Here is a 96,618-nt window from a genome sequence, read left to right as displayed (position 1 = left end):
CAACAGCAACAGCAACAGCAACAGCAACAGCAACAGCAACAGCAACAGCAACAGCAACAGCAACAGCAACAGCAACAGCAACAAAAGTCTCAAAACGAAGGGAAAGAAGCGCAAGGACAACAGTCACAAAATCAGCAAGATTCTGAAAATAAAGAAGAAAAACAAGAAACGGAACAACATCAACCGCAACGAGATGACAAGCAAGTGAAGGATCAAGGTGAACCAATACAGGCTAAAGCGCATCCCGAAAAAATGCATCAGGATGATCCTGAGTTCCGTCGACTAGAAGCAGTAGAAAGTGCTCGCGACCCAAGCTTTTTGATCCGTGCGCAAATGCAACTTCAAGCGCAACAAAAACAACCTCCACAACAATCTCAAAAGGAGTGGTAAGCCTGTGATGAACAAAGGCGTAAAACTGGTCTTTATTTTTGTGGCCAGCCTAATATCCAGTTTCTCGGTGATGGCACAGACACTTCAAGCTAGTGTGAATAAAACACAAGTAGCCAAGAATGAAGTGATTAACCTCAGAATCATTTCAGATACTGAGCTCAGCTCAGACTCAATCGACTTCAATGTTCTAGAGAAAGACTTCTTCTTGGGTCAACCTCGTTATGGCCGCTCTAGCAATAACATTAACGGAAGAAAATCAGTGCGTACCGAGTGGAGTATCTCAATTGCACCAATGAAAGAAGGTGTTCTGACTATTCCAAGTTTTTCCGCTGATGGCATGAAAACTGAGCCGATCAAACTACGTGTCAACGCGAGCCAAACAGACCCCAATCTTGATGATCTATTTAGCTTCAATATTACGGTCGACAACAGTACGCTCTACCCTCAGCAATCTGCAACATTACGTATACAACTTCTAATTAAAGCGGACACTCGACGCCTAGATAACCCGCAAATAGTACCTCCGCAGATTGAAGGCATGAAGCTTGAGGCACTGGGTGGCTTACAACAAAGACAGAAGATCTTAAATGGGTTAGAAGTAGCGGTCATAGAGCAGTCGTTTCGCTTAACGGCAAATCAACCAGGCACTTATACCTTGATAGGTCCTAAACTGACCGGTTCTTATATTTATGGCGACAGCTTGACGGGCTCAACCAAAATAATGCCTATCAACACCAAAGCGGAACGCATGCCAATCACGGTCAAACCGATTCCGAGCGAATTTAAAGGTGAATGGCTTCCTGCTTCAGCGTTAGAAATGACACAGAGCTGGCAAGACGATCAAGGTAATCTATTGTCGACTAACGCAATCAACACAGTAAAACAAGGCTCTTCACTCACTCGAACCATTCAAGTTAAGGCTCGCGGTACACAAGCCGAATATCTGCCACGAGTCAATATTAGTTACCCGAGTTCACTGCGCGTGTATCCCGAACAACCTAAGTTCGATAGCGCGAGAGATGGCACCGTTACCATGACAGTGAAGCAAGTCATTATTCCTACAGAGGCCGGGAAATATACCTTACCAGGATACGACTTGAACTGGTGGGACAGTCAAAATGATGAAGCGAAGAAAACAACGTTACCAGAGCTAACATTAGACGTAGAGAAAAATGACACTGGGCTAATCACGTTGCCGGAATCGCCTCTTTCAGCGCCTTTAGTGCCAGCCCCTAGTCCTGAATCAAGCGGCGGTGTAAACAGTCTCTGGCGAACGTTAACCTTTGTTTTCTTAGGGCTTTGGATAATGACATTGGGAATCGCAATTTGGGCATGGAAAAAGCGGTCAATAACAGCGAGTGGAACGGTTTCAAATACTGAACAACCACTTTGCATCGACGCGCTAAAAAAAGTCATCGAAGAGGGCGATGCTGCGAAAATTGAACGCTCTGTAAATGAGTATTTAACCACTCATCAAGACAGGTTAAACCCTGGTGACGTACAAGCAATTAAGCAAGAGCTTAATGCCATGAATCAAGCGCGTTTTAGTGCTAACCAACAACCTTGGAGCCCTGATTCGCTGCTAGCGAAAATTCAAAACCTTGGCAAAGCAAACGTAACGAAAACCGACCACCAACTCGAAAAGCTATAAATAACTAGATAACAATGGCAGCTCTCATGAGCTGCCAATTCTCTTATCCGGCCAAATTTTGCTTTAGCGGTTTTATCTAGAGCACCAACCGCCGCCTCTTCCCTATCAAGTTGCTCTTATGAACATCACTTACTCAACAAAACTTGGGGCACGTATTCGTATCGCCTTACACAATTTCGCCCATGATTCTTCGCTTGATAGAGTGCCTTATCCGACAACTGATATAAATGGTCGAAATTAAAGTCTTTGCCTTTCGCTTTATAACAAGAATAACCGACTGAAACGGTAAGTAACTCCCCGTCTGGGTTATGTCGATGCTTTATCCCCTCGCCCTCGATGCACTGACGAATGCACTCTGCTCTCAATCGAACCTCCTCTTGCTCAGAACCAATCATGAGCAACGCAAACTCCTCACCACCGATACGGCAAAAAACTTCATCTTCACCTTTGGTATGATGATCCAAGATATAGCCAATTCGCATCAATGCAATATCGCCTTCGAGATGACCATAGTGATTATTGAATAAGCCAAAATGGTCAATATCAATCAGGATCAGGCCAAACGACATGTCGTCTTCACACTCTAGGGCACAATATTTTTGCATCACATGCTCTAACATGCGGCGATTACCAAGACGCGTCAAAGGATCGAGCTTAGAAAGTACCTCAAGCTGTCGATTGGCTTCCTCCAACTCTTTTGTTCGGTTCTGAACCTCCAGCTCTAAGTTTTCGTTTAGTTCGCGAATCGCCTCTTGAGCTTGAGTACGTTGCAATACTTCAGCTAAGCTGGACGCGAACATACGAATCACTTCACGTAACTGAGAAGTTAAGGGCGCACGTGTCAGCAAATTATCAACAGCGATAAAGGCGATAGGACCACTGCTATTTGAAGTCAATACCGTCATCGCAGCCCAACCAAAGCCAACAATATTACAGTCATGATAAATAGGCACTGATTCTTCAAATGCGACTTCGTTTGGCATTGAGCGAGCCAAATTTATAAGAGAGAAATCTTGGGTTTCGCCAAAGAAGTAAGATTCATCCACCACGTTCCCTTGAATATCGGTGCCCCACGTTCCTTGCATGTAAGAGCAATTTTCATCAGTTAAAAACACCGCCATTCGATCAATACCAAGATTTTTAATGGCGAAAGTGACGGCCGATTTACATACTCCGCTGACAGTAGTGCAACGTGATAACTCAACCATGCTTGAATGCAACATGCGTACGTTTTGTTCTTGGCGCTTACGAATGTAAATTTGAGAGAAGAGTGAACCAAACGAGTCCAACATCTGTTTTTGATATGCCGTTATCGGCTTACGATGAATAAAGTTATCTAGCGCGAACCACCCAAACGGTTCATTGCCATCGCGTAAAATCAACATCGCATTCCAGCCCTGCCCGATGACCTTGCCTGCTGTGTATATTGGCGCGTCTTCTACAATCACTAAGTTGCTCTCGAGGCTAGATAACGCGGTGATATACTCCTCGCTAAGTTGGTGTAAATCGTATTGTGTGTGAAATTCATCAATCGTAATTCCTGACTCATCCGTGCCGTATGTACCACTGAAGCTGCGCTTTTTCATATCGAGAAGCATCAGTGTAGAGCGATCAAACCCAAGTCGTTCACGTAACGCTTCGACGGCTTTGTAGTACAAGTCCTTTAAAGAATCAGGATTAGAGATTTCGAGTGCAACTTGCTGAACTAACTTCATATTTTCGATAAAGCGCTCGCGTTGGCTAATCTCATCAACATATTGCGCTTCACGAATATCTCTGTGCCTGATCTCTTTCGAGGCATTTTTTTCAGCACGAATACATTGCCAACGCGCCGCTGCGAGTTGCATTGCGTCGTAACTTTCTTCATAGATATTATGTGCCGTGAGAGCATGTACAGATTGAATCAGTAGGTAGGTACGTTTGATAGGCGTGTTGTCGAGCATCATGATGTAACTGTCACCCCCTAAATCTCGGGTGTGATTCCAGTTACAAGTGTTGATCGCCAGAGGTATGATGCTTTCAGAGGTATCAAACTGACTTGCCCACTCCCAGAATGTCTCAGGATAGTTTTGGGTTGGGTAAAGCTCTCCGCGAGAGAAGCTCATCGAATGACGAGGGTTAATTGAAGGATCTTCAAAAATAGCGAGGGCTTGAGGGGAGAACAGACTCTCTAAATGATCAAAGATTGCCTCCGCTAGCAACCGATGGTCCCTCGTTGAAGACACTTTTCTTGTAAAACTTCTTAAACTCACCCTACCAACCTAATCTACTTTTTTATCCTCGATAAAAAACTACTTAGGCCATGATATGCAATCAATACGTTCAAATTTGAGCTGTTAAGTCATTCGCAAAATTATCAGACTTAGTGTTACATTCGAGAACTCTTCAGCACTTTTAAAGCCATGTTTCACATAAGTTACATGCTTTATAAACTGGGGAGGAAAGTTGTACTTATTTACAAGATTTTTGTGTTGGTAGATGTTTTAAGCCTACGACTTAAAAAGAAAAAGGCCCCTCATCAAGAGGGGCAAAGTTACCATCGCTTATAGTTATTTAGTTATGCTTGTAAATACGGTGGATTAACCGAAATCACCATTTACGTAGCCTTGAGTACGGTCGTCTTGAGGGTTGCTAAAGATCACTTGCGTATCGTTGTGCTCAACCAGTTCACCCATTAGGAAAAACGCAGTGCGGTCAGAGATACGACGCGCCTGTTGCATTGAGTGAGTCACGATAACGATGGTGTAGTTCTTCTTTAGCTCTTCCATCAGTTCTTCGATTTTGTGTGTCGCAATTGGGTCAAGTGCCGACGTTGGTTCATCCATCAGAATCACATCAGGCTCCATCGCGATTGTACGTGCAATACATAAACGTTGCTGCTGACCACCAGAAAGACCGAATGCGTGTGATTTAAGGCGATCTTTCACCTCATCCCAAAGTGCAGCACCGCGCAGCGAACGCTCTACCACTTCATCAATTGTCTTTTTGTCTTTGATACCTTGAGCACGTAAGCCGTAAGCCACGTTCTCGTAAATGCTCATCGGGAATGGGTTTGGCTTTTGGAATACCATGCCGACTTTGATGCGAAGGTCAGCAACATCAATGTTGCCGTAAATATCTTCGCCGTCCATCGCCAATTTACCTGTAATTTTCACGCCTTCGATTAGATCATTCATTCGGTTCAAACAGCGTAGAAGCGTTGATTTTCCGCAACCTGACGGGCCGATAAGTGCAGTTACTTGGCGAACTGGAATTGGTAAGTTGATCGATTTCAGTGCTTGGTTGTCACCGTAGAATAGGTCTAGGTTTTCAATATCAAATTTGTTCATTGTCTTAATCTCTTAATTCTTGAATTCGTGTCTTTTAACGTGCGTTCTTAATTAGTGTTGTTAGTAAGTTGCGGTGTTAAAACGTCTAGCAATCAGTTTCGTTACCATGTTGATCAAGAGAACAACTACGATAAGCACTGTTGCCGTACCGTAAGCCTGATTCCATTCTTCAACGGTAAACAGTTCGGTAGTCAGTTTGTATAGATGAACGGTTAGCGTACGACCTGAATCCAATAAAGAATCCGGAATACGTGCAACCATACCTGCTGTCAGGAATACTGGAGCAGACTCACCAATGACACGACCAATACTTAGAATGACCGAGGTTAAGATACCTGGCATTGCGCTCGGAAGAATCAAACGCCAGATAGTGTAAATCTTAGAAGCACCGAGGCCATAAGAGCCTTCACGGTAAGTTTGTGGCACTGCCATCAGCGCTTCTTCCGTTGTACGGATGATCACTGGCAGGATTAGGATACTTAGCGTCAATGCACCCGACAGAATCGAGAAGCCAAGGCCAAGAATCGCCACGAAGAAAGTCATACCAAACAGGCCGAAAATGATCGACGGGATACCCGCCAATGACTCGGTACAGAATCGGATGATTTTCACCAAACGACTGCCCACTTTCGCGTATTCGGTCAAGTAGATTGCCGTCATGATACCGAGTGGCGCTGCCACTGCGATAGAAGCGATAACCATGTAAATGGTCGCCACAATCATTGGGAAGATACCGTGCTCTTCACCTGTGCGCGTATAGTTATCAGTAATGAAGTTCCAATCTACGTGTTGTAGACCGTTTGATAGGATGTACCAGATAATCCAGAACAAAAAACCTACCGTTAGTGCTGCCGAGATCCAGACAAATGCGTTAAAGACATTATCTTTGAACTGGCGTGCTTTTTTCAGTTTTGCGCGATCCATAATAGTCACCTTTAACGAGCGATTACTTCGCTTTTTCTCGGTTTAGGTACAGTAGTACAGCGTTCAACGACATGATGAAGACCAGAAGTACTACACCTGTAGCGTAAAGTGCGTTCGCGTGAACACCACTTGCGTAAGACATTTCAATGGCGATGTTTGCAGTTAGTGTACGAGCCGAATCAAGGATGCCTTCTGGCATTGCCGGCGCGTTACCCATAACCATGATAATCGCCATGGTCTCACCCAACGCACGACCGATACCCAGTATCACACCTGTCATGATGCCTGAGCGAGCCGCTGGAACGAGCAACTTAAAGATGGTGTAGATTTTCGATGCGCCCAGTGCCAAAGAACCTTCTTTATAAGTACGAGGGACAGCGCGGATAGACGTTTCAGATACCGTAATTACCGTTGGTAGAATCATCACACCAAGAACAATGATACCGGCAAGGATAGTATTACCTGCAGGTACATCAAATACCTTCTGAATCAATGGAACGATAATAACCAGACCGAAGAAACCGTAGACCACTGAAGGAATACCGGCTAGCAGCTCAACCGCTGGACGGATGATGTCTGCTAATCGCTTTGGTGCGATTTCAGCGATAAAAATGGCGGTCAGAACACCAATTGGAACCCCAACAATGACAGCACCGGCCGTCGATACGATAGATGCCACAATCATGGTGGCGACACCGTAAAGCGCAGGTGGTAACCAGTTTTGTCCTAAGACAATGCCCGATACGCCTGCTTCTTGGAATGCCGGAATACTCTCTCGAACGATGAAGTATGCAATAACGGCCAATGAAACAATGCCGATTACGGCACTCGTTAGGAACAAGCCGTGGAAGATGCGCTCTTTCCAGTCTACACGACGCTTCTCGCGTAGGCCTGACTTGCTGATAGCTCTAGCGTCAGTATTCATAAGCTTTTCACTATTTGTTGCGATGGTCATTTAAAAATCTCACGGTTCTGGGCAATGCCGTTGAACACAATGGATAGAAAAGGCTCAGCCCGAAACGTTGGGCTGAGCAAACTTTAGAGTCCCGATGGGATTAGTTAACTGAGATGTAACCTTTTTGGTCAACTAGCGCTTGCGCTTCGTCAGTTAGCATCCAGTCTAGGAATTTTTGCGTTTCTGTTGATGGCTTGCCTTCTTTGTAAAGCACAAGGAATGGACGCGCTACTTTGTAAGAACCGTTTTTAACGTTAGCTACCGTTGCATCAACGCCGTCGATTGCTAGCGCATTAACAGTGTTGTCTACAGTACCAAGAGAAATGTAGCCGATTGCGTATGGGTTAGATGCAACCATTGTTTTCAGTGCGCCGTTACCGTTTGCAACTTGAGCACGTTGAGAGATAGCTGATACCTTCTTACCAGAAATCTTCATTTTTAGAGACATGATGTCTTCAAATGCGCCACGAGTACCAGAAGCCGTGTCACGAGTAATGGCTACGATTGGCTTGTCTGCACCACCGACTTCTTTCCAGTTTGATACTTCGCCTTTGTAGATTGCAGTCACTTGCTCGGCTGTTAGACCTGGCAGTTTGTTTTGTGGGTTAACAACCACTGCGATACCATCACGAGCAACCACTTCTTCGATTAGTGTTGATTCTTTTTCAGAGTCTTTTAGATTACGAGAAGACATACCAAGGTCTGCTGAACCATTTTTCGCTGCTTTTACACCAGCTGAAGAACCAGGACCTTGAACTTCGATAAATACGTTAGGGTTCTTCTTCATGTACGTTTCAGAGAAAACTTCCATCAGTGGAGTTACGCTGCTAGAACCCACTGCAGAGATAGTTTCTTTAGCAGAAACAGGAGTCACTGCCATTGCGCCTAGAAGTGCGATTGCACCGATTACTGTCTTTTTCATCACAATTTCCTTAAGTGGCTTTATTGCCGTTGTGTTTCACTTGAACGGTGCTCACTTTAGAATTTGAATATGACAGTTGTGTTTCACTTAGTTGAACCCTCTATGACACGTTGTCATTTCTAACTATTAATTCCGCGACTTATCCCTCTCTCAATTTGAACGTAACGTTTTTATAACGTTGCCTCATGTTCAAGATGATAACCCCATCGATTTTGGTACATTTCATAACAATTAGGTATGAGTAACTCATTGATTTGGCAAATGTAACAATTAAAATCGAAATGCTTATTTATAAAAAAGATAATAATCAAACCGATAGAGGGTCAATCTCATGCGTCAATTTCTTAGTACGCTTTCTATTAAACTTCAGGTTTTTCTGCCTGTTCTATTCACAGTTATATTACTCATCATTGGACTGAGTGTCGGAATCGGTAAACTAGATCAAGCATTCAATAAGGTTTCGGCTTCCACCCATAAGCTAATCATTCACAAAGAGGAACTTAGCGGCATCGTAGACAACACTTACGCCATGCGCATCAAAGCCATTTATAGTCTATTTAGAGCCGAAGATGTTCAGTCTCTCAACCAAGAGCTTTCTAAGCGACAAAACAAAAACCGCGATTTTCTTAACTCCATCGACAATCTCCCTGGCGTTCAAAATGAAGTCAATGCTATGCGTAAGGCCATGAATCACTATGTTGATTTCACTCGCGTTACCATGACACCTCTGCTCACCACTAAACACTCTTCTGATTACACCACCTCTGATTTCAATCAAAAGTACGAATCTGCAATGGCTGAGTATCGATTAGCTGGCGAAGCGATGATCAACGCCATCGACAAACTATCTAAACAATTGAATCAAATCGTCACCGATGAAGTCGAAACGAATGGCGAACAACATTCAACCACGCTCACTTACAGCGCCGTCTCGCTTGCGGTGATCTTGAGTGCCGCTTCACTTATTAGTTGGGTACTCGCCAGCTACATCGTTGCGCCGATTCGTAACCTTCAAGTAACGATGCAGGAAGTCGCGAAGGGAAACCTACTAGTTAAGGCCGAAGCCATCGGGAAAAACGAAGTGTCTCAGCTGGCTCGAGATGTAAACCAGACCATAGAAAAACTGCGTGAAACTGTAAGCGCATTGGTTCGCATTAGTGAAGATGTGGCATCAGCATCAACCGAGTTAGCAACTGTTATGACTCAAAGCAGCGTCAACTCGGATCAAGAAAAGCAAGAAGTTGAGCAAGTAGCCTCGGCGATCAATCAGCTAGAGTCGACCGCAGCTGAAGTATCGACCAATGCACAAGAAGCCGATAGTGCATCAAATCAAGCACGTACGTTAACCTCACAAAGTATAAGCATGTTTGGGGAAAGTACTCGCGCAAGTGAAAAGATGGCGGAACAACTTAACGAAGCCGCTGCCGTCGTGACTTCGCTAAAAGAACAATCAGAACACATTGGTCGCGTGATCGAAGTGATTGAAGGTATTTCTGAGCAAACGAATCTACTTGCACTGAATGCAGCGATTGAAGCTGCACGAGCGGGCGAAAGTGGCCGAGGCTTTGCGGTAGTGGCCGATGAAGTACGTATGCTGGCAGCGCGAACTCAGGAGTCCACCAAAGAGATCCAAACCATTATAGAAGAGCTACAGCAACAATCTGGTCACGCAAATGAAAGTATGCATTCCAGCTTAGCCATGTTGTCAGACAACCAAGCTCTGACACAAGAAGTTAGCCAATCACTTGCTAATATCAGTAATGCTATCGCCGATCTGAACTCAATCAACACTCAAGTTGCAACCGCATCAGAAGAGCAGAAACAGGTCACGGCTGATATCAACAACAACTTAACGAACATCTATGAACTAGTGAGCCAGAACGTAACTGGCATTACGCAATCAGCCGCAGCAGCGCAAGAACTGTCTGGCTTAGCGGAAAACCAAAAACATCAGCTTAAGCAGTTCCAAGTTTAAATACTCTACTCAACACGATAAGTTCCAAAGGTTAGAAAAGAAAAAGCTCCGCACTGGCGGAGCCTATCATAAAGGCAAAGCTATCAACCCTTATTAACGTAATAATTATTATTCATCTGTCACTAACAAGAGAGAGCTTTTGAAACTTGAGTTTAACGGATCTCTATTGAAAACCTCACCATTAGTCGTATCAAAAGTTGCAACATGCTTACCGTCGCCATTAGGTGTGTTGCTCCAGACATAACGCCCTAGAACATCATCTCCATCTTTCAGACTATAGCCGCTAGCAAACCCTGTACTATTTATGGCTGGGCTGTGGCAAGCTCGCTCAGTTAGAGATACTAGCTCTTTGATATTTGCTAGTCGCCAATTTTTTTTGTCAGCAAAATTGTGAAGAGGATGGTTGCCGTCCTTATTACGAATTTGTTTGGCTGTGGAGAGAGCGAGTTGCCATGACATTGTAGATCGCGTCCCCTGGCATTCTTGGTTTCCTACATTCCATGTCATACCAACTGGACAGCGCATCCATGTTAGACCTGTTTTCAGGTCAGTTACGGTACCGCTCTCAGAATATGTATAACGCGTGTTAGGTGCCGTTTTAGCAAAGTCAGTAGAACACTCTTGTGCAGCTATTGCAGTTTGAGAAGCCAAAGTAAGAGATAGTACAGTTATTAATTTCTTCATCTTATTGCCCCTTAACTGCGACTAGACGGATTGGGAATTGGTAAGAATCATCGGCACCCGCACTTGTGTTGCTTGATCGAATCTCGACGTATGAAATAGTGCCTCTATCTTTGCCCCGGGAGACAATCGCAGGGAAATAAATCTCGCCATCAATAAGTTGTGATGATGCATTCGTAAACTTAAAGTCGCTATGCCAAAACGCACCATATCCTAAATAAGGGCTACCTATGGTTTGCTGTGGAAAGTATTTAACATTAAAACCATAGACGTTGTATTTTGCATATTCATCGTTCGGAGCAAACAGTGTTTGTTCACCAAAGTCTAGTAAGTCATAAGTCTCACGGTAAGTAGGCAAGCGCCAACCAGTGATTCCACATAACGATTGTTTGTTTATGTACTGAACATATTGGCTAGTGGTACAAACTTCATCACCAGCGTCTTTACAACCTGCAAGCTCTACATCTTTGCTAAATGGCTTAAATGTTTCAGACTCAAACGCAAATAGGCGATCTTTAAATTGAACTGAGCTCGCATCCGCACTTTTGTTTTCCCAAACAAGACCAGTACGCTCGTCCATAGTACAAGCCCACTCAGTCGCATCTGCAGCTAAAGCAGCACCTTGTGAATCTAACTTAACGAACTTAAAGCCTGCGCCTGTCGACGTTTGCTTGTCCTCTTTGTCGAAGCCGTACTCCGCATCTTGACCAGGGTAAGACGCTTGAACCTCTGCTACGTCTGCTGCTCCTTCAGCAAAATAAAGAACGGCGCCCGTATCGTTACTACCAACCGTTTGTTCAGCAACCGCTACAATTTCTTCAGCAAATGCACTCACTTCCACTTCAGACAGAAGATCAGAGGCCAATGATTTACCCTGGAAGCTAAGGCTTTGAGCAAGCAGCGCTACGCCTTGGGTCATTTGTTGTGGCTGCATTGCAGCTAATAGTGCAACCGTGTTTTGCTCTAGCTTATCTAGCTCGCTGGCTTCTGCGTTAGACATTACCGTTCCAGACAGAGAAACACCGGCATCGGTGAGTTGTGCTTTCACAATCTCTTCAGCTTGAGCAACGGTTTTACCGTCAACCACAAGACCTGCGAGCAACGTTGTTACACCATTGACCGTGTTACCCGTCGCTAAGTTTTGGCCCGGAGCCGCAAGACGCAACGTTTGGTTCGAACCTTGATCAACTTGAGCAAGAATGGTGCTGGTTAGTACGTTTTTGTCGCTTGAAGTCAGGCTAAATTTACCGGCATTATCCGTTTTAGCACTCGGCTCGGTCGTATCACAAACGTAGTTTTGGTTTAAATCGATGCAGACTGGCGTATCAAGAAGTGTACCTGCAGAAACGATGGTGCCAGCTACATCATAGGTCGGTGCCGACGTGTCACCACCAGAACCTCCGCCACAGCCAGCAAGGGCTAGTGACATAGCAACGAAAGAATATTGAAACTTCATAGATTTTATCTTCTTTTGATTTTAATTAACGAGAGCGAATCACTCTCACCATTGAAAGCAGGAAAAGTCCTAACAAGGTCCAAGGCGAACCACTGCCACCTGAACCACCGCCACTGCTTTCTTTAGTGGTATCAGCACTACACTGATACTGAGCAAAGTGACTCACACCCCACTCTTTCAACACCCCAGAGTTCCCTGACACGCGGTCAGACACTTCGAGACGCCAAGTCCCCCAACTCGGTTGACCGACAAGTGCTTGTAACTCCTCGTCATACTGAGCGGTGAAGTAACCTTTAAATCCTTTGGTATTGCTTGATTGATGGCTAAGTAGCACGACCGATTTGCCTTGTGGAGACACTAGCGTCACTTGCAGATCTTGCAGTGAGTCATGTTCGATGTTCAGGTAAACCGCAAACGAATCATCAATCGTGCGTGACTTGTCCGATAGCGTCTGAGAGAACAGTCTGTCGCCCTGTTCCGGCAAAGCGGAGTTCACTGGTTGAGGCTGGATATCGAGCTCTGGCGTACCATTAACCAGCATCACCTTTTCACTCCACTGGTGAGTCTTTAGGCCTTCAGAAAATTGATAATCCAATGAAATAGAGGAATCGAATTGCGTGCCACATGTTAGACCGCTTGGTAACGCCACCTTCATTGAGGTCGAGTCAGAAAGCGTTTCATCAAAGTCGAAAACAGATGCGTTGTTTAGCTGCCATTGCCCTTTGATGCTCGCTTCACGGCCAGTTTGGCTCAGGCTCAAACCAACGTCTTGACCTTGTGCGATGTATCGAGCGTCATAGCGAACACGAAGAGGCGCTTTAAGTAAGTTGTGTCTGTTGAAGCTGTCCGTCAGGAATTGGGCGTAGTCTTTATTTGGGAACAAGGTGTTTGCGGCAAACACGGTCGACTCCGCCAGATCATGCATTTTCACGCCACGACCAATGCCGTACATGCCTTCAAGAACAATGGCGTCAAACTCGCGGAACACCCTATCGGTATCATCACCGTATCGTTCAACCGATGCTTTAAGCGCTTGAAACAGCGGCGTTGACCATAGCTCGTCACCTAGTTCACCGCCCACACTGACGTGCGCTGGGTACTCTGAGCTCTCGAAGTAACGTGCTCTTTGGTTCCATAAGCTACGAGTTGTTTTGCGTGTTCCGAACACACCGTCCCAGTTGAACACCGTATCTAACTCGAATTCTTGACCACGACGCGAAGCATCCAAATATTGAATGCGGTAGCTCGCGCTGCCCGCCCAGTAATCAGCAAAACCCTCTGCGATAGCACCAGTGTGACCGTACGCCCAATCCGGTACGATTTGGTAATGAATGCCATGCCCAAGCTCGTGTATCACGACATCAGCCTCGACTGCATCCGGAGAAACACCACCGACACCCAGCATGAGTGCTTTCGGACCGTAATAGTAAGTAGAGTTATCTTTTGATAAACCGCGAGCATCAAAACGAAGCGGTTCATCAAACAAGTCGTAAGTCAGGCTTGTCAGATATTGGATCGAGCTATCAAGATGATAAAAAGCCATCAACTGTGGGAACGCATTGTCACCAAACTCGGTGCTTTGCATCTCATCAACACTGTCAAATGCTTGAACCCCTTCTGCGCTGAGGAAGTCCAACGTATCGAGTACAGGCGCTTCACCAGGTGCTGGGGCTGAAAATAAACCCGTCGCATCCACTTGCTTTAATCTTGGGTTAGAGAGATAGAACTTACCTCCCGACTTTAAAACCTCAATCGACTTGGTGACGTACTCGATCGGCTGAGGGTAATCGGACAGTGCTGACCATGTCGATTCTGGTGCCGCTTGCTGTTGCATGGTGCGCAGATCTGGGTTGAATAAAGAAACCTCAACATCAACCAGACTTCCAGAGCTCAAAGCCGGTGGCTCTTGTGCTTGCAGTTGGCGAGGCGATTCCAATTCCATTGCAACCGTTGGTTTACCGTTGCGAATTATCGTATCTTCAAGGCTCTTAAACACTCGCACAACGTGATGATTTTTATCAGTTGTTACTACAAGGGCACGCTGAGATTGATATTCACCGTTAACCCAAACATCAAAATTGTAATGCTCACCAAGCTGAGACTGGGTTTTGTAACGGAACTTAAACTCGCCCGCTTCTGAGTAGTGGCTGTCTAAATAAGTTTTCGCTTGCGCTTCATTGGTCACCACAGAATCCGTTGTGGGATAATCCCACTCTGCAGACAGCGCCGCAGGGGTACATGCAATAAGCAGTGAAAACGCCAATGGTTTTAGCTTCATGATTTCGTCCTAGAATTCGTATTTTGCAGTCAGCGTGAAGTAGCGCCCTGGCTCAGTTGAGTAACGCTTACTTTCCTCAGCGATACCCGCTACGTCTTGGTATCGGATGTATTCTTTGTCGAACAGGTTGATGATGTTTGCGCTAACACGAAGGTCTTTGGAAACGTGGTAAGTTGCGCCAATATCAAACGTATTCCACGCACTTGTCTGCGCGCACTCTGTCGCTAGACCAAGCGTGGTCTGGCATTTAGGAACGCGATCCATGGCCGCGGCCCAGTTCCAAGCCACGTAAGCATTGAAGTCTTGGTCGGCGTATTTCAGTTGAGCGTTACCTTCGAATGGCGTAATGCTTCGAACGTATTCACCTTCCGCGTCTTTGCCATCTACGTAGCCAAACTTGGTGCTGATGTTCCATCGCTTAGTGATCGCGTAACCCGCAGAAAGCTCTGCACCATACGTCTCGACACCATCGAGGTTTTGGTATTGTTTAATGTAATTACCATTGCTTGAGTCAAAGCCCGTGGTCACAACGTCGATGAAGTTTTCAAACTTGTTGTAGAACAAAGACGCATAGACATACGCACGACCGTTATCGAACTTGTTACCGATTTCAAATGAGTCGGAAGTTTCAGCTTCTAGATCCATGTTTGGTGCAATGACAAACGGCGTGAGCGGCACAAAGTCGTGGCTTACAAAGCCATACGCTTTATCGTATTCCGGAGCACGGTAACCATGGTTATAAGATACATAAGCAATGTTGTTGGCAAATACTTCACGAGAAACCGAAAGACTTGGAGATACCTCTGAGCTATCCATGTCTTTTAATGGGAAGCCGCCCACTTCACCCGCACCGTCTGGCGTGAGACGGTGCGCATCAAAGCGTAGGCCACCTGTGATGGTCCATTTATCCAGTTCCACCATGTCTCGAACGTACAAACCAATGTTATAAGCACGAGCAGGAGCGAAAGGTTGTTTGGTCGAAGGTGTTACTCCGTTCCAATCAATCTTGGAGTCGCTATCTGTGCGTTCGTAATAGTCAGTAGAAAGCTCGACACCGTAAGCCAATTGGTGCTCAGCATTTGCTGCATAAATCGTATTAGTGAAATCGCCACGGAAGCCAATTGTTTCGTCAATGAAGGTTTTGTGTTCCAGCTCGCGACGCTTGGTGATCAAACCATTGTGATCCACTTGGCGCATTAAACGGTTGGTGTCTTCCACCACTTCGGTGTGACGCCAGTAAACTTTGGTATCCAACTCTTCGAACCAAGTTGGATTAATCGGAGTCACCTCTGCACCAATATAAGCGCTGTACTCTTCTGTGGTTTCATCCTCAGCAAAGTCTTCAATATGCCAAATTCCATCAGGTTGAATGGACGGTGAACCCTCCAAACGCTCTTGGTTCTGGGTGTAGAGTTCAGCTTTCGCTTTCAACATCACCTCTTCATTGAAAAAGTGGTTGATCGTATAAGCACCGCTGTAACCATCGAGGTCGCGGTTATACAAATCTTCATCAAAGTTACGTGTCTCTTGCCCCTGCCAGTATGAAACGTTAAACAAACTCTCAGTATCACCGGAGCGGAAAGCTAGATTACTCGTGCCTTTGTACTTGTTGCTGATATCGGTGTAAGTACCGGATACATCGGTGTAGAAGTCTTTGTCTTTTAAGAAATCACCCGGCTTGCTGGATTCTAAAATCACCACACCGCCGATCGCGCCAGAGCCATGCACCGAAGAGCTTGCACCTTTAATGATTTGCAGCGATTCAAAATTGGATAAATCAAAAGTATCTCTCCCAACTGCATCATTAATGTCATTCGCACCGAAGCCATCCGCAGAACGAATGCCATCACGAACGATCATAATGCGGTTACCCGTCATACCACGGATGGTAATGTTTTGCGGACGTCCTGCACCGCCCGTCACACTTACACCAGGTTCGTTACGCAGCACGTCATATAGCTCGGTCTCGCCTCTTTCTTCGATTTGCTCGTTTGTGATAACCGCGACACTACCTGCCACTTTTGACAATGGCTGATCGATTTTATTGGCGGTTACCACCACCTCTTCCATTGAGAAAACCTTAGATTCGGCGTGCACTTGACTGGCAGCAAGTACCGAAAGTACTGCCGCTGACACTGGGGTAAGCTTCATTTACTGCTCCGCTTTAGATGTTTTAATGAGTGATAGTAGAAATGCGTATTCTTTTGCTTGTTGTTCTTGCGCTTGTCGTGGGTCCATTTGGTGGCCCGAATTAAAATCAGTTTGCAACAAGTACGGCCCGTTGCGCTCACTTAACGCTGAAACTTTAGCCAGATACTTTGCGCCTTCCCAATATGGGACGCGCTGATCAATTAAACCGACTTGAACCAACATGGGTGGGTAAGCGTTTTTATGGATATTGAGAATCGGATCGTACGCCTTCATTAACGCCAATTGTTCAGGTTTGGTTGGGTTACCCCATTCGCCATACTGCTGTGTGGTAAGCGGAAGTGAGGTATCCGACATACTTGCAACCACATCAACAAAAGGCACTTTAAGTACGACACCTGAAAACAATTTAGGATCTTGATTAACCGCTCCGGCCACCAACGTGCCACCAGCACTAGAACCGATGGCGAAAACCTCTCTATTGCCACGTTCGAATGTTTGCAGCGCCTTCGCGGCCGCGACAAAATCACCAATAGAATTGGCTTTTCGCACACCACGGCCTTGCTCGTGCCATTCATCGCCAAAGTACCCACCGCCACGGACATGGGCGATAGCGTAAATCACACCTTGGTCGAGTAAACTGATAACCTGAGGCATAAAGTACGGTTTCATCGTAAAACCATACGCGCCGTAACCGTAAATCATCACAGGAGATTGTGGGTGCAATTTGTCTTTGCGATACGCCAAAGAGACAGGGACAGAAACGCCGTCGTGCTTAATAAAAATACGTTGGGATACATAACGCTGACTATCAAAGTCTTGGTAAGCATCTTGAGAGTACAAGGATTTATTCAGCGTTTTTACATCGAACTCTTCCCACTGAGGAGGCGTAGTCATCGACATGCTTCGGATACGAATTTTGTTTGATTCAAAATCGCCCAATGTGCTTAGCCAAGCGACATTACCATCGTGTTCCAATGGCAGTATCACTTTTTCCTGCCCTTGGTAAGAATACACCGTCAATGTCGACAAGTTGTTTGGCTTACTAAGTGCCACAACTCCTGCATCATAAAGGTAGAACTGTTCAAGCGGCTCACGAGGATTGGTAAAGCGTTGCCATGTTGCGCCAAGCGGTGCGAGTTCGGCTTGGTAAAGGGCGAACTTTCCTTCCAGGTTGCTTTTAAGATAAATGTAACCTTTCGCCACATCCGCGTAATATTCCACACCCACTTCAGGCTTTCGCAATGAATCTGAGACAGTGCCCGTTTCTAGGTCGACAAGCTTCTGCTCTGTTGTTGACTCGTTGTTGCTTTGCAGCACAGCATAACGGCTATCTGCCGCACGATAGAAAGAAAGTAACCAATCTGACTTGGGTTCATTCCATAGGACTGTTTTTGCCAAAGATTCAGTGGAGATACGTAAGATCTGATGAGGTCGCTGGGTGCGCTTTTCTTTTGCAACGAGGAATGCCACTTTCCCGTTAGGTGACAACAATACGCCACTATCGACGTGCGTCGCCAGTTCCGTAGATTGACCGGAGAGTAAATCAACAACCACAGCACGATATTGTTCGCTGCCGTCGATATCTTCCGTGAAAAGTAGCGTGTCACCATTCACTTGCCATTGACCAAGTTGGTAGTACTGATGCGCAGATTGTCGTTCATCGAAATCGAACACCACGTTTTCTGGTGCATGTTGACTCGCACGGGATAATAGTAAGTAACGACCATCGCGACGCATTAGCGTCCACTCTCTTCCACTCACGATCGACCATGGCTTATCACCTTTGTCTGCCACAATGGTATCCCACTGCGTTAGTAGGTTTTTTGTCAACGTCTGATAACTTTTTTGGTGCTGTTCAGTTTTGTGGTTTTGTTCTGTTAGGTAGGTAAGAACTCGCTCATCTTTACGAGCATCATCTCGAAGCCAGTTGAAATCATCAGCAGCAAAGCCAGAACTAGAGGTAATTATGAGCCCTAAAAAAACATGAGTAAATTTCATATAGAGAGCGAATTCATTTATAGGATTAATACAATGGCGCGTATTCTGCCCTTAAATAAAAATGAGATCAATTATCATTTTCATAATCATGTGAGATTTTTATCTAGTGTGTGAGGAAAAACGTTTGCTTTGACCGAGGTTATAAAACTTAATAACTTCCTAAATTAGCGTTCTATGCTGTTTATATACAACCAGACAAATATAAAAGCTGACTAACGAGTGAGTATGGAAAGACGCTATTTCACCTAGCGACAGACATAAAAAATCCGAGTGCGAACACTCGGATTTTTAAGAACTAAAATCAATGGGAAACTACAGCAGCTTTTACTCTTCAGAGCTCGGTGCCGCTGGTTTTTTCTTAGGGATGAAGACATCATCACCCACAGATACGTTTTTGTAGAAGCTCTTGTCACGCTTAGCTGGTTTTTTCGCCGATTTTTTCGCTTGAGGGCGAGCTTTCTTTGCGGTCGCTTTCTTATTGCGGAAATCTGGTTTAGGTGGCTTAAGGCCTTTAAACTTACCTTTCAAATCTTCGAACAATGAAAACTCAAGATCTTGTTGTAGGTATGCTTCTACACGTTTAAAGCTATCCCAGTCTTTTGGACCAACAAGAGAGATTGCATCCCCTTTATTTCCAGCACGACCAGTACGACCAACTCGGTGTACGTATTCTTCGGTATGCTTTGGCATATCGAAGTTGATGACGTGTGTCACAGTTGCAATATCCAAACCGCGGGAAGCAACATCAGTCGTTACAAGGATCTTAAATACTGCGCGCTCAAACTGACTCATAATGGTGTTACGTTGAGTCTGGTTCAAGTTACCACTTAGTGCTACAGCCTTCAGTTTCTTTTCGTTCAGCTTTTCTGTTAGTCGCTCAGTATCATCACGCGTTGCCGTAAAGATAATAACTTGACGGTATTCAGCCTCAGAAAGAACACGATCTAAAATTGCCTCTTTATGATCTAGGTGATCACACAAGTAAAATTTTTGCGTGATATCTTTATGTTCTTCGTTAGAAACGCCGATAGCAATTCGCTTTGGCGCATTGAGCATTTCAGCCGCGATTTCATTGACGTCTGCATGATCTAATGTCGCAGAGAACATCAACGTTTGACGACGACGATGCTTGGCTGCTTTATGAATGCGACGAAGCTCTGGTGCAAAGCCCAAATCCAACATACGGTCTGCTTCGTCCAGAATTAGCGTTTCCAAACCATCCAGATAAAGCGAACGGTGCTCTAAGTGATCAGCCAAACGTCCTGGTGTCGCCACGATAAATTTCGGGTAACGACGCAGAGCTTTTACCTGATCGTTAAAGTTCTCACCACCCAAAATCAGTGCTGCTTCATAAGATAGGCCAGCTAGCATAGAACGAAGCTCACCATATACTTGTTTCGCTAGCTCACGAGTAGGAGCAAGGATTACCGCGCGAGGGTCTTTCGCAGAAAACGATTTTGTCTTTAAAGACTTATGAAGCATTGGCAATACAAACGCCAAAGTCTTGCCCGAACCTGTTTTCGAAGATGCCAATAGATCCTTGCCTGCAATCGCAACAGGAATCGCCTGCTGCTGAATGTCAGTCGCTTTTTTAAAATCGTAGTGTTTTAGGTTCTTCAACAATCGGTTGTCTAGGCCTAGATCTTTAAATTGCAAAGTATTCTCCAATAAATCAGTCAGCGTCTGAGCGCTCTGTAGTGTCGTTTCCGCTCTAACGCAGCAAAAAAAATAAAGCTCGGTATAATACCGCAAATCATAGGAGTATAGATAGAGATCACACAAACTAATTCCCTGTGGTAACGGTAAAACATCATTTGTGGCTCAGTTCAGAGTAAAGACTAGCCTTTTTGATGAGCAGCTGGACAGGAAGTTTAGAGAAAAGCCGTTCAAATATGCCTTCTATCCATCAACAAAACGACTTAAATAGCAGTTATTTGGGCCAATAAACTTTCATTTGTGTCAATATCGTCTAAATTATTGATATCAGGAACGTGGCAAATACACCTGCTATGAAAACTGTTGTGAGAACGAAATAAAGGATAGGTAGTTAAACTTTGTTAAGTTCAGGTAAAAGTTGACGTCAGGTACTCCATGAAATTCTTGGGTTTTTTTGACTTTTGCTACATCATGTACTGATAAAATGTAACCACATTTAACCTCGCTACTGTATAAAATAATAGTTAGTGGCGAGACTTTCACTATAAGCAAGGAGTTCTTATATGAACAAAACGTTGATCGCAGCTGCAGCAACTTCAGTACTTCTACTAGCCGGTTGTGCTTCTTCTGATGACGCAGCTACAGCAAATGCAGCAAAATTAGACGAACTAAGCAACCAAGTTAGCCAACTAAGCCAAGACGTACAAGCTCTTCAATCTGACGTTCAAAAATCAGGCGCAGCAGCAATGGCTGCTCAAGAAGAAGCTGAGCGTGCTAACGAGCGTATCGATAACATCGCTCAGTCTTACACTAAGTAAGATTTGATACCGCGTCTTAACGCCCGTTAAGGCGCGGTTATTTCGACAGGAACCCCATTCTGTGCAGCGATTGCTGCTTTAGCCTTCACGTTTTTCATACCGAATTCATCCAGCCACCACTTTAACTCTTTCGGCACTTTGAGTTCATCTTTCTCGCCATTACTACGAGTCAAAGGCTCATGTGCTTCTAAGAACACACTTCTGTCAGGCTCAAGTGTCATTTTGATAGGCTGGTTAATGATGTTAACGTCTTCACCGTTACGAACCTTGTCAAATAACCACTCAATGTCACTTGGGTCCATACGAATACAACCCGCGCTGACCCGCATACCAATCCCAAAGTCCTTGTTGGTACCATGAATTAGGTATTCGCCATTCCCGTAAGCTAAACGCAATGCAAACATACCAAGTGGATTATCAGGCCCCGCAGGAACAACGGCTGGTAGGTCAATGCCCTTTGCTTTGTACTCGGCACGAATAGAGGCTGGAGGAGTCCATGTAGGGTTCGGTCGTTTTTGGCTGATACGCGTTGTCATTACTGGGGTATCGCGCCCTATTCGGCCAATTCCGACAGGAAATACATGGACAATATCCTCTCCTTTCGGAAAGTAATATAAGCGCAGCTCGGCTAGATTAATAACGATACCTTTATAAGGTACGTCTGGGAGGATTAGCTGTGTCGGAATAGTAAGAACATGCCCCTCTTCTGGTAAGAAGGGATCCACGCCTTTGTTTGCGGCCATTAAACCTAGCATACCCACATCGTAGAGCTTAGCGATATTTGCCATGGTTTCGCCTTCTTGCACGACGTGGTTTTCAAGGCGACCAATTAAACGGCTTCCATCCTCTGGTAATTCGTACATCTTAGCGAATGATAGACCACTCACTAAAGATAACGACACAGATAGCAGGGTACGTTTTGCGAAACTCATTGATCGCTTTTTGCTAAGCATTTCACTCTATTCCTTGGCACTTTTAAAGAGCTGTAAGGTTATCTCTCTTTCTGTCTTGTGATCAACCATCGGCTTGTGATATTCCAGTAAAGAAAAGCCCTCCCAAGTCCAAGGTTTATGGATGTATTTGTTCGGTACACTTTTGATTTCTGGTACCCAGTGGCGCACAAATTCACCATTAGCATCGAACTTTTCGCCTTGGCTTATCGGGTTGAAAATACGAAAGTATGGCTGCCCGTCACAGCCCGTAGAGGCAGACCATTGCCAGCCACCATTGTTCGCTGCAAAATCGCCGTCCACCAGCTTACTCATGAAGTACGCTTCTCCCCATCGCCAATCAACATGTAAGTCCTTGGTAAGAAAGCTCGCGACAATCATACGTAATCGGTTGTGCATCCAGCCTGTTTGATTGAGCTGACGCATTGCTGCATCAACGATTGGGTATCCTGTTGTTCCTGTCTTCCATCGCTCAAAGGCTTTCTCATCATAGGACCACTGGATTTTATCCTCCCAATCGATAAATCCTTTGCCTTTGACGAGTTTTGGTTCGAAAACCAATAGGTGCTGATAAAACTCACGCCAAATGATCTCACTTAGCCAAGTTGCTTTCCCTTCTGTAAGGTCATTTTGTTGATTTTCAGCATACAAACGAGCAATACACTGCCTTGGTGATAGCGCGCCAATCGCAAGGTATGGAGACAGTTGGCTAGTGCCATCAATAGCTGGAAAGTCTCGCTCGCTTTGATACGCGTCACTGCGCTCCCGTGCAAATTCCCTAAGCTGCTTCAAAATATCATTAGTCGAAGCCAGCCAGTCTTCACTGGATTCTCGAGGATAGCTAAATGTGAAGCTTGAATTAAATCGAGCCGACTCTAATTGTTCGAGTACCTTTTTATTGAGTGGCGCTTGCTCGTGAGGTTTTACTACCGTCGGCATATGGAACTGCGTTAACCAAGCACGCTTGAATGGCGTAAATACCTTAAAATATTCGCCTTGCTTATTAAGAACCGTCGTTGGCGCGTGCACACATTTGTCATGAAACAGTTCAAATTCGATATCGTGAGAAGCTAACGCTTCACTTACTTGTGTATCCAGCTCTCGTTCGTTCACCTCATAATGAATGTTTGCCATAACAGACGTGGCTTCAAGTGTTTCCGCCCACCCACTAATCACATCTGTACAATCGGAAAACGACGGCACCTCTTTGTACAAAAAAGGAATATTAAGGCTTTCAAGCTCCTCGTTAAGACAAGCTAAGCGACGAGCAATGAGGTCTGCCTGCATCGGCGCCATGTGATGCTCCCGCCACTGCTCTGGCGTCGCGATAAAGCAAGCGACAACAGGCTGACCTGAATCCAACGCCGCTTTGAGTGCCGTGTGGTCTAACGCACGTAAGTCACGTCGAAACCATACTAAAACCATGGTAGCTCCTATCTTTTGTCTACTAAGTTAGGTGTAATTTCTCTATCACTTCAGAGCACCCCATCCGATCACCTAACTGTGCGTGAAGCATTTTGATGGACGCTACTTGTTTAGCAGCTAGCGCTTTGTTGGAGAAAAGGTAGATAAACGAACCATTTTCAACGACCTCGTGATCTAGTAGACCAGAAACATCATCAACCTTATCGATCAAAGTCGTGTGATACCCTTGTTCGCAAAGCTTCGCTGCTTGAATCCAACTCTCAGACTCTCTGTTTTGTTCAAAGCTAATGAGCAGACACTTTCCTTTGGAAGCGGCTTTGTTTTCAGAATCGATAACAAGGGCAAGTCGAGTGATCAAACAAGTCTGAAATAACCCTACCTGTAAAGATCGCAGCGATCCTTTTACCATGTCTAGCGCATCAAATACTGGGCTAATAAACTGATCAATAACGAGTTTTAGTGGATACTCTTTAAGAACAGAGGCAAGTAAACTCTCTGCTTTTCCTCGATTCAGGGTAGACAGCGCAAGCAGCATGTTTTCAACTTCTTCGAGTGTGCGAACCTCGTTTTTGACTTCGACATCGGCGCTTTTTCCTAGCAGCCCCTTCACTTTACCAATCGAAATCCCCTTCGCGAGCCAGCTCTGGACTTCGCGAATCGTATCGAGATCTTGCTGGCGATAAAGTCTGTGTCCTTTTTCAGTTCGCTGAGGTTGGATCAAGTTGTATCTTCGTTGCCAAGCTCTCAGCGTAACTGGTTTTACACCCGTGATTTCTGCGACATCTCGGATCGCGTATAGTTTTTCTTCTGAACTACAAACCATAGCGTAATCTCATCTCCTGCGGATACGGTTCTAAAAACTTCTGTTTTGCTAAATACTCGTCTGGGTAAGTATTTAAGTAATGCTTAATCAATGTAAGTGGTGCTAGCAGAGGCAGCATTCCGATACGGTAGTCGTGAATCACTGTCGCTAACTCTTCTTTTTCTTCTTTAGTTAGTGAGCGTTTGAAGTACCCTTGTAAATGCATCAACACATTTGTGTTGTTTTTGCGGCTAGCCCGATTCGTTAACGCCTTCATCAGTCCTAAACGATACTCTTGGTAAAAGTCTTCAATTTCATAATTAGCGACATCAGCGACTAAGCGGCCAAGGGAGCGGTATGACTCTGGGTGGTGTGCCATTAACGTCAGTTTGTAGCGCGAATGAAAGTCGATGATTTTGCCACGAGTAGGCTCACCATCCATCGAGCCGTAAAAGTCATTTAGACAAAATACTCGAGTAATAAAATTTTCTTTCAATACAGGGTCGTTAAGTCTGCCATCCTCTTCAACAGGCAACCAAGGCATTTTTTGCATCAATGTTTGTGTATACAAGCCAACACCTTCTTTCGCAGCACTGTTCTTGCTGTAAACCTTGACTCGCTCCATGCCACAAGTTGGTGACTTGGCACAAACGATGTAACCACAAAGCTGCTCGCTTTGAAGTTCATCTACTTTATTGGCCGAGTAAGTGAGCATATTGTCGGTATGATCATTTTCTGGATTTTTGGTTTCAACCAATGCAACACGCTCTTCATTAGAAACAAGACGAATTGTTGGACGGGGTACTGGCATACCTACGCCGACTTCAGGGCATACCGAAACAAAGTCAAAATACGGGCTGAGCTCTTTAGTCACAAAGTTGCTCACCTTATGACCAGAGTCAAAACGCACTCGTTCACCCAAAACACACGAACTGATACCTACTTTGATTGAAGATTCCATGATGACGCATCCCTATACAAAAAGTTTTGTTGTATAACTTATAGCAAGCCTTTCCAGATTGTACAAGAAAATAAGTTGTACAATTTAATCGTTTTACTTCACTCGAAAGTATTTCGATCAACCAGCTGTCAGAAAAAAGTTTGGCCCAAAAACAAAGAATTTGTGCGCGCAATCGACAAACTGCTCAAAAGCAAATCGATTGCTCTTTTGATTTCAACAGATTTGGTTATCAATAGTAGTTGCAGTTTCTAAATGCGTGGTTTTTGTGACTAAGCTCTCAAGGGGCTACTGTACGTCCCGATATTATTGCCTCAACGAAAACGAACAAGTTCAACAGAATTGGTAATAGCGTTCTATAATAGAGGCGTTTTATCAAAACAAAACTTTGGAGAGCACTTATGGCAACCCCACACATTAACGCACAACCAGGTGATTTCGCTGAAACAGTTCTAATGCCAGGCGACCCGTTGCGCGCTAAATACATCGCTGAAACGTTCCTAGAAGATGTGAAACAAGTTTGTGACGTTCGCAACATGTTCGGCTTTACTGGCACTTACAAAGGCAAAAAAGTTTCTGTAATGGGCCACGGCATGGGTATCCCGTCTTGCTGTATCTACGTACACGAGCTAATCGCTGAATACGGCGTGAAAAACGTTATCCGTGTAGGTAGCTGTGGTGCAGTACGTGACGACGTGAAACTAATGGACGTTGTTATCGGTATGGGTGCTTCTACAGACTCTAAAGTTAACCGTATCCGTTTCAACAACCACGATTTCGCAGCAATCGCTGATTACGGTCTTCTAGAAGAAGCAGTTAACCAAGCGCGCGCTCAGGAAGTGCCTGTAAAAGTAGGTAACGTATTCTCTGCAGACCTGTTCTACACACCAGAAGCAGACATCTTCGAGAAGATGGAAAAACTAGGCATCCTAGGTGTAGACATGGAAGCGGCTGGTATCTACGGCGTAGCAGCTGACCTAGGCGCGAAAGCACTGACTATCCTGACAGTTTCTGACCACATCATCCGTGGTGAAAAACTAAGCTCAGAAGAGCGTCAGAAGTCGTTCAACGACATGATGAAAGTTGCACTAGAAACTGCAATCAACATCTAAGAACAAATAGTAAGTAATAATTTGCAGCCAGAGTTATGCTGGCTGCCCGAATTATCCCGAGGGGGCGATTGTGTCTAACGGCGAACTGCCAAAAGACGCAGATGGGTTACAACTCAACTTTTGTAAAACATTGGCGTGTGACAACTTTGGATTGAGTGATGCAAAGCGTTACGTTCTGCAACATGCGAACCCTAAGCGTCCGGCGATGGTATGCCGTGAATGTGGAGCTTTCCCCCCCTTACTTAATAATCGCGATGTCGTGAACGAACTTCATCGCCTGCGGCACGTCCACAGTGACGGGTTGCCTGCTTGCCGTAATGATGATTGCGACAACTTTGGACTTTCTGTCCACACTCACAAACACCTCTATCACGCTTTCGGTTACAGTGGCGATCGCCAACGTTACCGCTGTAAAGTGTGTCAAAGTACCTTTGTCGACAAGTGGTCTGGTGCCAACAAGAAGCTTCAATTTCAAGAGAACTTGATGGGCTTGTTGTTTACGGGATATTCCGTACGAGAAATCTGCCGTAAGCTTAGTATTAACCCAAAAACCTTTTACGACCATGTTGACCATATAGCTAGCCGCTGCCGCCGTAAGCTGGCAACCATTGATGCGCGCTGGGTAAACCACGCAACGCATTATGAATTGGCCTCAAACTATATTGCATTGCAACCGAACAGCAATAATGGTGTGTATTGGATTGTTTCTGGCGAAGCGCATTCTGGCTATATTCTTTGCCAGCACGTCAATTATTCCGCTGATGAAGAGCCAATCGCAACGCTCGATCATAATCCTTACGATGAGGTGTCTCGTTTTGTTTCCCAGGAGTACGTAGCGGAAGCAAGTGAGCCGCTTGCGGAACCTTCTCATCACCTCAGAGAGCGAATTGACCAAAAATACCAAACAATTTTGGCTCGCGGTAACGTAGAAGACCCTCTTGGTAATCTATCTGTATTTCATTACCCTTCAAAAGGGGCATTAGTCCGTCCACCATACACCTCATATGCACACTATTTGCACGTACTTGATATGTGCTGCCCAAACAAACGTGTATCTCTATACATGCCTCAAGATCCCCTACTACGTTCGGCTGCACTGAGCGTTTGTTTACCTCGCATTAAAGAGAAAAGTGTCGACTTGATGTACGTAGAAGAGGACGCTAGTTGGGACATGAGTACTCCCTTTGGCAAAGTCGATATCGCCTATATGAGTTGGTGGCGCGATCGTTGGGCAATCTCTAGTCAAAACGAAAACCACAAAGGCATTTGCTACCTCGCTGGCGATCAAAATGAGCCTGAAAAATGGTTTAACGTTGCGACAACTCGTCATGTGAAGTTTTATCAAAACCGCTTTCAGATCCTTTTCGAAAGCTTCATTAACGAGCCACGTCGCAAATTACGACCTGCTGGTATTTTACCTCTTTTAGATATATTCAGAGCTTGGCATAATTTGTGCTATCAGGATAAACAAGGTCTTACCGCTGCACAAAGGTTAGAAGTCTCTGATGCACCTTTGACAATCAAACAGCTCCTATCGTAGCTATTCTATTGGTAATTTAGATGTAGTAATTAGGGGTTGTAACGGTATACATTACGGCCCCTGATCGTTTACCAAAACGTTATCCGCATCGCTTTGGTAAAGAAACATGCATCTAACCACTTAATATTAGGTGTGATTTCCAGTTCGATAGTCATGGATGTGAACGTTGGATAAAAACCAAATTCAGCTAGAAGATGATCTCACTAAGCTTAAAGGCCAAATAAAATCGGCCCCTAAACATACCTTTAATATTGCGCAGCAATATCGTATCCGCGCGGAACAAATTTTATTTGTGGACGGAGAGATCAAAGCCTTACTCATCATGGCGCAATGCTGTTGGTGCCTAATGGATTACCGACAAGGCTTAAAACTCGTCAAAGACGCTTACAGCAAACAAACACAGCTTGAAACCGACGATAATCTCCCGGAAATTCTCCATCTTTTTGCACTCCAATATTGGGGCCAAGCAAAGTATTATTCCGCGCAACAATATTGGATTAATGCGCTCGAACAATCTGCTCTTGTTGATGATGTTGAAATTCAAATCGAATCTCTAATTGGGCTTGGTAATGTATGGCGCATCACTAATGAACACCAACTTGCCGCTTCAACTCATGAGTTAGCCGTTAAAGTGGCAAACAATGTTCGTATTGCTTGGTTAGAAGGCAAAGCGCGCATCCTATTAGCTTGGGACTATTACTTACTAAATAAGTTTGTCGAGATGCTTACGGTACTGGATGGAGCAACCGAAGTATTAAAAGATCATGATGACAGTACGTGGCAAGCCGAGATCTGGGACTTTAAAGGGTTAGCACTGCTTGGACTAGAACGCCTTGATGCGGCCGAAGAAGCCACCCAAAAAGCCCACCAGCTTGCCATTGAGCATGACCTCGTTTGGATGAAAGCACACTCTTTTATTAGCCGAGCAAGACTTGAGCTTTTGCGCCAAAATACAGACAGCGCTGCCAAGTTGCTACTTGCAGCAGAAGAGTCTGCACTCAGTTTCGACCACGGTGAGCTACTCAGCCAAATTTGCTTCCAACAATCACGAGTCGCTGAAGAACAAGGTGACTTTGAGTCTGCGTTTAACGCGTTCAAGAAATACCGTAAGCACGCACTCAAAATGCTCAAAGAACAAACTCATCGAATCAGCATGGATAAAGCAAGAGGCTCTAAACGCCAACTAGAGCAGCGAGCACGTAAGCTGATCAATCATATTCGCTCTCAACACGAATACGACCCTGAAAAACAGTTCTCTAATGTCGTTTCTGAGACCTACTGGTGGGAACAGTTAGTTTTGTTTAAAACGGAGCTCAAACGCTCTAAACACGCCATCATTATGATTCAGCATTCAAACCCCGAAGTTCTCGATGTTTGTACCGAGCTCGTTCATGCATTGACAACCTCCAGCGACCTCATCTCGAGAATTTCCAGTAACAGGCTAGCAATGTTAATTGCAGAAAAAGGTCAAGCAGCAGAAGAGGTCTACCGCACTGTCCAAGCGATGTTAGACATCTATCCATGGAAGCGACGCGGAATCAAAGGCCCGAAACCGATACTGTATTTGCAAGATATCCTGACCTTCCCATTCACGTTAGAACAGCTCGAAGAAAGTTATATTGAGGTAATGAAGAATGGAACAACTGCTTAGCAAGGTGACTGACGCAGGTATCGATCCTTCTTCCGTTTCAGGTGAAGAAGCGATTACGCTATGGGAACACATAGGGTTACATATTGCGTCAACAAACCGAGAGAAAGCGCATTGCTATATCATTAGCGCCGAGTATCGAAGAGAGATCAAACAGCTCAACGACAGCATTAGTGAATTGAAACAAGCGCTTGAGTTGCTTGTTTTACCAGAGGATGTAGAAGATATTCTTTCTGTGAAAGCAAGCTTGAGTGAGCGTTTAGTTGAAGTAGGTGACTACAATGCGGCATTAACCGAGTATGTTGCTTCAACCAATATCGCCGTCGAGTACGGCTATATTGATGAGTACGTATTGGCCATTATTGGAATGGGTAATTTGTGCGATGCCTATGGGGATCACCAACGTGCATTACGTTATTATCAAAAAATAGATGCTATCGATCACGCTATTGGCAGTCGATCCCTACGCCTTCGTTACAAGCTGTACATGCTAGCCTGTTACATCAGCTTGAACCGTACCGCAGACGCCAAAGAGCTATTGAGTGAATGTGAAGAACTGAGCATTCTCGTCAGTGATAAAAACCTCGCCGCACAAATTCACCTCTACCGAGCCAAATTATATCGTCTGCAAGAAGACTACCCCAGTGCGTTGCTGGCTATTTCGAATGTTCAGTATACAACGGGTAGTGCCACGACATACTGGTTATCCACGATGGTCAAAATTGAGACTGCGTATTGTCTAAACGGTGTAGGGCACACTTCTTTAGCTAACTTAACGCTGGACTCCATCAGTAAAAGGATTCAAAAGCAGCTATCTCCTATCGTTACTCAGCATTTTTATAACGCGATGAGTCAAGTTTACGCCTCTCAAGGGTTGTATCAAGAAGCATTAAATTGTGAAAAAAAAGCGCACAGAATCGAATGTGATCTTGTAAAACATATTCCGATCGGTGAGTTAGGGTCTGCTCAACTACGCCGACTTTCACGCTTTGAGTTACAACTCAAACTCATTTTGTCAGAGCTAGAAAACAAAGAACTAAAAGAAACCACCAAGCAGCATAAAAATACTGTTGCTCAGCTACAGCAGGACGTCTTTACCGATCCACTTACGTCTTTACACAACCGACGCTGGTTAGAAGTTAAACTAAAAGATCTACTTCTGCACGATACTGCATTTGCATTGATGGTCATCGATATCGATCACTTCAAATCCATCAATGACGAACTAAGCCACTTGGTGGGCGACAAAGCGATCAAAAGTGTGTCACAGGAACTGGCGTCCTACTTCAGATTTAAAGGCGCATCGTGCGTACGATTTGGTGGTGAAGAGTTCCTCGTGATCCTTGAGAATACCCAACTGGAACGCGCAGAAATGCATGCCGAGAATTATCGTGAACGGATTTATCAATATGGTTGGGACGATATTCTTGGTGAACGGGGGCTGACCGTATCCATAGGGATTACCTTGCATCGAGAAGGCGAGAATACTCAGCGAACTTTTTATCGTGCAGACAAAGCTCTTTATCGCGCCAAAGCCAACGGCAGAAACCAAGTCTGTACCGAACTTTAAACCATGCCCCGGTTGACATCTGGGGCTTTGTTATACTTTTTACTTATCCTTCCTCTATCACTTCACTGTTTGTTTAAATAAGTACTCAGCAACACCTTAACTGCCAATAAACATCAGTGGATACTTACATCGCATAAACATAATTCCTACATAAAAACCGCTTGATTCATCTGTAGTTAAGACAAATACTTAAATTGTTAATTTACGTAGATTTTCCATTTCGCAATAAGCACAGGTAGGTAAGATGTTTCTAGACTATTTTGCACTTGGGTTACTCATCTTCGTTGCTTTAGTGATCTTTTACGGAATCATTGTCATTCATGATATTCCATATGAAATCGCCAAAGAGAGAGAGCACCCGCACCAAGACGCAATTCACTACGCTGGCTGGGTCAGCCTTTTCACTTTGCATGCGCTGTGGCCATTTTTATGGATCTGGGCAACATTATGGCGCAAGGAACGCGGCTGGGGTTTTAAACAACTAGAACAAGAAACACACGACATTCATCACCGCCTTGAAGAACTCATCGATGAAGTCAACGAACTCAAAAACGAAGTATCGATGTTGAAACAACAAAAGATTCAGCAAAAGCCTTTGCCTGAACAAAGTAAAGAGGACGAATAATGGACTTATTGCTGATTCTGACTTACGCCGCTCTTTGTATTGCCATTTTTAAAATTTTCAATATTCCTCTAAACAAATGGACCGTTCCAACCGCCGTACTTGGCGGCGTAGTGTTAGTGGGCACACTCGTGCTGCTTATGAACTACAACCACCCATTTACTCAATTAGGTAACCAAGTGTTCCCGACTACTCCTATCGTCTCTGGCGTGCGTGGCCGCGTGGTGGAAGTGCCAGTCCAGGCCAACCAACCGCTCAAAACGGGCGATATTCTTTTCAAAATCGATCCTGTGCCTTTTGAAGCAGAAGTTGCTCGCCTTGAAGCGAAAGTCAAAGAAGCAAGCCAAGGTGCCCTGGGTTTAGAGTCTGATCTAAGAGAAGCAGAAGCTGCTGTATTGAAAGCGCAAGCGGACAGAGATAAAGCACAAAGGGAATTTAGCCGATATCAAAGGGGCTTTGATCGTGGCGCGTTTACTGAACAAGATTTGGATACTCGACGCCAAGCGTATAAAGCGGCAGAAGCCATGTTAGACGTTGCGATTTTGCAACAAGAACAAGCGCAAATCGCTCTGGACTCTGAAATCGGAGGCGAAAATACCCAAGTCGCGCAACTTCTTGCCGAGCTGCGTAAAGCAGAGTTTAACCTAGAGCAAACCGTCGTTCGTGCGCCAACCGATGGTTACGTTACGCAATTGGCTTTGCGTCCTGGTGTTATGGCTGTGCCGTTGCCACTTGCCCCGGCAATGACCTTCGTACATACCGAAGACATTACGTACACCGCGGCATTCAGACAGAACTCATTACAACGCTTGAAGCCAGGCTTTGAAGCAGAATTTATGTTCCGCGCAATTCCGGGCAAAGTGTTCCGTGGCGAAGTCATTGACGTGATTCCAGCCATTGGTGAAAGCCAAATTCAAGCGCGAGGCGCTCTGCTTGGGACTGATGCCTTGCGCACGAGCGGACGTGTTTTTGCGAAGCTGAAAATTACCGACGACTTGAGTGGATACCACCTACCAATGGGTACTGCGGTTGAAGTTGCAGTTTATTCAGACAGCTTTACTCACGTATCAGTGATGCGCAAAGTGCTTATTCGTATGAAGAGCTGGCAGAACTATTTATACCTCGACCATTAATGAACATATAGCGCATTCATTTATTGGTAAAAATAACATCAAACCGTGTAATCAGGGGCTGACGATCAGCCCCTGATTCATTCTAGCCATCCAGATAGATAGCATTCCCACTTTTATTAATATTCTGTATAATGCGCGCCTTATTTTTAATGCTTGCTAAAACCAAAGCCAGTCAAAGGGATGCGTGAATCAAATCACACATTTCCTGAAGAAAAATAGAGCAAACAATAAGCAGCTTGGTTGTTTTGAATATATGTTACACAATCAAATAACTAACGCTTTCCGACAAAACAATTAAACGTTCTTTAAAATCGACTATTGAACTGAGGTTATCTATGAATCTTTCCGCTAAAACTGTTGTGGTTATTGCAATCGGTGCTGCTCTTTACGGTATCGGCGGCTTACCTATGTTTGGCATCCCTGTGTTTGCAAACACAACGCTAAAACCAGCCATGGCAGTATTAGCATTGTTCTCAGTACTATTTGGACCACTTGTTGGCTTCTTGGTTGGTTTTATTGGTCACTGGGTTACTGACCTATTTGCAGGTTGGGGCGTATGGCTCACTTGGGTACTTGGTTCAGGTATTGTTGGTTTGATTATCGGTCTATTCCCTTCTCTAACGCGCTACCGTTTGGAGAAAGGTGATTTCAATATGAAAGACTTCGCGTTATTCGTAGTACTTGCGCTATTAGGCAACGTATTTGGTTACGGTTGCTCTGCATTCCTCGACACGATTTTATACGCAGAACCGTTCACTAAAGTGTTTACCCAGCTTTCTATTATCGCGATCGGTAACACCATTCTTATTGCTATTGTTGGCTTCTTCATTCTTAAGTCTGTCGCTAAACGTAACAAGCAAAGCCGTAACTTAACAGAGGCTTAATGTCGAATGACAATCGAATTTTCTAACTTCTCTTTTAGATATGAGTCGCTGGACAAACCGACGCTAAAAAATATCAATCTAAGGATAGAGAAAGGAGAGAAAATCGTCATTATCGGTCCAAGTGGTAGTGGTAAATCTACCCTTGGGCAATGTCTTAACGGACTGATCCCACACGCAATCAAAGGGGAAACCAGTGGAACATTGACCATCAATGGTCAAGACACCGCCCCTTTCGACATGCACCAATACACTGAGCAAGTTGGCACCGTACTGCAAGATACGGACAGCCAATTTGTCGGTTTGAGCATTGGCGAAGACATTGCATTTGCGCTGGAGAACCAGCTAACTTCAAATATCGACATGTACCCATTGGTCAAAGCCACGGCCAAAATGGTCGACTTGGAACAGATGCTAGAACGCTCACCCCACGATTTATCTGGCGGGCAGAAACAGCGTGTTTCTTTGGCGGGCATTCTCGTCGATGATGTCGATATCCTTTTGTTTGATGAACCACTAGCTGCGCTTGACCCTAAAACGGGTAAAAAAACCATCGAGATCATCGATGATCTACACCGCGAAACGGGCAAAACCATCGTAATCATTGAGCATCGTCTTGAAGACGTTCTGCATTGCTCAGTTGACCGTATTATCTTGATGGAAAGCGGCAAAATCATTGCCGATACAACGCCAGATGAAATTTTAGCGTCGCCTTTGCTAGAAGATTACGGCATCCGCGAACCGCTTTATATTTCAGCACTGAAAGAAGCAGGCTGCGCGATTGAGGGCGATGCAAAACCTTCTAGCTTAACTACCTTACCGTTGGAGCAATATAAACCGGCAGTACAAGCATGGTTTGATGGTTCAACAGCACAACCGCCCAAAACGCCAGCCGAGACTTTGCTTGAAGTCCGTGGCCTCACCTATTCTTACGACGGTGAGAAAAACGCGTTAGAAGACGTGAGTTTTGACATCAAGCGTGGCGAGTTTGTCTCTGTACTTGGCAAAAATGGCTCGGGTAAATCGACCATCACCAAACTGATTATGGGCGTTATTGAAGCGGATAGCGGCTCAATGAGTATGAATGGTCAAGATCTTAACGAACTGACCATCTTCGAGCGCAGCCAGAAAGTGGGCGTGGTGATGCAAAACCCGAATCACATGATTTCCCATCACATGATTTTCGACGAAGTGGCCTTCGGCCTCCGTAATCGTGGCGTTGAAGAGAAACAAATCGAAGCTAAAGTACTTGAAGTCCTTGAGCTGTGCGGTTTGAGCAAATACCGCCACTGGCCAATCGAAGCATTGAGCTACGGCCAGAAAAAGCGCGTAACCATTGCGTCAATTTTGGTATTGGAACCAGAGCTTCTGATCCTTGATGAACCGACGGCAGGTCAGGACTATCGAAACTACACGTCTATGCTGAGTTTCATCGAAAAGCTCAATCGCGAGTTGGGCGTAACCGTGATGATCATCTCTCATGACATGCATTTAGTGCTGGAATACACCACGCGCTCTATCGTGATTGCAGACAGTAAATTAGTCGCGGATGCACCAATGACGCAGGTATTCAGCAGTCCAGAGCTACTAGACCAAGCAAACCTCACCACAACAAGTCTGTTTGAGTTGGCTACGAAAGTTGGCATCGAAGACACCAATGGCTTTATGCAGCACTTTATCAATGTAGAAAAAGCGCACCGCCAACAAAAAAGCGACGACGTAAACCAACTAGAGAAAGCGGTGGCATGAAAGACAATAAGATGAAGTTTGGTATCAACTACATCGATACCCAATCACCACTTCATAAGTTGAATGGCATTACTAAGTTCTTGCTTTTCATTGCTTGGGTAACGGTGGTGTTGACCACATTTGACTTGCGAATCATCGCACTGTTGATCGTGCTTGGTTTAGGCTTACTGAAAATGACCAAAGTGCCCTTTCATGTCTACAAACCGCTGTTATTCGGTACAGGCACGGTATTACTGATCAATGCCCTGTTTATGTTCGCGTTAGCACCGCAACAAGGTACTGAATTCATGGGCTCATCAACGGTTTTACTCTCGTTACCCGGTAATTACTCGCTCACTCAAGAGACGTTGTTTTACCTAGTAACAGTGACGTTGAAATACTTCAGCATGTTTCCAATCGCGTTGGTGTTTGTATTTACCACTCACCCGACGGAGTTTTCAGCCAGCTTGAACCGCTTGGGTGTACCTTACAAAATCGCCTATGCCGTAAGCTTAACGCTGCGCTACTTGCCGGAAGTGAAAAAGGACTTTGTTAACATCATGCACGCGCAACAAGCACGCGGAGTAGAACTGAGCAAGAAGGCTCCGTTGTTCACTCGTATGAAGAACGTCGCGAAGATTCTTGGACCTCTGATTTTCTCTAGTTTAGACAGAGCCGATCAAATCTCAAACGCGATGACGCTACGTGGTTTTGGCCGCCACTCCTCTCGCACTTGGTACAGCTTAAAACCACTGACCAAAGCCGATATGATCTGCATGGCTGGGATTGCGGTGATAGTGATTGCTGCGATCAGCAAGCGTGTGATGGACACACAACTGTTCTGGTATCCGTTTTAAATTCTGAAGCTTCAAACTGAACATAACGTGGTTAGTGTTGTGACCACGTTATCTTCCGTCTTTCCCCTCGATAACTCGCCTGTTGGCTTCTTGCTTGCAAGTATTCAAAAGAAGCGGTAATTTCAGCGGCTCGCTGATGTGCCAGAAAGTTGCTTATTCAAACGACCAACATGAACTAAACTCATCAGTTTTATCAGGGGCTTAATGATCAACTGCGCACTGCCTACAATGAAAAGCCAAGTACCACTTTCAATCAACGAATCATTCAAAAAGAAAAAGCTACCAATTAAAAACCAAATAGCAATGAGTAGGTCGTTTGCAGCACCTAACGCCTCATAGCGGCGCTGAATAACGATGTGACGGCTTCCTAGATCTAAATCCAACTCTCTGCCATGTATCTGCACTGTATAGCTCCCCTCTTATTGTTTCGCGTCAGTTATGCCCAAGTTATTTCGAAATACTTAGTTCTAAACCCTAACGGACGTGGCATGCATTGACAACCATTGGAGGGATTATCTATTTGCAATAAAAAGAAAAGGGCGCATAAGCACCCTTTTTAGCGAGTCTAATTACAGGTATTCGCTTTAATGATTAGATAGTGAGTACCAACTTAACTCCACTTCAACAAGCGAGTTTCGTTGCCTTCTTCCGGCTTCGCTGGAATATTGAGTGACAACAGCAAGCTCACTGCTGCCATACCAGCGCCGATGTAAAATACGCTCGCAGGTGAAACAAGCCAGATGACACCAAACGTAACAGGTATTACAACTGCAGCAATATGGTTAATCGTAAACGCAACGCCTGCGGTCGACGCCATATCGGCAGGATCGGCAATTTTCTGGAAGTAGGTTTTAATCGCAAGCGCTAACGCGAAAAATAAATGATCGACAACATACAATGCTGCCGCCCACTCTGCCGTTTGCACCAAACCGTACCCGACGAACACGAAGATCAAACCGACGTATTCAAACATCAACGCTTTGCGCTCACCAACAACGCCGATAAAACGGCCTATTCGCTTCGCAAACAAGAAGTTAAAGACATAGTTAATCAGGAACAGCAACGTAATGTCTGCGGCGGAGTAACCAAACTTCTCTACCATCAAGAAACCAGCGAATACCGTAAAAATTTGACGGCGTGCTCCACTCATAAACGTAAGCGCATAGTATAACCAGTAACGTTTACGCAGGATGAGCTTCTTGTTCTGAGGAACTTTTGTCTTAAATTGTGGGAAGGCAAATGCCATCACCAAAATGAGCACAAAACCTAAACCACCAGCCATTAAATAGACCGTTTTAAAATCAAGTTTGAGCTGTTCGAGCGAAACCCAAATGGCGCCGTAGGTAAACAGAGAAGCCAAAGCTCCAACAGAAATAAACTTACCCAGCATTTCTGGCGCTTCTTCTTTAGATAGCCATTGTAAAGACAAAGACTGCTTGAGTGTTTCAAAGTAATGGAAGCCGGTGGACATTAACAAGGTTGTAAAAAGTAGACCGTACAAAGTGGGAAAATAACCTGTTAATGCCGTACCAAGCGTAAGCATCGCCAAAGAGACGAGCATAAAGCGTTGCTCTCGGATAAACAGCAATACAAACACGGCGGTAAAGGCCAAAAAACCCGGAATTTCGCGCACACTTTGCAATAGGCCTATGTCGGCACCATCAAAGTTTGCTTTCTCTATAACAAAGTTGTTCAACAACGCCATCCAGGTAGAAAAAGCAATGGGCACGATAATGGAAATTAACAGGAGGAAATTTTGCGGCGTTCTCCAGCCGTGCGATGAGGTAGTCATGATGTTTCCTTTAAATATGAAGGCATCATCATAGCTTTAAATGTAACAAATTCGCAATATCATTATTATTTTCAACCCAGAGCAAGCTGATATGGCTGAGGAATATTGTTATGAAGATAAACATCGCACTCAATTCCTTGGCTAAGCGCGATGTTCAAGTATCAAGAGAAATAAATCATGAGTAAATGTGCTCAGTGGCTTAATCAATGACTTTTACTGATAGGCGATTTTTAAATTCAAACACATGTTCTGGACATACATCCAAACAACGACCACAGCTAATGCAGTTTTGATCCATAACTCGACGATCTCCCTCTTTCAAAGGCTGCCGAAACACTTCTGGTTCTGGGCAAACGTAAAAGCAATCCATGCATTTGGTGCAATCTTCGCGGCGAACAGCAGTAACGCGCAACAGGCTTTTTCGGCCTATCACGCCATAGGTAGCCCCCAGTGGACATAAGTGCCCACACCACCCATGCTCAACCAAGAGTAAATCCAACACGAACACTAGGGCGATCAACACCCAACCTGCGCCCATACCAAACACCAACCCGCGATGCAGTGCCGCCACTGGATCTAACCATGTCCAAAGAATTGCGCCAGACAGCGCACTGCCCAACATCAAAACAGGGATCAGCCAATAACGAATCACGGGAGACCAACGATAGCTCGCTTTAATGTTGAGCTTTCGACGCAACCACGCCGCCAAGTCTGTCACGATGTTCAACGGGCACACCCAAGCACAAAATGCGCGCGGCGCCAAAATCGCGTAAAACACCACGACAATCACTACGCCTAACAACGCATTAAACTCCGGAACATGCCCTGTCGCCAAAGCTTGAAGCACAATTAACGGGTCACTTAACGGCACGGTATCGAGCAACATACTTGATGACAGATTACCAGTTAGAATTCCCAGCGTCGGCCCAGCCATAAATAGCGCAATGATGGTGAACTGACATAGCCGACGTAAAATCAAAAACCGATGCGCGCGCCACCAACCAAGCTTTTCAAGCGCTTCTTTGCCAGCATTTTGAGCTAAATTCTTTGCCATTACTTACCTCCTTTTAGCGATTCAAGCGCACCTTCCGGCACAGGCGTCTCACTAGGGAGGATATTTTCGAGTGGTTTGTCGAGCTCTTTCCAACCAAAATTGTAGTGGCTGCCCACTTTGCCTTTCGCCAAATCCGTCGGGACGACTTTAATAGCAGCGACATCCAACACGCACGCTTGTTCACACTTACCGCATCCGGTACACACTTCGGAATTCACTGTAGGGATAAGTTTAGCGTGATAGCCAGTTCGATCGTTGTGAACCATCTCTAACGTGATGGCTTCATCAATCAGCGGACAAACGCGATAACAAACGTCGCATCGTAACCCTTGCCAGTTAAGGCAAGTTTCATGGTCAATAAGAACCGCTGTACCCATTCGAGCATCATCAATATCGGTTAGTTTCGGATCCAGCGCCCCACTCGGACAAGCGACAACACAAGGAATGTCTTCGCACATTTCGCAGGGAATATCGCGTGCAGTAAAGTAAGGTGAGCCAGTCGCGACGGGTGAAAGTAATGTCGCAAGTTTCAGGGTATCGTAAGGACATGCCTGAACACACAAGCCACATCGAATACAAGTTGATTCGAAATCGCCTTCCGGCAATGCACCAGGCGGACGAATAGGCACACCTTTGGTTTCTCGAGCTTGGCTTTGTAGCGATTGTAAGCCCAATACACACGCAGCTGCGCCAACACCAGCCGCAGTCCGAGCTGTATCACGCAAAAATCGGCGCCGACTTTGCGATATTTTAGACTGAGAGGATTTCATGCTATTTCCTCAACAAAACTCCCTTATCAAGTTAAGCATAAATAGCCCTAAACGTGTCGTTTCCCTATACCTCATAGGAGGTAACTCCATCCTCTATTGATTCAAGTCAACTGACGCACAGTGCCGTCGTCACAGTTTGACTAAATGCGTTTATTTACTGCGACATGAAATTCACCACGATACTCTGCAGTACGCGCCATTCTCAGTACAATAATTCAACACCTTTGCAATCTATTCGCTCAATTCGATGATAAATCACTACTGAAAATTAAAAAAAAAGACATCATAACAAGCTAATTTAAAAGGCATTTATCCATTAAACATAAAAAAATACTATCCAAATAAGAAAACTGTGGTTAGATTAAAAATTAAAACTAAAAAGCGAAGGAGAGAGGCATGGAAATTATCGTACGTCCAACGACCGTCGAAGACGCAGCGGCACTCGTAGAAATCTATTCACAACCAAAAGCACAACGTGAAACCCTGCAACTCCCAAAGCCTTCGCTCGCGATGTGGGTGGAAAGGTTGTCAAACATACCTGATGGTGTTTATAGCTATGTCGCTGAAATTGATGGTAAAGTCGTCGGTAATATTGGCTTTAACCACTCTCTACGTCCAAGAACGATGCACACGGCATCGTTTGGCATCGGAGTACATGATAGTTTCCACGGACTCGGTATTGGTAGCAAATTGATAGAAACAGTCACTGAACTAGCAGATAACTGGTTAAATGTGAGAAGAATTCAGATAGAGGTCAATGCCGATAACGACGCCGCCATTGGGCTTTATAAAAAGCATGGATTTCAAATTGAGGGTGAAGCGATTGACGGTTCCTTCCGTGATGGTGAATTCATCAATACCTATTACATGGCGCGCATCAGACCAGGCCAAAGATAAAACAAAGCCTCCTACTAATTGGAGGCTTTTCTTTTTAAACTTCGACTCACTTTCGTAAGTAAGCCAACGCTCTGCGAGTCAATGCTTCTGTGTAGGGATTGATCTTCCAGTGGTCGGAACTCCAACCTTTCACAAATCGCTGAAAGTCTGCCCAAGCCACAGCAAACAAAGGACGCCATTCACGCTCGACTTCATTAGGGTCAAGATTCGGTTGATAGACCATTAGCGAGTATTGCAACTGAGCAAAATACGTATCCAAAACCCAAACTTCCATCTCTGCACAACGTTCTGGCTTAACGGCGCTACTCATAAACAGTGCCACATCTTTCATTGCACCCCCACATCCAACGTATTGAAAGTCAACCGCAGCAACGCTTGATTCTTCTTCATCAAAACAGAAGTTCGCCAATTTGGCATCACCATGTACTAGTGTTTTAAACTTAGCTTGCGAAAGCGTTTGATCAATCAATTGAGCCGCATTTTGTAGCTCAGTGTCTTGCAATGCTTCAAGCTCGTCGGGTCTGGTTGCTAAGTGCCAGTATGTTCCGGTATGCCACAACTTATCCGAACGAACATCGATGTATCGCGCATGAAAGTTCGCCAACCAAGTGAGGCAGGCTTGTAGATGCTCTAGCTGTGCATCTGTGATGACTTTTGGAAAGCCCACCTCGGCGAGATCTTCCATCACAATGAGCCATTCATTCTCCGATTGGAACGTTTTTAGACCTTGTGGTACTCGGCAGCGAGTATCCACCCCTCCGGAAAAATGCTCATACCAATTCACTTCCACCTGATAAGAATGCAACTTTCTTTGATGAGAACGGTCCGTATTCCAGCCTCTAGGATGCTCTGAAGGCTTAGGGAGTTTTACATGCTTAATGATCACCGAACGAGTTGAATAAGTAACTCGGACTAACTCCCCATAGCCTCCCCATAGCGATTGTATTACTTCTACAGAGCGGTAATTACCGAGATTGAGTTCCTGGCCAATATTTTGGTAGCATTGGTGGTTGTTACTCATCATGCGAGCAGATGTGACCACGTTTGGTTCTTCTCCATATAGTGAATAACATATGGGCAAACTGGTTTGATTTGATAACCGAGTGACTCAATTTCTGGCAACACCGCTTCCATCATCACTTTTCCGTACCCCTTACCTCGCAGTGCTTCAGGAACAACCGTTGATGTAATGTGCATGACATTACCCTTAAGCTGATAAATCACCTTGGCTTTATAACCCTGCTCTAAATCAACCCAGAATGTACTATTCGTGGTCTCATGAGTTACTTTATGCATATCTTGCTCTCTAATTTTTGTTACAGATTGATTGAATCAAACTATATCACTGAATAAAATCGATACCATGCGAGAGTGCTGCTTCGCCTCACGCGATTACCTTCTTACATCAGGTACGACAATTATAATGAGAAATATGAGCCCAATTGCCAGAGACGGCAAGCTACCTCTGCAAAGCAAGAAGGCACCAGAACGTCAGGCAAGTACATTAAATAGCACCGATGCAATGGCAATGGTCGAACATGGCAGTGAAGTGAGCTTAAACGTCACCACCCCCGTTGGTACAAAGTTTATTACAAGCAGCACATTTGTTGGCTGTCACTCAAATAATACTGCATTGATAGAGGTTCCGAACATCTCCGATGAAGACTTGAAGTTCTATTTTCAAGAAGGCTTTTGGATCAATGTAAAAGCCTACTCTCATCGAGGTGAAGGGGCCGTTATCCCATTTCGGGCCCAATTACAGCATCGACTAGGCGATCCGTACCCAATTTTGGTGCTAGACCTACCCAACACTATGCAGGTCTTTCAGCTTCGCAAAGAAGTGCGTTACGAAGTAAATTTGAGAGCGCGTGTTTGTTTAGAAGCCTATCGAACTGAATGCGAAATAAGAGATTTATCTCGTAGTGGCTGTCGTTTTGTAACATCACCAATGAGCCGACCACTTCAGGTTGGTGACCACGTTTCATTGGATCTAACGATGCCCGGAGAAAGTCGTATGCTAGCGCCGTTGCGAGGTCGTATTTGTAATTTACAAAAATCAACGCACTATGCTCGCTACGGAATGGAGTTTGATGAGGTTGGTAAAAACAACGCTAAAAACCTCCTCAGTCACCTCAAATTTGATGGTACTAAGCTCACACTAAAAAGATAGATTTGATCACCCCTATCGCTTATCAAGAAGCTTTGAAGTGCTAGAAAACAAGAAACCCCTTACTTTTCAGTAAGGGGTTTTTATTTACTAAGAATAAGGCAGTATCTTAGATAAGAGTCATGACTTAGAAGTCGTAACGTAGACCTAGCGCTAGCTCATCTTTTTCAGCCGCGCCTTCGTTATCCATTAGATCGAAGTTGTATGATGCGTAGCCACGGAAGTTAGGCTTGAAGTAGTAAGTTACATCAACAGCTAGGTTTTCTACAGTATCTGCGTCTTCTAGTTCACCTTTGTTGAACGTAGAAGTGAATACAGTTTGACCCATAGTGTAAGCAGCGGCTAGTTCGTAGCCTTTGTAATCAAAAGTCTTACCTGCAACATCCATATCCGCGCCAGTGTAGTTACCAGCGAAGTAGAAGTCACCTACAGAGTATGCAGCTACCAGCATGAACTCATCGCTGTCGTTTTGATCTGCGTAACCAGCACCTAGTTCAAAACCAGTGTTAGCAAACGCGTAAACACCAGATAGAGAGAAGCCATCTTCCTCGTTGTCTGTAAAGCCTTGTGCATCTGTTGTGCGATCAGCAAAACGGTAGCTAGCGCGTACAGCTAGTTGCTCGAATTGGCCTTTGTAAGACAGCATGTTATCTGTACGGTCAGAAACAGGCAGTTTAAGTGCTGCTGTGTTACCGTGGTAAGCCATAATGTCAGTAAAGTCAGTAAGAACCACTAGTGCGCCGTCGTTTTTACCGTAAGTTACTTCACCGTATTTGCCACCCAGACCTGCATAAGCGTAACGAGTTTCAAGATCACTATTGTTATCTACGGCACCTTCTTCTTTTGTTTTGAACTCACCTTCCCAAAAACCAACGCCGTATAGGTTTTCATTGATTTCCTGTTTGCCTAGGAAGTTAAGACGGATGCGAGTACGGTCTTCTGCCTTACCATCCATCATAGAAAGACGCGCTTCAGCGCGGCCGCCCATCTCAAGAGAAGTGCCATCTTGGTTGTATAGTTCTGAAGCGACAACTTGAGATCCTGATGCCATTAGCGCCACTGCTACAGCTAAAGTTTTTAATTTCATTGTTATTTTCCATATCATTGTTTTATATGTGTTTTCTCACCAGAAAAACAGGACTTTTCTGTACCAACGAGAAAACTGGCGGCATAGTAGCAGCTGTTATTTTTCACGCAACGTGTTGAATAAACAGCACTTATAGAAGAAAACACCACTTAAAATGACGATATGAATACCTCTCAACCATCAAGTTATCGGTTGAGTTAAAAAAAATGTTCGCGTCAAAAAAAAATTGACGAAAAAAATGTAAAAACAATATCACAAAACGTGATATTGCCCGCAAAAAAATCTTGTTAACTGACTGTTTTAGATAGACTTATTGATAATAAATCCGATTATTACAAACAAAAAAATCCCTGAGCATTCACTCAGGGATTTAGAGATTTGATAAGTAGATGATGAATTAAAGCTTAAAGAAACTTAATTGCTCTTTCTGCTTCTCTGCAAGTAATGAAAGCTCAGTACTCGCACTTGCACTTTGGCTGATGCCCGCTACGTTTTGGTTTACAAGCTCCGACATGTTAACCACGTTGCGATTGATATCTTGAGTAACTTGAGACTGCTCTTCGGCTGCGGTTGCTACTTGCGTGTTTGAATCGTTGATGTTGGCGACCGACTCGGTAATTCCAACCAACGCTTCATTCGCTTGTTGCGTCAGCTCGTTGTTGCGGCTAAGCATATCAAGGCTGACTTGCATACTGTCATTCGCCAGCCCAGACTGCGCTTGAAGCTCTTCAATGATCGTTTGGATCTCTTGTGTCGAGTCTTGAGTACGAGCTGCTAGCATGCGTACTTCATCAGCTACTACCGCAAAACCACGACCAGACTCACCAGCTCGCGCCGCTTCAATCGCAGCATTCAATGCTAGCAAGTTGGTCTGCTCAGATACGCCGCGAATCACTTCAATAACATCGTTGATCTGTACAGATTGCTCTTTTAGACGCAAAACAACTTGCGCTGCATCGTTCAATGCTTGAGACATTTGCGCACTTGCTTCCGCACTTTCTTGGAAGATGGCCAAACCTGATTGAGCAAGTCCATCAGCTTCACGCGCAGTTGCGTCAGCAGAGGTCGCGTTATCACTCACATTATTCGCAGTGCTTGCAAGCTCATTAACCGCAGATGCAACTTGCTCGATCTCCGCCAACTCTTGTTGAGCGTTCGCTTCCGCTTGCGTCATTACCGCAGCCAATTCGGTCGATGCAGATGCAACTTCCTCACTAATACGGGTTAACTGGTCCACAGTGTTGTATAACTGCTCTGCGGTTTGGTTTACATCTTTGCTCAGCTTAGAGATCTCATTGTCCCCATCGACATCTGCACGTACTGATAGATTACCCATTGCTAACTGACGCATCACTTCTTGCAGTTTTTGGATTGGTGTAACAATCATGCCAGATAGGAACCAAGCGCCTATCAATGAGAAAGCAAATACCGCTAAAACCGTCAACATAGCGTTATTTTGCACACGTTCATTTTGCTGATGGCTTCTGATAGTAGATTGTTCAGCTTGCTCGTTTACATGCTTTGATAGCGTGTTAATTTGTTGGACCATTTCTCGGCCAACATTGCGATACTCTTTGACAAATGCACGGTACTCGCTATCCGATTTCAAACCTTGATCGTATTGGTTGAAGAAAGCAACTGAGCGCTCTGAATATCGCACATAGGATTCAATTGCTTGGCGAACTTTAACGGCATCGTCACGGAATAGGTTTCGGGCTTCAATTGCGCTTAAATCGGCATCAACTTGCTTTAAGCCTTCTTTCAATTCGGTTAGAAAATTCTCACGACGAGAAGCATCGTAAATAGCGTAAACCGCGCTTATGCGCAGAGGGTAAATTTGGTCGTCAATACTCGCCAATGTGTCTTTGTGAAAAACCAAAGATTCTTGGTTGGAAGCAATAACATCTTGCTCTGCTTGAAGATTGTTTTTAGTAATCCAAAGAGCAATAAACAAAACAATCGCGGTAAATAATACCGGAACCAAAATTTGCGTTCGTACTGACAAATTTTTCAGTGATAACTGCATGACAGGGCCTCAGTTGTATGCGTGATGTCTATATCCAAACAAACTCGAGCAGTGCTTATAACAACGTTACTTTTCGGCAGTTTGAATATCTATGCTTCCTTGCGACGGGATAAATCCCAGACGAATAAACAAGTGGCGAATATTAGAGGTCGATCACACTTTTGTCTAGTACAAAAACTCTCCATTTTCAATCTGTTATTGACAATATCCCGACAGTAGCGTCGGGATATTGTCGTTATGATAACTTATGATCACTTATGATCACTTATGATGAGATACATTCACATTTAGGACGGTTTCAGCCTATTTTCTCAACGAATTGAGCTTAGCTTGAGCAAGGCCAAAAATGGTATCGATTGGATAAGAACCTTCATCGGTTGGCTCACCAGCAACTTTCCCCGTAAACAATTCGATAGCTTCAGTAACATGGTCAATCGCCCAAATATTAAACTCGCCTTTTTCGACTGCTTTCACGATGTCGGAACGAAGCATTAGATTGTGAACATTAGAGCGCGGAATAATGACTCCCTGCCCGTCATGACGACCTTTAATTACACACACATCATAAAAGCCTTCGATCTTTTCGTTTACGCCACCAATAGGCTGAGCTTGACCAAATTGATTCATCGACCCTGTTATCGCAATGTCTTGTCGGTTTGGTTGCTTTGAAAAAGCAGACACAACCGCACATAACTCAGCCATGCTGGCACTATCACCATCAACACCACCATAAGATTGCTCAAAGGTAATGGTTGTCGTTAATGGCACTCGTGCCGTTTTACCAAATACGGAAGATAAGTAGGCAGACAAAATCATTACGCCCTTAGAGTGAATACTGCCCCCCAAATCCACGCTGCGCTCGATATCGATAACATCCCCATCACCGTAACACGTCGTCGCTGTGATGCGATTCGGTGCACCAAACATGTAGTCACTAGTGCTCAATACCGAAAGTGCGTTCACTTGGCCTACGGCTTCTCCTTCGGTGCGAATCAGCGTTGTGCCGTTAATAAAGGTTTCCATTACGTTATCGCGTAATCGGCTTACTCGCATTTCTTGGTTATTGAGCGCCTCTTCAACATGCCCAATACGGATCATGTTAGAGTTAGCTTGACGAGCCACGTAGTTCGACTCTCGAAGCAAGTTGGCGATATTAGCCGAATGTAGAGATAGCTTGGATTGGTCGCCAGACAAACGTGAGCTGTATTCGATGATTCGAGCAATGGCTTTGCGATCGCAATGCAGCATATTATTGTCATGCACCACGCTAGAGATAAAGCGCGCGTAATGCAGCTCAGACTCCGGCGTACGTTTCATTTCGTCTTCGAAATCTGCCGTCACACGGAACAACTCGCTGAACTCTGGATCGTAATGTTGGAGTAATTGGTAAGTTCGGTAATCACCAAATAAGATAATTTTGATATCAAGCGGAATCGGTTCAGGATCGAGTGATACCGCCCCCGTCAATGTGACTTCTTTTTCTAGAGACGTAAAACTCAATTGACGAGCACGCAATGCGCGCTTCAAACCATCCCAAACGTAAGGCTGTTCAAGTACTTTCTGAGCATCCATTAATAGAACGCCGCCATTCGCCTTATGCAAGCTCCCTGCACGAATCAGCGAGAAGTCGGTAAACACCGTTCCCTTGAAAGTGGCAGTCTCAATCGACCCGAAGAGTGAATGATAGTTGGGATTTTCTTCAACAACGATAGGAAATTCGCTGCTTTTACGGCTTACCAAGACGTTCACTTTATAACGACGTGGCAATTTTTTATCCAAGGATGCCGTCGCAATTTCGCCTTGCTCGCCACTTTGGTCAAGGAAGATATCTGCGTTTTCAACAATATCTTTTTGCAGCTCAGTTAAGTAGGTTTTGATTTCGGAATATTGCGCGTAATCCACTTTGAGTTTTTTGATGAAGTGAGTAATCACATCAAGCGTCACTTCATCATTGAGCTTTTTGATTTTATCGCTGTATGTCTCTTCCCACTCCGTAAGCTCACGAACCATCGAGCGCAATCGCACTTCGAGTTCATCAATAGCATCGCTGAATTGCTCTTGTTCTTTTTTGCTTAGTACATCAAAAGACTCTTCCGTATGAAGCTCATCACCGTTCATGGCGACAAACTGATAATCCCCCTGCGTAGTCAGTGTTAGGCTGATGCCCTTTTCTTTTGCCTCTCGACTAATACGATCCAGCTCGTTTTGTTGCTTAGCTGCCAATTGATTTTTTAATCGCTCAGCGCGGCTAAAGTACATTTCATTGTCGAATGCTAGGGGTAAAGCATTCAATAATTTGCCCATTAAAGCTTCAATATCAACACGTAGCTTATTTCCGATACCACAAGGCAACTTTAATACCTTTGGTGTACGGGTATCCTCAAAGTTCGCAACGTAACACCAATCAAACAGGGCTGCTGCATCGTGCTGGTGACGATTCAGATAGCGCAAGATCATGGTGCGTTTACCTAGCCCATTCTGACCAATGGCGTAGATGTTATACCCTTTCTCTTTGATGGACATCGCAAACTCGACCGCTTTTTGCGCGCGCTCTTGGCCCACGATTTCATCAATTGGAGGTAACTCCTTGGTCGACTTACATGGCATATTCTCTAGATCTGCTACAGAATATAGCTGCTTAGCTTCCAATCTTAGTATTGCCATATCCACTTCCTTTTTTCTTATTTTCGTTATTTGAGTGTAGAGATTATTTGCTTAATTTTAAGTGATTTACCTTCCACCCTAGATTGATTGGACATTTTATGAACACATAAGTGATATTAACATGCACTTGCAATTGATAATTAATTTCATTTAATATCTAAACAAATCAAATGTTGTGGAGATGGATATGAATATTGAGCAATGCTGGATGCGCTACTTAAAAGCGGAGCAACTGATGGAACAAGGCCATTGGCCAGAAGCTCATCGTTTATATGACGACGTGCTCAACAATCTACCCAACCACATTCATTTAGCGCTAGAAAATGCACAAACTAAACCTTGCCAATTTGTATGTCTCATTACGGGACTTAGAGATGCTAGCGTGACGCAATCAGAGATTCTCAACAAACTCGGCTTACAGCATGATGCGTTCTCAATACTCAATCAAACTTACGCGCTATTTCAATTTTTGCAGCTAGAGAGCCATGAACTGATTGAGCGCGTAGGTCACCTACTTGGTCAACAGAGCGAAGACTTATTAGCTCACATGGCGGCATTTTGCTCTGCCCAACGTAATGCTCAATGGATGATAGAACTCGAGCACGTAACGCGCGCGCATGAGCAGTTCTTACATTTGCAAGCAATGAGTTCGGCAAAAGCTTCGCCTTCTCACCTGTATAATTAATCTAAAGCTCAAGCATTGAGGCCAGCTAGGTTTGTACTGTCCATTGCTTGAGTATCATTTGCTTTATCAACCACAAGGATCTGTGATGTCTTCTAAAACCATTCTTTCGGTGAACAACCTATCAGTCAGCTTTACGACAAACGATGGGATCGTCGATGCAGTAAAGAATGTTAGCTTCGATTTAAAAGCAGGCGAGACGCTGTCCATCGTTGGCGAATCTGGCTCTGGCAAGTCAGTATCAACCAATGCACTGATGAAACTACTGCCAGACAACGCTATTTTGCATGAAAACTCATCCATCATGTTCGAGGGTAGCTCCATCTTGGATAAAACAGAGCGTGAAATGCAAAGTATTCGCGGTGATCGCATTGGCATGATTTTTCAAGAGCCGATGACCTCACTAAACCCGTACATGCGGGTGGGTATCCAAGTCGCTGAGGCCATCATGTGTCACCGCCCGGTCGACAGACGAACAGCAAAAGCAAAGGTGTTAGAGCTGTTTGAATTGGTTCATATGCCAAACCCAGAAAAAGCGTACAACAAGTACCCACACGAATTTTCTGGTGGTCAATTGCAACGCATCATGATTGCGATGGCACTGATTAACGAGCCCGATATTTTGATCGCCGACGAACCTACAACAGCGTTGGATGTCACGGTTCAAGCAGAAGTGTTGCACCTGATTAAAGAAATTCAGGCTCAGATGGGCATGGCAATCCTATTTATTACTCATGACTTAGGCGTCGTAAAACACTTTGCAGACCGTGTCATTGTGATGTGTAAAGGAGAAGTCGTCGAAGAAGGCGAAACGCAAACACTCTTCGAGGACCCAAAGCACGAATACACACGTATGCTAATCAACTCGATTCCTAAAGGCAGTAAGGAGCCTATTAGCGAAAGTGCTACACAGCTTTTAAAGGCCGACGATATACGAGTCAAATTCTTGGTAAAGTCGCATTTTATTGCGAGCAAGAATGAGTACTTCGAAGCGGTAAAAGGCATTTCTCTTGAGCTTAAACAAGGAGAGACCCTCGGGATCGTTGGGGAGTCCGGTTCAGGTAAGTCTACACTCGGCCGAGCTTTGATAGGTCTACTGCCCTCAACTGGCAAAATAGAATATAAAGGCCAAGATATGGCCTTGCTGACAAACAAAGAACGTTTTGAGCTGAAAAAAGACGTTCAGATGGTATTCCAAGACCCTTATGGTTCGCTTTCTCCTCGTATGACTATCGGCGAGATCATCACAGAAGGATTAACTGTCCACCAACCAATGTTGAGTAAAAAAGAACGTATGCAGAAAGCACGCGACGTGCTCCGTGAGGTCCGCTTAGATCCCGCGTCCATCAACCGTTATCCGCACGAGTTTTCAGGAGGCCAGCGTCAGCGTATTGCTATCGCGCGAGCACTGATCCTTGAACCTTCGTTTATTCTGCTTGATGAGCCAACCTCTGCATTAGACCGCTCGGTGCAACTGACAGTGATTGACCTTCTGAAAGATTTGCAGAAAAAACACAATATTGGCTACTTGTTTATTAGCCACGATCTATCAGTAGTTAAAGCACTCTCTGATCGTGTTCTAGTCATGCAAAAGGGCGAGGTCATGGAACAAGGTACGGCCGAAAAGATTTTCCAAAACCCTAAAAATGACTACACGAAAAAACTGATAGATGCCTCATTTGATCTTGAAAACAGTGAAAATCAGCACAATGCGGCTTAGGTTCATCACAGTTTCATATTCATAAACTAGGATTAAGAAAAGGTGATAAATTCATCTTGTCTTAAGAATGGCGTAGCTGCCTTTCGGTTTGGCCGCCGAGACTGGTTGGTTCAAGGGTCAGACTTAGTCAACCTGGCTCAAATACTGGCAAACAGTATGAATTGAGTTCCCCCAACCATGAAAAATGCCGCGACACTGTCGCGGCATTTTTTTATTCTCAGAAGTTTCTAACAACTAGGGCATTAAATCGACTCAATACCCATATTATGTAACGTAAATGCATACACGTCTGTGGTGAGGTCAATTTGCTTACTCAGCGGCATTCCTGCACCATGACCGGCATTAACATCAATGCGTATCAATACTGGATTAGCGCCTTGCTGTTTGTCTTGCAGCTCCGCAATAAATTTGTACGAATGTGCTGGCACAACTCGGTCGTCGTGATCAGCAGTTGTCACCAAGGTAGCAGGATATTGCACGCCTTCTTTTACATTGTGAACAGGAGAGTAACCAAGCAAGTATTGGAACATCGCTTCACTTTGCTCCGACGTGCCATAGTCATACTTCCAGCCTTCTCCAGAAGTAAACGTGTGATAACGCAGCATATCAAGCACGCCAACCGCAGGCAGCGCGACTTTGAATAGTTCAGGGCGTTGCGTCATACACGCTCCAACTAACAAACCACCATTAGAACCACCGCGAATCGCTAGGCGATCCGAGCTAGTGTAGTCGTTTTCAATCAGGTATTCCGCCGCCGCAATAAAGTCATCAAACACGTTTTGCTTTTGCTGCTGAGTGCCTGCGTTGTGCCAGGCTTTACCGTATTCACCGCCGCCTCGCATGTTGGCGACAGCGTATATACCCCCCAACTCTAGCCAGTTGGCTACATTGCCAGAAAACATTGGAGTAAGGCTGATGTTAAAACCGCCGTAACCATACAACATGGTTGGTGCTCTACCATCAAGTGCAATGCCCTTCTTGTATGAGATGATCATCGGAACTTGCGTGCCGTCTTTTGAGGTGTAAAACACCTGTTTTGATTCATACTCATTACGATCGAACGGTGCCTTTGATTCCTGAAACAGTGTCGATTCACCAGATTCGACATCAAATGAGAAAATCGTCGGAGGCGTCACGTAGTTAGTGAATGTGTAATAAAGTGTGGTTTCTTCTTTTTTACCCGCCAGACCATAAGCCGTGCCTTCTCCCGGCAATTGTACATCTCGAATCCACTCACCTTGGTAGTTAAACTGCTGCACTTTAGAAAGCACATCTACCATATAAGTCGCAAACAGATAACCGCCACCTTTGCTGATTTCTAACGGCTGTTCTTGTTCAGCAATCACGTCAGCCCATTGTTCTGTCTGAGTGTTGTAGCTGACAACTTTGCCATTCGGCGCGTCTAGGTTGGTGTAAAGCAGCAAGGTTGCGTCTTGGCTATCAATTAAGTAGGTGTCGCCTTGCGTTGTCTCGCGCAGCGTCACAATTGCCTGTAACTCAGACTGTAAATCAATATAAAACAGACGATTACCCGATGTAGATTCTGCGCCAGAGATAATGAGGAAGCGATCATCTGTCGTCGTCGTACCAGACACATAACGATGAACTTGCGTATCCAACTCACCGAAAATCACTTTATCTTCAGATTGAGGTGTACCAAGTTCATGATAATAAAGCTTGTGATGCTCAGTTCGAGCAGACAACTCGCTGCCTTGCGGCTTATCGTAGCTTGAGTAATAGAAGCCTTTGCTGCCCAGCCAAGAAATCGACGTAAACTTCGCATCAACAATCTCAGGCTCTAGCTGTTCTTTGGTTTCCGTATCAATGACAAAGATCTTACGCCAATCACTGCCCCCTTCCGAGATGGAATACGCGACCAAACGGTAGTCTTTAGAGAAGCTGACTTCGCCAAGAGAGGTCGTGCCCTCTTCGGAGAAAGTATTTGGATCAAGGAAAACCTCGGCTTCTCCCTCGCCTTTACGTCGATACAATACGCTTTGGTTTTGCAAACCGTCGTTTTTGTAGAAGTAGGTGTAGTCACCACGAACAAATGGCTGGGAATATTTTTCGTAGTTTTGACTCTTCGCCACTAAGTCACGGATTTGTTGGCGGTACGGTATCTGACCAAGGAAATCGAAGGTGACCGAATTTTGACCCGAAACCCATTGAGCGGTTTCTTCACTGCGATCATCTTCTAACCAGCGATAAGGGTCGGTAATGTCGTGACCAAAATAAGTGTCCACGACAGAATCTTTACGTGTTTTTGGGTAATGCATAACGTCCGTGTTACTCCGTTGTTTTTATTAAGTTGTTTATCTTCAATCGTTTTATTGCGGTGATTACCTTAGAGCACCCTATTTTGATTTCAACGACATTGTTTTAAATCTATGAAGAACCTAGAAATAATGAGATATCGTTAAGTATCGGTCACGAATGTGCTCAATAAGCAGCTTCACTTTGTTCGGTGGTTGACGAGTAAACGGATACACCGCGTAGATACCCAACTTTTTACCTACTAATTCAGGAAAAATATCCACCAGTTGACCATTACGAATATCGTGATACACCAAACAGCGCGGGACGTAAGCAATACCATGGCCGCCCAGAGCGGCTTTACGTAATGCGGTCGCGTTATCAGTAGAAAAGCAGCCCGATACTTTGACGATGTAATTGCCATCTTCTCCTTTAAACTCCCAATCCGTTGCACCTGTGGTTTGGTAAGCGTATTGCAGACAATTGTGCGTGGTGAGATCAATCGGCTCGATCGGTTTCCCATTTTTCGCAATATAAGAAGGTGACGCGCATACCACCCATTGGGAATCGAGAATATGTCGTGCGATCAAACTAGAGTCGGCTAAGTAGCCAGTTCGAATGACTAAATCGTAACCATCAGCCACTAAATCGACAAAGCGATTATCCAATGACATGTCCACGGTCAGACCCGGATGAAGGTTACAAAATTCGGCAACAGCATCAGCAAGTATCAAATCTCCAGAGATACACGGCACGGACATTTTTATATGACCGCTCACATTCTCTCCAAAGCCTGCAACAGCATCCATAGCCTCCTGAGTGGCCTGCTTCACATTTTTAGCACTGTGGAGTAACACCTTACCTGCCTCGGTCAAGGTTAATTTGCGCGTTGTTCGATATAATAGCTGAGCCCCTATTTCTTCCTCCAACCTCGCCATTCTTTTGCTAACTACCGAATTTGTAAGGTTATTTGCCTCTGCAACCTTACTAAAGCTGCCAAGTTCGATTACTTGAGAAAATAGGATTAAGTCGTCTGCTCTCATACCATTATGTCACTTTTGGAATTAATTATTTTCATTATTTCCCTATATCAACAAAAAATAAAGGAGTAAATTCACGCCAAATTAACAAAACCATTACAACAAAAAGTCACCTCTACAGCGGATTGACACCGTTCGAGAAGTCAGCGTACGAAGGATGTACAAATGAGTGAAACCCTACTTGCCCTAGTGGCATTTTCGCCAATTGTTGTTGCCGCCATCTTATTGGTTGGTCTCAACTGGCCTGCTAAAAAAGCCATGCCTGTTGCGTTCGGTCTAACCGTCGCTATCGCACTAATGTTTTGGGATATGTCAGCCAATCGCGTACTGGCCTCCGTATTCCAAGGACTGGGCATTACTGTCTCTGTTCTATGGATCGTGTTTGGTGCCATCTTCTTGCTCAACACTTTAAAACACACTGGAGCGATCACCACAATCCGTAATGGATTTACCGATATTTCGGCTGACCGCCGTGTACAAGCCATCATCATTGCTTGGTGCTTTGGCTCGTTCATTGAAGGCGCATCTGGGTTCGGTACCCCGGCAGCAATCGCTGCACCACTACTGGTTGCAATCGGCTTTCCTGCGCTAGCCGCTGTCCTTATGGGCATGATGATTCAGTCAACGCCTGTTTCATTCGGCGCGGTAGGCACGCCTATCATCGTAGGTGTAAACAAAGGTTTAGACACCCATAACATCAGTGAGTCGTTGGCCGCACAAGGTGCAACGTGGGAAATGTACCTGCAAGATATCACAGCGCACGTTGCTGTCATTCACGCAGTCGTAGGTACGATGATCCCAGTATTAATGGCGATGATGTTAACACGTTTCTTCGGCAAGAACAGAAGCTGGAGTGAAGGTCTGGATATTCTACCATTTGCGTTATTCGCTGGTATCTCTTTCACCGTTCCATACGCGTTAACCGGTGTTTTCTTAGGTGCAGAGTTCCCTTCACTTATCGGTGGTTTGGTTGGTCTGTCTATCGTTGTTACCGCAGCGAAAAAAGGCTTCTTAGTACCAAAGACTAAGTGGGATTTCGAAAGCGAAGACAAATGGCCTGCAGAGTGGTTAGGTTCGCTAAAAGTCGATCTAAACGACAATCCGGGCAAGCCAATGAGCATCGTAAAAGCTTGGGTTCCATATGTAATGCTGGCAGTTATTCTCGTCGCAAGCCGCGTAAGCCCAGAACTGAAAGGCTTTGTACAAAGCGTAAGTTTGTCGTTCACCAACATTCTTGGTGAGACTGGCGTTAGCGCTGCGATTCAGCCGTTATACCTTCCTGGTGGCATTCTGGTGTTTGTCGCACTACTTGCTGCAATGTTACAAAGCGGCAGCGTAAAGCCATTGCGTGAAGCATTTGGCGAGTCAAGCAAAACACTGATTGGGGCCGGTTTTGTCTTGGTATTTACCATTCCGATGGTTCGTATCTTTATCAACTCAGGCATCAACGGTGCTGACCTAGCAAGTATGCCCGTCACAACCGCAAACTTCGCCTCTGACCTTGTTGGTTCTGCGTTCCCAGCGCTGAGTGCCACCGTTGGTGCACTGGGTGCGTTCATCGCTGGCTCAAACACGGTATCAAATATGATGTTCAGCCAGTTCCAATTCGAAGTGGCACAAACGTTGTCTATTTCGAGTGTGATTGTTGTATCACTCCAAGCCGTCGGTGCTGCCGCAGGTAACATGATTGCGATTCACAACGTTGTTGCCGCATCAGCCACGGTAGGTTTGCTTGGTCGAGAAGGCGCAACATTGCGTAAAACGATTATCCCTACGTTCTACTACATTGTAATGACAGGCATTATTGGATTGGTGCTGATTTATGGCTTCCAAATGACAGATGTCTTAATGAAGTAACGCGAAATGCAGGGTTTACAGCCCTGCCTAATTTGACACAGCTGTCTGCACTACTACCCCGACATGTTGATTTAGCTTGCTACATCAATTCCCCCGACAGCTGTGTCACCCTTTCCAGTTTGCATAACTGATTGAGTGATTTAATAAAATTTTTCAACCAATTATGTAAATGGGTTACCAACATCACCGATTCAAACGTAAGTGAACCATAGGTAACTATACTCATTTTGATGTCTTCACTGCTTTGCGATGAAGGCTCAACGAAAGAGCAAATTGCTCCACAACTTTGCTTAGAATAACCGCTAGGACACCATTATGATTATCTCAGCTTCTACTGACTACCGCGCTGCCGCGAAAGCCAAGCTTCCCCCGTTTCTATTCCATTATATTGATGGCGGCTCTTACGACGAACGCACGCTGAAGCGTAATACTGACGATTTAGGTGATGTCGCTCTTCGCCAACGCGTCCTACGCGATATGACAGATTTGAGCCTCGAAACCGAGATCTTCGGTGAGAAACTGGCAATGCCAATCGCGCTAGCTCCTGTTGGTCTAACTGGTATGTACGCGCGCCGAGGCGAGGTGCAAGCAGCAAAAGCAGCCGAGAAAAAAGGCATCCCATTTACTATGTCGACTGTTTCGGTTTGTCCGATTGAAGAAGTCGCACCTGCAATTGAACGTCCAATGTGGTTCCAGCTTTACGTGCTTAAAGACCGTGGCTTTATGAAAAACGTACTTGAGCGTGCAAAAGCAGCAGGCGTAACAACGCTGGTGTTTACCGTTGATATGCCAGTTCCTGGCGCACGTTACCGTGACATGCACTCAGGTATGAGTGGCCCTAACGCGGCCATGCGTCGTGTATTCCAGGCGATGCGCCACCCAAGCTGGGCGCTGGATGTGGGTCTACTTGGTAAACCGCACGACTTAGGTAACATCTCAACTTATCGTGGCGAACCAACAAAGCTAGAAGATTACATCGGCTGGTTAGGCGCAAACTTCGACCCTTCTATCTCCTGGAAAGATCTTGAGTGGATTCGTGATTTTTGGGATGGCCCAATGGTTATCAAAGGCATTCTAGATGAAGAAGACGCGAAAGATGCGGTACGTTTCGGCGCAGATGGCATTGTGGTATCTAACCATGGTGGCCGTCAGTTAGATGGCGTACTTTCAAGTGCTAAAGCACTGCCAAGCATTGCGGATACGGTAAAAGGTGATCTTAAGATCTTCGTAGACTCTGGTATTCGTACTGGTCTTGATGTCGTTCGTATGCTCGCACTTGGTGCAGACTGTACGCTTCTTGGTCGTTCATTTGTGTACGCATTGGCAGCACAAGGCGGAGCAGGCGTTGAAAATCTACTGGATCTGTACGATAAAGAAATGCGTGTAGCAATGACGCTGACTGGAGCTAAGTCTATCGCGGATCTTTCACGCGATTCGCTAGTGAAAATCCCATAATCTTTGCGAGCGAGCAAAACAGAAACGAAAAAACGAGCCAACAGTGGCTCGTTTTTTATTGCTCTTCAACCCGATAATTTGACGAGCAAGCTAGCTAACTTGGTGAACGTACTCGATCACGACTTGGTTTCCGTCGATAAACACGTTACTGATATCACCATCCACCGTCACACGATTTTGTAAATAAACGGTACCAGATGCAGATAGATCACGCTCCGTCAAAGACGGAATCACCTGACCAGGACGTACATGTAGCTGCTCGCATAGCTGTTTTACAAAACCTAGCGTCAGTGGAGAATTACCACGTAACAAGCCAGAAAACTCGTGTAGACTCAAACCAAGGCGCTTAGCCATTTCCATTTGAGTGATGTGCATTTTGGCTTTTTGTGACATCCAGATGTCGTAGAGCGCGTTTCGATCCAGCTCTGTAAATTCCATATCTGCCTCCGCTAATTCAAGAGCCAATACACTCTCACACTTACTTAAGATAAATGTTAGCGATAAGTCAGAGAAGTTATAATTGATCGTCCAAATATCAACCCTCAATCATTGGTAGCGTACCTCTGAACATGCATGAGGCGGTCGCTCAACAGAACATTGAGGTGACTCTCTTGTCATCGGAAGGAAAAGTCCATCTCGGACGGTTTAGACATAAGTAAATGATTTAAAGGAAATCACTGGGGTGAATGAGTAATATCTGCTACCTTTCCTTCCATGGTTCACTAGAAATAAGTTACATATGCCACAGTGGTTTACCGAATTACAAAGCTACATTGAAACGTCTCATCAAAATTGGAGTGGAAGCGTCCTTTTCATTACGCTCGCTAGCTTTATAGCTTGGATAGCTTGGCGGCTGATCCGCTCTCGCCTCGCTGCGCTCGTAGAGAAAACGCCCTTCCACTGGGATGACATGTTGCTTGATGCGCTAAAAGCGCCAGTCAGTACACTCATTTGGTGTTGGCCAGCAACCGTCTCTATCGGCATCATATTAGAGAGCGAGCTCAACGATAAAATAAACTGGTTAAGTACGCTGAAACTGATTTTAATCATCAGCATCTTCGTATGGACCGTTATGCGGCTCATTACCAATGTTGAAGAGCATGTTCTCGAACAAAAGAACCGAGATGAAACAACAGTACAAGCGATAGCTAAGGTCGCGCGCCTGTTCTTTATTACCGTCGGAATTCTAACCGTAATGCAGGCATTTGGTCTGTCACTATCGGGCCTACTTACCTTCGGTGGTGTTGGTGGCTTGATCGTCGGTTTAGCGGCGAAGGATTTGCTGTCTAACTTTTTTGGAGGTCTTATGATCTACTTCGATCGTCCATTTAAAGTTGGCGATTGGATCCGTTCTCCAGACCGACAAATAGAGGGGACAGTAGAACGCATTGGCTGGCGCATGACCATTATCCGAACTTTCGATAAGCGTCCACTGTATGTACCAAACTCTGTGTTTAGCAGCATTGTCGTAGAAAACCCATCTCGCATGCTGAACCGACGCATCTACGAAAAAATTGGACTTCGTTACGACGATGCTGAAAAAATGCCGCAAATTATCACCGCGGTAAAAGAAATGCTGAAAAATCACAAAGACATTGATGCACGCCAAACACTTATCGTTAATTTCGATACATTCGGTCCATCATCATTGCACTTCTTTATCTATACCTTTACTAAAACCGTGAATTGGGTGAGATACCATGAGGTTAAGCAGGACATACTGCTTAAGGTAATCAACATCATTAAAGAACACGATGCAGATATCGCGTTCCCTACTCAGACGCTTAAGCTTGATCCTATACAAATGGTAAAAGCGGAAGAGCAAGAAGATCACGGCTTCTAGTTTTCACCAATACCCAAATAACCAAGCCCGCTATGTTTAAGCGGGCTTTTTATTTTTCTTCGCATGAAGTGGTTATTGTTGCGTTAACACCATACGTGCATTCAGCGGTTGGATTGGGCGATTGTTTTTCCCCATTACTTCCGAAAAAGATTTTATCTGCTCAGGAGAAATAGTTTGTGCTTCTTTCATCACCAACCAACGTACACCTTCAGAGCATGGCGGTGTCGTTAGTGAGCCGTTAAAGCGGTAGTAGTCTTTATCACTTGGGATAAGGGCATCAGCATCAAATGGAACCTTGATGGTAACATCTTGATCTTTAGTTGGAATGTTAGCTAGCATCTTAGCTAGATCTGGGTTCGCGTCACCCAGTTTAAAGAACACCGCGACAACAGCTAGATGACCTACTTTGTCGGCATGCACAAAGTGTGCTTCTAGAGGGTATTCTTTACCGTCCACATGGTTTTCAGATGGCGTATGGAAGTGGAACTGTTTCAACGTAAACTCTTTACCATCAATGGTGAGTGTGTTTTTACCTTCTAAACCAGTCTGTAAAGTGTGACCGTTGTTCAGCAGTGAAATGGCCTTACCTTCGTAGTCGAAATTCAATTTTTCTAGCTTCGCTTCGGTCGCCGATTCAATGTTGATTGGGCTCTGGTTTTGACCTTTTGCGCACTCAGATGCAAACTCACCCCAATGAGCTGGCCCATGGTTTCCCTCGTAGCCCCAGCTTGCTGCATAAGCTGTTCCTGTAAATACCAGTGCCAAACCTAATGTTGTTAGTGACTTCTTCATCATTTTCCTTATTTCTGAAAGTTAAATTCCGTGAGAATAAAGCCATACTAATCTCACAAAATTAAGCAGTGACAGAGTGAAAACTATGATTACAAAAAATTTTTGGAATAGAAGCCTCTAATGATGTAATTGACATGATGCTCAAAATTGAACGTCAACGATTATTGAATCGGTGTAAGTACCTGCAGGAGGGGTCGTTTGGCTGGTTAGTATCTGCGCGCGATAATTATAATTCTGTGGAGTGATACCATCAGGAATGGAGCCGCCAGTATCGACGTCACTGTGTTCACGACGTTCAGAACTGGTTCCTCCCCAGCGCTCCATCGTTGATGACTTATAGATTTCATACTCCAAATAGTGACCACTAGAAATCATTCGCCGCTGACCGCCGGACGCATTTAGGCCGTCATTCAAGCCAATGGAGAAGGAACTATTCTTGGTACAAGTTAACGATATAACCTGACTGACCGGTTCAAAACCGGCCACTAATGGGGACGAACCAAAATCAATATCTGGCGCTGTGATCATACAATCAGGGGTCACTTGCAACTCAACCGTAATCACGCTTTGAGCGCTGCCATTGGCGCGGCCAATGCATACCCCTAGAACCCCGATCCCCTTACAGTAATCCCAATTCCAGGATACGGTGATTTGGTCTTTATAAGTCCCAGCGGAAAGATTACTACCCACTCCCGTCCGAGCATAAAGCGGAAACTCAGCTTGAGTGCCAAACAACCCGAGTAAATCGAGTAACCCGATTTCAAAAAAATTGTAAGTTTGGCCGAATACATACTCTTGTGAAAGACCTGGATCGCCAAAAATCTGATAGCTGAGCTCCGAACTCGGATCATCCTCATTTAATAGCAAACCATTATTTATACTGTTAAACGTTGCTGATACGTAGTCGCCACTTAACAAAGACACAAGTGTAGAAAAGTCACACGTAATCCCCGCATGAGGCTGAGCTTTGCTGCTGAGAGCTTGAAACAGTAAACGAAGAAACATTGCCAAACAAGATTAAAGGTGTTGCCGCCGTGAGCTGACAAGCCATTGTCGAGCACGAGAAAAAGAGAAGTAGGCTAGCAAACCAGCTGCGCAAAATCATAGTGCGGTCTCTTCTTCGGCTTTGATACAAACCTGCTCAGGCAATGTTTGTATTTTTTGACTGTCACGCTGATACAACCCCTCAATAAACACTTTACATGGCGGCTGTCCTTGAGGATAAAACTGAATATAGCGGCCTGGGTCAACGCCTTCAAAGTACGTAAAACCATCCCAACCAATTTGGCTTGTTAAGCCCGTTTCTGAGCGGCCATATGTACCAATCGGAAGGAACAAATGATTTTCGTCTACCACCGTCATGCTCAGTGCAATTTGTAGCTCTATTGGGAACTCTAACAGGTAGCCGTAGCCCGAATGTATCGAAGCAAACTGCTCTGTTGCAGAAAACGCAGCATTGGCAGGTAAATTAAGTGGATCGATTTCATATTTGGCGGTGTAATACGCCGCAGCCCAAGGAACAAGTAGGTAACCTTCATCGTCTGTCACTCCGACAATTTGATTTTCATATTTAACCGGAATACCTTCAAAACCACTGGTGCTCACCACAGCGAAGCTGTCATACACTTCATTCGCCGGGAATATTTCTCCATCCAACGTAGAGACCGAACCTGCCATTTCCGCAAAATAATCATAGTCGCCACTGGTGCCATTTAACCCCGCTCTGAACTGCGCCCATGACGCACGGTAGGTCAAATCAGCCTGTTTACGGTTTTCTGGGTGTTCGTTAATATCATGCGCTAAATTGACGCCCCACCCACCTCGTATTGGCGCAAGGCGGCTGTAACCCACTCGCCCTCGCACATCGCCATCGTCCTCTCTTTTCAGCGTTAGCCCCGAACTTCCCCCCAAAGAACTGAAAGGTAGAGAGAATTGCGCCAACGTAACACTCTGACCACCAATACTATGATTGTAAGAAAGGGACATATTGATATTAAAAGGCAGAGCGTAGCTATAAGTGAGATTTAGGGTACGTGAATCTGAGTCGGATTGTTGAATATCAAAGTACCCACCAGAAAGTGAGCCCCAATCTCCCAAACGGACTCCCATATTGATTTGTGATAGATGGCGCGACGCGAGTGAAGCGTCTTTGCCTTCATCGAGCATTTCGTAATTTGGTAAATGAGATAAGGTATAAAAGTCGGCTTGTTCTACTTGAGTTCGAGCAGCGAAGCTAAACAGCCGAGACTGATAACTATAACCTAGCGCATATGAGGTAGATTGATCCTGAAAATTACTCACACGAAACGAGGCATCCACCGTACCCAAGTTGAAAGCATTAGTGACAAAGCCCAGCCCCGCAACGATCAGGTCATCTTTTGCTTCGGCTTGAGCTTCTAATGTTAACCAATCAGTCATGCCATGACGCAGAGCGGTAACCACGCCACCGTCTCCATAGTCGTTAGATGCATTACCGAAATTTTCTCTGATCGCACCAATACTCGCACTGTAAGATGTAAATCCGGTCTTGAGTAGTTCGGAAGAGAGAAAAAATGGGCTGGTCATGACCGTTTGCTTACCTTGAGCATCCGTTGCAATTACCGTTGCTTCCCCAGCACCAGAGAGCATTGGAATATCGTTAATAATGAAAGGACCGGGCCCAACATTCATTGAGTCAGTTTTAAAGCCATTGATAAACAAATCTAACGTAGTGGGCGCTGTGACCTCACCGTAAAATGCAGGTAACGGCGTCGTCACGACATCCGGACGCATAGAGAAATCATGCGACAACTGAATACCCGCCAGTCTTACTGGTTGGCTCCAAGATAAAGGGCGAACAATATAGTCCCCTACCTCCATACGAATTCGCTTCTCTTGATTGACGTACTCGTAACTCGTATCAAAACGAGTGTACTGGCTGCTTTGCTGGGACTGAACATCGCGATGAAAGTTAGATTTAAATATCCCGGTAGTAGAAAAAACGCCAAACTCAGAAAAGGCTCTGACTTCATGATTTATAGAAACCTCCTTTTGTCGGCTTTCGTTCTCGTACACACCAAATACGTTGTAGTTAAGCAGGCCACCACGCCCAAACTGAGCCGGGGAAAATCGCCCCATATCCTGCGCTGATAAATTCTGCATCGGTAACCAATTAGGCGGTACGTCAATTGCGAGTTGCAATGACGATTGCAAGTAACGCACGTTAACACCTGGGATAGACGTAACCTCAAGTCTCTCTTCGGTTCCAGGCAACGACTTGGCGGTAACCCCAACTGAAATGAGGTCCTCCCGGAGCAAAAAGAACTGATCGCCAACTCGCTCAACTTTCGCAACAAGCCCTGTTGCTCTTTGATTGATCACCAACTCCAGATTGAGGCTGATATTCTCAAACTTTTCTAAAGAGAAATTTTCAGGACTCGGTAGCTCAGAGAAGTGGTTTGCTGAATTTGCACAAAGACCAATACTGCTCCACGTTACGCTAAGTAATACCAACCAAAAGAAAGCATTCATTGTATTAAATCTATTCATTATTGCTTCAATGGTATTTGGTAACGTTTACCTCCAATATTCGCGCTCAAACTCATAGGTCTGACATTACTATGGGGAATAGACCAAACCTTATACTGTTCAGGAAGAATATAGCCAGCTAGTCCATCGGAAATAACGACAGGATCTTTATTTGGTAGGTTCAATTGTAAATTCACTAAGCGAACATGGTGTTTTCCTGAATTTTTAATGTGAACAAAACGCTGATTATTTTTCTTAATAAACTGTGCCTGTAAATCACCCCATAATTCACTGTCACGGTTTGGTTTTTGAGTATCAGTCAGCCCTTTCCCGTAAATAAACAAAGGTATCGAGTAACGCATTCGGACTTTTACAGCGAGTTCATTTTCCGTCAATTCTGTTTGAGGGTTTTGAGTTGGCGGTAATTCATCTATGATCACTCGGTATGCATACTCCTTACCTGCAGAGGCCTCATCTTGGTTGATGATGCGGATTAACTGCTTTTCACCTGGTTCAATTTTGACAAACGGAGGGGTTGCAATTAACTGGCTTTGACTTGAATAACTATCTTCTCCTTCGTTTTGTTCCCACTTAAAAATTCTCACCTGTAAATAAGAATCAACACTGCCTTTATTTACCATCCAAAGTGATGTTGCATTACTCTCCTCTGATATTTTGGGGTAAATTGGCCAAATTAATAATGAGTTAGCGTTGGCATTTGAGAAAAAAACAAAAAGGAAGGCTATTAATAATAGTTTTTTGAGTATGAATTCCATTTCACCCCTCCAAAGTTCACTTACCACTCTAATGTCAGCGTAAGCGTATCCATATAAATTCCAGCCATTTCATTCCCATTTATTGTCGCCTTTGCCCAGATAGGAAACTGAATATTATCTGGGTCTTGGTCAGTATCGACGGAATATTGCGTGTCAATATCAAGCACCTGCGTGTAATTTAGATCCTGGAACAAAAAGTAATCTACCGTTGTCGCTTCTTCACTGTGCTTTAGCTTACGTACACCATCCGATGCATTCATCCCGCCATTTACGGAAACATTCATCGTAATACCCGGAGTACAGCTTAATGTGAGTGATGAACTGTAAGTGATGCTGCCTTGTACTTCCGTCGCGTAAACTGAAGAATGCTCACCAAAATCTAACGTGCCTATTTGCCCGGCTTGGGTTGCGCTTTCTTCTTGTACTGCGCCGTTAATCAAACAACCTGTATCTACGGTGGCAGACACCTGAAAAGTTTGTGTCGCATCAGCCAGCACAGTTAAAGAGCACAAACTCATCGCGACAAGTGAAAAGCCCCTAACAACCAGCGTCACGTTTTACCAGCTTAGCGTCACACTGATGGTATCGGAGTATGTGCCGGCAATGCTGCTCGTACCGTAAGCTTTCGCAAAAAGCTCAATAGTTTGCGATGTTGCACTAGTAAATTCAGACAGAGCTACCGTCCCGCCTTGTATAATTTGTGTGCTTCGGTCTGAATCGGTAAACAACGTATAATCAATAAATTGCGCGCCATTTGACATCGCGTAGGTACCAACGGTCGCACTTGCATCATACAATCCGGTGCCCAATGTAAACGTCGGTGTCACACCGTTACTACAAAGCACTTCAATACCCGTCGCACTACCACCATTTACCACACCATCTTGTTCACTGAAGATTGCAGGCACGTCTCCAAAGGCAAGTGAGCCAAAGCCAACGCCAGAAGCTGCATCTACCGCATTATTTCCATTAATCACACAACCTTGTACAAGGTTAATTGAAACATCAATCGTACCGCTCACTGACGCTCCATTCGCTTGCCAACTAAATGAGGTTAAGAGCAGAGGCATCATCAGATAAAATCTTTTCATATAAAGCTCCATTTTTACATTCCACTGTATATCGGTAACCTTTTTATTAGTTATAGCTCAATTATAACAAACCAAATGCATATAAAATGTAAAACAATAAAAAGAAGCAGGATAAGGATAAAGACGAACAGAAAATAAAAACATTAAACTTAAAAATGACGATTTTTAAGCATGTAATGCTAAAAAATAACCACTAAAAACAAATGGTTATTATCTTATTCCAAATACAGAATCGACAATGAGTTAGAAGGTAGGGTGAAGTTGAGTGGAAAAAATCTAAAAAAAGTAGCAGAACGATACGAGAAGTTTAGAAAAGATTGGCGACCATTTCTTCCCGAAACAAAAATCTTCATGAAACAAAAATGCGCCCCAAAAAGGAGCGCATTTCTTACTTGAATAAGTTATTCCCAATCAAGAATAACTTTGCCTGACATACCGCTGCGCATTACATCGAAGCCTTCTTGGAAGTCATCAATCTTGTAGTGGTGCGTGATGATTGGCGATAGATCCAGACCAGATTGGATCAGTGAAGCCATCTTGTACCAAGTTTCGAACATTTCGCGACCGTAGATACCTTTGATCACCAAGCCTTTGAAGATAACTTGATTCCAGTCGATACCCATGTCTGACGGTGGAATACCTAGTAGTGCAATGCGACCACCGTGGTTCATTGTGGTTAGCATTGAGTTGAATGCTGCTGGGTTACCAGACATTTCTAGACCAACGTCGAAGCCTTCTGTCATGCCTAGCTCAGCCATTACGTCTTCTAGCTTCTCTTCAGCCACGTTTACTGCGCGTGTTACACCCATCTTACGAGCAAGTTCTAGACGGTATTCGTTCACGTCTGTGATCACTACGTGGCGAGCACCAACGTGTTTAGCAACCGCTGCTGCCATGATACCGATTGGGCCAGCACCTGTGATAAGCACGTCTTCACCTACTAGGTCGAAAGAAAGTGCTGTGTGTACTGCGTTACCAAACGGGTCAAAGATAGACGCTAGATCGTCAGAGATGCCTTCAGGGATCTTGAACGCGTTGAACGCTGGGATCACTAGGTATTCTGCGAATGCACCTTCGCGGTTAACGCCCACACCAATCGTGTTACGGCATAGGTGAGTACGGCCGCCACGACAGTTACGACAATGACCACACGTGATGTGACCTTCGCCAGATACGCGGTCACCGATTTCAAAGCCACGGACTTCCTGACCAATCGCAACCACTTCACCCACGTATTCGTGACCGACAACCATAGGCACTGGAATGGTTTTTTGTGACCATTCGTCCCAGTTATAGATGTGTACGTCTGTACCACAGATAGCGGTTTTCTTAATTTTGATCAGAATATCGTTATGGCCGACTTCAGGTTTATCAACCTCAGTCATCCAGATGCCTTCTTCAGGCTTTAGCTTTGATAATGCTTTAATTTTCATAATGTAACCTTAATTAAAGGCCCTATTGTCTAAGGCCTAGAATCTTAAATAAGACCCATGTCCTTACCAACTTGGATGAACGCGTCGATTGCACGGTCTAGTTGCTCGCGAGAGTGCGCCGCAGACATTTGAGTACGGATACGTGCTTGACCTTTTGGTACTACAGGGAATGAGAAGCCGATTACGTAGATGCCTTTCTCCAGCGCACGCTCTGCAAATTCTGCTGCTACTTTTGCGTCGCCAAGCATGATTGGGATGATTGCGTGGTCAGCACCACCCATTGTGAAACCAGCGTCCTCCATACGAGTACGGAAGTGTGCTGCGTTTTCCCATAGACGATCACGTAGGTCACCGCTCTCTTCTAGTAGATCTAGAACGCGGATAGAAGCGCTTACGATTGCTGGTGCAACAGAGTTAGAGAATAGGTATGGACGAGAACGCTGACGTAGCCAGTCAATCACTTCCGCTTTACCAGATGTGTAACCGCCTGAAGCGCCGCCCATTGCTTTGCCTAGCGTACCAGTGATGATGTCGATACGGTCAACCACGTTGTGGTGCTCGTGCGTACCTGCACCTGTTTTGCCCATGAAGCCAACAGCGTGAGAGTCATCAACCATAGTCAATGCGCCGTACTTCTCTGCTAGGTCACAGATAACCGGAAGGTTTGCTACTACGCCGTCCATTGAGAACACACCGTCCGTTACGATAAGAATGTGGCGAGCACCTGCTTCTTTCGCAGCGATCAGTTGTTGCTCTAGCTCTTCCATGTTGTTGTTTGAGTAGCGGAAACGCATCGCTTTACATAGACGAACACCATCGATGATTGACGCGTGGTTTAAAGCGTCAGAGATGATTGCGTCTTCTTTGCCTAGAATAGTTTCAAATAGGCCCGCGTTTGCGTCGAAACATGATGTGTAAAGAATCGTATCTTCTTTACCTAGGAACTTAGAAAGCTTCTGCTCAAGCTCTTTGTGGATGTCTTGCGTACCACAGATAAAACGTACTGAAGCCATACCAAAGCCGTGCTCGTCCATGCCTGCTTTACCCGCTTCGATAAGTGCCGGGTGGTTAGCAAGACCAAGGTAGTTGTTCGCACAGAAGTTTAGTACTTCTTCACCAGTAGAGATTTTAACAGCCGCTTGCTGTTGAGACGTAATGACACGCTCTGATTTGTAAAGGCCTTCCGCCTTTACTTCTTCGATTTGCTGCTGAATCTGTTGGTAGAATGCAGAAGACATTTGAAATTCCTTCCTAGTTATTTTGGCGAGTATTTACTCGTTTAGAATTAGGCTTAGCCTTTATGTGACGGGCGTCACGGGCTATCACTCATCAATTAATTGTAGTGTAATTCAAGGAAGGAGGAAGGATTATACCTTAAGGTGGAAAAGCATTAATGAATCCTAGGCATAAATTCAATTAATGCTTTTCTATGAGGTTGTTATAAAAGGAATTATAGCCAGGTAGGCTTAGCCAAAAGTGCTTCAAAGTCCTTAGCAGGTAATGGTCGGCTATAGTGGAAACCTTGTCCGAACTCACAGTTTAGGTTTTTCAGGTAATCCACATGACGCTGTTCTTCGATGCCTTCTGCGACGATCTTAAGATCCAGCGCTTTCGCCATTGCTATGATTACGTTCACAAGCTCGCGGTCTGAGTCGTTCTCGAACATATTTTGCATAAAGCTACGATCAATCTTTAAGCGGTCGAACGGAAACTTCTGCAAGTAACTCAGCGCAGAATAACCAGTACCAAAATCATCAATAGTAAGTTTGGTGCCTAACGCTCGTAAGTTATTAAGCATGTCTAATAGCTCAGAATCGTGATTGAAGAGGAGACTTTCTGTCACTTCAATATCGAACTTATCTGACGGAAGACCAGACTCCTCAAGGCTGTGTTTAATAAACGTAAGTAAGCGCTCGCAATACCTAAATTGAACACTAGAAAAGTTTACAGAAACAAACAACGGAGTCAGACTTTGCCATTGTGCCGCTTGTCGACACGCTTGTTGAATAGCAAACTCACCAATTTGATGAATTAAACCATTTTTCTCTGCAATAGAGATAAACTCTTCAGGGTTTACGAATCTGTACTTGTCATCATTCCAACGCATTAGCGCTTCTGCCCCTACGATTTTACCACTACTCAGCTCAATAATTGGCTGATAATACAGTTCTAACAACTGATTGGAGATCGCACTTCTCAGACGATTTTCCAGATCCAAATAGCGTTGCAAATCTTGGTTCATATTATGGTTATAAAAACAAAAGCCATCACGCCCATCTTGTTTCGCCCGATACATTGCCATATCTGCACATGCAAGAAGCTGCTCAGCGTTGTCTCCGTCATCCGGGAACACAGACATTCCGACGCTACTACTCAAGAAGAATTCATGGTTGTTCCAAACAAACGGATCGTTAAACGCCGAAAGTACACTTGAAGCAACTCGCTTTGCAGTATCATTATCAGGCAAATCAGGGATGACGAGTAAAAACTCATCCCCACCAATTCTCGCCAATAAGTCTGTTTTTCTTGCGACTTGATACAGTCGCTGAGCACTGAGTTTAAGGATTTCATCCCCAACAAAGTGTCCCATTGAATCGTTAATCTGCTTAAAGTGGTCTAAGTCGATGAACATCACCAAAACTTTAGACCCACTACGCGATGCCCTAATTAACTCCAAAGCCAATCGCTCGGAACCATAACTACGATTAGGTAAATTGGTTAATGTGTCATATTTAGCTTGGAAGGCGAGTTCTTTTTCAGACGCTTTTCGACGTTCAATTTCGTTCGTTAATTTTTTATTCTGTTTAGAAAGAATATCTTTACGCTTTTTTTCTTCCTCAAGCTTAATTTTCAATTCAATCCTATTATTGTTCGTGATGAATGCATAACATAAAGCAATGACGATCATAACGGCGAGAATACTCAAACCAATAATAAAGAGCCGTGATGTAAATATATCTCGTTCACTCAAAGGCTCGAACCACGCCATCAATTTGAAGTGATGTTTATCCACAGGCACTTCAAAGTAAATTTTTCCGTCTATAGCCTCAGAAACGAAATAGTTCTCATCCTTATTGTGAGAAGGTGTTTTATTTATGGTATCCCATACAACCATTTCCACGTCTTTTATTTTTAGCACCATTCGGCTATAACTATCTTCATGTTCTTGGTTAGTAAGTTGGTCAATAACAATATTCTTATTAAGATCGGCAATTAAAAAGGCAACAGGCTTTCCGGAGAACTTAACTTGCTTAATGACTTGAATGCGAACGTCATCATTGTATCGCGTCGCACAAACCTCTTCGGGATGCCCGTGTTGAGTCATTAAGGTTTGTATGTCCATTTTGTGCTCGGCAAGGTTTTCAGATCCAGTGGTGACAATGGTGACTCCATCACTGCCTACCAGCGTGAGCTTCTTATAGATTTGGCTGCTATTAATTAGCTTACTGTCTATCTTCTCATCGAAGCGACGCTTTAAATTAATTAAACTTGCACCTAACCCATACTCCATTGACATGCCAGAAGCTAAATTACCAAAGAATGTTTGTATTGTTTTATCTGTAGCTAGATTATCAACATCTTCACTCGCTATGGTAAATAAATTATCGAGTGTGCTTGCATAACTTTTTACTTTTAAATCTAGTTCTCTGTATTGAGATTCTTTTAACTTATTTTGACCTACGCTAGTCACAGTAATAAGCATAGCTAAGTAAATTGAAACTAATATTGCGCTTATTGTAATAAATCTTTTACTGGAAAATTTTTTAACGGCCTTATTCATCGGACTTTCTTTTTATCTTCTATAAAGTAATCGTTATAAAAGTAGTAAATAGATGGATAGTATTTTTTTACTAGTTTTTCGTATGAACCGTCTTTTTTTATCGAGTCTAAATAACGATCAAATGCTTTGCGTAATTCAGGGGAATTTTTACGGAATGCAACAGCCATTTTTTGATTTTCAGATATAGGGCCAATGACTTTTATTTCACCCGGCCATTTTTCGAGGGCAATTAGCGTATCCGCAACATCTAATAATGTGCTTTCCGCATCATTTTTCATTATCGCTGGAACCATCTCATTAAGGAGACGCGCCCCATCAGGTAATATAACTTTTGCACCTGTGTCATATAAGTCATAAAGGTTAGGATCCAAGCAAGAATGTTCTAAAGCTAACACTTCGCGACCATCGATCAGCTGCTTGACGTTTTTAACATCTTCATCGACTGACCCACTTGGTTTAATCGGGCTCAGACTAGAGTCGGATCTGGAAACCAACCATACACCTGAAGGAAAATAATCTTGTGAAAAATCGACAACCTCAGAACGCCAATCAAGAATAGTAACGCCATTTGCGATCAAATCGCCTTCAATTGGAACACTTTCTCCGACAACAGCCTGCTTGTTGTGATATTGCACATTTTGCCCTGTCAACTTACCAACCACGTCGCTCCACTGTGCTGGAACATACTGGTACTGAACACCTAACGACTTGGCAAAACCTTTTATTATCTCTACATCCAAGCCAGTCAAAGTTTCCACTTCACCTTGTTCAATATAGGAGACAAAGTTAGCGTACGGGACACCAATGTGACGCAGTACACCGCGTTCACGGATTTGTTGTAAATCGTCTGACCAAGCGGCAGACGACGCAACAGAGGTAACCATGAGCGCCACCGTCGCTAAAGTTCTTTTGAATGTTATGACTGACATAATAATATCCTTACCTTTCACAAAGCGCCCAATAATGGGCGCTTGAGTGATAAACAACGATGTTAGAACGACGAGTAATACAAATTCGTCATCGCCACTACGAGCCCTTCCACATCTTGTTCGTCATGGAACAAATGCGTAGAGATACGCAGCGCGTAAGTATCAAAGTCATCATCCTTATGCAGCTTAAAGCTAGTCGTACGGATGATGTAACCATACTCTTCACGTAAACGATCTCGGAATTCCGTCAGTATCTCTTCATTAGTTACATCGGAGAACGGGTTAACCGTCGTTAAGCCACTGGTTAAGCCTTCCACGTTTGGTGAATACATTTTGGCTTGTGGCAAGTACTCTTGAAGCAAGGTTTTACATAAACTACCAAGGCTTACAACTCGCTCTTCGATACGGTCTCGACCAATCTCATCCCACATTTTGCAACTATCAACTAGTGCTTGTTTCGCAGGATAGTTATCGTTACCAATGTATTGCATTTGCAGCTGTTTACCTAGGTAATCAGCATGAGAAAGTGAGGAGTTGATCAACCATAACGGGTTCTCTCGGTCACTCCAATACTCATTCAAACGGTTACCGTTATCACGAACATACAGAATACCTGTCGCGCCCGGACCACACTGCCACTTATGACCAGATCCTGCATAGAAATCACAATCCATATCGTGGAAATCAAGGTCAAACATACCGACCGTATGCGCGCCATCAACAAGAGTAGGTACACCATACTCTTTTGCTAAAGCACAAATGGCTTTTGCTGGTAGCGCGGTTCCTGTTTTGTATGTGATATGAGAGAAAACAATTAGGCGAACGTTTTGATTCGCATCAAGCGCGTCTCGGAACGCTTGAATGTAATCTTGCTCAGAAACGTTTTCGGTACCAGTAAATACTGGTAGTTGAATTTCTACCACATCCACACCAAAACGATGTTTCGCTACGTTCATAGGTGATGTTGCAGCAATATGTTCATGGTGTGTCGTTAGAATCACATCACCTGGTTCAAAGTGTAAGCCATTAATGATCGAGCATAAGCCATCAGTAGTGTTGCGGCTGAGAATGATCTCTTCTGGGTTAGCACCAAAACCTGGCGCGACGTCTTTAACCATCTCTGAAACATAAGGCCAAGAGCCAAATTTGCCTTTCATATCCCAAGGGTATTTAGCCACCAGCTTGTTGTTATGCTCGTAATCTTCAAGAACATGTTTTGGCATTGAACCTGTTGTACCAATGTTCATGTAAGTGGTTCGTTTGTCCAAAACGAACTGTCTTCGCACTTTACGCCAGAAGCGCTTATCGTGTTTTCTACCTAGCCCGCGGCTGCTCCAATCAATTTTCTGTTCTCGTGCTTGAGCTACGCCTGAGAAAGCGGAAGCACTCACACCAGCAACAACAGCTCCTGTTGCGCCTTTCAGAAAATTACGGCGGCTGCTATTAGTCTGAATAGATTCCTTGTCTTTCATCTTTTTCAATCCTTGTCGGAAATTAGCCATATTATTAATTTTAAGTGCGTAACTATCTGTTACTAAAACATTATTACCCATTACAATCAGAGTTTAATTTTTTCCTCTGCCATTAAGTGACTTTAGTTCCAATTTTTTATCTTATTTGATGATATAAGCAACAGTTTGACCACAAATCTATAAACAACAATGTTCACATTAATATATTCGTTAATTTGATTATTCTTTATTGCGGACAATTCCACCAAATTCTTTATAAAACAATTATGAGCTTTGTTATAAAGTCATTAAAAATTTAACTTTGCGTTAATTTAAAAATATTCAGGCTATTTTAAGATTGGCGTCTATTCTTTTTATATCTTAACGATCTCAACATGTTAAGACTAAATAAAAGAAAGCTGATTTCGGATCGAGATATCAGTTTAAGACCATAAAGTGATACACATCACTCTATGACATAAACTCACCGCTCAACATACATAAGTAAAACAGGTTTTCACTAATATGTGCTTGAGCGTACACCCTAAAAGAAGGAGGTCCCATGTTAAAAGGATTGCTATGCATTTCAGTTGCATCCGCTCTTGTCGCCGCACCTAACGTGCTAGCAAAAACGGTAGAAATGACTGCTCTCAACACCAATGAGAGTGCGGGTACCATTGAGATTTCACAAAGTGATTTTGGCGTTGTTTTTACGCCTCAATTATCAGGTTTGTCAGCAGGTGTGCACGGTTTCCATGTTCACACTAATCCATCTTGCGATAGCATAGAAAAGGATGACAAAACCGTATTAGGCGGCGCAGCAGGTGGCCATTATGATCCTAACAACACAGGGAAGCATGGCTATCCTTGGACCGATGACAATCATTTAGGCGACTTGCCTCCACTCTATGTGGACATGGACGGCAATGCCAATCAGCCCGTTGTCGCGCCTCGCCTAAAATTATCGGATTTAAAAGGTCGAGCGTTAATGATCCATGCTGGTGGTGACAATCACTCCGATCACCCAAGTAAGCTAGGTGGTGGCGGCGCTCGCGTCGTATGTGGTGTTATTGAATAAACATTAACTTATGTCTCACACTTCTCTTTAGATTGCGAGAAGTGTGAACTTCTGTTGATACTGAGAGGATGTCGCATTGGTCTCAAGGTAGCTGTGGTGAAGCATTAAGATCGATTGGACAATCTTCGTCCCGATCCCCAAAGAACCGCCCTCCGCTTCTTCCTCAATGTGATTGACGAAGGTAAAGTGGATACGCGACTTATCCTCACTCAAATGCGCTTGGCAATGCACTTCTGAGCCGATTGGGCTGTGGCGCAATGCATTTTCAAGCAGGTTCAATACCAACCGCTCTAAGAGTCCTTTATCACCCACGGTTTGGATTTCACTATCGATATCCACTTTCAACACCACTTCTTTACGAGAAAACTGGCTCTGCATCGTTTCAGCACATTCTGCCATCAACGCTCCCAAATCCACGGGGCGGTACTCGTAGTTTGGCATTGGTGCTTCTTTGCGCGCGGCGTCTAATAAAGAATGCAGTTGAGTTGAGAGCTTCTCACAATTTCGGAAAGCGACGTCAATCAAAGGATCGGATTCCGGATGTTGCAAACGCCAGGTTTCCAAATAGCCCAGCACGCTCGATAACGGCGTTTTTAAATCATGACTAAGCTGCAACAAGCTTTGACGACGATGAGACGATTGATACTCCAACTGTAAAAATTGCTGCTGAATATGCTTCGCCATCATCTGATAAGAGTGCGCAATCGGTACGAGCTCCGGCACTTGGTGAGTAAAATCAGGTTGCAGGCGGAAATCATGTTCAGCTTGCTGTTGAAGTTGTTTGGTCACACGCTCAATCGGGTTCAACAGACTACGTTTGACCAGCACATAAGCCCCAAGAGCAAAACCTAAAATGGATACTAAGACCAATCCTGCCAGCGCGATATAAGGAGTATCGACTTGAGCATTGGCAATGGCGTCATGTCGGGTACTGCCAATCACCACGTAGAGATAACCGACCGTAGAGCCTAATTCCTCTATCGCCGCAACAGAAAAGACTTTGTGCTCACCACGATTACGTGGGTCTTCACCCAAAATAGGAAAGGGTTGGTCATTTAAGAATTGCTTAATGGGATTGAGATCCACCTTACCCATGATCTCCGCCCCTTCTGGTGCTGCATGGGTGGTGATATTGCCTTGGCTATCGAGGAAGTAGATTTCAAAATCAGGGCCGATCAGCATGAGCGTGTGAAAGATCGACTTGAGTGCTTTAGGGTTGTAATCCGTGCCGATCATTAGCGGATTATCGTCACGCATATGGCTAGCTAGCTCTTTATGCAGGCTTTGCTTAGTGCGTAACTCAATGGTTTCTTTTTGCCAATTGTAAGTCAGTGCAATCACCACCGCCGCGAGGCAGAACCACAAGCTAGTAAATACTACCAAGCGAGATTTGAAGCTCATCCTATCGCCTCCTTAAACAGCGGTGTTTTTGAAACACCCGTGATGATTAAAAAATGACGGTGAAAACAACTGCCGACTTACTGTTGGCTTGATGTTTTGACTTACTTTCTTGCATTAGTGTCTTGGCTGAAACTTATATCCAACACCCCACACGGTTTGAATGAAGTGATGATCAGAATCAGACAACGACAATTTGCTGCGTAAACGGTTAATGGTGCTACACACCGTATGGTGATAACCAGAATGACTGGTGTTCCAAACGTGATCGAGCAGTTCATCTTTACTGTAGACTCTGCCCGGACGAGTCGCGAGAAACTGCAGCAAAGTAAACTCTGTCGCGGTAAGAGTGACGTCTTTGTCGTTTAAGGATACTTGGTGCAACTCCGGGATGATTCTCAGCGGACCAAAATCCATCGCATCGTCTAGGACTTCATCTGCTACTTTGACTTCTGCGGTTTGGCTGACTCTGCGTAGCACGTTTCGCACTCGTGCTTGGAATTCTAATACGCTAAATGGCTTAGTGATGTAGTCATCAACGCCCGCTTCTAAACCGTCAACCTTGTCCATTTCACCGTCTCTGGCTGTCAGCATGAGCACTGGGCTCCAATCTTGTTGCTGACGCAAATAATGGCAGATGTCTAGACCATCACCATCTGGCAAACCTCGGTCAAGGATCAATAAATCAAAGGGTTGTTGCTGATATTGCGCTTTAGCATCGGCGACATTTGTGGCTCGCGACACTTGGTGTCCTTGAAACTTGAGATGCATCTGAACCAGTTCTGCCAAATCATCGTCATCTTCCACCAACAAGATGTTCGCGACTAAATTGATTGCCTGTTGTTCCATGGTCCTTTCCTTGCCTTCGAGTATCCTCACTTTGCACATGACCGGAACAAATTAGAAATTCTTTCAAAAAAGGTTCCGATGACGCCATGAGGGATAAAGCGCTCGGCTACAAGCGCTTTGGAAAGGAGACGTCATCGGAGCCTGTGTTACTCGACTCGAGTGATGGTGACTTTCGCACCTGGGTTCAAGAAACGATGGTTCGCAGAAAGTGCTGAGTTTGTTAATCCATCATCTTGGCTAACTACCCCCGCATGAAAAGCAACAACGTCATTGCTGTCATTACGAGCGGCATTGAAACCCTCACCGCCACCTGCTGGGCCCGGAATGGTTGCGGCAAGCTCATCGTTTAGCTCTGTACCGGAATCCCAAACGTTCATGCTCATTTCATAGCTTTCACCTACTGCGAGCGATTTGAGCGATAACCCCGTTTCGCCAACAAAGGCATCATTGGTATTCACAAACATAGACGCCACAGACAAGTAACCGTAACGACTAGGGTCAACCGTGATGGTGACTTCGTCCGATGCACCCGGCAACACCAATCCATTACCCGAAATACCTTGGTAAACACTGTCATTGCTGTTCATCAACTCAATCAGCTCAGCGTTACTACCGCCTTCGGCAAGATGCTCAAGTTCAACAGATGCAGCTTGGCCAATTTCAAACAGTTGGTAGTCACCATTGTGAGTGAGTACCGCAAGCGGAGACATAGGTTGATTCGCAGTCAAGTTCGCAACGTTGACGGTGTAGCGGTACGATTTCACTACATCGTTATCATCATCGCTTGGACAACCGGCGAGCAAGCCGACTGAAGCTGCTACTAGTAAGATTCTGTATTTCATACATCCCCCTTACTTCACAACGATTGTGATGGTTGCGACTGGGTTTAACCAACGATGGCTGCTGCTGTCTAAGTCACTGATGCCGCCAGTTGGATCGCTATCACCAAGGTTACCCGGATGCACGTGAACTTTATCGTTAGTTACTGTTGCTTCAACGCCTGTGCCGCCAGTACCAAAGGTAATGAAAGGTGGGTTTGGCATGCTAGACGCAAGTTCATCGTTCGCTTCTGTACCGGCATCGTAACTTCTTAGCGTTGCTCGGTATGTACCCGCTTCCGTTGGAATCTTCCAGCTATCTAGACCGACGAAACCGTCATTGGTTGGCAGCAGCATCGCGCTCAAAGAAAGATAACCGTGGTCGCCACTGTCCAAGGTGAAGGTGGTTGCAACACCCGGATTCAAAATGCCGCCAGCAGGATTCTCAACCACCGCACCACCAGCGTTACCAATCACACTAGCAAGCCCAGAGATATCACCACCTTCTGCCATTGCTTCTAGTTCTGGCGTTGCTGCTTGACCCGTTCTGAACATTTGAAGATCAGAACCATGTGCGGCAACAATAAGAGGCGTAAAGTAGATGCCTTTGGTTGCGTTTGTCACGGTGATTTCCAATTCCGCTGCATTCACTGATGCAGAGCCTAGTGCCATAGCGACTGAAGTCATGACGAGTCCGAGTTGGGTACGTTTTTTCATTGTGATTCCATCCTTTAATGAGGGTTGAACTACCCAAGCCCATGTGTACGGCTTTACTTCTTTGTTCGTGACTTGAGTAGGTTAAGCATTACGTTTCGAACGTTTTGCGTTCTTGCCTCTAAGAATGACGAGCAAATCTATCAGCAACTTCATCGAATTCTCATAAAATTCTCACAAGTTCTGTTCGAATTCTGTCAGCAGCACTTTTTTATTTATACTCAAGTAACCTCGAGATGCTTGGTTCAGCGAGGATGACTTGGTTTGAAGGCGAGGCAACAATTTGAAAATCTAGTGGTTCTAAATCGAAAATTGTTAACGAAGCATGCGAACCAAGGCAACTCGCCCTTCGGGAGCGTGCCACTGAAGCAATTTCTTCGTCAAACAACTTGGAAAGAGCTCGCTATTCCGCTTCGTTGTTTTCCTTGCTTGCTTTCGATAAATAGGGAATCAGTGACAACGCTCTGAACCATGTATCTTGAAGTCACTTGAGTATATTCAGATATTTACACTTCGCGCTTTCCCCTCCTACAATGCGGTATTCTCTGTTTAAATCACGATTCTCACCATGATTCATAACGTTCTGTCTGCCTACTATGGCGAAATCTACGGCATCGCTTTTTTCAACCACTACTTGAGCCATTACGCCCAAAGTGAACAACAAACGCTGTGGCAAACCTTGATTGAAGTGGAAGAACTCACCGCAGAAAAGCTCAAACCTGTACTGCTGACAAATGGCATGGATATCGAAAGTCGATACCAAGAGATGCTAGATAAAGGCTTGGCAGATGCAACCAAGTGGATTGGTTTACCATGGCAAGAGTTGGTAGCGACTCTTCTGAAGTGGGTAGAACCTTATGAGGTAAAATATCGAGAGTGGCATGAAGAAGTGAACGCTTCACAGCAGTACTCAATCGCTGAGCGAGAAGCTATCGAGTTAATTGCAGACCATGAAACGGCCATTTATCACTGTTGGCAGCAATACCATACTGGTGAATCTGGCTTGCCTGCACTCAATGCATTTTTGGCAAAATATCGTTAAAGCGAGACGGTGACACTTGAACCTTGTGAAACCGTACCAGACAATATCGTTATTCCGCTGCGCAGAACTGAACAATTATGGTTAATCCAAAACTCATAGCCCTACTTCCTGATCTTGCTTCGTTTATCTTAGTGGTAAACGAAGGAAGTTTTACCGCTGCAGCCAAACAACTCGGCGTGACGCCATCGGCTTTAAGTAAGTTGATCACACGATTAGAGCAAGCCCTCTCGGTCAAACTGTTTGAGCGCACGACTCGTAAGTTGATCATCACTCAAGCTGGGCAAAAGGTTTACGACCAAAGCATCGCAATGGTGAATGCCGCGCAGCAAGCCGTTGAGCTATCTGCGGAAGATCATGCTGAGCCAACAGGCGCACTCACAGTAGCAGCCCCTGAAGCATTTCTTAACTCGGTGCTTCAACCGTTTGTGTTGCCATTCCTAGAACGTTATCCAAATATTCAGCTTAAGCTGCGTGCAGCAGATGGTGAGATCGACCTGTTTCGCCAAGGAATTGATGTCGCGTTTAAGCTCACCGACAAACCCGATGAGAATCTGGTACTCAAAGAGATCAGCAAGACCAATCTCGTTTTATGTGCCTCTCCAGATTACCTCACCAAACGCGGTATGCCTGAGCATCCCACTGAGCTTGAGCAGCACGACTGCATTTACCTTGCCGAGAACGACAAAGACAACATCTGGTCGTTCTTTAAAGAGGAAGCCTTTCATTCGATTGCCGTGAGTGGGCGCTACGCCGTCAACCATTCTCAAATGCGCTTGAACGGGGTTAAGTCTGGCTTGGGAATTGGGATCTTCCATGACTTCGTGATCAAAGACGCGTTAGAGCAAGGGGAAGTGGTGGAAGTATTGCCGGATTGGATGATCAAGAGTAACTACCACGGCGCTATCGCGATGCAGTATGCGCAAACCAAATACATGCCTGCTCGTCTGCGCGTGTTTATCGACTTCGTTAAGGAGCATTTAGTCTCCGACGATACTAACCATGCTTGAGGTTACGAGCCATGTTTGAAGAGGCTAACCATGTTTAATGCCATCCATCACGTCGCGATCATTTGCAGCGATTACCCAAGGTCAAAACGCTTTTACACTGAAGTGTTGGGATTGAAAGTCATTGCTGAAAACTATCGTGAAGCCAGAGACTCCTACAAGCTTGACCTCGCTTTACCTGACGGCAGCCAAGTGGAACTGTTTAGCTTTCCGGGCGCACCAGAGAGACCTAGCTTTCCTGAAGCGCAAGGGCTACGACATCTCGCGTTTTTGGTAGATGATGTTGAACAGGTGAAAGCCTACCTAGAATCGAATGACGTTGAAGTTGAGCCAATTCGTATTGACGAATTCACAGGCAAAGCCTTTACCTTCTTCCAAGACCCAGATGGCTTGCCACTGGAGATTTACCAGAAATAAAAAGAGCCAGCACTTCGACTTCGCAGGCTCTTTTATTATTCCATTCTTTGTCTGTTACTAATTCAACGCCGTTTTCAGTTTCTCAACGCGGTTGAACAACAGCCAATCCAGTGCGAGAACCGTAACAATTGCCAAACCGCCCATCGGGAACGCGAGACACAATATCACTAACTTTACTAAGCCAAGCTTCCAAATACTGTCTTGTTGAAACTTAGGTGGCGCGCCCAATGCGGCACTGCGACTTGGTCTACGAATCCACCACATCACCACACCTGTGATTGAGATTAAGATGAACGCCAAACAGAACACTACGTTGAGTACTTTGTTCAATATACTCACATCACCTTGATGCAATGACACACCTGCCGCCATGAACTTGGCAAATAGGCTGTAATCTTGCCACGTTACATCCACCAACAAGCGACCGGAATACTGGTCAAAGTGGCTGGTGCGATCTTGTCTTGGGTCGGAAATATCGCCGCCCATAGAGTTAGCTGCAACAGTGTAAACGCCCGTCTCAGAACGTGGTAAAAACAGCTTATAGCCAGTGAAGCCCATCATTTCAGCCTTGAGGATGATATCATCAATGGAGAGCGCATCATGACTGCCTGCGTATGCCGTCTCTTCCTTCATATTGGCATGATCATGAGCGGGTTTGTCTTTCGATTCAGGCACAGCAGCAAGCTCTAAGTTCCATGGCATCTCTTCTGAAGCACCGTGGTTAAGATCTTTATGTGTCAGTGTGGATTCCGGTTTCTCACCCCATGTGTAATAGGTTGGGAAGGTATTCCAAGCTTGCACCATTTTCGCCCCCCAGATCCCTGCCCACGACAAACCTGAAATCAAAAAGAACAACAGAACAATCGACAGCACGCCACCTAAATTCGCATGCAGGTCACGCATCAAAATTCGAGGGCCATTGTTAAGGCGAATTTTCAAAAAGCCGGCGCGGCTGGCGTTGTCTCTAGGTAACCAAAGGTACAAACCAGACACCAACAGTAAAATCCCCAGACTTGCGGCGATTTCAATTAAACGGTCGCCTAGGTCGCCGATGAGCAAGGTGCCGTGAATGCTGTTCATCAGTTCATAGATGCTGTCACCACGATTAATAGTGCCCTGTACGTCTCCTGTATAAGGATTTACTGCAACAATCAGCGAGCTGCCTTCTTGGTTTTGAATCGAGAATCGGTTGGCAATATCGGCCGTTTTAGCAGGTACAAATTGAGTGACATTAAAATCGGGATACGCCTGCTTTACGGTTTCTAATTGTGCAGAGACAGGAATCATGTGCTCTTGTGGTGAAACTTGTAATGTCGCTTCGTATCGAGCCAGTTCGATTTCGTCATCAAACAACATCACCAATCCCGTGAGGGAAAGCATCAGCATAAATGGAATGACGAACAAACCTGCGTAGAAGTGCCATCGCCACGTCATAAAGTAGATGGATTTTGCGCGTGAGGCTTCCTTGAGTTGAGGCTTTGCCGAGTTTCTCAACATGTGTATTTTCCTTTTTTCATTGTTGAACACCCAAATTCAACCAAACGCATTCTGCACATACGCATTCGTATGCGGCGTTATTTGACTTAGATTTGGGAGTACCACTGCTCGAAGTGGCAGTGTTGTTGGCTTTATTTACTTGTAATTGTTTTCGTTATGAGAAAAGGGAAACTGGCGGCGCTCTAGGAACTGGTGTTTCAAATCGCACACTTAGAGCCAAATAAGCGTAGCTGTCAGAAGTCACCAAGCTCTGTCTTGAAAGTATCGGTGTCGTTGGAAGTGTATCGTGATGAAAAGTCGAGAAGTGGCTAAACGGACAAGACTTGCCTTTGTGGCTGACCGAATTGTCGCCCTCTTCTATTTGGACCAACTCAAATCCGTTAAGCGTACATAGCGTCGCCCACACACCCATGCTGTTACCATGAGCATTGATAACAGGCATCAGCGTCACTAGCACCCAACTGAGAGCACTAGCAAATAACATCGAGCGGTAAAAAGGAATTAATCTACGCATAACGGTGACTTAACAAATTTCACACAGCGTAACCAATTCTGAGTGGTAGCTCAAAAACAGGATCAATAAGTGGTTGCTACCTCACAAGTTTTCTTGAATGCATCGATTGACAGGCGCAAAAAAGCCCGCCGAAATGGCAGGCTGATAATGTGTTCATTCATTACTTAGAGATAACGCGTAATCCACTGCCACGAGCAAATGCTCCGCTCAGTAGATAATTAGCCGAACAACTTGCTCCAAATGCTTGGATTGCGCTTGTCGTGGTACTCTTCACGAAGACTATCGATTTCACGCAGTTGAGCTTTTGCTTCTTGTAGCTTGCCCGCATCAAGATCCGCTTCAATCTTATCTAGCGTTACCGTCAGCTTGTTAAAGCCTTCTAAGTAAGTATCAAACTTCTCTGGTGGGTAATTACCACGCTTAGATTGTTCAACAATCGCTTGCAAGCTATCAATCGCAGATTTCATGGTTTCGACATCAGATGCTTCTGCCGCCTGTTTGAATTCCATCTTCATCTGTTTCATGTTTTGTTTTAAATCAACCGCTTCTGCCATTGCGTATGTTGAGCCAAACGCAATCGCACACCCTAGGACTAAAGGACGTAACATTTTTCACTTCTCCATTTATAGTGCCGAATTCTGTGTCGGCTTTATTCACCCAAATAACCTACGCCATAAAAGGCGAAAAACTAGCTTAGTTGAGTATTTCCGGGTCGCAGTGTAAAGCAATCTGGCGTCGGGTGCATACCTTAAATGTAATCAAGTTTATGCGTTGAGAATGCTGTCATATTCTGCAATTGGTTTACGGCCTCTCAAAGCTAAGAAAGACAAAAACTGCTGAGCGGTGTGAGTAATCACTTTCTTGCTATCAATACCCACTTTGTCCATTAACTCTCCAACCAAATCCAGATTACCAACATCGTGACAGAAGTGCGCGTCACTGCCCGTGGTGAAGAAAACACCGAGATCTTTCCCGATTTGTGCAATCTCGTGGCAACGGTCTACGCTGCCTACTCGGCTGTTGCCTTTCAGCGTGGTGTTATTAATTTCAATCGCGACATTGTGCTCTTTCGCGCACGCTAAAACGGTCTGAAAATCAAAGTCGAAATTTGGATTACCAAGATGACCGAGCGCATCAATACGACCACTCTGAATGACATTAACAAGTGCTTCCGTGTGAGTTTGCTTGTTTGCTGGACGAAAAACGGGTTCATGAAAACTCGCGATCACCCAATCTAAGTTGCGGTCCACACTCAGTGGAATATCAATGTCGCCTTCGGTATTCATAATGTTAGATTCAACGCCGCGAATAATCGCAACGCCTTCAAGAAAACGAGGCAGAATTTTCTGGTTCGAGAAGAACCAGTAATGAGGCGCACCCGGCATTGATTCTGCGTGATCGGTCGTGCAGAACATATCCAGCCCGTTCTCTTTTGCCAACTTTGCATTTTCAATCAAGGTACTGTACGCGTGACCACTGGCGTACGTATGTGTATGGGTATCAACTTTAAATTCCATCATCCACTCTCTTAGGTGCGCTATCTTGCGTGCTATTGTATACCTTCAGGTAACGCATCGTCAGCCTAAGATAAGCAAGAACCCTAAGCTTGCTCTTCACTAATGGCTTTTATCAAGGGTAAAGCTTTTTCCCATCCGTGATTAAACATGGAAACAAAGTCATTGTGAGTATGAATGGTAACATTGAGTAGTAAACGATCGTTGTTGGTATCGATCTGGTAGATCTCTCGCGATCCGATCCACCTAGATGCTAGGTCAGCATCGAGTTGTTGACGATTATCCGGATTAAAAATGGCAACATGATGAAATTCAAGTTTTTGAAGCGGTAGCACCGTATCTATGATCGCCCTTGTCCCGCCCATATCTGGATCAAAAAAAGTGATGCCACCTCCTTCTTCCCAAGCTCCTTCAAATTGAGACTGCGGTGAAAAGGCTTGCGCCCAACGTTTATACAACTCAACATCGGTTAGCACTTCCCACACTCGTTGCGGTGTCGCCGAAATTTCGACGTAATAATTTAGCGTAAGCATGATTTCTCTCCTTGAACCTTTCTTGACGCTAGCCCATACTCAGGAAAAATCAAACCACACGACCAATTTATCTACCTGCCCCCTTCATTTTCCGACAGACTAAGAAGTTCTCGCTTGTAAACCGCCACTGCGATGCGCCGTAAAGCGAACCCAACATGTGTTCAGTATGATTGCGAGCACTATTAAACTCATCCCAACAATTTGACTTTGACTCATTCGGTCTTCAAAAAACAGGCTCTGCCAAACCGCAGTGAACAATAAGTTAGTAAAAATGAGTGGTGCAAGTTGAGAGCCACTGCTTGCCAGTTTATATGCTTTGGAGCGAAAAACTTGGGTGTTAATGATCATCAGAGACATCATACCGATCCACAGCATATTTGAAGAAATCTCAGGCGCCATAACACTCATATTAAGTAACACGTCGAAGTCGTTAAACAAAGTTAGCGGCAACAGAAATACGGCAGCAAAACCAAACGCCCAAAAGTTGATTTCTAGCGGCGACATATTTGTTTTACTCACTTTATATAACGTAAGCTGAGAACCAGAATTGAAGAGTCCACCAGCCAAGCCGAGCAATAAATCCGCTCGCCATGTGATCTCACTTCCACCGCCCGCCAACATAACCACACCAGTGAACGCCATTGCTAAAGCCGCCAATGTTGAAACACGAATGCGCCCCCTCATGAACAGCTTTTCAACCAAGGGAATAAATAATGGGCCAGTAGCAAACAACACAACCCCTTCAACGAGCGTTAACGTTTGTAATGACGCGATAAAGCAAAGTTGTGACAAACCGATACAAAGAGCACGCAATAAAATAGGCTTTAGCGTGCCCGCTTTAGGAAAGGTAAGGTTTTTCACACGAAGTAAGATAAGTAAGATAAGCGCAGGCACCAAAAAACGTAAGAAGCTAAATAGTGTGACGGAAAGTTCGCCTGACAACTGCTTTGCTAACAGTCCAGTAACAGATAAGCTTAACGTAGACATCAACATGAAAAGGATAGATTTATTTACAGCATTCATTCAATACTCCTTAATATATGGAGCATTTTAAAAGACATCACTTATCGTAAATAGCGAATAATATTAACCATTGATGTAAGAAAAACTTACAGTTTAACTTATCTATCACCAGCTACGGTTTTTAAATTATGCGGAAACTAGTCCCCTTAAAGTCCATCTACGCATTTGTTGCAGTAGCTGAGTCTGGCAGCATGACAGAAGCAGCACAGATATTAAGTGTGAGCCACTCAGCCGTAAGTCAGGCAATTAAATCGCTGGAGAGTCAAGTCAACAAGCCTCTGTTTGATCGCATAGGCAGACAAGTTCAACTCAATGCGGACGGTAAAAAGTATTACAGAAAGGTGGCACCCGCTTTAGAGCAAATTGTCGATGCAACGGAAGCACTCATCCAAGATCAGAATTTGCAACGTGTTACGCTCAATATGGTGAATTCATTGGCTCTTCACTGGTGGATTCCTCGAATGTCAGATTTACAAGGGTTTGCTCCTCAATTAGACGTTCGTTTATCAAACCTGTCTGGCAGATTCAATTTAGAACAAGAAGGTATCGACGCGGCTTTGGTGCATGGAAATCCCGAAGAATGGCAGGATTACTACTGCGAAAAGCTCAGTGAAGATGAACTGGTTTTGGTGTGCAGTCCTGAATTGATAGCGAAGACAAAGGACTCAAACATCACTCAACTCTTAAAGCAGTATCCCATCATTGAAGTTACTAACGAACGAAGAAAAAATGACTGGAACGTGTGGCTGGACGCGACGGGTATCCAGCGACCTAAAAATAAAAAACCAATCACTTTTAACATGTCGATACAAGCCGTCCAGGCCACAACTCGTCGTTTGGGGTTATTGGTCACTCATCGCTTGTTTGTGAAGGATGACATCAAATATGGTCAGCTAATCGAGCTGGGTGAACCCGTCATTAATCCTCATCAACAGCTTTACTTTGTATGCCCGCCACACAAGCTAAAGCTTGAATCGTTTCATCTGTTGCGATCTTGGCTACAACAATCATTCAACTATTAGAAACTTTTGTTAAGCACATTCACTGAAAAACTAGTATAAAGTTAGAAGAGCACTTTTCATCCAAGGATGGTTTATGAAGCAGTATCAAATATGGCTAAGCGCACTCTGTTTTGCAGTATCTTTGAGTACGACCGCTGAAGTAGAAAATGATAACCGCCTTTCAGAACAAGGGATCTCCACGGCAATTATTGGGGGTCAGCAGGCTACCCAAAACCAACTTCCTTTTTTTGCACGTCTTATTCTACATAAAACTGGCGCGAATCAGTTTGCCAATATTTGTGGGGGAACCATTGTAAACGACCGCTTCATTTTAACTGCGGCCCACTGCGTAGAACCAAGCGTTTTTACTGACGGCTGGACAATCAACGACCTACGAGTGTTAGTCAAAAACCCTACGATGAATGACGTGTTTGTTGAAGAATTCAAAGATGTTCGCTCTATCACGATTCATCCTGATTATGTGCCTAGCGATTTATGGATTAATGACATCGCTGTCCTTGAATTGACTAGACCTATCACCGATAACGTCCAATCCATCACTTTACCGCAAGACTTTGGAGACTACAGCAGCAAGTCAGTTTATCAGATATTCGGTTTAGGTCAGACCTCAACCAATGATGAAAGCCCCCCTAACTATTTACGCTGGGCAGAAGTAAAACCCCTTACCGACACCCAATGCGTTTCGTTGGTAACAGGGTTTAACGCTCAGGAAAGTTTATGTGCGAATGGATTTCCTGAACGAAGCTACACTGGCATCTGTCGTGGTGACTCAGGCGGTCCTCTCACCTATAAAGACAATAATGGCATGTATCAGCAAATTGGCATTGTGAGCTACGGTTCTTCAGTTTGTGAATCCGCTGCGATTCCAAGTGTGTTTACCGAGATTTTGAACTATGCAACATGGATTGAGACCCAAACCAGCTCAGGTGTAAAAACCAGTTATAACGCCCTCTTAGCAAGTTCGGAAGATTATCATAGCGAAGGGGACTCTGGCTTTGAGCCTGTCGATACCAACACATCTGGCTTTGGTAACAACGGCAGCAGTGGCGGCGGTGCTCTCGGATCAGGGTTGATCATGCTTGGAGGCTGGTTTGGTTGGCTAAGACACCGCAGAAATTATTCGCGCTCCTAGTAGCGTCAACAAGACATCATAATATCTTGCGCTTAACGCGAGAGTTAATGATGTCTTCAATCATCTTGTGCTCTTTTTTCGCTTTTTCATAGTTCTGCTTAGTACGCCAACGTTCAAGCACTTTTTCTAACCCTTGAACGCGTGCGTGCTTGTGTTCTAGCGTTTTCTGTACAGATGCACATTCCGCTTGCATAACGGCTTGCTCTTGCTCGTGGTGACGAAGCATTCTTTGTAGCATTTGGTCAACACGATTAAAGTTCATCAAAGCCGCGCTCGTCAGCGTCGGGCCGGTTCGGGTTGATTGTCCAGCGTGGCCTTTCAACGCCGACAACTGTTCCAATTGCATTGAAAGATGGGAGTGACGCTGACGCATGGCATCAAGTTGTTGACCCACACGGTCACGCTGTTTTTCTTCCATTTGCTGTAACTTGCCTACGGCTTTTAACTTGGATTTCATTTCAGCCTTGTCACTCCCATTTGATTAAGCACTTTGAAAAAGCTGCGCGAGCTCGGTCAAACTGGTTGGGTAATCTACAGACTCGTTGGCAGCTTGTTGTAGATATGCACGCAAATTTGGATACATAGCAACAGATTGATCTAACTCAGGATCTTGTCCTGGTTGATAACCCCCTAATGGCAGTAACTCTTTAACCTGAAGGTAGTTGGAGTACATTTGACGGAAGTTATTCGCAATCGTGCTGTGTGCGTCCTGCGTACAAGTATTCATACAACGGCTAATAGACGCGTTGATATCTATCGCGGGATAATGCCCTTGCTCAGCCAGTTGACGCGATAAAACGACATGCCCATCTAAGATGGCGCGCGCGGAATCCACGACAGGATCTTGTTGGTCGTCCCCTTCTGCCAATACGGTATAAATTGCCGTTAAGCTACCATGTTGATTTTCACTGTTACCCGCTCGCTCTAGGAGTTGAGGTAACACGCTGAAGACAGAAGGCGGATAACCACGAGAAGCAGGAGGCTCTCCGAGCGAAAGAGCGATTTCGCGCTGTGCCATGGCGTATCGGGTTAGAGAGTCCATCAGAAGTAGAACGTCTTTGCCTTGGTCTCGGAAATACTCTGAAACGCGATGACAAAGTAGTGTCGCTCTTAACCTCATTAGCGGGGATTCATCAGCAGGAGCCGCGATAATGATCGCTTTCTTGCGCGCTTCTGGGGTTAAGTTTCTCTCGATGAACTCACGTACTTCTCTGCCTCGCTCACCGATAAGCCCGACCACAATTACATCGGCCTCCGTGTTTTTGGTGATCATCCCCATTAACACACTTTTACCGACGCCACTGCCAGCCATCAAACCAATACGTTGGCCTTTGCCTACCGTCAATAGTCCATTAATCGCTCGCACGCCTACGTTGAGTGGCGTATCAACTGGGCGTCGCTTCAGTGGGTTAATCGGTTTTGGTTCAAGTGAAACTCGATCCCCCCCCTTAAGCGGTGCCCCGTCATCTAACGGCTCACCTAAACCATTCAGTACGCGTCCTAACCACTGAGAGCTTAGCTGCACGGTACTGTCACCATCAAGAGGGATGACTTTTGCACCTGCAAACAGACCGCCTAAACGGCGGATAGGCATGAGGTAAGCAATAGTGTGTTCAAAGCCCACAACTTGCGCTTCGATCATATCGCCTTCCGCGGTTTCTACGAGACAACGCTGCTCAAGCTTAAACCGACACCCTACGGCTTGTAACATTAAGCCGTTTACTTTTATCAATCGCCCTGTTACGCGAGCAACAGGGATTGAATCGAGCGAAGCCAAGGCTTCGCTCAAACGCTCACTTAATAGTTCATGGCTTAGGGGATTACTCATGCTCAGACTCTACCTGTGGAATACTGACTTCATCCAAAAGGTGTTGCTTTACATTGTCCATACAGGCTTCCAAACGAGAGTCGCAGCTCGCATCCGCTTCTGCGTCATCAGTCACTAACTGACAGCCACCAATAGGAAGCTCCGTATTAGGGACCAGTTTCCAAGATTGCGGCAAATCAGCATTGATGTGAGTAATGCGCTCTAAATCTTGCGGATTTAAATGCACAGTTACTGTTTCCGCTTTACCAGGCATGGCAGATAATGTCTCGTCCACCAAAGCTAGGATCTGCTGAGGCATTAAAGTGAGCTCGGCACGAATCACTTGCTGAGCTACCTTTTGTACCAGTTCACAAATCATATGGCGTTGTTGCTGTTCTTTTTCATCTTGCCAACGAGAAAGGGCGTGAAAAAGTTCATTGACAGGCTTCGCCGCCTCCAAAAAGCCTTGCTTTCCAGACTGCTCACCGGAAACAAAGCCTTTTTGGAAACCTTCTTTTTGGCCTTCCAACAGACCTTGCTGCTTGCCCTGTTCGATACCTTGGCGTAAGCCTTCCTCATGTCCTTGTTGCAAACCTTGTTGAAAACCTTCTTCAAGTTGCTGTTGGATATCTATTTGAGGTTCTTGCCAGCCTTGGTTATCTAGCCCGAATTCGTCTTCGATAGTCTTAGGTTGCGCTAAAGGCGGAAAACGGTGTAAACGATACCCGCTCGGAGGCAATCGCATAGTACTTGATTTTGTCTCTAGCATGACCTTACTCCACCGTTGGCTCTTCATAGAGAAGCAGCTGAACTTCACCAGATTCATCCAGCTCACGTACCATTTGCATGATGTCTTGACGTGCTTTTTGAACTCGACTTAACGCAACAGCGCCGCGTGCGTCCATGTCATCTTCTAGCGCTTTCACCATACGTTGCGGCATTGAACGCTTAATAGCTTGTTGTAAGGTAATATCGGAACCTTTTAGCGCAACTGCCCACAACTCTAGCGGGATTTGCTGCACCAACATGTCCATAGTTTCTTCGCGTTGTCGGCCAAGAACCATAAAGTCGAACATGTTTTCTTCAATTGCATTGACAACATCTTCATCATGCAACTTCAGCATTTCCATCAATGAACCACGGTCACCTTCAAAGCGGTTAATGATATCTGCTGCTTGCTTAACACCTGATAACGGCGTGCTTTGACTTGCGGATACTTTTTCGATGCAACGCTCAACGAGTTCATGCAAATCAACGGCAACTTGATGATCGATATCTTGCAATTGAGCAATACGGAACAAGATTTCGTCATGGTAATCTTGTGGCAAGTGCTTCAATACCGCTGAAGAGCTGTCTGCTGGCAAATACGCTAGAAAAATTGCTTGCATTTGTGGGTGCTCGTTCACAATGAAACGAGCGAGAGTTTCTGCTTCCACCCACTGTAAGCGCTGCATGTTGTTGCGAATTTCATCGCCATATAAGGTATTTAATAACCCTTTTGCCAAATCGTTACCCAATGCTTTACGCAATGTATTAGATAGGTATTCCTTAGAGGCTCCTCGAATACCGCTGTGCTCACGGAAATCTTCAAAGAAAGTTTGAATAACACCACGAGCAGAATCGCTCTTAATGCCATTTAACTTCGCCATTGCACGAGTCACACGCTGGGTTTCATCACGGCTAAAGTGTTGCAAAACCTTCGCTGCGGCATCCTCGCCCATGCCTAATAGCACGAGCGCGGTTTGTTCAACATAACTAAGCGTCTGCTTTGATAGAACTGTGTTCATTGATGTTTACCCATTGTTTCAGTATTTCGGCTACGCGCTCTGGCTCTTCATTAGCAATAAGCTGTAGGTGTTTCAATTGAATTTCTAATGGCGAACCTGCTGGTGGTAGCATGTCGCTGTTTACATCTAAACCTGAAGAGGCTGAGATGCCTTTTTCAGATAGGCGGCGATCAAGTACTTCTTCATGCTCGCGTTCTTCACGCGTTTGCAAGTTTTCGTAGTCAGGCTCTTCCTGAGGCTCAGCAAAATTTAGCTCAGGCACAGGTTTATCAACGCCAGTTAGGTGCATGATTAATGGACGCAGTACGAAGAAGATCATCGCCAAGCCTAACAAGCCACCAATAACGTAGCGTATTGGCTGCTGTACTGTAGGGTCTTGCCACCACGGCAGTGCAGGAGGAGCATCAATTTCGATTGGGGTGAAGTTGAAACTCATTAAACTTAAGCTGTCACCTCGTGTGGCAGAGATACCAACAGCATCCATGATCATGTTTGAGATTTGCTCTTTATCGGCTTCACTCCACGCCACACCATCTGGCGAAGCTTTCGAGTTCAACAGAACCGAGACACTAAGCTTTTCTATTTGGCCTTGTTGGTATTGAGTACGACGAACACTACTACCTACAGCATATTGACGATTCACTTCAGATCGCGCATTCGTGTTTTGGCTATCGTTCGTTTCCACTTCACCAGATCCTGTCACTGGCGGTTGGTTACTTAGAGAACCAGGAACACCCAACGCAATTTGATCAACCGAGTTGTTATGAATGGTGTGCTCATTACGCACAACCGGCGCGTTATCCAAAATTTCTTGTGTTTCTTCAACTTGGCTAAAGTCCAGATCGGCAGCGACTTGTACGCGGAAGTTACTCGGCCCCACAATCGGCGTAAGCATGTCTGCTGCGCGTTGGATGATCTGTTTTTCAACACTCTTCTGGTATTCAAGATATTTCGCGTTTACTTTACCGGCTTCCGCAGAAGCGACATCCGCACTAAGAAGACGGCCGTACTGGTCAATGACAGAAACAAATTCTGGCTTCATTGCCGTGACACTGCCAACCACTAGGTTAATGATCGCTTCAACTTGTTCAGGCTTTAAGTCTTCACCAGGTTTGAGCTCAAGCATGACAGATGCTGATGGATTCTCACTGTTTTGGCGGACGAATAGAGTTTGACGAGGTATTGCTAAATGAACACGCGCGTTCGCTACTGAGTTCAAAGACATGATAGTACGTACTAACTCACCTTCTAAACCATGACGATAACGCGCCGTTTCCATAAATTGGCTCGTACCAAGAGAGCTATCTTCCTTGAGCGAATCCAAACCTGTCGGCAGCTTAGCTTTAACACCTTTTGATGCAAGCAACATGCGTACCTTCGCAACCTCACCTTCTGGTACAAGAACTTGTCCATTTTGCTCTTGCATGCGGTAGCTTACGCCTTCGCTTTCTAATACCGACACAATTTCGCCGATATCAAAACGCTCTTGTTGGCTATAGAGCGGACGAAAGCTCTGCGAGGAACTCCATAGTGCAACCACAATAATCGCTGCAACAATCGCAGCTAACACCGCAGATAGCACTAAGTTTCTCTGACTGCTAGACCAGATTTGCTTCAGCTTCGTTGTCACATCGTCCATGCCGTTGGCAGTAGAAAATGTCTGTGCTGTGCCGGTAGCCATAGCTGTGTTTCCGGCGACTTGGGGGGTTAGTTCTGACATGAATTACACCGGCATCTTCATAATATCTTCAAATGAGGTCACGACTTTGTTGCGCACTTGCATCAAAGCATTAAAGGACAAGCTGGCTTTTTGGCTCGCGACCATTGCACCAACTAGGTCATCACTTTTTCCTGTTTCTACGGCCGTCATTTTTTGACTAGCCACTGATTGATGTTGATTCACTGTATCCAACACATTTGTCATCGCTTGTGAGAACGATAAAGGTGCGTTTAGTGATTGTTGATCTAAAGGATTTGCACTCACGATAAACTCTGGCGGCTGCACTTGTGCCTGCATCGCCTGCATTTTTGACAACATAAGTTGCTCTGCCGAGACCGCATGAGTAGGTTGACTTGCCATCTATTTTTTCTCCTATTAGGCAGCCGAGCCTAGTGCCGACTGTAAATCAATACCATGTTCTCGCATTGCTGCGAGCTTGTAGCGTAGCGCTCGAGTAGAGACTCCAAGCGCGTTTGCGGTTTTCGTTCGGTTTCCACCAAACTGACGTAACTTTTCCAAAATAAACTGATATTCAGCTTGCTTCTTCGCTTCTACATGACCAAAACTTGAAGTTGGCTCTGCTGTAGGAACTGACGCGACAAGCTCAATAGGCAGCATCAGGTCATGGGCTGTAATGTAATCACCATGACGCATGACCAAAGCGCGTTGAATGACATTTTCCAACTCACGAATATTGCCCGGCCAGTGATACTGACTCAGCGCACTAATCGCATCTTGGGATAAGTGACAGCGGCTGCTATCTTGATACTTTTCAATAAAGAATTGGCTAATCGGTAGAATGTCCTCTTTTCTTTCACGCAAAGGCGGCCAGTGCAGAGGCAGCACATCTAATCGATAATAAAGATCTTCACGGAACGTGCCTTTTTGAACTTCCTCACGTAAGTCTTTGTTGGTTGCCGCAATAACACGAATATCGAGCTGAACGGCTTTATGGCTACCAACACGTTCTACTTCACGCTCTTGAAGGACGCGTAACAATTTAGCTTGAACCGTAGGTGACATTTCACCAATCTCGTCAAGCAGAATCGTCCCGCCATTTGCTTCTTCAAACTTACCGCTTTGAGAATTTGTCGCTCCGGTGAACGCGCCTTTTACATGACCGAATAGCACAGCCTCTAACATTGACTCTGGAATGGCGGCGCAGTTAACCGCCACAAATGGACCATTGATACGCGGAGAGTGCTCATGCACATATCGCGCCAGCACTTCTTTACCCGTTCCCGATTCACCTGTAATAAGCACACTCGCGTTAGTACATGCTGCACGATGCGCCAATTGCAGAACTTGTTTGCTTCTCCAAGACTCCGCAACAATGTTGGCCATTGGCTTACCTAACGCTTCAACACGTTTAAGCAGATTAACCAACTGATTAGATTCAAATGGGCGTAATAGATAATCAGTAGCGCCCGCTTTCATCGTCTCAGCAGCCAAGATGCCTTGTTCTTGATCGACAATCGCAATAACAACACCCGAATTTCGCTGCTTTTGGTGACACGCGACAAACTCACGAACACACATATCCGGCAGCGTAGAGCTCACTAAAGTGATTTCTGCTCGCTCTTCAAGCAAAGCGCCTCGACCAGTACGAGTGTGTTTCGCGGTGTAACCTGCATTTTGCAACACATCCAATACTGGTTGAGCAAGAGCTTCATTTGGCTCAACCAACAAAATTTTCGTTTTCGTCATCATTGAACCTTAACTTTCGTTTGTTGATTTTGTGATTGTAGAGCTGGGTGGTGTTTCGTAGCCGTATACTCGTTGTCCCTCACTAAACGCAGGGTGACACGTCGGTTTTTTGCTTGGCCATTAACCGAGTTATTGCTGGCAATTGGGTAACGTGAACCATGAGCTCGTGTTTCGATCATCGACTCGTCGACCCCAAGCTCAATCAAAGCATTGGTGACTTGCTCTGCTCGAGTACGTGACACAGAAAGGTTCGTTAAACTTGAACCAACGTTATCGGTGTGACCGTCGATGAGGATTTTGGTCACTCGATCATCCACAGATACATAGCTATACAGCGCTTCTAGTGTTGCTTTCTGTCCACGACTTAACGTCTTCTGACCAAACTCAAATGAGAGCGCCATATCCCTTGCCTCTGAAAAAGACAATTTAGGCAATCGCGCGCGACACGCATTAAATGATTTCAATGCGTTTTGAATTTGAAGAGTAGGAATCACAATCTCTGAAACAGAGGAAGCATTACTTCCTTTAAGTGACAGCGTCACCCAACTACCCGAAGCAATTGAATCCATGAATTCTTCAGCGCCTTTATTAAAGATGAAACGCTGAGACGGCTTAGTAAATTCAAGGGAGCCAAATTCTTTTCTATAAAGCTCATTACTCCAAGGAGCATTTTGAGTTGTTAAAGCAATCGTTTTCCATTTATTGTTTTCATATTCTATATCGGAAATAAAATAGAATTTATTATTAGGTTCCGCTAGGAAATAAAACTTCCCATAGTCATTATTTGATTGCAACAAGTTGCATTTGAATTTATTTCCCTCATATGTCCATTTAGAGAGGTCCATAGGGATTGTTAAGACTTCTTCTGAATATGACACTTTTGAAAAAATAAAACTGATAACAATAATTGTGTTACAAATTATCAAACGGACATGATTCATGTATATCTTACATTCCCATGACTTAAACCGTTTAATTAAATATGCCACCAAGCCGAGAGAACTGGCATAGCTAATCATTTTAATTACCTATTCTGAATATTAAAATTGGTTACAAAACGCTCAAGAGAGCACGCTTAGCCTCCAATGGAAGCTTTAAGCATAAAAAACAGTATCTTATAATTTATTTGTTTGAAGTTGTTGTTACGCCATAAAGGCAATTTAAAAAATCTATAACAACTAAAACGCTCAACATTGTTATTTTATTTATTAAGCGATTTATAAAGAAAACTAACTCTTTTTAAATTTCATTAAAAGATTATGACTATATGAACAAAGCAACATGTGAACTAAAGTCACAATCTTAGAGTTTGGAGCTAAAAGATCATTAAAATTTCTGTGTAGACTACACGCCATTAAGTTAAAACACTTTCGATTGTTAACGCACGGTAAAATATAAATGGAAAATAGAGTTAGCGAGCCTATTTCTGATAGTCAACTACTTGATGTAGAATTATTAGGCAAACCTATTCATATCATTCGTGAGAAGCTCGATAATTTAATTTCAGAATCTTGCTCAAACCTTACGACTGAATTACAAAATTGGCTCAGCACAGGAAAAGTGGA

The 96,618-nt window shown here is 44.7% G+C and carries 82 protein-coding genes and 1 pseudogene (1 of these 83 cut by a window edge); 27 read left to right on the top strand and 56 right to left on the bottom strand.

The window, feature by feature from the left end; genetic code table 11:
• Both R8N46_RS01995 and R8N46_RS01990 read left to right on the top strand, forming a co-directional pair.
• Positions 1-390, top strand: a pseudogene (locus tag R8N46_RS01995) (hypothetical protein); the annotation flags it as partial.
• A 4-nt stretch (positions 391-394) separates the two neighbouring features.
• Positions 395-2,041: a BatD family protein gene (locus R8N46_RS01990; RefSeq protein WP_213972113.1), complete on the top strand. Its 1,647-nt coding sequence runs from the start codon at positions 395-397 to the stop codon at positions 2,039-2,041.
• Positions 2,042-2,166: 125 nt separating this feature from the next.
• Here the strand turns inward: R8N46_RS01990 and R8N46_RS01985 are convergent, their stop codons facing one another.
• From R8N46_RS01985 to R8N46_RS01965, 5 genes are all read right to left on the bottom strand, one after another.
• On the bottom strand, positions 2,167-4,293 hold the full coding sequence (locus R8N46_RS01985; protein ID WP_213972112.1) for a GGDEF domain-containing protein: 2,127 nt from the start codon (positions 4,291-4,293) through the stop codon (positions 2,167-2,169).
• A 327-nt stretch (positions 4,294-4,620) separates the two neighbouring features.
• Positions 4,621-5,370, bottom strand: a complete 750-nt coding sequence (pstB, locus tag R8N46_RS01980) for a phosphate ABC transporter ATP-binding protein PstB (protein WP_005375156.1) — start codon at positions 5,368-5,370, stop codon at positions 4,621-4,623.
• A gap of 60 nt (positions 5,371-5,430) precedes the next feature.
• The gene (gene pstA, locus R8N46_RS01975) at positions 5,431-6,294 is read right to left on the bottom strand and encodes a phosphate ABC transporter permease PstA (protein WP_005383923.1); all 864 of its coding nucleotides are present in this window, start codon (positions 6,292-6,294) and stop codon (positions 5,431-5,433) included.
• Between the two features lie 22 nt (positions 6,295-6,316).
• Complete coding sequence (gene pstC / locus R8N46_RS01970) at positions 6,317-7,249, bottom strand: phosphate ABC transporter permease subunit PstC (RefSeq protein ID WP_005375154.1); 933 nt, start codon at positions 7,247-7,249, stop codon at positions 6,317-6,319.
• Positions 7,250-7,349: 100 nt separating this feature from the next.
• A complete protein-coding gene (locus tag R8N46_RS01965) occupies positions 7,350-8,171 on the bottom strand; it encodes a phosphate ABC transporter substrate-binding protein (protein WP_005375153.1) in 822 nt (273 codons plus the stop codon).
• Between the two features lie 331 nt (positions 8,172-8,502).
• Here R8N46_RS01965 and R8N46_RS01960 point away from each other — a divergent pair, with 331 nt between their 5' ends.
• Positions 8,503-10,146 carry a methyl-accepting chemotaxis protein gene (locus R8N46_RS01960; protein ID WP_171345505.1) on the top strand — a complete coding sequence of 548 codons (1,644 nt, stop codon included), beginning with the start codon at positions 8,503-8,505 and terminating at the stop codon, positions 10,144-10,146.
• 108 nt (positions 10,147-10,254) lie between these two features.
• Here R8N46_RS01960 and R8N46_RS01955 read toward each other — a convergent pair whose 3' ends face one another.
• The 6 genes from R8N46_RS01955 to R8N46_RS01930 form a co-directional block, all read right to left on the bottom strand.
• Positions 10,255-10,830 (bottom strand): DUF1566 domain-containing protein, encoded by a 576-nt coding sequence (locus R8N46_RS01955; RefSeq protein ID WP_005375151.1) that lies wholly within the window; start codon positions 10,828-10,830, stop codon positions 10,255-10,257.
• Between the two features lies 1 nt (position 10,831).
• The gene (locus tag R8N46_RS01950) at positions 10,832-12,283 is read right to left on the bottom strand and encodes a DUF1566 domain-containing protein (protein WP_054579337.1); all 1,452 of its coding nucleotides are present in this window, start codon (positions 12,281-12,283) and stop codon (positions 10,832-10,834) included.
• 25 nt (positions 12,284-12,308) lie between these two features.
• Positions 12,309-14,561 (bottom strand): proprotein convertase P-domain-containing protein, encoded by a 2,253-nt coding sequence (locus R8N46_RS01945; RefSeq protein ID WP_171345506.1) that lies wholly within the window; start codon positions 14,559-14,561, stop codon positions 12,309-12,311.
• Positions 14,562-14,570: 9 nt separating this feature from the next.
• Entirely contained in the window at positions 14,571-16,712 is a 2,142-nt protein-coding gene (locus tag R8N46_RS01940) for a TonB-dependent hemoglobin/transferrin/lactoferrin family receptor (protein WP_171345507.1), read from the bottom strand.
• Positions 16,713-18,710 carry a prolyl oligopeptidase family serine peptidase gene (locus R8N46_RS01935; protein ID WP_017635426.1) on the bottom strand — a complete coding sequence of 666 codons (1,998 nt, stop codon included), beginning with the start codon at positions 18,708-18,710 and terminating at the stop codon, positions 16,713-16,715.
• Positions 18,711-19,034: 324 nt separating this feature from the next.
• Entirely contained in the window at positions 19,035-20,378 is a 1,344-nt protein-coding gene (locus R8N46_RS01930; RefSeq protein ID WP_017820508.1) for a DEAD/DEAH box helicase, read from the bottom strand.
• Positions 20,379-20,929: 551 nt separating this feature from the next.
• Between R8N46_RS01930 and R8N46_RS01925 the strand changes: the two genes are divergently transcribed.
• Entirely contained in the window at positions 20,930-21,184 is a 255-nt protein-coding gene (locus R8N46_RS01925; protein WP_005375145.1) for an Lpp/OprI family alanine-zipper lipoprotein, read from the top strand.
• A 26-nt stretch (positions 21,185-21,210) separates the two neighbouring features.
• Here the strand turns inward: R8N46_RS01925 and R8N46_RS01920 are convergent, their stop codons facing one another.
• From R8N46_RS01920 to R8N46_RS01905, 4 genes are read right to left on the bottom strand one after another with little or no spacing between them, the layout of a single operon-like run.
• Positions 21,211-22,137, bottom strand: coding sequence for a L,D-transpeptidase family protein (locus tag R8N46_RS01920; RefSeq protein WP_005383933.1), 927 nt, complete (start codon positions 22,135-22,137; stop codon positions 21,211-21,213).
• A 6-nt stretch (positions 22,138-22,143) separates the two neighbouring features.
• Positions 22,144-23,559 carry a deoxyribodipyrimidine photo-lyase gene (gene phrB / locus R8N46_RS01915; protein ID WP_053350050.1) on the bottom strand — a complete coding sequence of 472 codons (1,416 nt, stop codon included), beginning with the start codon at positions 23,557-23,559 and terminating at the stop codon, positions 22,144-22,146.
• A gap of 22 nt (positions 23,560-23,581) precedes the next feature.
• Positions 23,582-24,382 carry a MerR family transcriptional regulator gene (locus tag R8N46_RS01910; protein WP_033906723.1) on the bottom strand — a complete coding sequence of 267 codons (801 nt, stop codon included), beginning with the start codon at positions 24,380-24,382 and terminating at the stop codon, positions 23,582-23,584.
• Entirely contained in the window at positions 24,372-25,322 is a 951-nt protein-coding gene (locus R8N46_RS01905) for a YbgA family protein (RefSeq protein WP_053350049.1), read from the bottom strand. The genes R8N46_RS01910 and R8N46_RS01905 overlap by 11 nt, the downstream gene beginning before the upstream one ends.
• A 398-nt stretch (positions 25,323-25,720) precedes the next feature.
• Between R8N46_RS01905 and deoD the strand changes: the two genes are divergently transcribed.
• The 9 genes from deoD (at position 25,721) to R8N46_RS01860 (ending at position 36,410) form a co-directional block, all read left to right on the top strand.
• Positions 25,721-26,431 carry a purine-nucleoside phosphorylase gene (gene deoD, locus R8N46_RS01900; RefSeq protein WP_005375140.1) on the top strand — a complete coding sequence of 237 codons (711 nt, stop codon included), beginning with the start codon at positions 25,721-25,723 and terminating at the stop codon, positions 26,429-26,431.
• Between the two features lie 70 nt (positions 26,432-26,501).
• The gene (locus tag R8N46_RS01895) at positions 26,502-27,971 is read left to right on the top strand and encodes a hypothetical protein (protein WP_005383936.1); all 1,470 of its coding nucleotides are present in this window, start codon (positions 26,502-26,504) and stop codon (positions 27,969-27,971) included.
• Positions 27,972-28,137: 166 nt separating this feature from the next.
• Positions 28,138-29,622: a hypothetical protein gene (locus R8N46_RS01890; protein ID WP_213972111.1), complete on the top strand. Its 1,485-nt coding sequence runs from the start codon at positions 28,138-28,140 to the stop codon at positions 29,620-29,622.
• Positions 29,606-31,189 (top strand): GGDEF domain-containing protein, encoded by a 1,584-nt coding sequence (locus tag R8N46_RS01885; RefSeq protein WP_151515322.1) that lies wholly within the window; start codon positions 29,606-29,608, stop codon positions 31,187-31,189. The genes R8N46_RS01890 and R8N46_RS01885 overlap by 17 nt, the downstream gene beginning before the upstream one ends.
• 244 nt (positions 31,190-31,433) lie before the next feature.
• Positions 31,434-31,814, top strand: a complete 381-nt coding sequence (locus R8N46_RS01880) for a DUF3302 domain-containing protein (protein WP_005375135.1) — start codon at positions 31,434-31,436, stop codon at positions 31,812-31,814.
• On the top strand, positions 31,814-32,944 hold the full coding sequence (locus R8N46_RS01875) for an HlyD family secretion protein (protein WP_005375134.1): 1,131 nt from the start codon (positions 31,814-31,816) through the stop codon (positions 32,942-32,944). Before R8N46_RS01880 ends, R8N46_RS01875 begins: the two co-directional genes overlap by 1 nt.
• A 335-nt stretch (positions 32,945-33,279) precedes the next feature.
• Positions 33,280-33,828 (top strand): ECF-type riboflavin transporter substrate-binding protein, encoded by a 549-nt coding sequence (locus R8N46_RS01870; RefSeq protein WP_005375133.1) that lies wholly within the window; start codon positions 33,280-33,282, stop codon positions 33,826-33,828.
• Between the two features lie 6 nt (positions 33,829-33,834).
• Positions 33,835-35,574 (top strand): ABC transporter ATP-binding protein, encoded by a 1,740-nt coding sequence (locus R8N46_RS01865; protein ID WP_047104520.1) that lies wholly within the window; start codon positions 33,835-33,837, stop codon positions 35,572-35,574.
• Positions 35,571-36,410 carry an energy-coupling factor transporter transmembrane component T family protein gene (locus R8N46_RS01860; RefSeq protein WP_138939430.1) on the top strand — a complete coding sequence of 280 codons (840 nt, stop codon included), beginning with the start codon at positions 35,571-35,573 and terminating at the stop codon, positions 36,408-36,410. The genes R8N46_RS01865 and R8N46_RS01860 overlap by 4 nt, the downstream gene beginning before the upstream one ends.
• Positions 36,411-36,532: 122 nt before the next feature.
• On the opposite strand, the gene R8N46_RS01855 is transcribed toward R8N46_RS01860, so the two are convergent.
• The 4 genes from R8N46_RS01855 to napG all read right to left on the bottom strand — a co-directional run bounded on the left by R8N46_RS01855 (position 36,533) and on the right by napG (position 40,026).
• On the bottom strand, positions 36,533-36,814 hold the full coding sequence (locus tag R8N46_RS01855) for a YrhK family protein (protein WP_025768568.1): 282 nt from the start codon (positions 36,812-36,814) through the stop codon (positions 36,533-36,535).
• Positions 36,815-37,020: 206 nt separating this feature from the next.
• Positions 37,021-38,202, bottom strand: coding sequence for an MFS transporter (locus R8N46_RS01850; RefSeq protein WP_005375129.1), 1,182 nt, complete (start codon positions 38,200-38,202; stop codon positions 37,021-37,023).
• A 199-nt stretch (positions 38,203-38,401) separates the two neighbouring features.
• Positions 38,402-39,256: a quinol dehydrogenase ferredoxin subunit NapH gene (napH, locus tag R8N46_RS01845; RefSeq protein ID WP_213910477.1), complete on the bottom strand. Its 855-nt coding sequence runs from the start codon at positions 39,254-39,256 to the stop codon at positions 38,402-38,404.
• Complete coding sequence (napG, locus tag R8N46_RS01840) at positions 39,256-40,026, bottom strand: ferredoxin-type protein NapG (RefSeq protein WP_005375127.1); 771 nt, start codon at positions 40,024-40,026, stop codon at positions 39,256-39,258. The genes napH and napG overlap by 1 nt, the downstream gene beginning before the upstream one ends.
• Positions 40,027-40,422: 396 nt before the next feature.
• On the opposite strand from napG, the gene R8N46_RS01835 reads away from it, so the two are divergent.
• Entirely contained in the window at positions 40,423-40,923 is a 501-nt protein-coding gene (locus R8N46_RS01835) for a GNAT family N-acetyltransferase (RefSeq protein WP_213910484.1), read from the top strand.
• 46 nt (positions 40,924-40,969) lie between these two features.
• Here the strand turns inward: R8N46_RS01835 and R8N46_RS01830 are convergent, their stop codons facing one another.
• Together R8N46_RS01830 and R8N46_RS01825 are read right to left on the bottom strand one after the other, a co-directional pair.
• A complete protein-coding gene (locus R8N46_RS01830) occupies positions 40,970-41,947 on the bottom strand; it encodes a phosphotransferase (RefSeq protein ID WP_213972191.1) in 978 nt (325 codons plus the stop codon).
• On the bottom strand, positions 41,944-42,219 hold the full coding sequence (locus R8N46_RS01825) for a GNAT family N-acetyltransferase (protein WP_017635482.1): 276 nt from the start codon (positions 42,217-42,219) through the stop codon (positions 41,944-41,946). Before R8N46_RS01825 ends, R8N46_RS01830 begins: the two co-directional genes overlap by 4 nt.
• Before the next feature lie 127 nt (positions 42,220-42,346).
• Here R8N46_RS01825 and R8N46_RS01820 point away from each other — a divergent pair, with 127 nt between their 5' ends.
• Positions 42,347-43,093: a flagellar brake protein gene (locus R8N46_RS01820; protein WP_085569376.1), complete on the top strand. Its 747-nt coding sequence runs from the start codon at positions 42,347-42,349 to the stop codon at positions 43,091-43,093.
• Between the two features lie 124 nt (positions 43,094-43,217).
• Here the strand turns inward: R8N46_RS01820 and R8N46_RS01815 are convergent, their stop codons facing one another.
• The 3 genes from R8N46_RS01815 to R8N46_RS01805 form a co-directional block, all read right to left on the bottom strand.
• Entirely contained in the window at positions 43,218-44,177 is a 960-nt protein-coding gene (locus R8N46_RS01815) for a porin (RefSeq protein ID WP_064354918.1), read from the bottom strand.
• Between the two features lie 397 nt (positions 44,178-44,574).
• Positions 44,575-46,203 carry a methyl-accepting chemotaxis protein gene (locus R8N46_RS01810; protein ID WP_005375120.1) on the bottom strand — a complete coding sequence of 543 codons (1,629 nt, stop codon included), beginning with the start codon at positions 46,201-46,203 and terminating at the stop codon, positions 44,575-44,577.
• Between the two features lie 303 nt (positions 46,204-46,506).
• The gene (locus R8N46_RS01805; protein WP_005375118.1) at positions 46,507-48,867 is read right to left on the bottom strand and encodes a Lon protease family protein; all 2,361 of its coding nucleotides are present in this window, start codon (positions 48,865-48,867) and stop codon (positions 46,507-46,509) included.
• Positions 48,868-49,054: 187 nt separating this feature from the next.
• Here R8N46_RS01805 and R8N46_RS01800 point away from each other — a divergent pair, with 187 nt between their 5' ends.
• A complete protein-coding gene (locus tag R8N46_RS01800) occupies positions 49,055-49,552 on the top strand; it encodes a hypothetical protein (protein WP_017635485.1) in 498 nt (165 codons plus the stop codon).
• Between the two features lie 85 nt (positions 49,553-49,637).
• A complete protein-coding gene (locus R8N46_RS01795; protein WP_115386800.1) occupies positions 49,638-51,269 on the top strand; it encodes an ABC transporter ATP-binding protein in 1,632 nt (543 codons plus the stop codon).
• A 242-nt stretch (positions 51,270-51,511) separates the two neighbouring features.
• Here the strand turns inward: R8N46_RS01795 and R8N46_RS01790 are convergent, their stop codons facing one another.
• Both R8N46_RS01790 and R8N46_RS01785 read right to left on the bottom strand, forming a co-directional pair.
• The gene (locus tag R8N46_RS01790) at positions 51,512-53,545 is read right to left on the bottom strand and encodes a prolyl oligopeptidase family serine peptidase (RefSeq protein WP_115386801.1); all 2,034 of its coding nucleotides are present in this window, start codon (positions 53,543-53,545) and stop codon (positions 51,512-51,514) included.
• A gap of 120 nt (positions 53,546-53,665) precedes the next feature.
• Positions 53,666-54,565 (bottom strand): LysR family transcriptional regulator, encoded by a 900-nt coding sequence (locus R8N46_RS01785; protein ID WP_005375112.1) that lies wholly within the window; start codon positions 54,563-54,565, stop codon positions 53,666-53,668.
• A 162-nt stretch (positions 54,566-54,727) separates the two neighbouring features.
• Between R8N46_RS01785 and R8N46_RS01780 the strand changes: the two genes are divergently transcribed.
• Both R8N46_RS01780 and lldD read left to right on the top strand, forming a co-directional pair.
• On the top strand, positions 54,728-56,419 hold the full coding sequence (locus tag R8N46_RS01780; RefSeq protein ID WP_213972110.1) for an L-lactate permease: 1,692 nt from the start codon (positions 54,728-54,730) through the stop codon (positions 56,417-56,419).
• Between the two features lie 315 nt (positions 56,420-56,734).
• Positions 56,735-57,874, top strand: coding sequence for an FMN-dependent L-lactate dehydrogenase LldD (gene lldD / locus R8N46_RS01775; RefSeq protein WP_115386802.1), 1,140 nt, complete (start codon positions 56,735-56,737; stop codon positions 57,872-57,874).
• Between the two features lie 90 nt (positions 57,875-57,964).
• Here the strand turns inward: lldD and R8N46_RS01770 are convergent, their stop codons facing one another.
• Positions 57,965-58,312, bottom strand: a complete 348-nt coding sequence (locus tag R8N46_RS01770; protein WP_005375109.1) for a helix-turn-helix domain-containing protein — start codon at positions 58,310-58,312, stop codon at positions 57,965-57,967.
• A gap of 301 nt (positions 58,313-58,613) precedes the next feature.
• Here R8N46_RS01770 and R8N46_RS01765 point away from each other — a divergent pair, with 301 nt between their 5' ends.
• A complete protein-coding gene (locus R8N46_RS01765) occupies positions 58,614-59,717 on the top strand; it encodes a mechanosensitive ion channel family protein (RefSeq protein WP_005375107.1) in 1,104 nt (367 codons plus the stop codon).
• 72 nt (positions 59,718-59,789) lie between these two features.
• Here R8N46_RS01765 and R8N46_RS01760 read toward each other — a convergent pair whose 3' ends face one another.
• The 11 genes from R8N46_RS01760 to R8N46_RS01710 form a co-directional block, all read right to left on the bottom strand.
• Positions 59,790-60,509, bottom strand: a complete 720-nt coding sequence (locus R8N46_RS01760) for a carbonic anhydrase (RefSeq protein ID WP_005375106.1) — start codon at positions 60,507-60,509, stop codon at positions 59,790-59,792.
• Between the two features lie 141 nt (positions 60,510-60,650).
• Positions 60,651-61,514, bottom strand: coding sequence for a spore coat protein U domain-containing protein (locus tag R8N46_RS01755; RefSeq protein ID WP_318098206.1), 864 nt, complete (start codon positions 61,512-61,514; stop codon positions 60,651-60,653).
• A gap of 96 nt (positions 61,515-61,610) precedes the next feature.
• Positions 61,611-64,037, bottom strand: coding sequence for a fimbria/pilus outer membrane usher protein (locus tag R8N46_RS01750; RefSeq protein ID WP_412034984.1), 2,427 nt, complete (start codon positions 64,035-64,037; stop codon positions 61,611-61,613).
• Positions 64,037-64,792, bottom strand: a complete 756-nt coding sequence (locus tag R8N46_RS01745; RefSeq protein ID WP_054574910.1) for a molecular chaperone — start codon at positions 64,790-64,792, stop codon at positions 64,037-64,039. The genes R8N46_RS01750 and R8N46_RS01745 overlap by 1 nt, the downstream gene beginning before the upstream one ends.
• A gap of 20 nt (positions 64,793-64,812) precedes the next feature.
• Positions 64,813-65,310, bottom strand: a complete 498-nt coding sequence (locus tag R8N46_RS01740; protein WP_017820521.1) for a spore coat U domain-containing protein — start codon at positions 65,308-65,310, stop codon at positions 64,813-64,815.
• A 39-nt stretch (positions 65,311-65,349) separates the two neighbouring features.
• Positions 65,350-65,895: a spore coat U domain-containing protein gene (locus R8N46_RS01735; RefSeq protein WP_021035866.1), complete on the bottom strand. Its 546-nt coding sequence runs from the start codon at positions 65,893-65,895 to the stop codon at positions 65,350-65,352.
• 389 nt (positions 65,896-66,284) lie between these two features.
• On the bottom strand, positions 66,285-67,316 hold the full coding sequence (gene tdh / locus R8N46_RS01730; RefSeq protein ID WP_005383983.1) for an L-threonine 3-dehydrogenase: 1,032 nt from the start codon (positions 67,314-67,316) through the stop codon (positions 66,285-66,287).
• 44 nt (positions 67,317-67,360) lie between these two features.
• Positions 67,361-68,554, bottom strand: a complete 1,194-nt coding sequence (locus tag R8N46_RS01725) for a glycine C-acetyltransferase (protein ID WP_115386805.1) — start codon at positions 68,552-68,554, stop codon at positions 67,361-67,363.
• 212 nt (positions 68,555-68,766) lie between these two features.
• Entirely contained in the window at positions 68,767-71,097 is a 2,331-nt protein-coding gene (locus R8N46_RS01720) for a putative bifunctional diguanylate cyclase/phosphodiesterase (RefSeq protein WP_213972109.1), read from the bottom strand.
• Positions 71,094-72,026, bottom strand: coding sequence for a transporter substrate-binding domain-containing protein (locus tag R8N46_RS01715; protein ID WP_005375093.1), 933 nt, complete (start codon positions 72,024-72,026; stop codon positions 71,094-71,096). The genes R8N46_RS01720 and R8N46_RS01715 overlap by 4 nt, the downstream gene beginning before the upstream one ends.
• A gap of 62 nt (positions 72,027-72,088) precedes the next feature.
• On the bottom strand, positions 72,089-73,498 hold the full coding sequence (locus R8N46_RS01710; protein WP_005375092.1) for an aminotransferase class V-fold PLP-dependent enzyme: 1,410 nt from the start codon (positions 73,496-73,498) through the stop codon (positions 72,089-72,091).
• Between the two features lie 541 nt (positions 73,499-74,039).
• Between R8N46_RS01710 and R8N46_RS01705 the strand changes: the two genes are divergently transcribed.
• Complete coding sequence (locus tag R8N46_RS01705; RefSeq protein WP_115386807.1) at positions 74,040-74,555, top strand: superoxide dismutase family protein; 516 nt, start codon at positions 74,040-74,042, stop codon at positions 74,553-74,555.
• A 27-nt stretch (positions 74,556-74,582) separates the two neighbouring features.
• Here the strand turns inward: R8N46_RS01705 and R8N46_RS01700 are convergent, their stop codons facing one another.
• From R8N46_RS01700 to R8N46_RS01685, 4 genes are all read right to left on the bottom strand, one after another.
• On the bottom strand, positions 74,583-75,956 hold the full coding sequence (locus R8N46_RS01700) for a sensor histidine kinase (protein ID WP_005383993.1): 1,374 nt from the start codon (positions 75,954-75,956) through the stop codon (positions 74,583-74,585).
• Positions 75,957-76,070: 114 nt separating this feature from the next.
• On the bottom strand, positions 76,071-76,802 hold the full coding sequence (locus R8N46_RS01695) for a response regulator transcription factor (RefSeq protein WP_181881326.1): 732 nt from the start codon (positions 76,800-76,802) through the stop codon (positions 76,071-76,073).
• Between the two features lie 146 nt (positions 76,803-76,948).
• Complete coding sequence (locus R8N46_RS01690; RefSeq protein ID WP_115386808.1) at positions 76,949-77,644, bottom strand: spondin domain-containing protein; 696 nt, start codon at positions 77,642-77,644, stop codon at positions 76,949-76,951.
• Positions 77,645-77,653: 9 nt separating this feature from the next.
• The gene (locus tag R8N46_RS01685) at positions 77,654-78,337 is read right to left on the bottom strand and encodes a spondin domain-containing protein (protein ID WP_005384002.1); all 684 of its coding nucleotides are present in this window, start codon (positions 78,335-78,337) and stop codon (positions 77,654-77,656) included.
• A 565-nt stretch (positions 78,338-78,902) separates the two neighbouring features.
• On the opposite strand from R8N46_RS01685, the gene R8N46_RS01680 reads away from it, so the two are divergent.
• The 3 genes from R8N46_RS01680 to R8N46_RS01670 all read left to right on the top strand — a co-directional run bounded on the left by R8N46_RS01680 (position 78,903) and on the right by R8N46_RS01670 (position 80,797).
• Positions 78,903-79,376 carry a hypothetical protein gene (locus R8N46_RS01680; RefSeq protein ID WP_045479764.1) on the top strand — a complete coding sequence of 158 codons (474 nt, stop codon included), beginning with the start codon at positions 78,903-78,905 and terminating at the stop codon, positions 79,374-79,376.
• A 77-nt stretch (positions 79,377-79,453) separates the two neighbouring features.
• Complete coding sequence (locus tag R8N46_RS01675) at positions 79,454-80,383, top strand: LysR family transcriptional regulator (RefSeq protein WP_115386809.1); 930 nt, start codon at positions 79,454-79,456, stop codon at positions 80,381-80,383.
• Positions 80,384-80,413: 30 nt separating this feature from the next.
• Positions 80,414-80,797 carry a VOC family protein gene (locus tag R8N46_RS01670; RefSeq protein WP_009704980.1) on the top strand — a complete coding sequence of 128 codons (384 nt, stop codon included), beginning with the start codon at positions 80,414-80,416 and terminating at the stop codon, positions 80,795-80,797.
• Between the two features lie 57 nt (positions 80,798-80,854).
• On the opposite strand, the gene R8N46_RS01665 is transcribed toward R8N46_RS01670, so the two are convergent.
• The 6 genes from R8N46_RS01665 to R8N46_RS01640 all read right to left on the bottom strand — a co-directional run bounded on the left by R8N46_RS01665 (position 80,855) and on the right by R8N46_RS01640 (position 85,878).
• Positions 80,855-82,294, bottom strand: coding sequence for a PepSY-associated TM helix domain-containing protein (locus R8N46_RS01665; RefSeq protein WP_115386810.1), 1,440 nt, complete (start codon positions 82,292-82,294; stop codon positions 80,855-80,857).
• 154 nt (positions 82,295-82,448) lie between these two features.
• A complete protein-coding gene (locus tag R8N46_RS01660) occupies positions 82,449-82,808 on the bottom strand; it encodes a hypothetical protein (RefSeq protein WP_081008342.1) in 360 nt (119 codons plus the stop codon).
• 218 nt (positions 82,809-83,026) lie between these two features.
• Positions 83,027-83,416 carry a cytochrome b562 gene (locus tag R8N46_RS01655; protein WP_021035869.1) on the bottom strand — a complete coding sequence of 130 codons (390 nt, stop codon included), beginning with the start codon at positions 83,414-83,416 and terminating at the stop codon, positions 83,027-83,029.
• Positions 83,417-83,572: 156 nt separating this feature from the next.
• On the bottom strand, positions 83,573-84,325 hold the full coding sequence (locus R8N46_RS01650; RefSeq protein ID WP_005375066.1) for a phosphatase: 753 nt from the start codon (positions 84,323-84,325) through the stop codon (positions 83,573-83,575).
• Between the two features lie 83 nt (positions 84,326-84,408).
• The gene (locus tag R8N46_RS01645; RefSeq protein ID WP_005375065.1) at positions 84,409-84,855 is read right to left on the bottom strand and encodes an SRPBCC family protein; all 447 of its coding nucleotides are present in this window, start codon (positions 84,853-84,855) and stop codon (positions 84,409-84,411) included.
• A 99-nt stretch (positions 84,856-84,954) separates the two neighbouring features.
• Positions 84,955-85,878, bottom strand: coding sequence for a DMT family transporter (locus R8N46_RS01640; protein WP_017634718.1), 924 nt, complete (start codon positions 85,876-85,878; stop codon positions 84,955-84,957).
• A gap of 128 nt (positions 85,879-86,006) precedes the next feature.
• Here R8N46_RS01640 and R8N46_RS01635 point away from each other — a divergent pair, with 128 nt between their 5' ends.
• Both R8N46_RS01635 and R8N46_RS01630 read left to right on the top strand, forming a co-directional pair.
• A complete protein-coding gene (locus R8N46_RS01635; RefSeq protein ID WP_033906699.1) occupies positions 86,007-86,900 on the top strand; it encodes a LysR substrate-binding domain-containing protein in 894 nt (297 codons plus the stop codon).
• A 73-nt stretch (positions 86,901-86,973) separates the two neighbouring features.
• Positions 86,974-88,032, top strand: coding sequence for a serine protease (locus R8N46_RS01630; RefSeq protein ID WP_318098207.1), 1,059 nt, complete (start codon positions 86,974-86,976; stop codon positions 88,030-88,032).
• 16 nt (positions 88,033-88,048) lie between these two features.
• On the opposite strand, the gene fliJ is transcribed toward R8N46_RS01630, so the two are convergent.
• Genes fliJ through R8N46_RS01590 form a run of 8 tightly spaced genes read right to left on the bottom strand, consistent with a single transcriptional unit; the run spans position 88,049 to position 96,072 of the window.
• Complete coding sequence (fliJ, locus tag R8N46_RS01625; RefSeq protein WP_318098208.1) at positions 88,049-88,489, bottom strand: flagellar export protein FliJ; 441 nt, start codon at positions 88,487-88,489, stop codon at positions 88,049-88,051.
• Between the two features lie 24 nt (positions 88,490-88,513).
• Entirely contained in the window at positions 88,514-89,860 is a 1,347-nt protein-coding gene (fliI, locus tag R8N46_RS01620) for a flagellar protein export ATPase FliI (protein ID WP_115386811.1), read from the bottom strand.
• Complete coding sequence (gene fliH, locus R8N46_RS01615; RefSeq protein ID WP_005375050.1) at positions 89,853-90,608, bottom strand: flagellar assembly protein FliH; 756 nt, start codon at positions 90,606-90,608, stop codon at positions 89,853-89,855. Before fliH ends, fliI begins: the two co-directional genes overlap by 8 nt.
• 4 nt (positions 90,609-90,612) lie before the next feature.
• The gene (locus R8N46_RS01610; RefSeq protein ID WP_005375048.1) at positions 90,613-91,626 is read right to left on the bottom strand and encodes a flagellar motor switch protein FliG; all 1,014 of its coding nucleotides are present in this window, start codon (positions 91,624-91,626) and stop codon (positions 90,613-90,615) included.
• Positions 91,595-93,346, bottom strand: a complete 1,752-nt coding sequence (gene fliF / locus R8N46_RS01605) for a flagellar basal-body MS-ring/collar protein FliF (RefSeq protein ID WP_005384024.1) — start codon at positions 93,344-93,346, stop codon at positions 91,595-91,597. The genes R8N46_RS01610 and fliF overlap by 32 nt, the downstream gene beginning before the upstream one ends.
• Positions 93,347-93,349: 3 nt before the next feature.
• Complete coding sequence (gene fliE / locus R8N46_RS01600; protein ID WP_005375045.1) at positions 93,350-93,706, bottom strand: flagellar hook-basal body complex protein FliE; 357 nt, start codon at positions 93,704-93,706, stop codon at positions 93,350-93,352.
• A gap of 15 nt (positions 93,707-93,721) precedes the next feature.
• Complete coding sequence (locus tag R8N46_RS01595; protein ID WP_017634714.1) at positions 93,722-95,053, bottom strand: sigma-54 interaction domain-containing protein; 1,332 nt, start codon at positions 95,051-95,053, stop codon at positions 93,722-93,724.
• A complete protein-coding gene (locus tag R8N46_RS01590; protein WP_085569389.1) occupies positions 95,053-96,072 on the bottom strand; it encodes an OmpA family protein in 1,020 nt (339 codons plus the stop codon). The genes R8N46_RS01595 and R8N46_RS01590 overlap by 1 nt, the downstream gene beginning before the upstream one ends.
• Before the next feature lie 379 nt (positions 96,073-96,451).
• Between R8N46_RS01590 and R8N46_RS01585 the strand changes: the two genes are divergently transcribed.
• Positions 96,452-96,618, top strand: partial view of a FliM/FliN family flagellar motor switch protein gene (locus R8N46_RS01585; protein ID WP_005375039.1) — the 5' end (the start) only. It continues 652 nt past the right edge of the window; the window shows 167 of its 819 coding nt (coding positions 1-167); the start codon lies at positions 96,452-96,454; its stop codon lies off the right edge, out of view.

Source organism: Vibrio sp. 1874 (assembly GCF_033344395.1).
GTDB classification, from domain to species: Bacteria; Pseudomonadota; Gammaproteobacteria; order Enterobacterales; family Vibrionaceae; genus Vibrio; species Vibrio alginolyticus.
The sequence above is the reverse complement of the archived record's forward strand: the minus strand, read 5'-3'. Positions and strand labels throughout refer to the sequence as shown.

Excerpts from the sequence above, each read along its gene's own strand:
- pstB (WP_005375156.1), bottom strand. The coding sequence starts at position 5,370 with ATGAACAAATTTGATATTGAAAACCTAGACCTATTCTACGGTGACAAC.
- pstA (WP_005383923.1), bottom strand. The coding sequence starts at position 6,294 with ATGGATCGCGCAAAACTGAAAAAAGCACGCCAGTTCAAAGATAATGTC.
- pstC (WP_005375154.1), bottom strand. The coding sequence starts at position 7,249 with ATGACCATCGCAACAAATAGTGAAAAGCTTATGAATACTGACGCTAGA.
- R8N46_RS01965 (WP_005375153.1), bottom strand. The coding sequence starts at position 8,171 with ATGAAAAAGACAGTAATCGGTGCAATCGCACTTCTAGGCGCAATGGCA.
- R8N46_RS01960 (WP_171345505.1), top strand. The coding sequence starts at position 8,503 with ATGCGTCAATTTCTTAGTACGCTTTCTATTAAACTTCAGGTTTTTCTG.
- R8N46_RS01955 (WP_005375151.1), bottom strand. The coding sequence starts at position 10,830 with ATGAAGAAATTAATAACTGTACTATCTCTTACTTTGGCTTCTCAAACT.
- R8N46_RS01950 (WP_054579337.1), bottom strand. The coding sequence starts at position 12,283 with ATGAAGTTTCAATATTCTTTCGTTGCTATGTCACTAGCCCTTGCTGGC.
- R8N46_RS01945 (WP_171345506.1), bottom strand. The coding sequence starts at position 14,561 with ATGAAGCTAAAACCATTGGCGTTTTCACTGCTTATTGCATGTACCCCT.
- R8N46_RS01940 (WP_171345507.1), bottom strand. The coding sequence starts at position 16,712 with ATGAAGCTTACCCCAGTGTCAGCGGCAGTACTTTCGGTACTTGCTGCC.
- R8N46_RS01935 (WP_017635426.1), bottom strand. The coding sequence starts at position 18,710 with ATGAAATTTACTCATGTTTTTTTAGGGCTCATAATTACCTCTAGTTCT.
- R8N46_RS01925 (WP_005375145.1), top strand. The coding sequence starts at position 20,930 with ATGAACAAAACGTTGATCGCAGCTGCAGCAACTTCAGTACTTCTACTA.
- R8N46_RS01920 (WP_005383933.1), bottom strand. The coding sequence starts at position 22,137 with ATGCTTAGCAAAAAGCGATCAATGAGTTTCGCAAAACGTACCCTGCTA.
- phrB (WP_053350050.1), bottom strand. The coding sequence starts at position 23,559 with ATGGTTTTAGTATGGTTTCGACGTGACTTACGTGCGTTAGACCACACG.
- R8N46_RS01910 (WP_033906723.1), bottom strand. The coding sequence starts at position 24,382 with ATGGTTTGTAGTTCAGAAGAAAAACTATACGCGATCCGAGATGTCGCA.
- R8N46_RS01905 (WP_053350049.1), bottom strand. The coding sequence starts at position 25,322 with ATGGAATCTTCAATCAAAGTAGGTATCAGTTCGTGTGTTTTGGGTGAA.
- deoD (WP_005375140.1), top strand. The coding sequence starts at position 25,721 with ATGGCAACCCCACACATTAACGCACAACCAGGTGATTTCGCTGAAACA.
- R8N46_RS01885 (WP_151515322.1), top strand. The coding sequence starts at position 29,606 with ATGGAACAACTGCTTAGCAAGGTGACTGACGCAGGTATCGATCCTTCT.
- R8N46_RS01880 (WP_005375135.1), top strand. The coding sequence starts at position 31,434 with ATGTTTCTAGACTATTTTGCACTTGGGTTACTCATCTTCGTTGCTTTA.
- R8N46_RS01875 (WP_005375134.1), top strand. The coding sequence starts at position 31,814 with ATGGACTTATTGCTGATTCTGACTTACGCCGCTCTTTGTATTGCCATT.
- R8N46_RS01870 (WP_005375133.1), top strand. The coding sequence starts at position 33,280 with ATGAATCTTTCCGCTAAAACTGTTGTGGTTATTGCAATCGGTGCTGCT.
- R8N46_RS01865 (WP_047104520.1), top strand. The coding sequence starts at position 33,835 with ATGACAATCGAATTTTCTAACTTCTCTTTTAGATATGAGTCGCTGGAC.
- R8N46_RS01860 (WP_138939430.1), top strand. The coding sequence starts at position 35,571 with ATGAAAGACAATAAGATGAAGTTTGGTATCAACTACATCGATACCCAA.
- R8N46_RS01850 (WP_005375129.1), bottom strand. The coding sequence starts at position 38,202 with ATGACTACCTCATCGCACGGCTGGAGAACGCCGCAAAATTTCCTCCTG.
- napH (WP_213910477.1), bottom strand. The coding sequence starts at position 39,256 with ATGGCAAAGAATTTAGCTCAAAATGCTGGCAAAGAAGCGCTTGAAAAG.
- napG (WP_005375127.1), bottom strand. The coding sequence starts at position 40,026 with ATGAAATCCTCTCAGTCTAAAATATCGCAAAGTCGGCGCCGATTTTTG.
- R8N46_RS01835 (WP_213910484.1), top strand. The coding sequence starts at position 40,423 with ATGGAAATTATCGTACGTCCAACGACCGTCGAAGACGCAGCGGCACTC.
- R8N46_RS01830 (WP_213972191.1), bottom strand. The coding sequence starts at position 41,947 with ATGATGAGTAACAACCACCAATGCTACCAAAATATTGGCCAGGAACTC.
- R8N46_RS01825 (WP_017635482.1), bottom strand. The coding sequence starts at position 42,219 with ATGCATAAAGTAACTCATGAGACCACGAATAGTACATTCTGGGTTGAT.
- R8N46_RS01820 (WP_085569376.1), top strand. The coding sequence starts at position 42,347 with ATGAGAAATATGAGCCCAATTGCCAGAGACGGCAAGCTACCTCTGCAA.
- R8N46_RS01815 (WP_064354918.1), bottom strand. The coding sequence starts at position 44,177 with ATGAAATTAAAAACTTTAGCTGTAGCAGTGGCGCTAATGGCATCAGGA.
- R8N46_RS01810 (WP_005375120.1), bottom strand. The coding sequence starts at position 46,203 with ATGCAGTTATCACTGAAAAATTTGTCAGTACGAACGCAAATTTTGGTT.
- R8N46_RS01805 (WP_005375118.1), bottom strand. The coding sequence starts at position 48,867 with ATGGCAATACTAAGATTGGAAGCTAAGCAGCTATATTCTGTAGCAGAT.
- R8N46_RS01800 (WP_017635485.1), top strand. The coding sequence starts at position 49,055 with ATGAATATTGAGCAATGCTGGATGCGCTACTTAAAAGCGGAGCAACTG.
- R8N46_RS01795 (WP_115386800.1), top strand. The coding sequence starts at position 49,638 with ATGTCTTCTAAAACCATTCTTTCGGTGAACAACCTATCAGTCAGCTTT.
- R8N46_RS01790 (WP_115386801.1), bottom strand. The coding sequence starts at position 53,545 with ATGCATTACCCAAAAACACGTAAAGATTCTGTCGTGGACACTTATTTT.
- R8N46_RS01785 (WP_005375112.1), bottom strand. The coding sequence starts at position 54,565 with ATGAGAGCAGACGACTTAATCCTATTTTCTCAAGTAATCGAACTTGGC.
- R8N46_RS01780 (WP_213972110.1), top strand. The coding sequence starts at position 54,728 with ATGAGTGAAACCCTACTTGCCCTAGTGGCATTTTCGCCAATTGTTGTT.
- lldD (WP_115386802.1), top strand. The coding sequence starts at position 56,735 with ATGATTATCTCAGCTTCTACTGACTACCGCGCTGCCGCGAAAGCCAAG.
- R8N46_RS01770 (WP_005375109.1), bottom strand. The coding sequence starts at position 58,312 with ATGGAATTTACAGAGCTGGATCGAAACGCGCTCTACGACATCTGGATG.
- R8N46_RS01765 (WP_005375107.1), top strand. The coding sequence starts at position 58,614 with ATGCCACAGTGGTTTACCGAATTACAAAGCTACATTGAAACGTCTCAT.
- R8N46_RS01760 (WP_005375106.1), bottom strand. The coding sequence starts at position 60,509 with ATGAAGAAGTCACTAACAACATTAGGTTTGGCACTGGTATTTACAGGA.
- R8N46_RS01755 (WP_318098206.1), bottom strand. The coding sequence starts at position 61,514 with ATGTTTCTTCGTTTACTGTTTCAAGCTCTCAGCAGCAAAGCTCAGCCT.
- R8N46_RS01750 (WP_412034984.1), bottom strand. The coding sequence starts at position 64,037 with ATGAATAGATTTAATACAATGAATGCTTTCTTTTGGTTGGTATTACTT.
- R8N46_RS01745 (WP_054574910.1), bottom strand. The coding sequence starts at position 64,792 with ATGGAATTCATACTCAAAAAACTATTATTAATAGCCTTCCTTTTTGTT.
- R8N46_RS01740 (WP_017820521.1), bottom strand. The coding sequence starts at position 65,310 with ATGAGTTTGTGCTCTTTAACTGTGCTGGCTGATGCGACACAAACTTTT.
- R8N46_RS01735 (WP_021035866.1), bottom strand. The coding sequence starts at position 65,895 with ATGGAGCTTTATATGAAAAGATTTTATCTGATGATGCCTCTGCTCTTA.
- tdh (WP_005383983.1), bottom strand. The coding sequence starts at position 67,316 with ATGAAAATTAAAGCATTATCAAAGCTAAAGCCTGAAGAAGGCATCTGG.
- R8N46_RS01725 (WP_115386805.1), bottom strand. The coding sequence starts at position 68,554 with ATGTCTTCTGCATTCTACCAACAGATTCAGCAGCAAATCGAAGAAGTA.
- R8N46_RS01720 (WP_213972109.1), bottom strand. The coding sequence starts at position 71,097 with ATGAATAAGGCCGTTAAAAAATTTTCCAGTAAAAGATTTATTACAATA.
- R8N46_RS01715 (WP_005375093.1), bottom strand. The coding sequence starts at position 72,026 with ATGTCAGTCATAACATTCAAAAGAACTTTAGCGACGGTGGCGCTCATG.
- R8N46_RS01710 (WP_005375092.1), bottom strand. The coding sequence starts at position 73,498 with ATGAAAGACAAGGAATCTATTCAGACTAATAGCAGCCGCCGTAATTTT.
- R8N46_RS01705 (WP_115386807.1), top strand. The coding sequence starts at position 74,040 with ATGTTAAAAGGATTGCTATGCATTTCAGTTGCATCCGCTCTTGTCGCC.
- R8N46_RS01700 (WP_005383993.1), bottom strand. The coding sequence starts at position 75,956 with ATGAGCTTCAAATCTCGCTTGGTAGTATTTACTAGCTTGTGGTTCTGC.
- R8N46_RS01695 (WP_181881326.1), bottom strand. The coding sequence starts at position 76,802 with ATGGAACAACAGGCAATCAATTTAGTCGCGAACATCTTGTTGGTGGAA.
- R8N46_RS01690 (WP_115386808.1), bottom strand. The coding sequence starts at position 77,644 with ATGAAATACAGAATCTTACTAGTAGCAGCTTCAGTCGGCTTGCTCGCC.
- R8N46_RS01685 (WP_005384002.1), bottom strand. The coding sequence starts at position 78,337 with ATGAAAAAACGTACCCAACTCGGACTCGTCATGACTTCAGTCGCTATG.
- R8N46_RS01680 (WP_045479764.1), top strand. The coding sequence starts at position 78,903 with ATGATTCATAACGTTCTGTCTGCCTACTATGGCGAAATCTACGGCATC.
- R8N46_RS01675 (WP_115386809.1), top strand. The coding sequence starts at position 79,454 with ATGGTTAATCCAAAACTCATAGCCCTACTTCCTGATCTTGCTTCGTTT.
- R8N46_RS01670 (WP_009704980.1), top strand. The coding sequence starts at position 80,414 with ATGTTTAATGCCATCCATCACGTCGCGATCATTTGCAGCGATTACCCA.
- R8N46_RS01665 (WP_115386810.1), bottom strand. The coding sequence starts at position 82,294 with ATGTTGAGAAACTCGGCAAAGCCTCAACTCAAGGAAGCCTCACGCGCA.
- R8N46_RS01660 (WP_081008342.1), bottom strand. The coding sequence starts at position 82,808 with ATGCGTAGATTAATTCCTTTTTACCGCTCGATGTTATTTGCTAGTGCT.
- R8N46_RS01655 (WP_021035869.1), bottom strand. The coding sequence starts at position 83,416 with ATGTTACGTCCTTTAGTCCTAGGGTGTGCGATTGCGTTTGGCTCAACA.
- R8N46_RS01650 (WP_005375066.1), bottom strand. The coding sequence starts at position 84,325 with ATGGAATTTAAAGTTGATACCCATACACATACGTACGCCAGTGGTCAC.
- R8N46_RS01645 (WP_005375065.1), bottom strand. The coding sequence starts at position 84,855 with ATGCTTACGCTAAATTATTACGTCGAAATTTCGGCGACACCGCAACGA.
- R8N46_RS01640 (WP_017634718.1), bottom strand. The coding sequence starts at position 85,878 with ATGAATGCTGTAAATAAATCTATCCTTTTCATGTTGATGTCTACGTTA.
- R8N46_RS01635 (WP_033906699.1), top strand. The coding sequence starts at position 86,007 with ATGCGGAAACTAGTCCCCTTAAAGTCCATCTACGCATTTGTTGCAGTA.
- R8N46_RS01630 (WP_318098207.1), top strand. The coding sequence starts at position 86,974 with ATGAAGCAGTATCAAATATGGCTAAGCGCACTCTGTTTTGCAGTATCT.
- fliJ (WP_318098208.1), bottom strand. The coding sequence starts at position 88,489 with ATGAAATCCAAGTTAAAAGCCGTAGGCAAGTTACAGCAAATGGAAGAA.
- fliI (WP_115386811.1), bottom strand. The coding sequence starts at position 89,860 with ATGAGTAATCCCCTAAGCCATGAACTATTAAGTGAGCGTTTGAGCGAA.
- fliH (WP_005375050.1), bottom strand. The coding sequence starts at position 90,608 with ATGCTAGAGACAAAATCAAGTACTATGCGATTGCCTCCGAGCGGGTAT.
- R8N46_RS01610 (WP_005375048.1), bottom strand. The coding sequence starts at position 91,626 with ATGAACACAGTTCTATCAAAGCAGACGCTTAGTTATGTTGAACAAACC.
- fliF (WP_005384024.1), bottom strand. The coding sequence starts at position 93,346 with ATGTCAGAACTAACCCCCCAAGTCGCCGGAAACACAGCTATGGCTACC.
- fliE (WP_005375045.1), bottom strand. The coding sequence starts at position 93,706 with ATGGCAAGTCAACCTACTCATGCGGTCTCGGCAGAGCAACTTATGTTG.
- R8N46_RS01595 (WP_017634714.1), bottom strand. The coding sequence starts at position 95,053 with ATGACGAAAACGAAAATTTTGTTGGTTGAGCCAAATGAAGCTCTTGCT.
- R8N46_RS01590 (WP_085569389.1), bottom strand. The coding sequence starts at position 96,072 with ATGATTAGCTATGCCAGTTCTCTCGGCTTGGTGGCATATTTAATTAAA.